General features: G+C 38.9%; 109 protein-coding genes and 1 other annotated feature (1 of these 110 running past the window's edge). Of the genes, 19 read left to right on the top strand and 90 right to left on the bottom strand.

From position 1 onward, the window contains the following. The 3 genes from LMF89_RS05660 to dat all read right to left on the bottom strand — a co-directional run. Nucleotides 1-255, bottom strand: the 5' portion of a protein-coding gene (locus tag LMF89_RS05660) for a hypothetical protein (RefSeq protein ID WP_007953899.1). It extends 75 nt beyond the left edge of the window; the window shows 255 of its 330 coding nt (coding positions 1-255); its start codon is at nucleotides 253-255; its stop codon lies beyond the left edge, outside the window. A gap of 128 nt (nucleotides 256-383) precedes the next feature. Beyond that, a complete protein-coding gene (locus tag LMF89_RS05655) occupies nucleotides 384-1,814 on the bottom strand; it encodes an MFS transporter (RefSeq protein WP_229534270.1) in 1,431 nt (476 codons plus the stop codon). Nucleotides 1,815-1,927: 113 nt separating this feature from the next. Then, nucleotides 1,928-2,788: a D-amino-acid transaminase gene (gene dat, locus LMF89_RS05650; protein ID WP_229534269.1), complete on the bottom strand. Its 861-nt coding sequence runs from the start codon at nucleotides 2,786-2,788 to the stop codon at nucleotides 1,928-1,930. A 138-nt stretch (nucleotides 2,789-2,926) separates the two neighbouring features. Here dat and LMF89_RS05645 point away from each other — a divergent pair, with 138 nt between their 5' ends. Beyond that, nucleotides 2,927-4,063, top strand: a complete 1,137-nt coding sequence (locus LMF89_RS05645; RefSeq protein ID WP_229534268.1) for an acyltransferase — start codon at nucleotides 2,927-2,929, stop codon at nucleotides 4,061-4,063. 25 nt (nucleotides 4,064-4,088) lie between these two features. Here LMF89_RS05645 and LMF89_RS05640 read toward each other — a convergent pair whose 3' ends face one another. The 3 genes from LMF89_RS05640 to LMF89_RS05630 form a co-directional block, all read right to left on the bottom strand. Next, nucleotides 4,089-5,441: a hypothetical protein gene (locus LMF89_RS05640; RefSeq protein ID WP_229534338.1), complete on the bottom strand. Its 1,353-nt coding sequence runs from the start codon at nucleotides 5,439-5,441 to the stop codon at nucleotides 4,089-4,091. Between the two features lie 121 nt (nucleotides 5,442-5,562). After that, a complete protein-coding gene (gene pyk, locus LMF89_RS05635; RefSeq protein ID WP_229534267.1) occupies nucleotides 5,563-7,317 on the bottom strand; it encodes a pyruvate kinase in 1,755 nt (584 codons plus the stop codon). Nucleotides 7,318-7,360: 43 nt separating this feature from the next. After that, a complete protein-coding gene (locus tag LMF89_RS05630) occupies nucleotides 7,361-7,561 on the bottom strand; it encodes a hypothetical protein (RefSeq protein WP_007953892.1) in 201 nt (66 codons plus the stop codon). A 254-nt stretch (nucleotides 7,562-7,815) separates the two neighbouring features. On the opposite strand from LMF89_RS05630, the gene LMF89_RS05625 reads away from it, so the two are divergent. Continuing rightward, nucleotides 7,816-8,394 (top strand): YdcF family protein, encoded by a 579-nt coding sequence (locus LMF89_RS05625; RefSeq protein WP_229534266.1) that lies wholly within the window; start codon nucleotides 7,816-7,818, stop codon nucleotides 8,392-8,394. A 32-nt stretch (nucleotides 8,395-8,426) separates the two neighbouring features. Here the strand turns inward: LMF89_RS05625 and LMF89_RS05620 are convergent, their stop codons facing one another. Beyond that, a complete protein-coding gene (locus LMF89_RS05620; protein ID WP_229534265.1) occupies nucleotides 8,427-11,855 on the bottom strand; it encodes a DNA polymerase III subunit alpha in 3,429 nt (1,142 codons plus the stop codon). Between the two features lie 230 nt (nucleotides 11,856-12,085). Between LMF89_RS05620 and LMF89_RS05615 the strand changes: the two genes are divergently transcribed. Genes LMF89_RS05615 through LMF89_RS05605 form a run of 3 tightly spaced genes read left to right on the top strand, consistent with a single transcriptional unit; the run spans nucleotide 12,086 to nucleotide 16,277 of the window. Next, on the top strand, nucleotides 12,086-12,955 hold the full coding sequence (locus LMF89_RS05615) for an ABC transporter substrate-binding protein (protein WP_229534264.1): 870 nt from the start codon (nucleotides 12,086-12,088) through the stop codon (nucleotides 12,953-12,955). 37 nt (nucleotides 12,956-12,992) lie between these two features. Beyond that, nucleotides 12,993-14,939 (top strand): peptidase U32 family protein, encoded by a 1,947-nt coding sequence (locus tag LMF89_RS05610; protein ID WP_229534263.1) that lies wholly within the window; start codon nucleotides 12,993-12,995, stop codon nucleotides 14,937-14,939. 45 nt (nucleotides 14,940-14,984) lie between these two features. Beyond that, nucleotides 14,985-16,277 (top strand): aspartate aminotransferase family protein, encoded by a 1,293-nt coding sequence (locus LMF89_RS05605; protein WP_229534262.1) that lies wholly within the window; start codon nucleotides 14,985-14,987, stop codon nucleotides 16,275-16,277. Here LMF89_RS05605 and LMF89_RS05600 read toward each other — a convergent pair whose 3' ends face one another. From LMF89_RS05600 to LMF89_RS05515, 18 genes are all read right to left on the bottom strand, one after another. Next, a complete protein-coding gene (locus LMF89_RS05600; RefSeq protein WP_007953886.1) occupies nucleotides 16,278-16,568 on the bottom strand; it encodes a hypothetical protein in 291 nt (96 codons plus the stop codon). Between the two features lie 180 nt (nucleotides 16,569-16,748). Then, on the bottom strand, nucleotides 16,749-18,761 hold the full coding sequence (locus LMF89_RS05595) for a molybdopterin-dependent oxidoreductase (protein ID WP_229534337.1): 2,013 nt from the start codon (nucleotides 18,759-18,761) through the stop codon (nucleotides 16,749-16,751). A gap of 43 nt (nucleotides 18,762-18,804) precedes the next feature. Then, on the bottom strand, nucleotides 18,805-19,749 hold the full coding sequence (locus LMF89_RS05590; protein ID WP_229534261.1) for an MOSC domain-containing protein: 945 nt from the start codon (nucleotides 19,747-19,749) through the stop codon (nucleotides 18,805-18,807). Beyond that, the gene (gene moaC / locus LMF89_RS05585; RefSeq protein WP_007953883.1) at nucleotides 19,734-20,225 is read right to left on the bottom strand and encodes a cyclic pyranopterin monophosphate synthase MoaC; all 492 of its coding nucleotides are present in this window, start codon (nucleotides 20,223-20,225) and stop codon (nucleotides 19,734-19,736) included. The genes LMF89_RS05590 and moaC overlap by 16 nt, the downstream gene beginning before the upstream one ends. 100 nt (nucleotides 20,226-20,325) lie before the next feature. Continuing rightward, nucleotides 20,326-20,814 (bottom strand): molybdopterin-guanine dinucleotide biosynthesis protein B, encoded by a 489-nt coding sequence (gene mobB / locus LMF89_RS05580; protein ID WP_229534260.1) that lies wholly within the window; start codon nucleotides 20,812-20,814, stop codon nucleotides 20,326-20,328. Between the two features lie 33 nt (nucleotides 20,815-20,847). Beyond that, on the bottom strand, nucleotides 20,848-21,819 hold the full coding sequence (moaA, locus tag LMF89_RS05575) for a GTP 3',8-cyclase MoaA (RefSeq protein ID WP_229534259.1): 972 nt from the start codon (nucleotides 21,817-21,819) through the stop codon (nucleotides 20,848-20,850). 217 nt (nucleotides 21,820-22,036) lie between these two features. Beyond that, the gene (locus LMF89_RS05570; protein ID WP_255711007.1) at nucleotides 22,037-22,696 is read right to left on the bottom strand and encodes a response regulator; all 660 of its coding nucleotides are present in this window, start codon (nucleotides 22,694-22,696) and stop codon (nucleotides 22,037-22,039) included. Continuing rightward, entirely contained in the window at nucleotides 22,686-23,741 is a 1,056-nt protein-coding gene (locus LMF89_RS05565; protein ID WP_229534258.1) for a sensor histidine kinase, read from the bottom strand. The genes LMF89_RS05570 and LMF89_RS05565 overlap by 11 nt, the downstream gene beginning before the upstream one ends. Nucleotides 23,742-23,779: 38 nt before the next feature. Next, the gene (locus LMF89_RS05560) at nucleotides 23,780-24,214 is read right to left on the bottom strand and encodes a GAF domain-containing protein (protein WP_229534257.1); all 435 of its coding nucleotides are present in this window, start codon (nucleotides 24,212-24,214) and stop codon (nucleotides 23,780-23,782) included. Between the two features lie 123 nt (nucleotides 24,215-24,337). Then, nucleotides 24,338-25,039, bottom strand: a complete 702-nt coding sequence (gene narI, locus LMF89_RS05555) for a respiratory nitrate reductase subunit gamma (RefSeq protein WP_229534256.1) — start codon at nucleotides 25,037-25,039, stop codon at nucleotides 24,338-24,340. Then, nucleotides 25,036-25,581, bottom strand: coding sequence for a nitrate reductase molybdenum cofactor assembly chaperone (gene narJ, locus LMF89_RS05550; RefSeq protein ID WP_229534255.1), 546 nt, complete (start codon nucleotides 25,579-25,581; stop codon nucleotides 25,036-25,038). The genes narI and narJ overlap by 4 nt, the downstream gene beginning before the upstream one ends. Continuing rightward, nucleotides 25,571-27,052, bottom strand: coding sequence for a nitrate reductase subunit beta (narH, locus tag LMF89_RS05545; protein WP_229534254.1), 1,482 nt, complete (start codon nucleotides 27,050-27,052; stop codon nucleotides 25,571-25,573). Before narH ends, narJ begins: the two co-directional genes overlap by 11 nt. Then, nucleotides 27,042-30,731, bottom strand: coding sequence for a nitrate reductase subunit alpha (locus LMF89_RS05540; RefSeq protein ID WP_229534253.1), 3,690 nt, complete (start codon nucleotides 30,729-30,731; stop codon nucleotides 27,042-27,044). Before LMF89_RS05540 ends, narH begins: the two co-directional genes overlap by 11 nt. A 21-nt stretch (nucleotides 30,732-30,752) precedes the next feature. Next, nucleotides 30,753-32,054 carry an MFS transporter gene (locus tag LMF89_RS05535; protein WP_229534252.1) on the bottom strand — a complete coding sequence of 434 codons (1,302 nt, stop codon included), beginning with the start codon at nucleotides 32,052-32,054 and terminating at the stop codon, nucleotides 30,753-30,755. Between the two features lie 152 nt (nucleotides 32,055-32,206). Then, a complete protein-coding gene (gene asrC, locus LMF89_RS05530) occupies nucleotides 32,207-33,154 on the bottom strand; it encodes a sulfite reductase subunit C (protein WP_229534251.1) in 948 nt (315 codons plus the stop codon). Nucleotides 33,155-33,173: 19 nt separating this feature from the next. Further along, nucleotides 33,174-33,968 (bottom strand): anaerobic sulfite reductase subunit AsrB, encoded by a 795-nt coding sequence (asrB, locus tag LMF89_RS05525; protein ID WP_229534250.1) that lies wholly within the window; start codon nucleotides 33,966-33,968, stop codon nucleotides 33,174-33,176. Then, nucleotides 33,968-34,960, bottom strand: a complete 993-nt coding sequence (asrA, locus tag LMF89_RS05520) for an anaerobic sulfite reductase subunit AsrA (RefSeq protein WP_229534249.1) — start codon at nucleotides 34,958-34,960, stop codon at nucleotides 33,968-33,970. The genes asrB and asrA overlap by 1 nt, the downstream gene beginning before the upstream one ends. Before the next feature lie 640 nt (nucleotides 34,961-35,600). Then, nucleotides 35,601-36,830 carry a DUF438 domain-containing protein gene (locus LMF89_RS05515; protein ID WP_229534248.1) on the bottom strand — a complete coding sequence of 410 codons (1,230 nt, stop codon included), beginning with the start codon at nucleotides 36,828-36,830 and terminating at the stop codon, nucleotides 35,601-35,603. Between the two features lie 218 nt (nucleotides 36,831-37,048). Here LMF89_RS05515 and LMF89_RS05510 point away from each other — a divergent pair, with 218 nt between their 5' ends. Further along, nucleotides 37,049-37,624, top strand: coding sequence for a biotin transporter BioY (locus LMF89_RS05510; protein WP_229534247.1), 576 nt, complete (start codon nucleotides 37,049-37,051; stop codon nucleotides 37,622-37,624). Nucleotides 37,625-37,648: 24 nt separating this feature from the next. Here the strand turns inward: LMF89_RS05510 and LMF89_RS26145 are convergent, their stop codons facing one another. The 10 genes from LMF89_RS26145 to LMF89_RS05465 all read right to left on the bottom strand — a co-directional run bounded on the left by LMF89_RS26145 (nucleotide 37,649) and on the right by LMF89_RS05465 (nucleotide 48,653). After that, a complete protein-coding gene (locus tag LMF89_RS26145) occupies nucleotides 37,649-37,888 on the bottom strand; it encodes a YmaF family protein (RefSeq protein WP_369412564.1) in 240 nt (79 codons plus the stop codon). Nucleotides 37,889-38,033: 145 nt separating this feature from the next. Continuing rightward, complete coding sequence (tkt, locus tag LMF89_RS05505; RefSeq protein ID WP_229534246.1) at nucleotides 38,034-40,049, bottom strand: transketolase; 2,016 nt, start codon at nucleotides 40,047-40,049, stop codon at nucleotides 38,034-38,036. Between the two features lie 105 nt (nucleotides 40,050-40,154). Continuing rightward, the gene (locus tag LMF89_RS05500) at nucleotides 40,155-40,577 is read right to left on the bottom strand and encodes a cell division protein SepF (RefSeq protein WP_229534245.1); all 423 of its coding nucleotides are present in this window, start codon (nucleotides 40,575-40,577) and stop codon (nucleotides 40,155-40,157) included. A gap of 178 nt (nucleotides 40,578-40,755) precedes the next feature. After that, on the bottom strand, nucleotides 40,756-42,564 hold the full coding sequence (gene typA, locus LMF89_RS05495; protein WP_229534244.1) for a translational GTPase TypA: 1,809 nt from the start codon (nucleotides 42,562-42,564) through the stop codon (nucleotides 40,756-40,758). Nucleotides 42,565-42,723: 159 nt separating this feature from the next. Then, nucleotides 42,724-44,325, bottom strand: coding sequence for an MBL fold metallo-hydrolase RNA specificity domain-containing protein (locus LMF89_RS05490; RefSeq protein WP_229534243.1), 1,602 nt, complete (start codon nucleotides 44,323-44,325; stop codon nucleotides 42,724-42,726). 113 nt (nucleotides 44,326-44,438) lie between these two features. Next, the gene (murB, locus tag LMF89_RS05485; protein ID WP_229534242.1) at nucleotides 44,439-45,365 is read right to left on the bottom strand and encodes a UDP-N-acetylmuramate dehydrogenase; all 927 of its coding nucleotides are present in this window, start codon (nucleotides 45,363-45,365) and stop codon (nucleotides 44,439-44,441) included. After that, nucleotides 45,352-45,702: a YlbF/YmcA family competence regulator gene (locus LMF89_RS05480; protein WP_007953845.1), complete on the bottom strand. Its 351-nt coding sequence runs from the start codon at nucleotides 45,700-45,702 to the stop codon at nucleotides 45,352-45,354. Before LMF89_RS05480 ends, murB begins: the two co-directional genes overlap by 14 nt. 91 nt (nucleotides 45,703-45,793) lie before the next feature. Further along, a complete protein-coding gene (locus LMF89_RS05475) occupies nucleotides 45,794-46,651 on the bottom strand; it encodes a TIM barrel protein (protein WP_229534241.1) in 858 nt (285 codons plus the stop codon). 34 nt (nucleotides 46,652-46,685) lie between these two features. Next, nucleotides 46,686-47,144 (bottom strand): tRNA (uridine(34)/cytosine(34)/5-carboxymethylaminomethyluridine(34)-2'-O)-methyltransferase TrmL, encoded by a 459-nt coding sequence (gene trmL / locus LMF89_RS05470; RefSeq protein ID WP_229534240.1) that lies wholly within the window; start codon nucleotides 47,142-47,144, stop codon nucleotides 46,686-46,688. A gap of 75 nt (nucleotides 47,145-47,219) precedes the next feature. Then, a complete protein-coding gene (locus LMF89_RS05465; RefSeq protein WP_229534239.1) occupies nucleotides 47,220-48,653 on the bottom strand; it encodes a sodium:solute symporter family protein in 1,434 nt (477 codons plus the stop codon). 265 nt (nucleotides 48,654-48,918) lie between these two features. On the opposite strand from LMF89_RS05465, the gene LMF89_RS05460 reads away from it, so the two are divergent. After that, nucleotides 48,919-49,125, top strand: a complete 207-nt coding sequence (locus LMF89_RS05460; RefSeq protein WP_007935501.1) for a DUF1657 domain-containing protein — start codon at nucleotides 48,919-48,921, stop codon at nucleotides 49,123-49,125. Between the two features lie 82 nt (nucleotides 49,126-49,207). Here LMF89_RS05460 and LMF89_RS05455 read toward each other — a convergent pair whose 3' ends face one another. The 4 genes from LMF89_RS05455 to LMF89_RS05440 form a co-directional block, all read right to left on the bottom strand. Further along, nucleotides 49,208-49,717, bottom strand: a complete 510-nt coding sequence (locus tag LMF89_RS05455; protein ID WP_229534238.1) for an isoprenylcysteine carboxyl methyltransferase family protein — start codon at nucleotides 49,715-49,717, stop codon at nucleotides 49,208-49,210. A gap of 17 nt (nucleotides 49,718-49,734) precedes the next feature. Then, nucleotides 49,735-50,781, bottom strand: coding sequence for a type III polyketide synthase (locus LMF89_RS05450; protein ID WP_229534237.1), 1,047 nt, complete (start codon nucleotides 50,779-50,781; stop codon nucleotides 49,735-49,737). A gap of 195 nt (nucleotides 50,782-50,976) precedes the next feature. Further along, nucleotides 50,977-52,332, bottom strand: a complete 1,356-nt coding sequence (locus LMF89_RS05445; RefSeq protein WP_045820621.1) for an FMN-binding glutamate synthase family protein — start codon at nucleotides 52,330-52,332, stop codon at nucleotides 50,977-50,979. A 126-nt stretch (nucleotides 52,333-52,458) separates the two neighbouring features. Next, the gene (locus LMF89_RS05440; protein ID WP_229534236.1) at nucleotides 52,459-52,917 is read right to left on the bottom strand and encodes a YmaF family protein; all 459 of its coding nucleotides are present in this window, start codon (nucleotides 52,915-52,917) and stop codon (nucleotides 52,459-52,461) included. Nucleotides 52,918-53,251: 334 nt separating this feature from the next. On the opposite strand from LMF89_RS05440, the gene hydG reads away from it, so the two are divergent. Beyond that, nucleotides 53,252-54,679, top strand: coding sequence for a [FeFe] hydrogenase H-cluster radical SAM maturase HydG (gene hydG / locus LMF89_RS05435; protein ID WP_229534235.1), 1,428 nt, complete (start codon nucleotides 53,252-53,254; stop codon nucleotides 54,677-54,679). A 71-nt stretch (nucleotides 54,680-54,750) separates the two neighbouring features. On the opposite strand, the gene LMF89_RS05430 is transcribed toward hydG, so the two are convergent. From LMF89_RS05430 to LMF89_RS05390, 9 genes are all read right to left on the bottom strand, one after another. Beyond that, nucleotides 54,751-56,031: an ammonia-forming cytochrome c nitrite reductase subunit c552 gene (locus LMF89_RS05430; RefSeq protein WP_229534234.1), complete on the bottom strand. Its 1,281-nt coding sequence runs from the start codon at nucleotides 56,029-56,031 to the stop codon at nucleotides 54,751-54,753. After that, nucleotides 56,028-56,498, bottom strand: a complete 471-nt coding sequence (locus LMF89_RS05425) for a cytochrome c3 family protein (RefSeq protein ID WP_229534233.1) — start codon at nucleotides 56,496-56,498, stop codon at nucleotides 56,028-56,030. Before LMF89_RS05425 ends, LMF89_RS05430 begins: the two co-directional genes overlap by 4 nt. A 61-nt stretch (nucleotides 56,499-56,559) precedes the next feature. After that, entirely contained in the window at nucleotides 56,560-58,776 is a 2,217-nt protein-coding gene (ccsA, locus tag LMF89_RS05420) for a cytochrome c biogenesis protein CcsA (RefSeq protein WP_229534232.1), read from the bottom strand. Further along, nucleotides 58,776-59,156: a cytochrome c maturation protein CcmE domain-containing protein gene (locus tag LMF89_RS05415; protein WP_007935531.1), complete on the bottom strand. Its 381-nt coding sequence runs from the start codon at nucleotides 59,154-59,156 to the stop codon at nucleotides 58,776-58,778. Before LMF89_RS05415 ends, ccsA begins: the two co-directional genes overlap by 1 nt. 73 nt (nucleotides 59,157-59,229) lie before the next feature. Continuing rightward, nucleotides 59,230-59,856 carry a cytochrome c biogenesis protein gene (locus tag LMF89_RS05410; RefSeq protein ID WP_229534231.1) on the bottom strand — a complete coding sequence of 209 codons (627 nt, stop codon included), beginning with the start codon at nucleotides 59,854-59,856 and terminating at the stop codon, nucleotides 59,230-59,232. Between the two features lie 19 nt (nucleotides 59,857-59,875). After that, nucleotides 59,876-60,553 carry a heme exporter protein CcmB gene (locus tag LMF89_RS05405; RefSeq protein WP_229534230.1) on the bottom strand — a complete coding sequence of 226 codons (678 nt, stop codon included), beginning with the start codon at nucleotides 60,551-60,553 and terminating at the stop codon, nucleotides 59,876-59,878. Beyond that, nucleotides 60,525-61,151 (bottom strand): heme ABC exporter ATP-binding protein CcmA, encoded by a 627-nt coding sequence (ccmA, locus tag LMF89_RS05400; protein WP_229534229.1) that lies wholly within the window; start codon nucleotides 61,149-61,151, stop codon nucleotides 60,525-60,527. The genes LMF89_RS05405 and ccmA overlap by 29 nt, the downstream gene beginning before the upstream one ends. Before the next feature lie 118 nt (nucleotides 61,152-61,269). Continuing rightward, nucleotides 61,270-61,956 carry a response regulator transcription factor gene (locus tag LMF89_RS05395; RefSeq protein WP_229534228.1) on the bottom strand — a complete coding sequence of 229 codons (687 nt, stop codon included), beginning with the start codon at nucleotides 61,954-61,956 and terminating at the stop codon, nucleotides 61,270-61,272. Beyond that, nucleotides 61,935-63,590 carry an ATP-binding protein gene (locus tag LMF89_RS05390; RefSeq protein ID WP_229534227.1) on the bottom strand — a complete coding sequence of 552 codons (1,656 nt, stop codon included), beginning with the start codon at nucleotides 63,588-63,590 and terminating at the stop codon, nucleotides 61,935-61,937. The genes LMF89_RS05395 and LMF89_RS05390 overlap by 22 nt, the downstream gene beginning before the upstream one ends. A 323-nt stretch (nucleotides 63,591-63,913) precedes the next feature. Between LMF89_RS05390 and LMF89_RS05385 the strand changes: the two genes are divergently transcribed. Continuing rightward, entirely contained in the window at nucleotides 63,914-65,533 is a 1,620-nt protein-coding gene (locus LMF89_RS05385) for a GDSL-type esterase/lipase family protein (RefSeq protein WP_229534226.1), read from the top strand. A gap of 41 nt (nucleotides 65,534-65,574) precedes the next feature. Here LMF89_RS05385 and LMF89_RS05380 read toward each other — a convergent pair whose 3' ends face one another. The 3 genes from LMF89_RS05380 to LMF89_RS05370 all read right to left on the bottom strand — a co-directional run bounded on the left by LMF89_RS05380 (nucleotide 65,575) and on the right by LMF89_RS05370 (nucleotide 68,602). Beyond that, a complete protein-coding gene (locus tag LMF89_RS05380; RefSeq protein WP_229534225.1) occupies nucleotides 65,575-66,456 on the bottom strand; it encodes a prephenate dehydrogenase in 882 nt (293 codons plus the stop codon). Continuing rightward, nucleotides 66,453-67,469 carry a 3-deoxy-7-phosphoheptulonate synthase gene (gene aroF, locus LMF89_RS05375; protein ID WP_229534224.1) on the bottom strand — a complete coding sequence of 339 codons (1,017 nt, stop codon included), beginning with the start codon at nucleotides 67,467-67,469 and terminating at the stop codon, nucleotides 66,453-66,455. The genes LMF89_RS05380 and aroF overlap by 4 nt, the downstream gene beginning before the upstream one ends. 134 nt (nucleotides 67,470-67,603) lie before the next feature. Further along, nucleotides 67,604-67,851 (bottom strand) — a binding site (T-box leader). 82 nt (nucleotides 67,852-67,933) lie between these two features. Beyond that, nucleotides 67,934-68,602: a C40 family peptidase gene (locus tag LMF89_RS05370; RefSeq protein ID WP_369412560.1), complete on the bottom strand. Its 669-nt coding sequence runs from the start codon at nucleotides 68,600-68,602 to the stop codon at nucleotides 67,934-67,936. Nucleotides 68,603-68,831: 229 nt separating this feature from the next. Here LMF89_RS05370 and LMF89_RS05365 point away from each other — a divergent pair, with 229 nt between their 5' ends. Further along, nucleotides 68,832-69,500 carry a metal-dependent hydrolase gene (locus tag LMF89_RS05365; RefSeq protein ID WP_229534223.1) on the top strand — a complete coding sequence of 223 codons (669 nt, stop codon included), beginning with the start codon at nucleotides 68,832-68,834 and terminating at the stop codon, nucleotides 69,498-69,500. 133 nt (nucleotides 69,501-69,633) lie between these two features. On the opposite strand, the gene LMF89_RS05360 is transcribed toward LMF89_RS05365, so the two are convergent. The 22 genes from LMF89_RS05360 to LMF89_RS05255 form a co-directional block, all read right to left on the bottom strand. Continuing rightward, nucleotides 69,634-71,190: an ABC-F family ATP-binding cassette domain-containing protein gene (locus LMF89_RS05360; protein WP_007953777.1), complete on the bottom strand. Its 1,557-nt coding sequence runs from the start codon at nucleotides 71,188-71,190 to the stop codon at nucleotides 69,634-69,636. A gap of 172 nt (nucleotides 71,191-71,362) precedes the next feature. After that, complete coding sequence (locus LMF89_RS05355; RefSeq protein ID WP_229534222.1) at nucleotides 71,363-71,614, bottom strand: GIY-YIG nuclease family protein; 252 nt, start codon at nucleotides 71,612-71,614, stop codon at nucleotides 71,363-71,365. A gap of 9 nt (nucleotides 71,615-71,623) precedes the next feature. Then, a complete protein-coding gene (locus LMF89_RS05350) occupies nucleotides 71,624-72,229 on the bottom strand; it encodes a peptidylprolyl isomerase (RefSeq protein ID WP_229534221.1) in 606 nt (201 codons plus the stop codon). A 62-nt stretch (nucleotides 72,230-72,291) separates the two neighbouring features. Next, nucleotides 72,292-72,924, bottom strand: a complete 633-nt coding sequence (nth, locus tag LMF89_RS05345; protein WP_229534220.1) for an endonuclease III — start codon at nucleotides 72,922-72,924, stop codon at nucleotides 72,292-72,294. A 149-nt stretch (nucleotides 72,925-73,073) separates the two neighbouring features. Further along, entirely contained in the window at nucleotides 73,074-74,432 is a 1,359-nt protein-coding gene (locus LMF89_RS05340) for a PFL family protein (protein ID WP_007953776.1), read from the bottom strand. Nucleotides 74,433-74,449: 17 nt separating this feature from the next. After that, nucleotides 74,450-74,719, bottom strand: a complete 270-nt coding sequence (locus tag LMF89_RS05335; RefSeq protein WP_007935548.1) for an ACT domain-containing protein — start codon at nucleotides 74,717-74,719, stop codon at nucleotides 74,450-74,452. Nucleotides 74,720-75,015: 296 nt separating this feature from the next. Next, on the bottom strand, nucleotides 75,016-76,344 hold the full coding sequence (locus LMF89_RS05330; RefSeq protein ID WP_229534219.1) for a Tle-like phospholipase domain-containing protein: 1,329 nt from the start codon (nucleotides 76,342-76,344) through the stop codon (nucleotides 75,016-75,018). 427 nt (nucleotides 76,345-76,771) lie between these two features. Continuing rightward, on the bottom strand, nucleotides 76,772-77,146 hold the full coding sequence (locus LMF89_RS05325; protein ID WP_229534218.1) for a hypothetical protein: 375 nt from the start codon (nucleotides 77,144-77,146) through the stop codon (nucleotides 76,772-76,774). 13 nt (nucleotides 77,147-77,159) lie between these two features. Then, entirely contained in the window at nucleotides 77,160-78,509 is a 1,350-nt protein-coding gene (locus tag LMF89_RS05320; RefSeq protein WP_229534217.1) for a pyocin knob domain-containing protein, read from the bottom strand. Between the two features lie 2 nt (nucleotides 78,510-78,511). Continuing rightward, on the bottom strand, nucleotides 78,512-83,734 hold the full coding sequence (locus LMF89_RS05315; RefSeq protein WP_229534216.1) for a TipJ family phage tail tip protein: 5,223 nt from the start codon (nucleotides 83,732-83,734) through the stop codon (nucleotides 78,512-78,514). Beyond that, nucleotides 83,727-84,125, bottom strand: coding sequence for a C40 family peptidase (locus tag LMF89_RS05310; RefSeq protein WP_229534215.1), 399 nt, complete (start codon nucleotides 84,123-84,125; stop codon nucleotides 83,727-83,729). The genes LMF89_RS05315 and LMF89_RS05310 overlap by 8 nt, the downstream gene beginning before the upstream one ends. Further along, nucleotides 84,109-84,729 (bottom strand): DUF1833 family protein, encoded by a 621-nt coding sequence (locus tag LMF89_RS05305; protein WP_229534214.1) that lies wholly within the window; start codon nucleotides 84,727-84,729, stop codon nucleotides 84,109-84,111. The genes LMF89_RS05310 and LMF89_RS05305 overlap by 17 nt, the downstream gene beginning before the upstream one ends. A gap of 2 nt (nucleotides 84,730-84,731) precedes the next feature. After that, nucleotides 84,732-85,076 (bottom strand): hypothetical protein, encoded by a 345-nt coding sequence (locus LMF89_RS05300; protein ID WP_229534213.1) that lies wholly within the window; start codon nucleotides 85,074-85,076, stop codon nucleotides 84,732-84,734. 8 nt (nucleotides 85,077-85,084) lie between these two features. After that, complete coding sequence (locus LMF89_RS05295; RefSeq protein WP_229534212.1) at nucleotides 85,085-86,344, bottom strand: hypothetical protein; 1,260 nt, start codon at nucleotides 86,342-86,344, stop codon at nucleotides 85,085-85,087. Between the two features lie 2 nt (nucleotides 86,345-86,346). After that, entirely contained in the window at nucleotides 86,347-86,649 is a 303-nt protein-coding gene (locus LMF89_RS05290) for a DUF1799 domain-containing protein (RefSeq protein WP_229534211.1), read from the bottom strand. Nucleotides 86,650-86,663: 14 nt separating this feature from the next. After that, complete coding sequence (locus LMF89_RS05285) at nucleotides 86,664-86,930, bottom strand: hypothetical protein (protein ID WP_229534210.1); 267 nt, start codon at nucleotides 86,928-86,930, stop codon at nucleotides 86,664-86,666. A 22-nt stretch (nucleotides 86,931-86,952) separates the two neighbouring features. Continuing rightward, nucleotides 86,953-87,900, bottom strand: coding sequence for a phage tail tube protein (locus LMF89_RS05280; protein ID WP_229534209.1), 948 nt, complete (start codon nucleotides 87,898-87,900; stop codon nucleotides 86,953-86,955). A gap of 48 nt (nucleotides 87,901-87,948) precedes the next feature. After that, entirely contained in the window at nucleotides 87,949-88,167 is a 219-nt protein-coding gene (locus tag LMF89_RS05275; RefSeq protein WP_229534208.1) for a hypothetical protein, read from the bottom strand. Between the two features lie 235 nt (nucleotides 88,168-88,402). Beyond that, on the bottom strand, nucleotides 88,403-88,582 hold the full coding sequence (locus LMF89_RS05270) for a hypothetical protein (protein ID WP_229534207.1): 180 nt from the start codon (nucleotides 88,580-88,582) through the stop codon (nucleotides 88,403-88,405). Between the two features lie 30 nt (nucleotides 88,583-88,612). Further along, a complete protein-coding gene (locus LMF89_RS05265) occupies nucleotides 88,613-88,840 on the bottom strand; it encodes a helix-turn-helix domain-containing protein (protein ID WP_229534206.1) in 228 nt (75 codons plus the stop codon). 416 nt (nucleotides 88,841-89,256) lie between these two features. Further along, entirely contained in the window at nucleotides 89,257-89,697 is a 441-nt protein-coding gene (locus tag LMF89_RS05260; RefSeq protein ID WP_229534205.1) for a sigma-70 family RNA polymerase sigma factor, read from the bottom strand. Between the two features lie 258 nt (nucleotides 89,698-89,955). Continuing rightward, on the bottom strand, nucleotides 89,956-90,867 hold the full coding sequence (locus LMF89_RS05255; protein WP_229534204.1) for an NAD(P)/FAD-dependent oxidoreductase: 912 nt from the start codon (nucleotides 90,865-90,867) through the stop codon (nucleotides 89,956-89,958). A 125-nt stretch (nucleotides 90,868-90,992) separates the two neighbouring features. Between LMF89_RS05255 and LMF89_RS05250 the strand changes: the two genes are divergently transcribed. Then, nucleotides 90,993-91,202 (top strand): DUF896 domain-containing protein, encoded by a 210-nt coding sequence (locus LMF89_RS05250; RefSeq protein WP_229534203.1) that lies wholly within the window; start codon nucleotides 90,993-90,995, stop codon nucleotides 91,200-91,202. Between the two features lie 63 nt (nucleotides 91,203-91,265). On the opposite strand, the gene LMF89_RS05245 is transcribed toward LMF89_RS05250, so the two are convergent. Next, nucleotides 91,266-91,652, bottom strand: coding sequence for a DUF1540 domain-containing protein (locus tag LMF89_RS05245; RefSeq protein ID WP_229534202.1), 387 nt, complete (start codon nucleotides 91,650-91,652; stop codon nucleotides 91,266-91,268). Nucleotides 91,653-91,801: 149 nt separating this feature from the next. Next, nucleotides 91,802-92,020: a hypothetical protein gene (locus LMF89_RS05240; protein WP_229534201.1), complete on the bottom strand. Its 219-nt coding sequence runs from the start codon at nucleotides 92,018-92,020 to the stop codon at nucleotides 91,802-91,804. Between the two features lie 125 nt (nucleotides 92,021-92,145). Here LMF89_RS05240 and LMF89_RS05235 point away from each other — a divergent pair, with 125 nt between their 5' ends. Then, a complete protein-coding gene (locus tag LMF89_RS05235) occupies nucleotides 92,146-94,416 on the top strand; it encodes a diguanylate cyclase (protein ID WP_229534200.1) in 2,271 nt (756 codons plus the stop codon). Between the two features lie 101 nt (nucleotides 94,417-94,517). Here the strand turns inward: LMF89_RS05235 and LMF89_RS05230 are convergent, their stop codons facing one another. Next, nucleotides 94,518-95,819 carry an APC family permease gene (locus LMF89_RS05230; protein WP_229534199.1) on the bottom strand — a complete coding sequence of 434 codons (1,302 nt, stop codon included), beginning with the start codon at nucleotides 95,817-95,819 and terminating at the stop codon, nucleotides 94,518-94,520. Between the two features lie 129 nt (nucleotides 95,820-95,948). On the opposite strand from LMF89_RS05230, the gene LMF89_RS05225 reads away from it, so the two are divergent. Both LMF89_RS05225 and LMF89_RS05220 read left to right on the top strand, forming a co-directional pair. Next, nucleotides 95,949-97,331: a [Fe-Fe] hydrogenase large subunit C-terminal domain-containing protein gene (locus tag LMF89_RS05225; protein WP_229534198.1), complete on the top strand. Its 1,383-nt coding sequence runs from the start codon at nucleotides 95,949-95,951 to the stop codon at nucleotides 97,329-97,331. A gap of 383 nt (nucleotides 97,332-97,714) precedes the next feature. Next, nucleotides 97,715-99,070 (top strand): pyruvate carboxylase subunit B, encoded by a 1,356-nt coding sequence (locus LMF89_RS05220; RefSeq protein WP_007953760.1) that lies wholly within the window; start codon nucleotides 97,715-97,717, stop codon nucleotides 99,068-99,070. A gap of 56 nt (nucleotides 99,071-99,126) precedes the next feature. On the opposite strand, the gene LMF89_RS05215 is transcribed toward LMF89_RS05220, so the two are convergent. The 7 genes from LMF89_RS05215 to LMF89_RS05185 all read right to left on the bottom strand — a co-directional run bounded on the left by LMF89_RS05215 (nucleotide 99,127) and on the right by LMF89_RS05185 (nucleotide 106,286). Further along, entirely contained in the window at nucleotides 99,127-100,788 is a 1,662-nt protein-coding gene (locus tag LMF89_RS05215) for a nucleoside kinase (protein WP_229534197.1), read from the bottom strand. A 291-nt stretch (nucleotides 100,789-101,079) separates the two neighbouring features. Then, a complete protein-coding gene (locus tag LMF89_RS05210; RefSeq protein WP_229534196.1) occupies nucleotides 101,080-102,069 on the bottom strand; it encodes an inorganic phosphate transporter in 990 nt (329 codons plus the stop codon). Next, complete coding sequence (locus tag LMF89_RS05205; protein ID WP_007953754.1) at nucleotides 102,062-102,688, bottom strand: DUF47 domain-containing protein; 627 nt, start codon at nucleotides 102,686-102,688, stop codon at nucleotides 102,062-102,064. Before LMF89_RS05205 ends, LMF89_RS05210 begins: the two co-directional genes overlap by 8 nt. A 246-nt stretch (nucleotides 102,689-102,934) precedes the next feature. Continuing rightward, nucleotides 102,935-103,123, bottom strand: a complete 189-nt coding sequence (locus tag LMF89_RS05200; RefSeq protein WP_229534195.1) for a hypothetical protein — start codon at nucleotides 103,121-103,123, stop codon at nucleotides 102,935-102,937. A 69-nt stretch (nucleotides 103,124-103,192) separates the two neighbouring features. Continuing rightward, on the bottom strand, nucleotides 103,193-104,443 hold the full coding sequence (locus LMF89_RS05195; RefSeq protein ID WP_229534194.1) for an aminotransferase class I/II-fold pyridoxal phosphate-dependent enzyme: 1,251 nt from the start codon (nucleotides 104,441-104,443) through the stop codon (nucleotides 103,193-103,195). A 197-nt stretch (nucleotides 104,444-104,640) separates the two neighbouring features. Then, the gene (gene asnS, locus LMF89_RS05190) at nucleotides 104,641-105,942 is read right to left on the bottom strand and encodes an asparagine--tRNA ligase (protein WP_229534333.1); all 1,302 of its coding nucleotides are present in this window, start codon (nucleotides 105,940-105,942) and stop codon (nucleotides 104,641-104,643) included. Between the two features lie 140 nt (nucleotides 105,943-106,082). Then, a complete protein-coding gene (locus LMF89_RS05185) occupies nucleotides 106,083-106,286 on the bottom strand; it encodes an alpha/beta-type small acid-soluble spore protein (protein ID WP_007935564.1) in 204 nt (67 codons plus the stop codon). A 231-nt stretch (nucleotides 106,287-106,517) separates the two neighbouring features. Here LMF89_RS05185 and LMF89_RS05180 point away from each other — a divergent pair, with 231 nt between their 5' ends. Further along, nucleotides 106,518-107,195 (top strand): DUF3794 domain-containing protein, encoded by a 678-nt coding sequence (locus tag LMF89_RS05180; RefSeq protein ID WP_229534193.1) that lies wholly within the window; start codon nucleotides 106,518-106,520, stop codon nucleotides 107,193-107,195. 263 nt (nucleotides 107,196-107,458) lie between these two features. Then, nucleotides 107,459-108,106 carry an SPOCS domain-containing protein gene (locus tag LMF89_RS05175; RefSeq protein WP_229534192.1) on the top strand — a complete coding sequence of 216 codons (648 nt, stop codon included), beginning with the start codon at nucleotides 107,459-107,461 and terminating at the stop codon, nucleotides 108,104-108,106. A 90-nt stretch (nucleotides 108,107-108,196) separates the two neighbouring features. Here LMF89_RS05175 and LMF89_RS05170 read toward each other — a convergent pair whose 3' ends face one another. Next, entirely contained in the window at nucleotides 108,197-108,589 is a 393-nt protein-coding gene (locus LMF89_RS05170; protein WP_229534191.1) for a class II SORL domain-containing protein, read from the bottom strand. Between the two features lie 125 nt (nucleotides 108,590-108,714). Beyond that, complete coding sequence (locus LMF89_RS05165) at nucleotides 108,715-109,836, bottom strand: hypothetical protein (protein ID WP_229534190.1); 1,122 nt, start codon at nucleotides 109,834-109,836, stop codon at nucleotides 108,715-108,717. A gap of 293 nt (nucleotides 109,837-110,129) precedes the next feature. On the opposite strand from LMF89_RS05165, the gene uraA reads away from it, so the two are divergent. Beyond that, nucleotides 110,130-111,383: a uracil permease gene (uraA, locus tag LMF89_RS05160; protein ID WP_229534189.1), complete on the top strand. Its 1,254-nt coding sequence runs from the start codon at nucleotides 110,130-110,132 to the stop codon at nucleotides 111,381-111,383. Nucleotides 111,384-111,442: 59 nt separating this feature from the next. Here the strand turns inward: uraA and LMF89_RS05155 are convergent, their stop codons facing one another. Next, a complete protein-coding gene (locus LMF89_RS05155; protein ID WP_229534188.1) occupies nucleotides 111,443-111,937 on the bottom strand; it encodes a YajQ family cyclic di-GMP-binding protein in 495 nt (164 codons plus the stop codon). A gap of 40 nt (nucleotides 111,938-111,977) precedes the next feature. Beyond that, entirely contained in the window at nucleotides 111,978-112,220 is a 243-nt protein-coding gene (locus tag LMF89_RS05150) for a hypothetical protein (RefSeq protein ID WP_229534332.1), read from the bottom strand. 300 nt (nucleotides 112,221-112,520) lie between these two features. Between LMF89_RS05150 and LMF89_RS05145 the strand changes: the two genes are divergently transcribed. Together LMF89_RS05145 and LMF89_RS05140 are read left to right on the top strand one after the other, a co-directional pair. Continuing rightward, nucleotides 112,521-112,853, top strand: coding sequence for a hypothetical protein (locus tag LMF89_RS05145; protein ID WP_007957497.1), 333 nt, complete (start codon nucleotides 112,521-112,523; stop codon nucleotides 112,851-112,853). An 85-nt stretch (nucleotides 112,854-112,938) separates the two neighbouring features. Next, nucleotides 112,939-113,142 (top strand): hypothetical protein, encoded by a 204-nt coding sequence (locus tag LMF89_RS05140; RefSeq protein ID WP_007957496.1) that lies wholly within the window; start codon nucleotides 112,939-112,941, stop codon nucleotides 113,140-113,142. A 170-nt stretch (nucleotides 113,143-113,312) separates the two neighbouring features. Here the strand turns inward: LMF89_RS05140 and LMF89_RS05135 are convergent, their stop codons facing one another. From LMF89_RS05135 to LMF89_RS05125, 3 genes are all read right to left on the bottom strand, one after another. After that, nucleotides 113,313-113,549, bottom strand: a complete 237-nt coding sequence (locus LMF89_RS05135; RefSeq protein ID WP_229534187.1) for a hypothetical protein — start codon at nucleotides 113,547-113,549, stop codon at nucleotides 113,313-113,315. Between the two features lie 12 nt (nucleotides 113,550-113,561). Next, nucleotides 113,562-114,800 carry a DNA polymerase Y family protein gene (locus LMF89_RS05130; protein WP_229534186.1) on the bottom strand — a complete coding sequence of 413 codons (1,239 nt, stop codon included), beginning with the start codon at nucleotides 114,798-114,800 and terminating at the stop codon, nucleotides 113,562-113,564. A 193-nt stretch (nucleotides 114,801-114,993) separates the two neighbouring features. Further along, nucleotides 114,994-115,343 (bottom strand): hypothetical protein (locus LMF89_RS05125; RefSeq protein ID WP_229534185.1); only part of this gene is annotated, 350 nt, incomplete at its 5' end.

Genomic DNA, 115,343 nt, shown 5'->3' with positions numbered 1-115,343 from the left:
CAATGCTATAATAAGAATATTACCAACAAGACCGCTAATAATTCCCAAATCAATTAAAACAGAGACAGCTGTTAGTCCACCAAGAAATGACATGCTCGACTTTAAATCAATAAAAGGATATCGTCTTAAAATCAGATAAGCAATCCCAAGTATCGCTAAATCAATACATACCCAGATAAAAGGGTTAACAACTATATATTTGGCAACGCTGCCACCAATCATTACCATGAATATCCGCAACCATATTTGATTCATTTTTTCACCCTCCTTTTAATGATACACCTTGCCATTACACTTTTTCTACTGCTATATACTTTTACTATAAATAACAAACAATACTCTTGTCAACTTTTTACCAAAAATAGAATGGCAAGAAGCAACTTTCACTTAACAACTCTTAAATGTACATGCCCTTTTCTGCTTAATGAGATAATGAGTCCAATACCAGCAAAACAGGCACCAATCATTAATGCAAGATGATATGCTGACAAAAATGCACTCATATATGCATCCTGATTTAGAATTAAAACCCCTGCCAGCTCCTGCTGTCTCTTACTTTCAAAGGCAGATACGGCTACTGCGGTACCGCTTACCATCCCAACATTGCGCATCAAGGCACTAATTCCGCTTGCTAATCCTACTTTTCTAACAGGCACGGAACTTAATACGCTATTATTATTCGGTGATTGAAACATCCCATTACCAATCCCCATAATTCCCTGACCTATAGCAACATGCCAGATAGTAGAATATGCGTCTAATGTAGCTAAATAGAACAAACCTAGCATCAAGATTCCTAAACCGCTGCTGGTTAATAGTACAGGGCTAACTCGTTCCGATAAATAACCACTAAGAGGAGCGACAATTGCCATTAATAAGGGAAAAGGAGTAATTGCCAAGCCAATCTGAGTTGGTGTCAACAGCAATACAGAGTGCAAATAAAATGGCATGAGCATATTATTAGAAAACATGGCCATAAAAGATAGTAAACCCGATGCATTTCCTGCAAGAAAAGGCCAACGTTTAAATAAGGATAAATCAATCATCGGCTCTTTAATTCTGCCTTCAAACCAGATAAAAGTACTCAGCAATAACAGGCTTAAAATGCCAATACTGCCTGTTATGAAAGAATTCCAGCCCCATTCATGTCCTTCACTTAATACCACGAGTAAACCTGTCATTCCTAAAGCAAATAAAATAGCTCCTTTAAAATCAAAAGTTCCAGCTACATATTTCTTTTCAAACGGTAAAATATAGTACCCTAATAAGTAGGCAAGGATTCCAATGGGCAAATTAATGTAAAAAATCCATTCCCAATTAAATAATCCTACCAAAATCCCACCTAAACTCGGTCCAGTCATAGCAGCTAACGCCACTACAGTACCATTCATTCCTAGGACTCGCCCTCGCTCTTTGCCAGGGAATGTTACACTTATAATCGCAGGAGTATTGGACATTAACATGGATGCGCCAGTCCCCTGCAGCACTCTTGAAGCTACTAAATACCAAATCGTACTAGATAAGCTGCACAATAGTGAACCAATTGTGAAAATCGCAAATCCTAATAAATAAATCTTACGCCGACCATACATATCACCAATCTTACCAAACAAGGGCAGCAAACTTGAAATAACCAATAAATATGCCGTTACCACCCACTGCACATCTGTTAATTCTACGCCAAAGCTAGCAGCAATTAACGGTAGAGCGACATTTACAATGCTAGAATCCAAAACTGCCATAAATGTCCCCATTACAGTAACAATAAAAATCAGCCAGCGATAATAGGGTAAATTCTTCAACTTATCTTGCATCGTTTAGCCTCCATAAAAATTAACCGCAAATTCTTATTAATACTATATACAAAAATAGCAAGGTCCATCCCCTGCTATTCTTTGTATATCACATTTGATTCATAGGAAGGCTCTTAATTCCGTCCACATTCTTCATCAATTAGCTGCGTATATGCAGCTTGCAATTTACGCGTAATCGGACCGACGACTCCATCATTAACCAGTTTTCCATCAATAGAAATAACGGGCATAATTTCGGTACTAGTTCCTGACAAAAATGCTTCCGATGCGCCTTTTACAAAAGATACATCAAATGCTTTTTCCAAAATGGTCAAATCTAACTCTTTCGCAAGTCTTTCTAATAAAATCGTACGAGTTACACCTTTTAAAATTAAATTTGTCGCTGGATGCGTCCAAATCACTCCATCCTTCACTACAAAAAAGTTGCTGCTCGTCCCTTCTGTTACAGAGCCATCTCTTACCATTACCGCTTCATAACAGCCAGCTTCTTTCGCCTGCTGCTTACCTAGTACATTACTTAATAAGTTTAAGGATTTAATGTCACAGCGCAGCCAGCGTTCATCAGGTATCAATATGATTTTCACACCATTATCTCGCAATTCTTGCTTAACCGGTTCGCTAGGTCGAATAGACATAGTCAAGCATGGCACTACTTGCTCAGGAAAAGGATGGACTCGAGGTGCAGCACCTCGCGTGATCTGCAAGTAAATCGCTCCTTCTGTAATACCACTTTCTTTTATCAAAGCCTCATGAAATTGAACTAACTCTTCAAAGGTATACGTTGCAGGAATACGAATGGCCCGCAAAGACTGGTACAGCCGATCTAAATGCGGCCTTAAAGCAAAGCATTTACCATTATATACTTTGGTAACTTCATATACTCCATCACCAAATTGATGTCCTCGATCTTCCATCGTAACGACATTCTCATTCATATCGACCAATCTACCGTTTATTAATCCTAGTTCTCTCATTACTAAATCCCCCTAAAAATTTTTATATGCTTAAAACTCCCTTATTCCCATTTGCTTCATAGCAGGCAAGCAGGAATATGATAGCTGCATTACGAATAAGATAATTTTACATAAATCTAAACAGAAAGGAAATTTACCATGTCTCAGAAAAAGATAATAGCAATTGAATATATTCGGGGCATATCCATGCTCGGAGTGATTGGCATCCATACTGGAGCCTACTCCTTAAGTAATCCCAAAGTAAACATCCATTTGTTTGCTTTATTGGAGATTCTCACACGCTTTAGCGTTCCGATCTTTTTCTTTGCTTCAGCCTTTGGCTTATTCTTCACACAAAACCTTACAGCTAAATTCAACTACAAAGACTTTCTCGTCAGACGATTACGTACTGTTTTAGTCCCTTATCTCGTATGGTCCATTATATATATGAGTCATTATACCTTCGTAAGTGGCGATAGTACCATATGGCACCCTCCCCTTCTCTATGAGTTTGCTTTCTTTGGACTGGCATCCTATCAGCTTTACTTTCTGATTATTCTATTATGGTTTTATGCCCTCATGCCTCTATGGCGAATCCTCGTATCCTATATCATCCAGCATCCTGTCCGCAATCTGAGCATCATCTTACTATTGCAGATACTCTTTAACTATTATTCCAGCTATATACTACATGCTGATTTCAGTAACCATTATGTAAATAAATTAATCTATCATCGTTTGAGTTACTGGATTTTCCACTATCTATTTATCTTCTTATTAGGAGCTGTATGTGCAGTAAAATATGAGCACTTCAAAGAATTGATCAAAAATCATCAAACCGCTATCGCAAACTTTTTTTATCTAACTCTGGCGGGAATTTTATCTTACTATTATTATTTGCTATATTGGCTGCACTACACACCAGAAGCCGCTGTCAATACTGCCCATCAGCTTAGTCCTGTTGGAGTACTCTATACCTTATCCACCACATTATTTTTGTTCATGATATTCAGCAAGGAAAAGCTCCCCCTTGGAATCAAAAGTATCCTTTCCAGGTTTGGCGAACATTCCTATGTAGTTTACCTTGTCCATCCTTTGGTCATGTATTATCTCATCAATTATATCACTGGACAAAACCTAATGATGACCGCTCTTGTTACCATTGCATTTTATCTAGCAGCAACCCTTCTCAGCCTGGCCTTTTCCCTTATTGTAAAACGAGCAAGTACATTTCTGCCAATTATCAGCATTTTACTAACAGGCAGCAAATTATCAAAACCAAAATCCGGTGTATAATTTATACCCGGATTTTTTTTGCTCATTACATTTTAAATCGCATTCTCTCACTATCTGTAAATAATATAGGCTCAGTAAGCACATTCGTATAAGGCAAATTCTTTTTTACTTTCCTTTTATCCTTTAACCAAAAAAGTAATAACATTTGACAATACTTTTTTATCGATTTATGATTTGCTGCCATAGCAGGGTTCTCTACCCAGCACTTAAAAATGTCTACAATAGTTTGTCCCGAAGAACCAACTAACTCTTGTTTGGCAGCAAAAGAGATAATAATCAGGGATTCTTTAACCACTGCAAATAACATCTTATGCTTGTATTCATCAATGCATTGAACAAATCTCAGTTCAGACCATAATAACGACCTTCCCACTTCCAGCATAGGATGGAATACTGTGAAAGCTCCTAAAATCCCATGGCGAGAAACAGTTAACTTTATTACTCTTCCCGCAACCTCTACTACCTTTACCCACTGGCAGTAATCCTGCCTCAAGATAGCGATGGAAAACAAAAATTTCAAGATATTTCCGGCTAACGAATTATTCGGATTTAGGCAAGCAGATGCTGCAAGATTGCCCCATTCTTCATATAACAATTCCAACTGGCTATCGAGAACCTTTGATTGAATTAAAGCATCTGTAAACTCTTCTATCATCGCAAATAATGCCATGTTATTGATTCCAACAATACGATGAAGCCAAGCTGTTAACATACTTACTAGCTCTTTCGCAACCTCTTCGTTAGGCTGGTTTGCAGTAAACCAAGCAGATAAGCGTGTACTCATTTCTCTAAATAAAGCAATATCACGGCGCCTCAAGCTTAAAACACCCATGGCCTTAAAAGATGTAAGTGCTGCAGTTATGATTTTTTCATCTTTCGCTGCATCTCCCCTGTCCATAATTAAAAAAATGCATTCTGTTATTTTCGCAACTAAAAAATTTTGTCTATGCTTTAACGCTATAACACCGATTAATGTTAATTGCTCTGCTGCACCAGGAATACATTCAGGTGATAGCTGACGAATCAATGGTCTAAACGCATCCAAGATGAAGCTGACCATATCAGGTTGCTTCTCATTCAATGCTGCTACACTAATAGCCATTAACCGTACTGTCTCGTCCTGACGCATTATTCCATAGCCGTAAGCCAATTTAAGTAAATCAATCGCTTGATAAGCCATAGCAGTATCATTACTAGCGATACTTTTATGTAAAAGTACATACACTTGTTTTAATAATCGTTGCGCTACTTTCTTATCCCTACGGGAGCTGCGAATCAATGTATTCAAACGAAATGTCAATATTTTAAATTTCCAATTACATTTTCGATAGTAATAACGAATTAATAGTATCGTTAAAACACTGCTTATCGATGCCACCCAGAACAATAGCAACACCCTCCGCTCATCTTAGATTCTTTAAAGCACCATAAGGCTCCGCCCGAAGCGGAAGCCTTATGAGTTATAACAGTGACAAAATTTAAAAGAATCATACCGCTTTCTATCTAGCGTTAATTTCTCCCTGATAGATGAGCCCTCTTGCCCCATCAACAGTAACCAGCATTCCATCCTGCAAACGTTTCACTGCACCGTCTACCCCGATTATAGTGGGTATTCCAGCGCTAATACCAACGATAGCAGCATTAGAAGTCAATCCGCCTTCCTCGGCAATAATGGCAGCTGCCTGAGATGCATAAACAGCGGTTTCTTCATCGATGCCTGTTACGACTAAAATATCTCCAGGCCGAAACTTGCTTTTAACTTCTTTAATGGAGTGAGCAATGCAAATCTTTCCAGATACCGATCGCTGACCAATTCCAACTCCTCGCAATAAGATGCTTCCTACAACATGAACACGAATCATATTGGTTGTACCAGACATTCCTGCAGGTACACCCGCGGTGACAACAACTAAATCGCCTTCATTAACTAAACCTTGTTCCACGGATTTAGCGGTAGCATTCTGTACCATTTCATCTGAATTTTTTGTAGTTACGCCCAAAACAGGTTGAACACCCCAAAATAGCATCATACGACGTAGGGTCTTCTCATGGGGCGTAACTGCAATGATGTTGGCCTGAGGACGATATTTCGAGACCATGCGAGCTGTATGCCCATGTTCTGTCGCTGTAATAACTGCAGCAGCATTTAATTCATAAGCGATCTGTACCGTAGCATGGCTAATCGCGTCCGTAGTTGTATTTTGCAATGTCATACCTTTCGAGAGTAGCAGCGTGTTATATTTCAAAGACTCTTCCGTGCGCATGGCAATCCTCACCATTGTTTGCAGAGTCTCAACAGGATAGCATCCTGACGCGGTTTCACCACTGAGCATGATACAATCGGTTCCATCTAAAATAGCATTGGCGATATCACTGGCTTCTGCCCTTGTCGGGCGAGGATTAATCATCATTGATTCTAACATTTGTGTCGCGGTAATAACAGGTTTCCCCGCCTTATTACATTTTTCAATTAAGATTTTTTGCACAATAGGAACTTCTTCTGCAGGAATTTCTACACCTAAATCACCTCTAGCTACCATAACTCCATCAGCGACTTTTAGTATTTCATCAATATTTTTCACGCCTTCAGCGTTTTCGATCTTAGCAATAATCTCCATTTGTCCATTCGCATCTTCTAATAATTTACGAATCTCTATTATATCTGCTGCACGCTGGACAAAGGACGCAGCAATAAAATCCATATCCTGGTTAACGCCAAATAAAATGTCTGCCTTATCCTCTTCTGACAAAAAAGGCAAATTAAGACTCACACCAGGCGCCGCTACTCTTTTACGATCACTAATTTCGCCACTGTTTTGTACAGTGGTAATAATCTCATCTCCGATTACATCATCCACATGAAGACTGACTAATCCGTCTGATAATAAAATTGTATTACCAGCAGCTACTTCTTGCGGCAATGACTTGTAATTTACAGACGCCATCTTTACAGTTCCTAAGATCTCCTTTGATGTCAAAGTGAATGCTTGTCCTATTTTTAACTGAATTTTCCCGTTGACAAATTTACCAAGCCTTATTTCTGGTCCTTTGGTATCTAACAATAAGGCAATGTTCTTATTCAATTGTTTACTGGCTGTACGCAACATTCCGATACGTTTTCCCTGCTCTTCATGAGATCCATGTGAGAAATTAAATCGACTAATATTCATGCCAGCTTCTAGTAAACTTTCCAAAATACCTGGCTTATCAGTACTTGGCCCTAATGTACAGATAATTTTCGTCTTTTTTATCATGTTGTACACCCCTCGTTTTACCATTGCCATTATCTATGAATCATTACTTTATTGCATGTTGGCAAAGAATAGCATGTGCTTCATCCGCTTCTGATTCTAATACTAATATTTCATACAAGCCATCACCGACAACAGACGCAACTCCAGCTTGTCTAGTATTTGCCAAGATTCCTTCTGTACAGAGTAAATTCTTTAACTTGTCAGCTTGCGCTTTATTCTTTGCGATATATATTACAGTCCACATATTTCCTCCTGCTACTTCTTTCATTTTTTAACAATTGTCTATAAATCTACGAAGCATTCCTATTTGAAAATGAAATCTATACATTGCTTTCTCCATATTAGAGCGTATTCCTGCTAATTTTTCTTAGGCGTGACCAAAAATATAATTTCTTCATCTACTTTAGAGCTAACGTCTATTATTTAAGGAAGCTTTGTAATATCTTGTCTACCATATTATAATAATATGGACGATTGTATATCGTAAAGGAGATCGTAATGAACTTTTTTAAAAAACTACGCAACTACATGCTTTATATTGTTCTCCTATTGATTTTGGTTATAGAAATCCCCATTATTGTTGTTGGTTACCTCACCCAGCCAGTAAAGAGTGACACCATTATTGTCCTTGGTGCTAAAATACTTGGTCAAGATCCGAGTCTCATGTTACGTTTACGTCTTGATGAAGCTATAAAGCTATATGAAGCTGGCTATGCCCCTACCATTATTGTCAGTGGGGCGCAAGGTCCAGATGAAAGTATCAGTGAAGCTGCCAGTATGAAAGCGTATCTTCTTAATCACGGAATCCCAGCAGAACGCATCTTACTCGAAGATCAATCCTTTAATACCTATCAAAATTTAGCTAATTCCCATAAAATTATGCAGATAAATAGTTTAAGAACCGCTGTTATCGTCTCGAATGCCTCACACATACGCCGTTCTTTGCTATTAGCCCAAAACCTTGGAATACAGGCTACTGGCAGTCCTGCACCAATGGCTAGCAGCCCTTATCTCACAACAAAGCAATATGTACGAGAAGGAGCAGCTATCGCTGTACTGTTTCTCACAGGAAAATAAGAAAACACTTGGTTGACCAAGTGTTTTCTTATTTATGCAACTGTTACCTGCCCTTTGCCAATGATAGTTTCTAATGCTTCTATTGCCTCGGGAGTGGGTCTAATCCAAAATTGCTGTTCTGTTTTTATCACGCGTCGACTATCAATCAGATGCAAAAAGACAACGCTAGAGCCAGGAAATTTCCTGAAGGTTTGTTTTAATTTTTCAAAAATATCTCCACTCTCTTGCACTTTACTAATTTTAAGCCGCACTTCCAGATTTTGCGGATCACCAAGTAATTGAATATCATCTGCAATTACTTTCGCCTTATCCTCACTCATGCTCAATCTGCCAGATACCCGAACAGGCGTATCTGGTAATAAAATTTTATTAAATTTATCAAAGGTTTTCGGGAAAATCACGACTTCTATCTGCTCTGTAAAATCCTCTAGAGCAATAAAACACATCATTCCACCATTCCTTGTAGTAATGCGCTTTGCACTAATAATGAGTCCCGCTACTTTAATATTCTTGCCGTCACCATATTCACCAGTAACCAACTCAATTAGCGGAGTGAAGCTGTTCATCTTCTCTCTATACGCATCTAAGGGATGTCCCGTTACATAAAAGCCAGTGATTTCTTTTTCCAAGACCAGCATCTGTTCTTTTGGGATCTCAGGAATATCCGGCAGACTAATCTCATCTGCATCATTTAAAGTTTCTTCACAAAACAAGCCGATCTGCCCACTGACCTTATCCCGCTGACGCACTGCAGCCATGTCGATTGCTCGTTCTAGTACTGCTAACAACTGTGAACGCTTTGCTCCCAATGAATCAAATGCACCGCATTTAATTAAACTTTCAATTACCCGTTTATTAATTAAGCGCATATCCACTTTAGTACATAAATCTACCAGCGACTCAAATTTTCCATTGGCATCACGAGTAACCACCATATTTTGGATGGCATTCTCGCCAACGTTTTTTACTGCTGCCAAACCGAAACGTATCCCATTTCCATCTACACTAAAACTACTTTGACTGGCATTGATATCAGGCGGCAGTACATCAATACCCATTTGACGGCAAGTCTCAATATAAGAGCCAATTTTCTCATTGGTTCCCATGACGCTTGACAATAAAGCTGCCATAAATTCTTGAGGATAATTCGCCTTTAAATAAGCAGTTTGATAGGCAACCAAAGCATAAGCCGCACTATGGGACTTATTAAAACCATAATCGGCAAAATGTGCCATCAAATCAAAAATTTCCCCTGCCATCTTTCGTTCAATGCCCCGCTCACTAGCCCCCTGCAAGAAATTCTCCCGTTGGGCATCTAGTACATCGTGTTTCTTTTTCCCCATGGCTCGTCTTAGCAAATCCGCTTGTCCCAAGGAAAAACCAGCCATCACCGAGGCAATCTGCATAACTTGTTCCTGATACAAAATAACGCCGAAGGTATCACATAAAATTGGTTCTAATAAGGGATGTACATACGTAACTGTTTTTTTACCATGCCGCCCATTGATAAAGTCTTCTACCATGCCACTTCCTAAAGGACCTGGTCGGTATAGCGCCACTAAGGGTATTAAATCGGCAAAGCATTCAGGTCTTAGATCCTTCACTAAAGTAGTGATACCACTTGACTCTAACTGAAAGACACCTGCTGTATCACCATTGGTCAGCATAGCACTTACTTTAGGATCATCTAAGGGGATATGATCAATATCAATCTTAATGCCCCGACTTTTCTGTACAAGCTTAATCGTATCACCAATAACGGTTAGTGTTCGAAGCCCTAACAAGTCCATCTTTAATAAGCCCAGTTCTTCTACTTTATCCTTATCATATTGCGTCGTTAAAAAACCTTCGGCAGAATTTTGCAGCGGCACATAATGGGTCAAAGGTTCTTTAGAAATCACTAACCCTGCAGCATGGGTAGAAGCGTGCCGTGGCAATCCTTCAACTGCCATAGCTAAATCTAACAATTTTCCTACCGCTGGTTCATTTTCATAAGCAGCACGAAAATCCGAACTAATTTCCAAAGCCCGCCGCAGAGTAATCCCCAATTCATTCGGTACCATTTTAGCAATTCGATCGACTTCTCCATATGGCATATTTAAAGCTCGCCCTACATCTCGAATGGCTCCTTTAGCAGCCATCGTTCCAAAGGTAATAATCTGGGCTACCCGATCCGCACCATAACGATCTGATACATATTCAATGATCCTGCCGCGATTCACATAACAAAAATCAATATCAATATCGGGCATAGTAACCCGCTCAGGATTCAAAAATCGTTCAAACAACAAGCCGTAAGCAATCGGATCAATATTAGTGATCCCCAATAAGTATGCAACAATACTACCCGCAGCCGATCCACGACCTGGTCCTACGGGGATTTCTTGTTGCCTGGCATAATTAATAAAATCCCAAACAATTAAAAAGTACCCCGAATAATCCATCTTCATAATAACGCCTAGCTCAAACGCCAAACGATCATTAATCTCTGGGGTGACTTCACTGTAGCGCTCTTTCAAGTGATCCCGACACAGCTTTTCAAGATAGTCATTTGCCGTAAGTCCTCCTGGTACAGGAAATTCAGGCAAATATAAATTGCCAAAATCTAAGGTCACATTACAACGCTCTGCAATGCGGCAAGTATTGGCAAGGGCTTCTGGATACGCCCCAAATAACTGTGCCATTTCATCAAAATCTTTCAAATAAAATTCATCACTGAAGAATTTCATTCTAGCAGTATCATCTACGGTTTTCCCCATTTGAATGCATAACAACACATCATGACATTCTGCATCCTGCTTGTTAATATAATGCAAGTCATTGGTCGCGACTAAACCAACGTCAAATTTACGAGACATTTCGATCAAAAGCTTATTTACCTTTTTTTGTTCCGGTATCCCATGATCTTGGATTTCAAGAAAGAAATTATCTTTTCCAAAGATGTCAATATATTCTTGAACTAAAGTCTCAGCAACAGTGATATTATCTTTTAATAGCCAGGAAGGGATTTCCCCTGCAATGCAGGCACTTAGGCAAATGAGTCCCTTGCTATATTGGCTAAGCAATTCTTTATCAACTCTCGGTTTATAATAAAAACCTTCGGTATTTCCTCTCGATACCAACTCAATCAAATTACGATATCCTTCATCGGTTTCAGCCAATAATACCAAATGATAATAGGCTTCCCCTTCCACCATATTTCTTTCCCGCCGGGAACGAGGAGCTACATAGACCTCACAGCCAATGATGGGTTTAATCCCTTGCTTTTTTGCTTGCTTATAAAAATCAACGATGCCATACATTGTGCCGTGATCGGTAATCGCGATTGCTGGCATATTGAGTTCCTTTGCTCGTTTTACCAAACTTCCAATACGGCTGGCGCCATCAAGTAAGCTATATTCTGTATGTACATGCAAATGTACAAATGACCTAGCATTAGAATGCTGCGGTTGTTTTTCCATCTATTTCACATCCTTCTGATGACACAATTCTTATTCCTATAGAAAAGTTCTTTTTTATTATACTTTATAGTAAGAAATAACGGAACCACTATGTAATTCATTCTCTCTGATTGGCCAATACCAGATGTCTTTGTGGGTAAGACCAGTATATTTTTTGTTATGTTTCGCAGGTATTTTTATAAATAAGTTGAATATATAGAGGTTATAAATGTTTAAAGAGGTGTTGTGAATTGTATACTATAGGCATTCTGCAATTGACGCAAAATTTAGATGATGCCGTCCATGGTTTTAAAGCAGAACTTACAGAACGCGGTATTCATGCCGAGTTTCATTATTTAAATGCCGATGGCAATATAGATCAGCTTGCTAAATTAGCGAATCAACTAGCCGAAAAAGAAGTGGATCTCATCTTTGCTTGCTCGACACCAGCCGCTGCGGCGGCTGTAAAACTTACACAAGATATTCCAGTAGTGTTTACACCTGTATTTGATCCTATCGGTGCTAACTTGGTACTTAGCATGGTAGAGCCCGGCGGTAAAGCAACTGGAGTTGCAGGAATGGTCAAAGCAGAAGATAAATTAAACTTTATAAACCGTATATTACCTACCATTCAAAAAATCGGTATGCTTTATCATACTGAGGACTCTAATACGATTGTAGAAGTAGCAAACTTTCGTAAATTAAACAATCCTAAGGTGCAATTTATAGAAATTCCTATAAAAGAAGCGGAGGATTTATCCAATTTACCGGATATATTACCTAATGATTTAGATGCTTTATTTTTGCCAATTGGAAAAGTCATTGAAGATAATTTTGCCACTATCGCTTACTATACAGATACCCTTGAAATTCCCATCATTGCTTCTCATGCCCCCAATATACCTGACGGTGCCTTGGCTGGTTTAGTAGCTAACCACTATCAGTTAGGTAAAGAATGTGCCGTGAAAGCGAAGCAAATTCTAAAGGGTGCTAACCCTAGCCAAATCCCTGTCGATACTGTAAAAGCACCAGAAATTTGGCTGAATCAGTTTACTGCGGAAAATTTAGGGATATCTTTTTCTGAAGATTTAAAAGAAGAAGCCACAGAAGTTTTTGAATAAAACTCCCCTATCTAATTAAATTGCTGGAGATGAAAAAATGTTATTAACACGAGATTCTGTAGAATTACTCGCTCCCGTTGGTACATGGGATGTATTAGAAGCCGCGATTGAAGCCGGAGCAAATGCGGTTTATTTAGGCGGTAAACGCTTTAATATGCGTATGTTTAAAACAACTGCCAATTTTGATGATGCTACCCTTGGCAAAGCGATTGAATATGCCCACCTTCACAATGTCGCCTTACATGTCACTGTCAACAACCTAATTAGTGACCGTGAGCTTGATAATATGCGCTCCTACCTTAAACTCCTTGATGAATTAAAGCCAGATGCACTCATTGTACAAGATTTATCCATTTTACAATTGGCTCGTGAAATGAATCTGAGCGTTCCCTTACATGCTTCAATTATGATGAATACTCATAACGAACATGCTATACGTGCATTACAAGGCTATGGAATCAGCCGCGTAGTCGTAAACCGCGAAATGTCCTTATCCCAGCTTAGCTTACTAAAAGAACGTACTGGTATTGAAGTAGAGTATTTTATTCATGGTGATATGTGCATTTCCCATAGTGGTCAATGTGTACAATCAGGAGTTGTTTTTGGACATAGTTCCAATCGGGGCCGCTGTCTAAAACCGTGCCGTTGGCCGTACCAATTAGTAGATGCAGCAACAGGTCTTCCCATCGACGATCAGGCCCCTGGTCCTTACAAATTAGCCATGAAAGATATGTGCTTGTATATGAAACTGCCTGAACTGATCCAAGCAGGTGTATCCTCTTTCAAAATTGAAGGGCGCATGCGTACTGCGGATTTTGTGAGTGGCATTGTTAAAACATACCGTAAAGCCATTGATTGTTATATTGCAGATCCAATGGGATACACACCTGATTTACAAGACTGGGAAAACTTACAGAACACTCGCTCCCGAGACTTTTCCACTTGCTATGCCTTAGGCAATCCTGGAGCAACAGCTATTGGTTATAGTGGTAAACGTGAACCACGTTTCTTCAGTCAGGCCGTACGAGAAGCGGATATGGCAACCCTTGCCAAACGATCACTTCCAAATCCAACAAACAAGCCCTTTGATCCTGCATTAAGTGTTCACGTTGCTGATCTAGCTTCCCTGATTGCCGCTTGCCAAAATGGTGCTAATACGATCTATATCGGTGGCGAAGTCGCAAAACCTGGTATTCCATGGACGCTCCAGACAATGGTACAAGCAGTAGAAAAAGCTGGTAAATATGATGCAAAAGTTATTATTACGACACCTCGCATTACGATGGAACGAGAATGTGGTGAATTAGAACAATTTTTCAGTTCCCTTGCAAAAATAAATCCCCATGGCTTAATGGTCGGAAATTTAGGTGCCTTGACTTTGGCTCAGCAACATTCTACTCTTCCACTACAAGCTGAGTTCTCTTTTAATGTCTTCAACCATGTAACAGCACAGTTGCTAAAAAATAACAATGTGAAAAAAGCCACGATTTCTCTCGAAGCTACTTATGAACAAATCATGCAATTGGTTGAGAATAGTCCCCTTCCTTTAGAATTCATTGTTCATGGTTCATTGCCAGCAATGATTACCGATCATTCCATACCAGAAGCTGTACTTACTAACCAGTATCAAAGCGACTATGATCCGGCACTGGATACAACTCGATACGCTTTGCTGGATACAGCAGGCCAGCAGCATCCTATTATGGTAGATCAATATGGACGCAGCAACCTTCTCTTTGCTAAAGACTTGTGTTTATTACCCCATTTGCACTCCTTAAGGACTGTACAGAATTATCGCATTGAAGGTCAATATTATACTCCGGAACTTGTTGGACTGGTTACAAAAATTTATCGTGAAGAACTTGATAAAATCGCCGCCGAGCAATCAACCTATCACTTCGATGGAAGCCAGCTAGAAAAAATTGCAGCAGCAAGTCCCAGAGAATTAGGTATTGGCACTTTCCGTTACCGCTTATCCAAGTAATTTAAAAATTCCTCGTCCTATAAAAAATCGAAAGGTGAGATTGTTTTGAATCACTATATTAGCCCTGAAGAAATTTTACGTAAAAAGCGGGAATATTTGATTCCCTGCGCATATCACTTTTATAATCAACCTATGCAATTAGTCCGGGGTGAAATGCAATATTTATATGACTCCACCGGTAAAGAATATCTGGATTGTTTCGCTGGTGTATCCGTTGTTAACTGCGGTCACTGCAATCCCGAAATTACCAAAGCAATCTGTGATCAAGTAAACACATTGCAGCATACTTGTACGATTTACTTAACAGAAAACATTGTAAATCTAGCGGAACAATTAGCCCAGCTCACACCTGGAAGGTTACAAAAAACATTTTTTTGTTCTAGCGGCAGTGAAGCCAATGAAGGCGCTGCTTTGTTAGCCTCTTTATACACAGGAAGTTCTGAATTCATCAGTTTACGGCAAGGGCTGCATGGGCGTACTAAATTAGGAATGAGCCTCACTGGTCTTAGTATGTGGCGCACTGACAATACTCCTGTTGGCGGCATTAACTTCGCCCCTAATGCTTACTGCTACCGCTGTCCCTTAGATAAAAAATATCCTGAATGCGATCTAGCCTGTGCAAATGAGATTGAAACGATAATAAAAACAGCCACTTCCGGAAAAGTGGCTGCCATGTTTGTCGAACCGATTCAAGGCAATGGTGGTATGATTACTCCACCATTAGATTATTTTAAACGCGTCAAATCAATTCTGGATGCCTATGGTATTTTATTAATCGTTGATGAAGTCCAAACTGGTTTTGGCCGTACAGGTACATTATTTGCCATGGAACATTATGACGTAGAAGCGGATATCATGACAATGGCAAAGGCACTTGCCAATGGCACACCTGTTGGAGCCTTCACTGCCAGAGCCGAAATTGCAGATGTCTATACTCGTCCTGGAGCATCTACTTTAGGTGGAAATCCTGTAACAGCTGCCGCAAGTCTAGCGACGCTGCATTATCTTACCAAGCATGATCTCCCTGGCAAAGCCGCTGTACTAGGCAAGATACTAAAGGACGGTCTTACTGTCCTACAGCAAAAACATCCTATTATTGGAGACATACGCGGTTTGGGACTTATGATTGGGGTGGAATTAGTATATAGCGATAAAACACCTGCAATTAAAGAAACTGATTTAATTTTGGAAGAAATGAAAAATCGTGGTATTTTAGTCGGTAAGAATGGCCCTAACCGTAATGTCCTGGCATTTCAGCCACCGCTGGTAATTACCGCTGAAGATCTTCATCGGTTGCTAAATAACTTAGATGATGTACTATCTTCTATAAAGATATAACTATAATCCACGCATTAAGCGTTCCGGGCGTATCCGTTTATGGGTATGCTCTTCTTTTTTTAGCATAACTTGTAATTGTGACGGGCGTCGTTTAACTGCTTTTATTGTTCTTGCATGAGCAATAAACGCTACGATTGCTATCATTGCCCACAAGCCGACAAAGACCCGCCCCGCTGCTGATGCCATCAGTTCAGGTATAAAGAGGGAAAATAGCGTCAACATTGTCATTAACGCTAAGATGCTTATTAAAGATCCAAATTTACCTATCTTCTCTTTAAACAAAGTTCTCATAACAGTCACTCCTTACTTAGTTCAATTTGCCTGTAAATAAGTGTGCTAGTTTAATTTATTCTAACTTACCATTAACTATTACCAAAATCTTAGATTTTATGTACAAATTATATAACCAAATTCAATCCTGCCACAATGTAGCTAGTGAAAGGATTGAATTACACTATGTTAATTTTTTAATTATTTTGAACGAACATCAACCTTTGTATCGTAAAAGGTACTCGCCGCTCCACGATCTGTAAGCCGCTGGGATGTTAATGCATTCACTGAACTTTGTCCAGGGGTATTCTTGATCCAGAAGATCCCTTCTGTCACAACAACGCCATCTGGAACTTCAGAGGCTATTTTTAGAATAAATACAACTTCGCCTCGTTCATTAAAAGCAATAACCTCCTGCCCATTTTTAAATCCCTTCTTTTTAGCATCATCGGGATTCATCATCAAATACATCGCTTTTCTTTTTTCCAAAAGATCAGACCTTTCATTAAAGGAGGAGTTAAGTGAATATAACCCTGGAGCATTCATGAGCCAAAAAGGTGCATCATCACCATGAGATGGATTATACGTAGGAAGGGGATCTATTTCCCGTGGATTAAAAATTTCAATTTTTCCCGATGGAGTTTTAAATGATATTTTGTAATCAGGCGGCAGCGGCAATTCTGCTGCCATCCCCTCCTGCACCTTATTTATATCAATTTGTGCCAGCCATGGTTTAGGGGCTTCTAGCAACTGCTGAATGATTTCATCAGTTGTTTGCTCAAAAAAAGGTTCCTCAAATCCCATAGCACTTGCTAATAACCTGAAAACATCCCAATTGGCTTTTGCTTCTCCTACTGGTGGAATCACCGGATATGCTCGTTGAACACAATAATGCCCATAAGAGCGATAGATATCGGAGTGCTCTAAAGAACTGGTAGCTGGCAGCACCAGATCCGCATAACGAGCTGTATCGGTCATGAAACGTTCATGAACAATTGTAAACAGATCTTCCCGCAAAAGCCCTTTCACTACAGCATTTTGATCTGGTGCAACAATAGCAGGATTGGAATGATATACATACATACTCATAATAGGAGGATTTTCTATCTGTTGCAAAGCATGACCTAGTTGATTCATATTTACAATTCGGGTGGGTTCTTGCATAAAGTCCTCCCGGGTTATCGAATCCATAGCAAAAGCACTTCCTGTACCAATACTTGCTAATAGCCCGCCCCCCACTTTTGCCCAAGCTCCCACAAGAGCCGGGAGACATGTGATAGCACGGACTGTCATTGCGCCATTACCATATCGTGATAAGCCACTGCCCATAACTATAAAAGGAGCCCGTGCCTTTCCATATAGGATCGCAATCTCCTCAATACTAGCAGCATCAATTCCGGTAATTTTACTTACTACATCTAATGAATATTCAGGTAAAGATTCTTTTTCGAAGGCTTCAAAGCCTTGTACATGCCTGGCAACAAACTCTTTATCTATTAACTTTTTGTCAACTAAGGCACTCATCATACCCAAAGCCAAGGCACCATCGCTGCCAGGTCGTATCATTATTACCTTATCAGCAAATTGAGCCGCTGATGATTGATAAGTCTCAATTAACCAAACCACTGCTCCTGCCTTCTTAGCCTCCCGTATCTGATACAGCAAATGAATATTCGTCGCTAGAATATTCGTCCCCCAAAGAATAATTAAATCACTTGCTGACACTTCTTGAGGATGAGGCGCTAGACTCGAACCCATAACCGCCGACCAACCATACCCCTTAGCTGAAGAACAAATTGTCCGTTCTAAACGAGATGCCCCTAAACGATGAAAAAAAGCCTCACCAATATTACGCTGCACCACGCCCATTGTTCCTGCATAGGAGTAAGGCAATATCGCCTGTGCGCCATACTCAGCAATAATCCCTTGCCAGCGTTCTTTAATATGAAAAATTGCCTCTTCCCAGGAAATCTCTTTAAATTCTCCTGCACCTTTTGGTCCAGTCCGAAATAAAGGTTTCGTTAACCGCTCTGGGGAATGTACTGTTTTCTCATAATGATTCATTTTAGAACATAAAGTTCCTCTCGTATGAGGATGTTCTGGATCTCCTGTAACTCTTACAGCTTTCCCTTCCACCGTTTCTACCATAAGTCCACAGGTATCAGGACAGTCATAGGGACAAACCGATCGCTTTACTTCGATTTTAGGATTCACCACGTAACCTCCTATTGAACTTTTAATCATCCATTTCTCCTTACTAACAGCCTTTTTCTGCTCCACACTCACCACCCGTACCGCGGAGAATCTCAAGAGCATGAGGCAGTACAGGTAAAATAATTTCCAAACATTCCCGCACTGCTTTAGGACTACCCGGCAAATTTACAATCAAACATTTGCCCCGAATACCTGCTACTGCTCGGCTTAACATCGCTCTTGGAGATATCGCAGCGCTCTCTCGTCTCATGGCTTCTGGTAAACCAGGAACAGCCCTTTCAATAACACGCAATGTAGCTTCAGGGGTAACGTCCCTTGGTGAAAATCCAGTCCCTCCTGTGGTAAGTAAAAGCCCCACACCAAGTTGATCTACCATTTCTGTCATGGCCTCTACTAATACATCCTGGTCATCAGGCAGTATACGATAGTCAATCACCTGCCCTTTTATATTCGGCACAAGTTTCTCAATTTCTTTGGCACTGGTATCTTCTCTTTCTCCAATTGCTCCCTTGTCACTAGCCGTAATAATGCCTACTGGTATACCGTGCCAAACTTCAATCCCATACTCTGCTTTAACCCTGCCGCCAACTAGTACTCGGGCAAAAATGCCTTCTTTCGGCATAACGCACTGACCAACCTGCTTAAAAATCTCGCAAAGATGATGACAACTCTTGCCGATTTGAGTTACTTCCAGTAAGGTTTCTCCTGCCTTCAAATAGGTTCCAACAGGTAGTTTGAAAAGCTCTAACCCTTCCGTCGTGAGATTTTCAGCAAAGTCTCCAGGAACGAGTTCCAAACCTTTTTTTCTGCCGATTTCCTTCATTTTTTCAATACTATCTATACTAAGCAAGCTGATCTGGCGATGCCATTTTCCTGCGTGAGCATCGCCTTCCATCCCCCAATTTGCTCTCAACTTAGCCTCACCTATATTTTCTTTACGAACCCCTTTTTCCCTGCTGATACAAACAGCAGCTATTTTTGCAGGCATGAATCATCCTTCCTTTCAAACAGGCCGCTCTTACCGCCTTCTTTTTTCATTAAGCAAATGTTTGCTATTACCATAGAACGATCAATTGCCTTACACATATCATATACTGTCAGAGCTGCAACGCTAACGGCGGTCATGGCCTCCATCTCTACGCCTGTTTGCCCGCTTACCCTGACAGCAGCTTCTATCATGATTGATCGCTGCTCCCTGGTAAAATGGATCTCAACTGAACTAATTAATAGAGGATGGCAAAGAGGTATGAGATGCTGTGTCTGCTTTGCAGCCATGATACCTGCCAAACGTGCTACTTCTAACACATTGCCTTTGGCAATTTGACTGTCATATATTTTCTCTAGTGTTTCTTTTTCCATAAAAATTTGTCCACGAGCTACTGCTTGTCTTTGCGTTATATGTTTACCACTGACATCTACCATGTGGCTTTCGCCCTGGGCGTTAAAATGAGTAAATTCTGCCATAATTATGCACAAATCCTCCCTTTATAAATGAACGATGAAGATATTGAACTCACCTTCACAGCTGCGACACCGCAGCGTCTCTCTTCTAGCAATTTGCCAGCTATACCTTTGATAACCGAATTCTATTTTCTAAAAAATCAGTAACCTCTTTAACCTCTTCCAGCTTAAAATAAGGGACACCAGTATAAATTTGCTGATCTGCAACTAAGGCGATTCGATTCTTTTTTAGGCCAATATATTCTCTTCCCTGCCGATGTACCTCAATTTGTGGTTTTTCTTCTTGTTTAAAACCCTCTGTCAAAATTAAATCCACATTGTTAATCCCTTGAATGATATCATCCAGCGCAAGTGGCTGGGTAAGGGTCTGCACGATTGCTACTTGATGCGCGGAGGCAATGCATACAACTTCAGCACCAGCTTGGCGGTGCCTCCATGTATCCGTCCCAGCATGATCTATTTCAAAATCATGACAATCGTGTTTAATCACTGCAATACGATAACCACGATTTTTCAACTCACGAATAACCTTTGTCAAAAGCGTCGTTTTACCGCTATTGGAATAACCTACAAAGGAGACAAGGGGTATCATAGTCGCTTTCCTTCTTTCCACTATTACTTTAAATTAGCCACCAATACGATGCATACCTCTTTTACTTTTTCCCCCATTCCTCAAGTCACATTCCTTGGGTTTATTCCAGATCACTTGTTTTATCGTATCCAAGAGCTTCTGATCAGAAATTCCTGCACGCAGTCTTTCACGCAAGGAATATTCCTGGTTCGATAACAGACAAGGTTTAAGATTGCCATCAGGAGTAAGACGAATTCGATTGCAAGAACTGCAGAAATGTTGAGAAATAGGAGTAATAAAACCAATTGAGCCCTGTGCCTGAGGGAAGCGATATATTTGAGCCGGTGAGTGATTACTCATTTCAGGAATCAGTTTACCAAAGCCAGCTTTTAAAAGTTGCTGCTTCATTTTATCTGCTGCAAATAAATATTTTCGTTCCAAGGCAAAGGGCATATATTCAATAAATCGAACCTGATAGGGATTATTTATAGCCAAGTTCGCAAAATCAGCAATTTCATCTGAATTTATGCCGTTCATAACTACCATATTTAACTTAATCGGTGTAAGGCCTATTTCTTGCGCCTTTTTTATTCCTGCCAATACCCGATACAATGCATCATGTCCTGTTATCTGTTTAAATCGCTCAGGATCTAATGTATCAAGACTCACATTGATACGTTTCACCCCAGCTTCCTTTAAAAGAGAAGCATATTCTTCCAGCATACTACCATTCGTTGTTACAGCCACTTCTTTGATCCCAGGAATAGCTGTTACCTTATGTAAAAAGCCAATAATCCCTTTACGTACCAAAGGCTCACCACCAGTAATGCGTACTTTATCAACCCCTAAGCTGGCAAAGGCAGTAATAATGCGCAAGATTTCTTCATACCGTAAAATATCATTATGCTCCATCCATTTTACACCTTCTGAAGGCATACAGTATTGGCATCGAAAATTGCACCTATCCGTTACTGCTACTCGCAGGTAATGAATGCGCCTTCCCACACTGTCATATAAACCATTCATCCTGCAACCTCCTGTCTTATTTTTATGCAAAATACTATGGTATTTATCCGATGACCAACTCGCTATAAGACTCCCCCTCTTCCAAAAGATAGTTCGTGTGCGATTAAGTCCGGCGGATAAGTACAACAAAATCGGTCATTTGGTGTTAACTCCATCTAAATCAAGTCTTCTTGCAACAATTCTAAATGAAGATTACTCTCATACTGTATTGATAGTATTAGCCTTCCAAATCTAATAATCCTTTTTTCATTGCGTATCTAACCATTTCCGGTCTAGTTTTTAAATCAAGTTTTTCCATGATTCTAGCCTTGTAAGCTTCAACGGTCTTAACAGAAAGACAAAGTTGCTCAGCAATGTCTTTATTAGCATACCCCATAGCCACCAAGCGCAATGTTTGTTTCTCTCGTTCTGTTAGTAATTGCAATGACTCAAATTCTTCGCTTTTATTTCCCTGACGTAAAAATCTCTCAATTAAAGATTTAGCAGCAGATGGATATAAATAAGATTCCCCTTGGTGAACTGTGCGAATGGCTTTGAGTAAATCAAAGTCAGGAGCAGTTTTTACAATATATCCCACTGCCCCCGCCTTTAAAGACTGAAATAGATATTCTTCATCATCATGCATGGTTAGAATCAGCACTCGAATCTCAGGTAGTAATTCCTTTAATCTAGCAGTAGCAATCAGACCATTCTCACCTGGAGGCATGCTCAAATCCATAAGTACCACCTGAGGAAGAAGTTTTACCCCTAATTCTACCGCTTCTCTTCCATCAGCAGCCACCCCTACCACTTGCATATCTTGCTGGGAATTAATTAACATAGCTAATCCCGAACGGACAACAGCGTGATCATCAGCTATTAGAACACTAATGGTCATAGATTATTTCCTCCTCTTTGCCCAAGGGAACATATACACGAATAGTAGTACCATGATCACATCCGGAAGTAATTTTAAGAGTACCGCCAATCAATTTCGCTCTTTCTCGCATACCATAAAGCCCTAATCCTGTTCCCATCACTTCTATTTTCTCTAGATTAAAACCCCGTCCCAAATCTATAACTGCCAAATACAATAGTTGATCCTGTTCTTCAAAATGTATCTCTAGTATATCAATATTCGCATATTTAGCCGCATTTATCATAGCTTCTTGACAAATACGATAAAGTGCTGTTTCTATCGATGCTCCATAACGACGCTCTTGTCCTACAACGGATAACCTTGTTACAATTCCATAGGTTCGCTCAAACTGTTTAATGAAAGAACGTAAGGCGGGTACAATTCCCCAATCATCAAGTGAGGAAGGTCTTAGATCTACAGCGATATGTCGGACTTCACTCAAAGCTTGAACCGCCATATCTCTCACTAATTGAAAATGACTTTTTAAGTCGTTTTCTAGTTCCATCTGTTCAATTATATTAAGCCCTACAATCATGCTATAAATGGTTTGCCCCACTCCATCATGTAGCTCACGAGACACACGTTTACGTTCTCCTTCTTGCGCCTGAATCATATAATTCGCCATTTTTTTTTGAACATATTTTTGGTCTTGCTTATTGTATTCGGACATATCGCGAAGTACGACGATCAAAAAACCACCAGCATTCTGCGGCAAACGAGTTGTACTAGCTGATACCGAAAAAATATGTCCCTTTCTGTGCAATAAACGAATTTTAAAGGAAGACATACTTTCTAAGGTAGTAAAACAATTTATACAAACTGTAAAATCTGCACACCTTTCCATCCCATGACAAATATCACATAAACGTATTTTATGAATCAGCTCTTCAGTACAATAGCCCGTCAGCATTTCGATTGACGGATTCGCATCAATAATAATACCCTTATCATCTAAAATGACAATTGCATCGCTTCCATACTGAAAAATATCTTTAAATAATGGCTCCGAAGTTTTCTGCCTCACGCCAATAGCCTCCATTATAGTAAATGCATGCTTTTCTCTCAGATACCTATTATATTTTCCATTTCTTTAGCAACTTGTTTCACTAATTCAACTATCACTTCTTCTATTATACATGGATTACGATAACCAATTAATAACACACCTTTTACTCTTCCCGCTATCAAGACTGGAACTCCCAAAGCGGATCGCAGTTCTTCAGCATAAAGAATGGGATATTCTTGAGGGTCATCATGTTGCCTATGCTCATAATTCTCTAATATCATTGGCCTACCTGCCATCAATACTTTTCCTGCAATTCCTTTACCAGAACGTAATACAATTCGTCGAAAACGTTCATTTTTATTACCTACTGCATATTTCCAACGAATAACAGCTTCTCCTGGCTCTTGACAGGCAAAAGCCGAGAAGTCAGCATCAGTCCGTTGTCGTAACTCCTCCAAATATTTATTAATTACTCCTGCTAGTGTATCCATTAAGAAATTCTCCCGAAATATTAATTTTACTTACAATTTAGCACAGTTTCTATTTAAAAGCAAAGACAAAGACGGTTATGAAATAAGGGCAATCTAAAAAATAACTTTGATTGCCCTTACAACTCAATAAAGTGATTTTACTTTTAAGTCCTTACTAAAATATTGAATATATGCTCTGTTGATATATTCAATAGGCATACTCCATACATGTACTAATCTTGTAAAAGGCCATATAGCAACTATTCCAAAACCTACTATAACATGAAGTTTGAACACCAAAGGGACAGCAGCCATAAAGGAAACAGCAGGCTGCAAAAATAATAAACCTCTAAACCAAGGACCAATGGTTTCCCGATAATCAAAACTCCCTGTGCTCAGTACATTTGTAATTGTACTTGCCAACCCTAACGAAACTTCAATCAGCACCAATATCACAACAATTAAATCAGCTGCACTACTAACTGCAAATACACGATCATTGCCAACGCGACGCAGCGTAAGAATAAGAATACCTGCTAATGTGACTAGGCCAGCTGGTCCTCCACCATAAACAGCAGCCATATGATACATCTGTTCATTTACTCCAATGGATTCAAAAAAGACTTTAGGAATCAACAGACCAGAAATGTGCCCTCCAACGACGGCTAAAATACCAGCGTGGAACAACATACTACCCCACCATAAACTACGTTTTTCCAATAATTCACTTGATTTAGCTGTCCACCCCAATTGATCCGTATTATAACGGTAAATATGCCCGACTACAAAAATAGTTAACGCTATATAAGGATAAATCACCCATAGAAATTGTTCTGCGAATTTCATGATAGATCTCCCCCTATGTGGACAGTTTTTACACATGCCACTGGTACTGTAGATTCGACGCAAACCTCAAGCAATGTAGCATAGGGACTATGTTTTTCCTTAAGTTGCTGCCATAATTTATCCATACCAGGACCTACAATTTCTAGAACCTGATTACATGATTCCTGATTAGCAATCGCTAAGAATTCAAGCAACAGGGGAAGGTAGTCAGGTAATTCCTCTGTTGCTACCTCAAGTCCAGCTTGTAAGTAGATTGCTTTCAAGTCTGCCAGCACCTGACCACGCTTTCGATCATCAGGGCAGAGCAAGGAGGTAATGTACAAATTACAGTGTTCGCTAAAATCAAAAGTGTCTACATATTCTGCTGCTAATTCTTCACAACTTCTGTGGTCCAAATAATCCAGAAAAGTATATACATTTTCTTTTTTTGGCAAATGTTCCAATCTACTTGCCAGTGTACGTAATTGATTGATTTCCAGCCAGCTGCTCTTAGGATATTGCAGCAATATGGAGAGGAATTGCAACATTTCTTTATCTATCACCCTCTTCACCTCCAGTGCTATAGAAAGAGTTACCCTGGGGCAGAGAATAACCACAACTACCTTGTTGTTTATATACATTCACATATTTTTCTTGATGTGATGTGGGAATAACAAAGCGATCCTCATATTTGGCAATGGCCAGCAGACGATACATACGCTCGGCAGCAGTTTCATCAAGACCAGCCTTCCTTAGCTTATCCGCATCAACTGTTTTGTTTGTATTGATTGATCGCATATAGGTTCGCATCGCGAGCAGTTTACCTAAAGCAATTTTTACAGCTTCTATATTACCAGCCGTCAAGATATTGGCCAAGTACTCGATGGGAATACGCATATCATCGAGTAATGGAAATAGATTTTGATTTACCCCTTGTTCTTTTGCCGCACTAACAATAGGACTAAGAGGTGGTATATACCATACCATTGGCATGGTGCGAAATTCCGGATGCAGTGGCAGTGCCACCCCATACCGTACAGCTAAATCATAGATGGGGGAACGCTTCGCATCTTCTAACCAATCTTCACGAATGCCATCAAGGCGAGCCTTTGCAATCACTTCAGGATCAGTCGGGTCTAAGAATACACTGAGCTGAGCCTCATATAATTTCTGTTCATTGACAGTGGATGCCGCTTCTTTTATTTTATCCGCATCATACAATACAACGCCCATATACCGCACACGACCAGAACAAGTTTCTGAACAAATAGTTGGCTGACCAGATTCCACCCGGGGAAAGCAAAAAATACATTTTTCTGCTTTATGGGTTTGCCAATTAAAATAAACTTTTTTATACGGGCAGCCCGTCATACACAGACGCCAGCCTCGACAAGCGTCCTGATCGACTAATACAATGCCATCTTCTTCCCGCTTATAAATAGCACCTGAAGGACAAGCTGCCACACAGCCAGGATTTAGACAGTGTTCACAAATTCTTGGTAGATAAGCCATGAAGGTCTGTTCAAACTCAAATTTTACTTTTTCCTGCATCTTTACTATATTCGGGTCCTTAATACCAGTTTGATGGGCACCTGCTAAATCATCTTCCCAGTTTGGCCCCCACTTTAACTCCATATTCTTACCAGTAATCACTGATTTAGGACGGGCAACGGGCTGATAGCTTTTGGTGGGACTGTTCAGTAGTTTTTCATAATCATAAGTCCAGGGTTCGTAGTAATCATCAAGAGTCGGCATATCAGGGTTATGAAACAACTTAAATAATAACTTTGCCAAACGACTGCCGCCTTTTAGCCTGATTTTACCATCTTGTAATTCCCAGCCACCTTTATATTTTTCTTGATTTTCCCATTCCACAGGATAACCAATGCCAGGTTTGGTTTCTACATTGTTAAACCACATATACTCCGCACCCTCACGATTGGTCCAAGTATTCTTACAGGTCACACTGCAAGTATGGCAGCCAATGCATTTATCCAAATTAATTACCATCGCCAATTGAGCTTTAATCTTCAAGCCAAGCTACCTCCTTCAACTTGCGAACTGCAACATAGATATCTCTTTGATTGCCAATTGGCCCGTAATAGTTAAACCCATAGCTAAGCTGGGCATATCCGCCAATACATTGAGTGGGCTTCACATGAACCCGTGTAGGACTATTGTGTGTACCGCCTCGCTGACCAGTAATGGATGAACCTGGGACATTGATATGCTTATCTTGGGCATGATACATATAAAGAGTGCCCCTAGGCATACGGTGACTCACTACTACTCTGGCAGCAACTACACCATTACGGTTATATACTTCTACCCAGTCATTATCTTTAAGATCTGCCTGCAAGGCGTCCTGATAATTCATCCATACATGAGGCCCACCGCGGAATAAGGTCAGCATATGCAGGTTATCTTGATAGGTACTGTGTATATTCCATTTGCCATGGGGGGTAAGATATCGCAGCACAATCTCCTTACCTGCCGCTAAGGGTTTATGTTCTTTGCCAGCAAACAGCACCGGTGATAAAGTCGGTTTATATACAGGCATGGCTTCACCAAACTCCAGCATGATTTCATGATCGATATAGAAATGCTGCCGTCCTGTCAATGTGCGAAAAGGCATCAAATGATCGATACTGGTAGTAAAGGGTGAATAGCGCTTATTTCCTTGATTGGAACCAGTAAACACAGGTGTGGGAATAACTTGCCTAGGCTGCACCGTAATGTCCTTAAAAGTAAACTTTTCTCCCGCCCTGCCAGCGCTGATATCTTTAAGCTCCATACCCGTTTTCTTTTCCGCATCTTCCCACGCTTTCATGGCTAATTTGCCATTAGTAGCACTTGACAATGTAAGGATTGCTTCTGCCGCTTGACGAGCAGTCTCGATAGCAGGACGACCGAAAGCCACACCTGGCACAGTAACCTGCCCATTACTCTTTTTTAGTTCTTCATACTGTTCTTTAACAGGAACAGCATAACCATGGGCCCCCACTGGATTTTTTTCTAATAATGTACCAAGGGAAGTAAATTTATTATAAATTTCTTTATAATCCCGCTCCACCATTACCAGATTCGGCATCGTCTTTCCAGGCACCGCCTCTACTTCTCCTTTGCGCCAATCCAGCACCTTGCCAAAAGGTTGGGCAATCTCGCCTGGCGAATCATGCATAAGCGGCACTGCCACAATATCTTGTTGCACCTCAGGCAGATATTCTTTTGCTATAGTGGAAAAGGTCTTTGCTAAACTTTTGAAAATATCCCAATCTGATTTAGCTTCCCAAGGTGGATTAATGGCTGGATTGAACGGATGAACAAAAGGATGCATATCCGTACTGCTTAAATCTGTTTTTTCATACCAAGTAGCTGCAGGCAGTACAATATCAGAGTAAAGCGCCGTGCCAGCCATGCGAAAATCTATAGTAACCAATAAATCCAGCTTACCTTCTGGGGGTGCATTATTCCACGTAACTTCTTCTGGCCTTAGCTCTTCATTCGGTTCCGATAAGAGACCATGAGATGCTCCCAGTAAATATTTCAGAAAATACTCATGCCCTTTACCAGAACTAGAAATCAAGTTAGAACGCCAGACAAATAATCCACGAGGGTGATTCTTCCTGTTGTCAGGATCTTCTACGGCAAAAGACATGGATTTGTCCTTGAGTTTTTCAACGACATGACTGATGACTTGATCGGAAGTTTCAGCTCCTGCTTGACTGGCTTCTGCACTTAGCTGCAAAGGATTTTCACTAAACTGAGGATAGGAAGGCATCCATCCGAGTCTGGCGGCTAACACATTATAGTCTGCGGGATGGCTATAGCGGCTTTTAGTGACTGTTGGTGATTTTAGTCCATCCATGCTATGTGTTTCATACTGCCACTGATTGGTGGCAAAATAAAAAAAGGAGGTCGCATTCTGCAGACGTGGAGGCATTGACCAGTCACGAGCAAATGCTACTGTACCCCAGCCTTCGATAGGACGACACTTCTCCTGTCCTACATAATGAGCCCAACCACCGCCATTTACACCCTGACAGCCAGTTAGGATTACCAAATTTAATATCGCCCGGTAAATGGTGTCTCCATTAAACCAATGATTAATGCCTGCTCCCATGATAATCATGGACCGCCCCAACGTATCGGCAGCATTTTGGGCAAATTCTCTAGCTATTTGAATCACTAATTCAGTTTCCACATTCGTATGTTTCTTTTGCCAAGCCGGGGTATATGTTTGTTCATCATAATAATCTAAAGGATATTGTCCTGGCAGATTACGTTTCACTCCATATTGAGCTAACATCAGATCAAATACAGTTGTGACTCTTAGCAATTTACCGTTTTTCATAATCAATTTAACGGGAATGCCTCGTTTAACAATTCCAGTACCACCTTCCGTAAATTCAGGAAGATCCACACAAATTTGCTCATCTTCCAGACCAAGGAATGTCAGTAACGGAGAAAGAGCCTCACCAGATTCATTCTCCATTTTCAGATTCCATTGTCCCGTACTATCCCAACGCTGGCCAATGGTCCCTTTAGGAATCGCTGGACCTTCTTGTACTGCATCCCACAGTACTGGTTTCCACTCGCCTTTATTCACTGCTAGCCCAAGATCACTAGCTCGCACAAAACGACCTGGGGTATAAACAGTATCATCTTTTTCAATGAGTACTAAAAATGGCATATCCGTAAACTGTTTTGCATAGTCCAAAAAGTATTTTTCTTGTTTATCAACATAAAATTCTTTCAAAATTACATGGGTCATTGCCTGAGCTAAAGCAGCGTCTGACCCCGGATTAACTGGGAGCCAATTATCGGCAAATTTTACATTTTCCGCATAGTCAGGGCTGACGGCTACGACCTTTGTACCTTTATAACGGACTTCCGTCATAAAATGGGCATCTGGCGTTCGAGTCATTGGTATATTGGAACCCCACATAATGATATACCCCGCATTATACCAGTCGCTGCTCTCCGGTACATCCGTCTGCTCACCCCATATCTGCGGTGATGCAGGGGGCAAATCCGCATACCAGTCATAAAAACTCAGCATAGGAGCACCTAAGAGGGATAAAAATCGTGATCCCGCTGCATAGCTTACCATGGACATGGCAGGTATGGGCGTAAAACCAGCAATGCGATCAGGTCCGTAAGTGATAATGGTATATAGCAGCATAGCGGACATAATTTCATTAACCTCTTGCCACTCAACCCTCACAAAGCCACCTTTGCCTCGCACCTCTTTATATTGTTTTACTTTATCTTTATCTTCTACAATGGAGCCCCAAGCCTTTACTAAATGACCATTATTTTTTGTTAGCGCCTCACGCCACAAGGACAATAATTGACGGCGAATATAAGGGTGCTTAATTCTAAGAGGACTATATACATACCAGGAGAAGCTAGCTCCCCTTGGACATCCTCTAGGCTCAAACTCTGGCATATCTGGTCCTGTAGAGGGATAATCCGTCTGCTGGTTTTCTGAAGTAATAATACCGTCCTTAACAAATACCTTCCAGCTACAGGACCCTGTACAGTTTACACCATGGGTCGTGCGTACCACTTTGTCATAATTCCAACGCTTACGGTATATAGTTTCAGCGTTTCGATCATCTGCAACCACTTGGCTCCAGCCATTCTGCGCTGTTTCTTTGCTTTTAAAGAAATTCAGTTTTTTCCATAATGATAATTCTTGCTTCTTCATTTATTCTCACCTCCATATTTCTTAGCACTTTATCTCTGCATTTGTTCGACTGTAATAATAACGAATTACAAATAGACTGATTATATAAAAGGCAATAAAACCATATAAGGCCATGGCAGGCGATCCAGTAGTCCGTGTTGACCAACCAAAAGCTATGGGAACAAAAAACGCACCATAAGCAGCAACGGCTGAAATAAAGCCAATAGCTGGCGCTGCTTCTTTAGGGTTAAATATTTTGGAAGACATGCCAAAAGTGGAACCGCTGGCTGCCCCAGTAGTAACAAATAAAATTAATGCCATGATAAAAAATGCGACAAAATTATGTTGGTTCATAAAAAAGATAACTCCTAAGGTAGCACCACTCATAATAAAAATAGACCAAAAGCTTACTCGCGCCCCACCGTATTTATCAGCAGCCCAGCCTCCTATAGGACGAGAGAGAGCGCCTACGAGAGGTCCTAAAAAAGCATATTGCAACGGGTTAATGATAGGAAATTGGAACTTTATCAATAAGGGAAAGACTGCGGAATAACCAATAAAAGAACCAAAAGCAATGGTATAGATAAAACTCATGATCCACATATGTTTACAGCGGAAGATGCTGAATTGTTCACGAAGAGACGCTTTAGCAGTCTCCAAATTATTCATACCAAAAAATGCGGCTACTGTGATCACTACAATAGGAATAATCCATATAAAAGCAGCATTTTGCAGCCAAATACTTTTACTACTCCCGCCATTTACTAAAAGTTGAGGTTCACCACCGATACTGCCAAAGATTCCAAAAGTAACAACAAACGGTACCACAAACTGTACAATACTGACGCCTACATTACCCAATCCCCCATTGATTCCTAATGCAGTTCCCTTCAATTTCTTGGGGAAAAAGAAGCTAATGTTACCCATAGACGATGCGAAGTTTCCTCCACCTAAGCCACATAAAATAGCCCATATCATCATCGTTCTATAGGTTGTAGTGATATCCTGTACTGCATATCCAATACCAATCGCTGGAACTAAAAGAGATGCCGTGCTAATCACCGTCCAATTCCGACCACCAAAAACAGGTACGACAAAAGCATACAGAATCCGTAACGTTGCACCTGATAATCCTGGCAAAGCAACTAAATTAAATAACTCCTCAGTACTGAATGTGAACCCTGCACTGTTAAGATTAACCGCTATAACCGACCATAACACCCAAATGCAAAAAGATACGAGTAGAGCCGGAACAGAAATCCATAAATTTCGGTTCGCAATTTTTTTTCCCTCCTGCTCCCAAAAAACAGGGTCCTCCGGATTCCATATTTTCAATTTATACAATGACTGGTCCCCCTTTAGTAAGTGTGTAATATATATTGTCAGATTTATTTTAATATTTTGCCGATGAAAAGTAATGTAGGGAATCCCCTATATAGATTAAGGGGATTCCCTACATTGGCTATAAAAAATCATTTATGTCATTATTGTTAACTTTACCAATATATATACTCCGCTACTTGCGCCTTAGGATTCAAAATTACATCTTTCAATACCCAGTTTTTGAATACCTGATAACCAGTTCTATCAACAATGTATCCTACATGTTCCTTTCCTCCTGGTGCATCTTTGTCTATATAATTATGGACATAGGCATAGGTATTTTTAATGATCTCTAAAACACTAGCTTCATCAATCCACTTGATAAACGGCTGCGCAATTCTAGGGTTCTTTCTTCCCGTTCTTCCCATAATTACAAGCTGATATAATTTATTGGAACTTCTCGTCCAAGCCCCTGTTGGGCACTTTAATACACATTCTCCGCAGCCAATGCATTTATCTGAATGCTTGACTACCTTAAAGTTTTCAAATTTCAAGGCGCCAGCAGATTTTTTTTCACAAGCTTTTACACATGCCTGACATCCAATGCACCGATAGGAATCATACTGTGACTCGTTCATGCCAATAATGCCAAAATCATTCATTCTTGCCTTAATACAATCATTAGGACAACCAGTAAGAGCAATTTTTACATGATAATCATTAGGGAAAATCACTTTCTCTATCCTTTGAGCAAAAGCACTGGTATCAAAATTAGCAAACTGGCATACCCGACTCCCAATACAGGCCGCAACATTTCTGGTACCTGCTGCAGAATATCCTGCATTAGAATCAGTTTGGTTAACTTCAAGTCCGTCGATTAGACTTTGAATTATGGCATTCACCTCTGCCATTTTTTCAATATCAATACCTGGAATCTCAAAACCTTGTCGCGTTGTTATATGAATGGTACCATTACCAAATGTTTCTGCCACGTACTTAACCGTATCCAGATATTTTGCTGCCATTTCTCCCCCTGGAACCCTAATCCTAACAGCAGTCTTATATCTTTCCTTTGTTATACGAAAGGCATTCTTTTTTAGTATTTTTGTATTTATATCCATGCATACTGCTCCTCCTTAATTAATCAATAAAACTCTTAGCTTTCACATAATTAAACACAGGTCCCTCAAGGCAAATATAAGTATCGTCAATTTTACAGTGTCCGCATTTGCCAACGCCACAGCACATTTTTCTCTCATAGGACACCCATATATTTTCTTCCCTAATCCCTCTTTTTAAAAATTCTGCCACAGTAAAACGAATCATTACAGGCGGACCTACAACAATCACATTTGCCATTGATTGATTTTCTATGGAGATATCCTGTATATAATTTGTAATAAGACCCGTATTGCCTGTATACGTTTCATCATCTGAACCATCTACTGTTACTATAACATTTATTGCCCTTTGCCACTTCTCAAAGTCAGCTTTATAAAGTATATCTTTAGGTGATTTGAATCCAGCAATCAAGGAAAAGACTGTCACTTCATGAACATTATCAGCAAAGTAATCTACAACGCCTTTGACTGGTGCTAACCCCGTCCCACCAGCAGCAACAATAACTTCCTTCGATTTAAACAAGTCAATGTCAAAACCATTACCATAAGGCCCCCTTAGGAATAACACGCCACCTTCCTGCAGCTCATGAATCGTATTGGTAACCAGCCCCACTCTGCGAATTGTCAATCCAACATACCCTTCACCAATTTCACTCACAGATATGGGTGCTTCGCCAAATTTAGGAATGGATACTTCAAAAAACTGTCCAGGCTTTACATCGCCCTTATACTCCATTAAGAAAGTATAATCAATAGCAGTATGAGGAATTATTTTTATAATTCGGGATTTAAAAGGCAGATACGTATTGCTCATTATTTCTCCTCCACTATGCTGTTTAGTCTATTTGCACAATGCGCAATCGAAATATACTCTGGACATGCATCATCACATCTTCCACACCCGACACACATATGGTAGCCAAAGCGCTTTTTATAATCATGAAACTTATGCATCACTCTAAATCGCATACGATCTCCTTGCTTTTTGCGGAATGAATGTCCTCCGGCCATATCCGTGAAGCCATCAACCATACAGGAAGACCAAACCCGTCTTCGCTCTCCCATGTTTTTATTTTCTTTATAAAAGATATCTTGCATCGAGAAACAACTACAAGTTGGACATACAAAACTACATCTTCCGCAGCCGATGCAGCGAGATGAATATTCTTCCCAAAAAACAGATTGTGCCAGGCCTTTTGATAGCTCTTTCGGTATAGAAACCTTCGTTTTATTTTCCATGACGAAACGCGGAGAAAGGTCTACTACCTTTTCATCCAGCCGCCCCATCTCTTTATTATTAATTCCAACATATACATAATCACCCTCAGGACGTATAAACATATCATATTCATCCGTAATATTGGTTCCCATACTGGCGCAAAAACAGTTTGCAAAACTTTCATAACATTCGATGAGACAAAATCTTACTTTTTCACGAAATACCTTATAGTAAGGATCTTCACATCCATTTCTTAGATAGATATCATCAAGCCTTTTTATGCCATGTATGTCACAACTTCTCAAGAATAGCAGTATTTTTTTATCATGAACCTTGGGTTCTGTCCAATTATCCTCGTTAAAATAAAATAAAGTCTCAGTAATGGGTAGAAGAATTTCTTTAGCAGAAAAATTAGTTTTTATCGTCAGTTCGACTTCTTCTAGCTTTGTTATTTTCTGATACCTAACTGAATCCGTATTGGTAAAAGCCCCCTTCCCCAAGAGAGCTACGGGAGCAAAAATTAGATACTCCTTTTCTAGTTCTTTTAAGTACTGGTTAAACCTTATCCCGGTTACTTTATATGCCATTATTTTTTTCCTTTCCTACGTTTGTTTTTTTCTTATGAATCCTGCTTTTACCCTTGCCTCTTTGAGAACCTTATTATTCTATAGTTCTTTTGTGCAATGAATAGATATCAGGCTAATTTTAATATTTAACTACTAAAAAGTAATGTAGGGAATTCCCTCTATTGATAAAGGAAATTCCCTACATTGTTTATTTTAATAAATTTCTATTCCTAGAGGGATTACACCATTTTAATTATTGGCAAAGAAAATAACACATTGTTTTAGAATGTATCTACCACCAATAATGAGGGTATTTGTACTTTAGTACATATTTATTAAAAACCACTGCTACAGCTGCTACCATGATGCTACCAATCAACACTGTAAAGAAAACCTTCCTCGCACACAAGCTCCCTAAAGTAGACCAACTAATGTGTTTAAAGTTCAATTTACGATGCAGTATTTGTCGTGAATTAGTATGCATACATGTCGTTATTCCTCTCCAACATCTAATAAGGCCCATGGAACAATTTACAAACATCGTAAATATACTTGTACCTATATCAGTAGAAAATTTATTATACTCTTTTGATGGCTAAAAGTAATCTAGGGAATTCCCTATTTAAGTCGTGGGAATTCCCTATTGTTTATTGCTCCTAACTTAGTCTGTAATTCGCTTTTCTCCCGTAATCGCTTGAATCGGCTTAATATCCTGGGTAACTTCTAAAACGCCAGAGAAATTTTCGTCCTTGTCTCTTACCGCAAAATAACGAATATATACGAATTTATCTCCCATCTTGATCCAAAAGTCTTCATTGTCCTTTTTCCCGCTTTTAAAGTCCTCCACTATTTTTTCTACCACATGGGCACTCGCTGGAGGATGGCAGTTTTCTACCTTACGACCTATAATCGTACGGGTGCGTGGGAAAATTCGCTCCTTGGTCGTAGAGAAAAACTTAACGACTCCATTTTTATCAACAAAAGTGATATCAACTGGTAAATGCCGATAAATCAATTCAATTTCTTGGGGTGATAAAAAACCAGTGTCAAACTTAACATGGCCGCTTGTATTATTTTCATTGAGTGGATTTATAACGTCTTCCTTCACATCCTCCCGATATGGTTTCCAGCCATACTGAGGTTCCACTAAGCAATAACCAATTTCATCACTGTCGAGTAGAGCACCGTACCATTCATCTTCTGAAAGTGTTTCCATCGCCATTGGCAGGAATATTTTTTCTTCTTTAAAAATCATTTCCTCAACTTGTACTAATGTTTCTTCCGTTTTAGCAATTAAGTCCTCTTTTATAGGTGATTGATAAGCAACAGCCAAGCTTTTTGCCTCTTTTAACAAGTTCCTGATTTTATCGTCGACGCCCCACATGACTTTGGGTGGCCCAGTAATTTCATACTTTTCCAAAAACGGAAATATAAGATCCTCTTTTCGCCTATAATGTTTATCAACGTCCCATAGCAAGTTTATTTTTTCAGTCAATTGTAAAGCTAATGCTTTTTCAGCCTGGCTAGGCGCCTGCTTTAGTTCTATGAGGATAGGCCTAATTTCCTGATCTATTAGCTTTTGCAGTGCTTGATTCTCTGCTATAAAAATTGCTGCTGGATGTCCATGCTCTACTGATAATTCCGGATTTTTCTCTAATGCATCTCGGAAGACCGCAGCATGAACATCGCAGAGTCGTTGGACTTCTTCCACTGGTAACCCCTCATTAATCAGTCCTTGTTCAATCAAAGAGAGTTCAGATGGATCCATGCCTACAGCAATTTTATCAAATTTGTCTTTGACGTCCTGAACTGATTTTCCCTGATGAAGTTCCAAGATTATTTCTTTTAAAGCTTTTTGCCTGTACTCTCGATTATTAATTAGTTGACTCATATGTACCTCCCCAGCACTATACCACCATTGCCATTTACTTTGCTTTATTTTTAACACTACTTAGCATTTCCACACTTAAATAATTCATACAAAAACTACACGTGCATATTGCTTTTACTTACATCCATCTCGTTAACCTTTAAATAAAAACAGTTTACAATAATGGTAAAATTATTATAAACTATACATATGGATTTCATACCGCAGGAGGACAGTTTATGAAGTTAACACTTAGAGAAATGATCTTAATTTCTATTTTTGCTGCATTAACTGCAGTAGGTGCATTTATAAGAATTCCTACTCCCCTTGTACCTTTCACATTGCAATTTTTATTTTGCGCTTATTCAGGTGTGTTTTTAGGGGGAAGGAAAGGATTCTATTCCCAGATATTATATGTTGGAATTGGTTTAATCGGCATTCCTGTTTTTGCCAGTGGCGGCGGCCCTGCCTATGTACTGCAGCCTACTTTTGGTTATTTGTTAGGTTTTATAGCTTGTTCTTATACCATCGGCCGACTGGTTCAACATTTTTCTACTATAACCTTTATAAAAGTTTATAGTGCAGTCCTCTTAGGATTATTCTTTGTTTATGTTTTTGGCGTAGGATATTTATATCTCATTGTAAATTTTTACTTACATAAACAAATGACACTACAAGCTGCTATCGGAGTGGGTCTTCTCCCTTATATTATTTCCGATTTAATCTTAAGTGTACTAATCGCACTTACCGCCGTTCGTATTATACCTATATTGAGGAAAAGCGGTTATTCTGTATCAACTTTTAATTCAAGATAACTCTATGGTATTTTAGATTCTTAGCTAGCTAGTAAAGAAGCACTCTTTAGCCTTGATTATAATAAAAAATGGCAGGTTACTTATAATATCCTGCCATTTTTTATCACTTACACCTTGTGGAATAGGGCATTCAATTAGAGTAGCAAAAACAAAATTATGACAATGGTCGTCATTGACAGTAGTCATCCCCTGAACAAAATGAACATGTTTACCAGCACCTACTTCAATGGCTAGCCCTGTTTGTATTTTCCTTAGCTCATGGATTTTATTTCCTCATTTATCTAGTTCAATTATTGATGTAACCTAGGCTGCGAATAGTACCAGCCCCCTCCTTACAAATAAATCCCCTGAATTCATAGAGTTTGAATTCAGGGGATTCTATTTGTTCATTCTATTGTTTAAGTTCTCTTTATTTATTAAGTTTCAATAGTTCTTTGACTTTTGCAACCACATGCTCTACAGTAAATCCATACTCTTTAAGTACGATTGATTCCGGCGCTGAGGCACCAAATGTATCAATTCCTAATACACATCCCAGATCGCCAACATAACGTTCCCAACCTAATGTTGATCCCATTTCGATTGCTAGACGAATTTTCACATTAGAAGGAAGCACAGTTTCTTTATATTCCTCCGACTGATGTTCAAATAAGTTCCATGAAGGGAAACTGACTACGGATACAAAAATATTTTCACTTGCAAGCTGACTCTGAGCCTGCACGGCTAGTTGAACTTCAGATCCCGTTGCCAAGAGTAAAGCACTTGGGGTTTCTGTGCTTGCTTTTGAAATAACATATGCACCTTGTCGTACACCTTTATCTGCAATATCCTTTGTTCCAGGAACGGTCAGAAGGTCTTGTCTTGATAAGACTAAGGCTGTAGGTTTATCAAGAGATTCTAATGCTATTTTCCATGCTGCCACTGTTTCATTCCCGTCTGCTGGACGAATCAGATTCAGATTAGGCAAGGCTCTTAACGAAGCCAGTTGCTCAATCGGTTCATGTGTAGGACCATCTTCTCCTACTGCAATACTGTCATGAGTAAACACGTAAGTAACTGGCAGCTTCATTAAGGCTGCCAAACGAATTGCCGGGCGTAAATAGTCCGAGAAAATAAAGAACGTTGCACCATATACTTTTAATCCGCCGTGTAAGGCCATGCCGTTTAAAGCAGCTCCCATGGCAAACTCCCGAACACCAAACCAAATGTTACGTCCACTGTAATCCGTAGAAGAAAAAGGATTTGCATCTTTTATTGTTGTTTTGTTAGAACTGGCTAAATCGGCTGATCCACCAAAAAGTGCAGGTACTGTTTTAGCAAATGCATTTATCACTTCACCAGAAGAAGAACGGGATGCAATTTTTTTTCCGTCTTCATATTGTGGCAAATTGTTATCCCAATGATCCGGCAAAAGCCCATTGATAGCACTCTCAAGATTTTTTGCTAACTCTGGATATTGAATGCGATATTTGTCCAATAAAGTATTCCATTCTTCTTCTAAACGAGCTCCCTCTTTAATGACCGTCTCAGAAAAATGTGTATACACTTCATCAGGAACATAAAAATCTTCTTCATAAGACCATTTATACGCTGCTTTGGTTAATTGTACTTCTTCTTTCCCCAGAGGCGATCCATGAGAAGCAGAAGATCCCGCCTTATTGGGTGAGCCAAAGCCAATTGTTGTCTTAACCTCTATTAGCGTAGGACGAAGCGTATCCGTTTTAGCTTTTACTAATGCTTTATCAATATTGGTTAAATCATTGCCATCTTCTACATAAAGCACTTGCCAGCCATAAGCTTTAAAACGCTTTTGTACATCTTCAGAAAAAGACAAATTTAGTTTTCCATCTAATGAAATGTTATTGGAATCATATAAAACAATAAGACGCCCTAATTTAAGATGCCCTGCAAGAGACGCTGCTTCTGCTGAAACGCCTTCCATCAAGTCACCATCACCACAAATACTATAGGTGCAGTGATCCACTATTTCGTATTCTGCTTTATTATATTGAGCTGCTAGATGCCGTTCCGCCATCGCCATACCAACTGCCATAGCGATTCCCTGCCCTAAAGGTCCTGTAGTAGCATCCACCCCTGGTGTATGCCCATATTCAGGATGTCCAGGTGTTCTGCTTTGCCATTGACGAAATCTTTTCAAATCTTCGATTGTAAGATCATAACCTGATAAATGCAATAAGCTATACAGCAAGATTGAACCATGGCCTGCAGACAGTACAAAACGATCCCTATTAAACCATTTTGGATTCTTAGGATTGTGATGCATATGTTTCGTCCAAAGTTGATAGGCCATAGAGGCTGCTCCCATAGGCATTCCCGGATGGCCAGAGTTGGCTTTTTCCACTGCATCAATCGACAAGTTGCGAATTGTATTGATTGCTAATTGATCTATTTTTTTAGATTTCATACGTAAAAACTCCTTTCTCTTTCCATCGAATTCAGGTAGAAATACAGAAAATTCCTTTAAAGCTGCTGCTTGAAAAAAGCAACAACTTCAAAGGAATTCTTATACTTATATCTTGGGTTTTATATAGGCAGGAACAGAATACGCATATAGCTCTTTCTCTATATCTACATGTCCTGGAACATAGATAAATACAGAATCGGCAATTCGCTGTACATTACCAGATACTACATAGCATACTCCATTCATGAAATCTTTAATAGCATGCTGCATATCCAGATCTACACCTGAAAAATTAATTACTACTGCCACATTTTCCTTCAGATGATTTGCATATATGCACACATCATCATATGTTACTGGTGAAGCTACTACTACTTTTAAAGACATCGATTCACTGGTATGAACCTGTAAATTCATCGACTTACGAGCACGAGCTGCATCCATTTCCGATACAACACTCCCTCCAGTAGCCACTTCCTCCAGTGGCATCAAATAATTTGTCAGCTTATCGATTAAACTAAGCCCCATTATTCTTGCCCTCCAGACATTTTCCAAATAAATTTAACTAATATTTCCATTATAATTTAATCATTCGACACGTTATTAATAAATCCCTGCATATCAATCATATTTTTTATATTTTTTTATAAGATTATGCGTAAAGATTAGAAAAAAAGACGCCCCAAGGGGCGCCCATGTTTATATCTTAGCCATTTTTACGTTCTCTGCCACGTAATGTACGGCTTAAAATTGCTTTACGCAGACGAATGCTCTTAGGAGTCACCTCTACCAATTCATCTTTATTAATATATTCTAATGCTTGTTCTAAACTTAATATTCGAGGTGCAGTTAAACGCAACGCTTCATCAGAAGCACTTGTCCGCATATTGGTAACATTTTTCTTTTTGCATGGATTAACATCCATATCCATTTCTCTAGTGTTTTCACCAATGATACTACCCTCATATACCGTTTGTCCTGGTACAATAAATAAGGTTCCTCTTTCTTGCACACCAAAAATACCATAACCGGTTGTTTCACCTGCTTCAAAAGCAACTAAAGCACCGCGGCTGCGTCCTGGTATATCGCCTTTATATGGTGCATAGCCATGGAATAAGTGATGCATAATGCCATTGCCTTTGGTACTAGTTAAGAATTCAGAACGGAAACCGATTAATCCACGAGCAGGAATCACAAATTCCATACGAAGATAACCAGCGATTTCTGTCATATTCACCAAGTCAGCTTTACGAGTACCCAGTTTTTCCATAACAGCACCCATAAATTCTTGAGGAACATCAATGGTTAAAGCCTCCATAGGCTCACACCGCTGTCCATTAATGGTCTTGTAAATAACTTCCGGCTTACCAACCTGGAATTCAAAACCTTCACGGCGCATGGTTTCAATTAGAATTGACAGATGCAATTCACCACGACCAGATACTTCAAATGTATCTGCACTTTCTGTTTCCCGAACTTTTAGGCTTACATTGGTTTCTACTTCACGAAATAATCGATCACGCAAATGTCTCGTAGTAATGTATTGACCTTCACGTCCAGCAAGAGGGCTATTGTTGACACTAAAGGTCATAGCCAATGTTGGTTCATCAATATCAATAGTTGGCAATGCTTCTGGATTTTCCGTATCGGCAATGGTCTCACCAATATTTACATCATCCAGTCCAGTAATCGCAACAATATCGCCTAATGCCACCTCTTGGACTTCAGTACGCTTTAAACCTTGGTAGGTATATAAGCGACCCAGCTTCGCCTTCTTTTGAATTTCACCATTTAAAACTAAAACCTGTTGTCCATTCGTAGCTTTACCACGAATAACGCGTCCGATAGCAATACGTCCTACATAATCATCATAGTCCAGGGTGGTAACCATGATCTGCAGTGGTCCATCAATTTCTCCTTGAGGAGCAGGAATTTCAGCTATCAATAACTCAAATAAAGGTTGCAGATTATCGCTGTCATCATCCATCTTCAATTTAGCAATACCAGCTCTGGCTGCCGTATAAACAATCTTAAACTCTAATTGTTCATCTGTAGCATCCAGTTCCATAAATAATTCAAACACTTCATCGGCAACGTCCTTTACCCGCTGATCTGGACGGTCAATTTTGTTGATAACAACAATCGGTTTTAATTTTTGCTCTAAGGCTTTCTTCAAAACATATTTAGTCTGAGGCATAGGACCTTCAAAAGAGTCTACTAGTAATAGAACTCCGTCCACCATATTGAGTACTCGCTCTACCTCACCGCCAAAGTCCGCATGTCCTGGAGTATCCACAATATTAATTTTTACACCATCATGCATAATAGCAGTATTTTTTGACAGAATGGTAATACCCCGTTCACGTTCAAGATCGTTAGAATCCATAACCCGTTCAGCCACAGTTTCATTGGCACGGAATACCCCGCTTTGTCTTAGCATTGCGTCTACCAGAGTCGTTTTACCATGGTCAACGTGCGCAATAATGGCAACGTTGCGTAAATCAGTACGTTTCATAAATTAAGCCCTCCTACAAAGTCAACAAAGAAAGGATGCGTTTTACTGCACCCTTTTATTTTCGCATACAAACCACTATATTATACTGTCGTCTTGCTGTCAATTATAAATATTAAAAATTACCAATATATTTTAGACTATAGGATGATTTTTTCCTTCCTATACGCCTTTTTTCAATTTATTAATGTAGACTTGCATTTTTTCTAAGTTGCGCATAATATCTCCCATCTTCTTATTGTCAGCGCTGCCTAATTGTTCAAGATATCTCCGGTATTCGCCATACTCTTTGTCCAATAGTTCTAAATGCTCATGCAACTGTCTTATAGCCGGATCTATTACTTCGGCCTGTTCAATGTTCCACTCTAATCCATTTAAGAGCGCCGAATCACCAAAATTTGGAATATAAGTGGAAATATCTAACGTCTCTTTGATTAGCTGCGCAAAGGGTTCTGATGCTTCCACCTCTCCATGTACTAAAAAAATGTTGGCAGGTTTTCTTTTATAATAGGTTAACCATGTTAACAACTGTTCTTGATCAGCATGTGCAGAGAAACCATCCAGGCTATAAATAGTCGCTCTTACACTAATTTCTTCTCCCATGATTTTTACCTTGCTTGCACCTTCTACCAAACGGCGCCCTAGACTGCCTTGTGCCTGATAACCGACGAACAATATACTAGATTCTGGACGCCACAAATTATGTTTTAGGTGATGAAGAATCCTACCAGCATCAGCCATTCCACTGGCAGAAATAATAATCACAGGTTCATTTAAGCTATTGAGTGCTTTTGATTCATCAGCAGTTTTTGTGAAACGCAGCTGAGGCATTTGCAAAGGATTATTTTTGGTACTTTCTAGCATTCCTTTGGCTTCTGCATCAAAATCCTGAGTATTACGCATGAAGATATCAGTAGCAGATATAGCTAGAGGACTATCGATAATCACCGGTATATTAGGAATCTTTCCTGCTTTTAAAAGATTATGCAAATAATACAGCATGGTTTGAGTACGGCCTACAGCAAAAGAAGGAATAATGATGTTTCCTCCGCGAGCCACACTGGCATTAATAATGGTTGCCAGATGTTCTTCTTTATCGTACTCTTCATGCAAGCGGTTACCATAGGTAGATTCGACAATCACATAATCGGCCTCATCAATGAACGTAGGATCTTTTATAATAGGCTGATTTGGTTGCCCTAAATCACCAGAAAAAACTAATTTAGTTGTTTTTCCTTCTTCATTCACCATGACTTCCAGCATAGCTGAACCTAAGATATGTCCTGCATCACGAAAACGCACAACAACATTTGGCGACAAGGTCACTTCTTTGTCATAATCGACTGGTGAGAAATGCTCTAGAGTAGCATAGGCGTCCTCAATCGTATATAAGGGCTCTACAGGTTTCCTGCCTGCACGCTTCCCCTTCCGATTGGCAATTTCAGCATCAAAGCCTTGAATATGGGCACTATCAGGCAGCATAATCCCACAAAGCTCATGTGTTACTCTGGTGGCATAAATTGGACCTTTGAAGCCAGATTTGCATAGTTTAGGCAGTAGTCCGCTATGGTCAATATGCGCATGAGTTAGCAATACGCAATCAATTGCTGTTGGATCATATAGAAAATCACGCCGATTGAAGGCTGTAATCGTTTTTGAACCTTGGAACATTCCACAATCGATTAAAATCTTTTGTGTATCCACTTCTAATAAATAAGACGAGCCAGTTACAATTTTAGCTGCACCTAAGAAAGTTAATTTCATATGACGCTCTCCTCTCATTGCTTACTATCTGTATATTTCGACAATTGCTATAAAAATCCTTCCCTTTATAGCAAGTAGAAAAGACTTAGACAAAGCTAAGTCTTTTCTACTTGCTATTCTTCGCCGATAACCCGTACTTCTGGATGCAGCATGATACCTGAATCCTCATATACACGACGTTGTACTTCTTCAATCAGTAATAATACATCTTCTGCCGTTGCCCCACCAGCATTAATCACAAAGCCAGCATGCTTCATTGACACTTGGGCTCCTCCTACTTGGAGTCCCTTTAAACCAGCTTTCTCGATAAGCGTCCCTGCAAAATTTCCTGGCGGACGTTTAAAGGTACTGCCAGCACTAGGCATTTCTAAGGGTTGCTTGCTTTCCCGCCTGAATGTATACTCATCCATTTTTTGCGAAATTGCTGGTTTTTCTTGTTTTTGCAGCGTTAATTCTACTTCGCAAACAATGCAGCCATTGTCCTGGAAAATACTATGACGGTAGCCGAACTGAATTTGTGCTGGTAAAAAACGTTGGATATTACCATTTCGGCAAACGCCAGACACTGCCGTAACCACTTGACACATTTCACCTGAGTAAGCACCCGCGTTCATAAATACAGCACCGCCAATGCTACCAGGAATGCCAATCGCAAACTCCATTCCACTTAATCCATGTTTAGCAGCATAACAAGAGACATCTGCCAGCATAGCCCCTGCACCGGCAGTAACTAAAGCCCCAGTGTTCCGGATATATGACATTTCACTGCCAATTTTTAAGACCAAACCTTTAATCCCTTTATCACGTACTAGAATATTTGAGCCATTGCCGAGTACGGTAACTGGTATGCCATACTGCTTAGTAATAATCATGATGGCAGATATTTCACCCATGGAAGCAGGAAAGACTAAGTAATCGGCTGGACCGCCAATTTTGAAAGTCGTATGCTTAGATAAGGGCTCATTGATCAAAAGACGGCGCTCGGGTATCACTTGCTTTAACTTTAGTAAAAGTTCATCAGACAGATTATTTCTTTTCAAAGAAATCCATTCCTTCAGCTACAGAATCACCCAAAATTTTATAAATATCCGCCACTAGACGTTGAAATTTCATATATGACTGCATAAATGCAGAAGCTTTACTATTTCCAACAATAAGTTGATACATTTGCTGTATTTGCTCTGTTTTTGCTTTGTCTTCCCCCTTGCCGCCCATCATATCGTATTCTAATTCCATCTGCTTGGCAATAAAATCTTTTACCATTTTCTTCGCTTGTTCATCTGTATCAATGATTTTCTTAACTTCCATAAATTCTCTATATTCTGGGGATTCTTTAATTGCTCGCACTAAGTCATGGGTTTTATCGTAAATATTCATATTACTCCTCCTCATTTACACTCTACTAAATACACTCAATACATTATACAATATTCTATCCATAATCGTATAGATCTGAATCTTTGATGCCTCATTTTTGCTCTATTAAGGATACATAAAGATCTTGCATCGCTTTTGCATCTGCTGCCTGCGTACCAGCAGACTCACAAATCACTCGAGGTGTAAAACCACGTTTAGCGCAAACAGCAACAAAAGGCTCATAGGGAGGGCCAAATTCATCGGCAAAAGTCCAATGGCGTTTTTCGCCCCCTTTTGTAAACTCAATGGGACTGAAGTGAATATGCAGATTTTTCGCTACTTCCTTTCCTAGAATTTCTCCCACCTTATCAAAAACAGCTTCAAATTCCTCTTCTGTTGTATATTTTCCACCTGTTACTGCATGCAAATGTCCAAAGTCTATAGTAGGTATAAGCCATTCGGATAAAGTACATACAGCAAGAACTTCTTCTAATGAACCCAATTGATTTTGTTTTCCCATGGTCTCTGGACAAAGATAGATGCCAGTTATTCCTCGCTTATCTACTAATTCCAATAGGGTAAAAAGGGCGCGTTTCACATTTTCCATCGCCACTTTCCGATCTTGCTTACCCAGCCCTCCCATATGGAAAACAATGCGGTCAGCTCCCATCCAGTGAGCGACTTCTAGGGATTTTAAAAAATGATTTTGTGTATTTCCAATAATTTTTACATCGTCTGTGGACAAACTAATATAATAGGGAGCATGTATACTTAGTTTCACTCCATACTTTGCTGCTTGCTGCCCAATTTTTATGGCTGTTTCCTCTTTTATATTCACGCCGCGAGTACATTGGTATTCATAAGCCGTCAGTTTCAGCGTACCCAGCCATGCTGGTATCTCCACCGATGCTTTATAGCCAGCTGCATAGAAAGCCTCTGGATTGCCTCCTGGTCCAAATTGTGCGCGCATTATGTTTCACCATCTTTTCAATATTTATAGATTCTTATTTTAAACCTACAAATTGCTGCTGTCGAAGAGCCTCATATACCACGATTGCAGCAGAATTTGATAGATTAAGAGATCTAGCATCACTAACCATAGGAATACGAATGCAGTTCTCTTTATGTTCTATTAGTAACTGTTCAGGCAAACCAGCCGTTTCCTTGCCAAACACTAAAAAATCATCTGCTTTAAACTGAATATCACTATAATGCTGATCAGCTTTTGTTGTGTTAAAGTAAAAATTATGCTCTTTATATAATTCTATCACTTCAGCAAAATTTTCATGACTATGTACTTTCACTAAATTCCAATAATCCAGGCCAGCTCTTTTCAAATATTTATCTTCAATCGAGAATCCCAAAGGTTTCACTAAATGAAGCTCCGTATTTGTTGCTGCACACAATCGCGCTATATTACCTGTATTTCCAGGAATTTCAGGTTCAACTAATACAATATGCATGATAACACCTCATTTTTATATCATTTCCAAATACTTAATTATTACATATACTTTCACAATTTTAAATAAAGAAATTCATTTGTCTATTATACTTTTTTTCTTTGCAGGAAACACAACCATCATAAATACCATTATGATAATTGTTAAAACAATCCCCGTAGATTGAGCATTTAGTATTCCAATTCCTTTTCCACCATTACCAAATTGCAGGACTACAGTAGTCAAAACTCCAGCAATTGCGCATATAAAGGCAGCTTTAGTAGAAGGTCGCCTTGAAAACAAACCAAATAATAAAGGAGCTGTTAATGACACGGACATCAACGAATAAAAGATAGACAATGCTGTAATGATATTAGGCAATAGTAAAGCAATACTAATACCGAGAATTCCAGCTGCCACCGTAACGATGCGGCTCATTTTCAGTAATTCCTCATCTGAAGTTTCAGGTTTAATAAAGGTTTTATACAAATCTTTCGTAAAAGATGTTGTTATCATATATAGTACTGCGTCTGCAGCACTAACCTCGGCTGAGAAGATGGCTGCCAAAGCAAAGGCAGAAGCCCAAAATGGCATAAATTCTTTCATAACAATCGGCAATGCCAATTCACTCTGCGACAAGTTCGGAAACGCTGCAAAAGCGCACATTCCTAGTATAACAGGGACAATGGCAAAAGCAAATTGCACCAAAGCATTAAGAGCTGTGCCAATTCTTACTGTAGCTATATCACGAGCTCCATATACCTTCCCAATTAAACCTGGAGAAATAAAAAAAGACGGCGTTAACATTAAAAAATAACCAATAATCATAGTAATTCCAATGCCGTCAAAACTCATATAGGCTTCTGCCTTATTTGCATCCGCTACGTTTTGTCCGATTAGTGCAGTAAGCCCTTCCCAACCGCCTATATAATGCAATGCAAAGGGAACGGCTAATAAAAATCCAACAAACTTTACTACGATTTGAATGCTATTTACAAATGTTGCGGCGAGTAGGCCTCCGGCACCAAAATATAAGATAACTACAATAGAGCCAACCAAAATTCCCACTGTTTTACCAGTACCAGCTACAGCGGTTAAAATCCAGGCAATTCCCATTAACTGTCCCGCAAAAATAGCCAGGGTGCCAATAGCCATCATCAATGATATGAATCCTCGAAAATTTCGATTATAACGATAATCCAGATAGTCTCCCAATGTATATAAGTTATATTCTTTTGCCACTCGCCAAATCGCAGGACCAACAATAAAGGCTAATATGACAGAACCTACAGCCGAAGAAGCAATCCACCACCAAGCAGAAATACCAAATTTATAGCCAACTCCAGCTACGCCAACGGTGGAGCCAGCACCAATGTTAGGTGCAATTAAGGTAGTAAATAAAAGAGCAGGTCCTAGCTTTCTGCCAGCGACAAAAAAATCAGATGCACCTTTAACGCCCTTAGTGGCAATAAAACCTACAGCAACTAAAATACATGCATATACGATAATAGCTATTAAATACGGGTTCATGTTTACATTCTCCTTTTCAATAACAAATACCTAAAGCTTTGATTACCAACTATACAATCAAAACTTTAGGCATTATGAACTGCAATAAATATACTATATTATTTCATACAAATCAACATTGTATCTTAGTTAATGCTTGCGATTTATCATACATATCACATTGAATTTGTTTTTATCTAATTCATGTTAAAAATAAATCATAAAAACAAGATAACAGTAGAATAATATATATGTAAGTAACATCTCATCATAAGGAGGAATTTTCATGACTGTACAAAAGGACTTGCAAAAAGCTGTCGCTGCAGCAGAATCAGCAAAAGGAACCTATGCAACCTTCGCACAATCAACTGACGATCAAACAGCCAAACAACTTTTTACACAGATGTCACAGGATATGGATCAACATATCAGCCAGCTCAATAGCCGCCTTAACGTCACCGAGCAAAATCAACTAAATAGTCAAGCAGACTAATAAACGATAAGGGGGTAGTAAATGACTGCCCCCTTATCATTTATAAATTTAATCTGTTATGTAGACTTAACATACATTCTTTCTAGCAACTATTTTTTTCAATAATCCCCTCACTTAATGCTTTTTCCTCCACTGGAATTCGAATACCTAGGATTAACCAAGCGTTACACAGAGTCGCAAGGGTTGCTGTGATTGCAGCTCCAAATAGTAAGGGTACAACTAGCAATTCTATGGCTACAGCTACATAATTGGGATGTTTTATATATTGGTATGGTCCTTTAGAAATAAGTTTTCGGCCAGGAATGACTAGAACCCGGGTGTTCCAAGCCTTCCCCAGACTAGCAATACACCAATATCTCACTACTTGAGCAATAACAAATAAACTTAGCCATACATACCATAACTCACTTATGACAATGTTACCTATGCCGCTCTCTACGATCCAACCGATAAACCAGCAGCCATGTAAAATAAAAAATAAAGAGTAATGCTCCTTGCCAAACTCTTGTGCTCCAGCTGCCACTGACCACTTATAGTTATTTTTAGCTATGTATAGCTCTAAAAGGCGCTGACTGATTAGAATACATACCATTATCAAAACCCATAGGCTCACCATTTGAATAGTACCTGTTCCGCACTAAAACCAGGTCCTAGTGCTAACATAATTCCATATTCATCTTTTGCTGGTGTTTCAGCCATAAATTTTTCTAATACAAATAAAATGGAAGCACTAGACATATTGCCATAATCAATTAGTATCTTATATGCTTGAGATAGCTGATCTTTACTGATATTCAAACTCCCCGAATATGCATCCAGTACCTTTGCCCCACCAGGATGGACAACATAATGAGCTATTTTTTCTTGCTCGATTCCCCATTTGCCACAAGCCTCTCGTAATAAATCAGGTAAATAGCGGCGTACAATGCTAGGAATATCTCGAGAAAACCGTACCTTAAGACCTGTCTCAACTAGTTCCCATCCCATAATGTCTTCTGAATTGGGAAACAAGGTACTATGATTTCCTAAAATAGCGGGTCCTTCACCATCCATGGTTATTAATACCGCAGCCGCCCCATCAGCAAAAATGCTGGTACCGACTATATTGGATTTAGAGAAATCATTCCTTTGAAAAGTAAGACTGCAAAGCTCTACAGCTACCAACAATATCGATTTGCCTGGCATACTATAAGCAAGTTCATTAGCTCGTGCTAATCCAGCGGCACCTCCCCCGCAGCCAAGTCCCCAAATAGGCAGCCGCCTTGTATGAGGTGATAATCCCAGCCGCTCAATCAGCTTAGCATCTAAGGTAGGAGTCGCAATACCAGTAGAAGTCACAAAGATAACCATACCGATATCCATCGGCTTTATATTCCCTCTCAACATTGCCTGCAATGCTGCCTTTTCTGCAAGATCAAGGGCTACTTCTTTAAATATTTGATTCGCTTCTGAAAAAGAATGAGGAGCCGCATACCATTCCAGCGGCCGAGATAAGTATCTTACCTTAACGCAGCTATTCTCAAAAATGGGAAGCAGCTTATCAATATGATCTACGTGGGAACGAAACATACTCGCGACAAATTCTTTTATCTCTTTTTGCTCTAAAGCATAATGAGGTACTGCTGTACCGATAGCCTGTATTGTAGGCTTCACCATATTATAATCACCACCAATTGGTATTTTTAATACTACTACACTATTAAGCAATGTATTGAAAAATACCATTTTGGGAAATTATAAGCCGAAACTAATTTAATACATGATAATCGATATAAATTTTTTATTGCATTATCATTTGATGTACATTATAAAATTAACCCCTCTGTTTATTTAAGAAGGGTTAATTACTGCTTACTTTTCTGTGTTTTTTCTTTCTTCTCGATGGCTGGCTGCATAGCGAATCGCAGCAAATTCCGCTAGGTCTTTTTCTACAGTTACCAGATCACTGCGATTTAGCTCTTTAATGCTTTCTTTACCTACAGCTTGTACGGCTAGCTGCATTTCACTCTTACAAGAAGACAGAAAGTTTGCCAGATGATTGGCAGCTGCATCGATGTTAAGTTTATCCGTTAACTTGCCTGTATATAATAACATTTGCGAAGGGGGCGCTTGTGGCAGTGCCTTTGTCATTTGGGTATGTAGCGCAGCCAGTAAAGCAATCGTTCCAATATAAACTGCATCCGCTCCTAGAGCCAGGGCTTTTAGAAAGTGCCCTGGAGTCGTTAATCCACCAGCAATAATCACACTAAAACGATCACGCAAATTATTTTTTACGAGCCAATCGATCGTTCGTACAAGGGTATGAAAGGTCGGCAGCCCCACATTGTCTTGTAAGGTTGGATTCGCAACTGCTGTCCCGCCCTCAGAACCATCTACGACAATATAATCTGCTTTTGTCTGGGCAATAACCGCCAGTTCATATTCAATATAGTCAGTACCAGCTATTTTAACCCCTATAGGAACATCATACTGCGCTTTCATATCATCGATCATCGCAATATAATCTTGTGTCGAATTTTTCCCAGGCATGCGCGCATATACAGTGGCATCTTCTCCTTTTTTTAGCTTCCATGCGTTGCGCAGATGATCATCAATATCTTGAGCCTTCATTGTAGAATCAACCGCACCGCCCCAAGCTCCCTGACCTAATTGAATTTCAATCGCATCCAGCTGCTTTAGCTGCTCTTGACTACTCAATTGACCTCCACGATGGTATTGTCCAATTAGAAATCGAGCTGCTCCCCGTTCTTCCTCAGTAACGGCAGACTCTCCTGTATTAGTTGAGGTTCCGACTATCGTTGCTCCCTTAGCCAGGGCAATTTTTATCGGCAAACTTAGCGACCCGCCATAAGACATTCCTGTAATCATGATAGGCAGTTCAAGCTGCAGAGGCTTTTTAGCCTTTGGTCCAATAACCGTTTTCATGGTAATTTCGGTATAATCAGAAGTAGGTAATTCAAACAATTGCTTTGGGTTCAACAGCAGCTTATCCCATGGAGATAGTACCACCGGACTGCCTAAGGGTCGTGCCAATTCTTTGCCAGCCTCGGCACGCATAGCAGCTTCCATCATGGCTCGCGGTGATAACTTTTCTGCTACTGTAACCATCAAGAAGGGATTGTCCTTATAATCCTCCGTAAGCATCTTTGCCATTACTTCATCCATTGAGGGATCTATGAGTTTCATCATCATCCAGCTTAATAACATCGTAACACCTCCAATATTTAGTATGTATATTTAAGACCTATATTATAACTGAACTGCTTTAAAAACTTTATCGCAGTAAACAAAAAACGAGAGGGTGGAAATTGATTGCCACCCTCTCGTTCTTTTTTAGTTATATTCTTCATCATCAGGACGTTTGTACTTATATTTACAGGGTTTTTTATCCTCATCATCTTCATCCACACATATATTGGGTCCTAGACCAGTAACATCAGAAAAGTTATGACAATGACCATCATTCATGCTTGTACGGCCTTCATAATAATGAGTATGAGAGCCATCCGGCATGGCCACTGCCCGGTCTGTCATAATATCTACCCAATGCCAGTGCCCTCTAGAATTCTCAGCCGCAAAAGATGTCCTCGTACGAATTTGATGAACATGAGACCGTCCTTCCACCCTAGCAGGTCCAGTAACACCTAAAAACATATGCTGATGATCATCTGAAACATCTGTTTCCGTAGTGTACACATGTACATGGACATTATCCATATTATCTTCATTGCTGCCTGTTATATATTTGTCTTCATGGTCCATCATATATTTTCGCTCTTCATCATTAAGCATTCTCCCCACACCTCCTATAATTTCCATAGTATTATATGCGGAATATTTTTATTTGTGCTCTTTAAGAGCTCTTCACATATAAAAACTATCTATCAATACGTTAGATTCTCGCAGTGTGAAGCTTCCAGAGGATAATTATTTGGATGCGATTTTCTCATATAATAACAATAACTTTTCTTTAAAACTATATATTCTTGCTGAAAAGTATTATATAATGATAGTCAAAATTAAAAAAATGTATTGATGTAAAGCAGATGAGCAAAGTAGGAATTTGTCATCTGCAAAGATAACGATTGATTTATATCGTAAGAAGTATTACAAGGAGGCCATTTAATTGATTTCTAATAAAGAACGAACACCCGATGATTTTATTAATGACGAGGTAATTCTTCAATTACTCCACGAAGCGAAAACAAAATCTCAGGATAAAAAACTCGTTAACAGTATTATTACGAAAGCCAACCAGTACCAAGGTTTATCAGCATCTGAAGTAGCCATTCTTTTAGAAGTGACTGATCCAGACGTATTGGAATCCATGTACACTGTTGCTGCTGATATAAAACAAAAAATTTATGGCACACGTATTGTATTATTTGCACCACTTTATATCTCCAGCCACTGTATCAACAATTGTTCGTATTGCGGCTACCGCAGCGGCAATCCAAGCCAAGTACGCCGTCATCTATCCATGGCTGAAGTAAAACAAGAGGTAGAGATCATTCAATCCTTAGGTCACAAGCGCTTAGTGCTGGAAGCTGGCGAAGATCAAGACAACTGTTCCATCGACTATGTTGTCAATACCATTAAAGAAATTTATAATGTGAAAAATAAAAACGGCAGCATACGCCGTGTTAATATTAACGTTGCCGCTACCACCATTGACGAATACAAAAAATTACAACAAGCCGAGATTGGCACCTATATTTTATTTCAAGAAACCTACCACCGTCCAACCTATGAGATGCTGCATCCTTCTGGACCCAAAAAAGATTATAACTGGCATACCACTGCCATGGATAGAGCTATGCAGGCAGGCATTGATGACGTTGGTATCGGGGTACTTTATGGACTCTATGATTATAAATATGACACGATTGCTATGTTTTTACATGCCGAGCACTTAGAAAAAGCATTTGGTGTCGGGCCTCATACTATCTCAGTACCCCGCCTCAGACCAGCTGACAGTATTAACCTCGAAACCTTTCCGCATCTTGTGAATGATGAAGACTTTAAAAAAATCATTGCTATTATCCGCTTAGCAGTACCTTATACAGGGATTATTTTATCAACCAGAGAGCATCCTGAGTTAAGAGACAAGCTTCTTACTTATGGTGTTTCACAAATTAGTGCCGGTTCCTGTACAGGTGTAGGCGGTTATCAAGAAACCCAAGAAGATTCTGTCACAGCAAAGGGAGCCATGCAGTTTGAAACAGGGGACAATCGTTCTCCAGATGAAATTATCTCTATGCTATGCGAAAAAAACTATATACCTAGCTATTGTACAGCTTGTTATCGTCAGGGACGCACAGGTGATCGCTTTATGAGTCTTGCTAAAAGTGGTGAAATACAAAATGTTTGTTTGCCTAATGCTTTATTGACTTTTAAAGAGTATCTGCTTGACTATGGTGATGATACGTTAAAAAAAGTAGGCGAAACTATGATTACCAAAAACCTTGCTTCGATACCACAGGAAAGTGTCCGCACTAAAACCATCAAACGTCTAAAAGAAATTGAAAATGGTGCCCGTGATTTATACTTCTAGATCACGACCATTTTCAAAAAAAGGTTAGGAGAGACCACCAAACCGGAGGTCTCCCCTAACCTTTTTCTTATTTATAGCACATTGATCCCTGCTGCCAAATTGGCTGATTCAATAGCCTGATGAGCTAATTCATTAGCTTGACCAAGAGTCGTCATCGTCTGATCGGTATTATGAAAGCCCATACTATTTTCAGCTGACACAATATCCCACATCCACTGGGCTTTACGCACCAATTCTCTAGCTTTGGCAATTTCAGCCTGATTGACATTTGGCGTATCACCAGCTTTTCGTATCGCTTCATGAGCTTTAGCTACATTTAAGCCTGCAGTATGCTGCAGTAAAAAAGTTTGGTCTTGGATTGTCTTAACTCTTTCGGATAACCATTCTGTTCCTTGACTGTGACATGGAGAACAAGAGGCATCAAGAGTCTTTAATGGGCTTGTAATAAAATGGGATGTATATTTCTGCCCATCTTTACGCATATACGGCATATGACAATCGGCACATGATACCCCAGCCTTACCATGAGTACCATTCGCGAATGTTTCATAATCAGGATGCTGCGCTTTTAGCATTGGTGCTTTAGAATCTGGATGCTCCCAATCCTGAAGGAAGTTATTAGGTTTTTCAGCATAATAAGCATACATTTCCTCCGGCTTAAAGCCTTTATCCCAAGGGAAAACTACCCGCATGGTACCAGGCTCAAAATAATATTCAGAATGGCATTGAGCACATACATACGTGCGCATTTCTTCTCTTGTTGCCTTACTCAAATCGATACCCCGCCGTTCTTGTGCTTCAATAAATGCTGGATTAATGACACGTAAGTTCATCGTTTCTGAGTCATGACATTGGGCGCAAGTAACAGGATGTTTACTCCTTTCTAATAATTCCCCTAAAGGTTTATTGGCATATCCCCAGCCTGATTCTTTATAAAATTGTTCCACATAGGGAGTCTTACAGGTGATGCACGCACCTTTACTAGCGGGACCAATCCGTTTACTATGAAGTAAATCTTCTACAGCATATACATGACCCCGATCCTCAGTATAATCCTTACTAAAAGGCATACCTTTAAAGTTTGTGAAAATTTCTGGCTGCATATCTGATTTTTGCACATTCACACTGCCTCCATAACCTGTAGGAGAAGGAGATACTTCAGCCATCTTTCGATAGCTTTCATATTGAAGGGGATAGACTTTTCCCCATACTGCTGCATCATATTCTCCTGCGGCGATGGGTGAGGCTTTGACTGTTGCTGCTGGCTTAACCCCAATACGTACAGCAACAAAACCAAAAAAGATGACTGCTACACCCAACAAGGCAATTAAGGTCTTTTGCATGTTACTCAACTTTTATTCCCCCTTTGCTCTTGTTTCATGCCATGAACTAAGCCGCGATGGCATTTCGTACAATCCTCTCCACCAGCTCCCATACCAGTGTTTTGTACTGTAGATTGATGACAGCGCATGCAATTGTCTTCTACGATAGCTTTGCCTTTAGGCGATAACTTCATTGTTGCGGGATAATCTCGCAAGACTTCATGATAGGTATCATTCATACCGGTCTGCGCTTTAGTAATCATTTTAATTGCAAAATTCTGCTGCGGCAAATGACAGTCGGTACACTTAAGCTGCTTGTGATTCGATGCCTGCCATGTTGTATGGACTGCCTCCATTGAATGACAACTTCCACAAAACCCTGGACTATCTGAATAAGCATAACCAGCACCTCCAGCTGCCATTCCTATCATCACCACAACCAGAACCACCAGCGCAATCTTTAAAGCATTGCGGTTTAAAAACTGACCAGTATCCAACCCCTCACCTCCTATTTTATAGTTTTTCTTCCCTACTTTTTTACAAGTCAATTATGTAGTCCTAGAAATAGGACATTGACCCCTTTTCCTTATCATCCATTTTTCTTTTAAAAAACCAAAAGCGATTGATTGCTCCCCAGCCACAGCCGAAGGTAATCAAAATTGCTCCTAGCCATACTAAATTGATTAAAGGCTTATTACTGATTTCAACTTCAACACTATCTGATTTACTGATAGAAACGTTATCCAAAAGTCCAATGCTTATATTTCCATCCCTAGGATTAACCCCATTAATGACGATTTCATATTGACCAAAAGCCACTACAGGAGCACCAGTAACCACTCCGTTCTTATACACAAGCTCTGGCTGAATCGCTTCTGTCCTTCCCTCTTTTACCACTTCAAAGACGGTTTGCACTTTCATTTCCTGTCCGGTGGTACCTGTAATCATTTTCCAGGAAATAAACTTAATGATTACGTCATTTTGCTGACTTTCCTCTCCTGTTGCCAATCGAATTTCTGTAGCCGTATGGTCTTCATGCTTCATGACAGGGGCTACATATAAATCCGCTAGCCATCTGCGGTCAATAGCCGGCTCTCTAGCAGATGGCTGCCCTTCTTTATTGTATTTAGTAAAGGCCTGTACCAAAGAAGGCTCTATCTTCTGGTGGCCGACAATAAAATTTTGATAAAATCCACTACCGTCGTTCGCCTCTTCTTTACCTATATATGTAATTTCACTCCCCAGGATTTGTTTAGGTTGTTGTAGATTTAAGGTTGTCACCGTCGACTCATTGGCAGCAGAAGAGGCGACAATACCGATTACCATAACGGCTAATCCAGCATGAGTAATAGCTGCTGGCCATGATGCTGCGCTTTCATTTCCCCTACCTATGACACCATTCGCAATCAAAGCCGTAATGGAAAAAATGGTCGTTATTACTATCATAGGCTGGTATAATCCCAGCTTAAGCGGCAAAACCAATGACAGCAAACCGATAATTCCCAACCACCAGTACTTCTTTAACGAAATAGCCTCATTAGGTTTTTTATTAAACATAGGAGAGATCGTAAGGAGCATAACCAAAGCTGCTGCTAATGGCAGCGACGTGTTATTATAAAAACTTTCACTCACATTTGACGGATTTCCTAATAACATCGTAACCAAGGGGGTAGACATCCCGATAAAAACCATTACCGCCATAAGACTAAAAATCAGTACGCTGCAGCCCAATGTAAATTCACGGCTGTTGACCTTGGTATATAATTCACCTTCTGGCAAGTCAGGCCAACGTATGATTAGCAAGGTTAAGCCAAAAAATATAGTAAGAAGCACAAACCCTGCCAGCAATCCCCCAACCCCTTCATCAGCAAAAGAGTGAGTAGAAAAATCACTTAAAACTCCGCTGCGAGTTAAAAATGTTCCATATAGCACGGTTACAAAGCTAAAAATACTTGCAAAATAAGCAGACCGAATAGCCGCTGATTTTAATCTTGCCCAGAATAAGCTATGTACCAAAGCTCCATCTACCAACCACGGCACGAGAGAGGAATTCTCCACGGGATCCCAGGCCCAATACCCTCCCCAACCTAATACTTTATACGCCCAAAAACCCCCAATAAAAACACCCGCTCCCAAAGCACACCATGAAAACAAAGCCCAAGGCAATACTGCTGTCATCCACGTTTTATGATTGTTAGAAAAAAGTCCTTCTAGAGCGTAAGCAAAGGGCACAGCCAGACCAGCATACCCCAAGAAGATAATTGGCGGATGAATAATCATCCAAAAATCTTGTAACAAAGGGTTAAGTCCCACCCCGTCCAGTTGAGGTTGTGCCAGCAGCATAAAAGGTCCTTTTGCCAACAAAACAATCAGCAATATAGCCTGCAGCACGCTATAAACGGCCATAACACCAGGAGGCGTGCCGTTCTTTCGAGATAGTAGCAATCCAAATATCACATGAAATACCAACCACAGCATAAATGAACCTTGCTGCCCCGCCCAAAATGCGGACAGCTTATACATAAAGGCCAACTCGCGAGACGAATAACTAAAAACATAAGCATAATCAAAGCGATTATCTAAGATTAGATATAGTAAATAGCCTGCTGCAATCCCAGCTAATATTGCAGACAAACGGTAACACTGTAATCCAACGTTGGCAGCCCTTCCCTTTCCTGAGCGCCGTGTAACAGTCGACAGATGCACATTGAAATAGGAAAATGCTGCTATACAGGTAACAAGCAAAGCAAAAACGATAGAAACATAGCCAACCATTACTTATTCACACTCCCTTGCACAGACTGATATTTAGAAGGGCATTTTACTAATAATTTTTCAGCAATAAACTGATCATTCTGATATTTCCCAATAGCCACAATACTAGTCGCCTCTTCTATCCCATCCGGCTTAGTTCCCTTATATACAATCAACGCTTCTTGTCCGTTCTCATCTTGCAGCTTAAAAGTTATAGCTTTTTTGTCCTCTGTCATGATCACACGTTCTGAAATTAATACTCCACGCACCTGCACACTGCCGCTCATCGTTTTGGCCTTAGCAAAAGTAACGTATGGCGTTAGGGAACTTTTAAAACTGACAGCACTAAAAATAATGAATAGAGCAATAATGCCGATACCAATTCCATGTCGTTTTTTCATGGGTTTCCTCCTTATCCCATAGTATTCTCTGGAGAAAGCTTTTCCGAGAGAATACCCATGATGCGATCCACTCTTACGCTGATTTTTGTTTGTTGTGTACCATATAGTTAAAGCACTGCCAAAATAGTACTGTACACGCCCCAACAGCCGCTAGAAGTACATAGATCATGATCCTATCCATTTCTAACTTACCAGCACTATTAATCACCGGTTCAGGATGCAATGAGAAATAAAAACGTGGAATAATAAAAACTAAGAATGGTACCGTTAAAAAAGAGAGTAAAGCATAAACAGCAGATATTCTGGCTCGCTCTTTCTCTTCTTGAATGGAGGATCGTAATACTAAATAAGCTCCATAAATGAGCAGCAAAATAAAAATAGATGTTTGCCGCGGGTCCCAATTCCAATAAGCACCCCAAGTGAGTTTTGCAAAAACGGCACCGCTTATAGTTGCCAATAGACAAAACAGTAATCCTAAACTAGCGGCTGCTGAACTTTTCCAGTCATATTGTATATCTCGTGTACGCAGATATTGTACAGACCAGCCAGCCGACAATAAAAAAGCTAAAACCGATACCCAGGCAACGGGTATATGGAAAAAAGCAATTCTCACCAATTCACCCAATCCTTCTGCCGGGGGCACGATGTACAATACAGCATATATCACTCCCATAGTCCATAAAAGCAAGATGAGCTTCAATTACAATCCCCCCCCAAAATCAGTCGTACCAAAGATAATCGAATAATATGGATGATGCAATCATCAGTACCACATTATAGGCTGCCATAAACAGGATGTCAGATATATCGGGCTTAACATTCATCAAAATCTTAGCTGTAGCACTAATACTACTTAAAAATTGGGGCAATAATATGGGAAATGTCAATACCGTAAATAATGCATTTTTCCCCTGGGTCTTGGCTACCATAGCGGCAGTAATCGTGCTGGCAGCTGCAATACCTATATCGCCAAGAATCAAGGCCACAATAAATATCGGCCAATGATAAATATCTACATTCAGAAAAATGATAAATAATGGAATGATCAGCATCGTCAGAGCCAATAACATAATAATATTAAACAATAACTTACCAAATAGTACAGCTTGCCCTGACCCATAAATCTGCAGCGCTATGATAGTGCCCGACTCCTCTTCTTGAACAAAAACTCTAGATAATCCAGCCATAGCACAAAAAAACAATAGTACCCACAATAAAGCCGCTGTAAGATCCGCAGGTAAACTTGCTGCACCAATTGACATACTAATGCTGGCTAAGGATGTTAAAGCAAACATAAACAATGCGCTAACAGCATAACGGGTTCTAAACTCACATAATCCGTCTTTCATCATGATTGCCCAAATGCAATTAAGCAAGTTCAATCTTATAGTCGGCATGTTCCGCCTCCCATGGCTCATTTGTAGCAATAATGATTGCCGCATTCTGTTCGAGTCCATTGCTAATCATTTGGGCTATGAGCCTCTTTCCATCAGCATCTAAATTGGAAGAGGGTTCATCTAACAGCCACAGCAACGGCTGTATCGCTAGCATAAGAGCAAATTTTAAACGCTGCCGCATTCCTGTAGAATAGGTACGTACTAATTGATCCTTATCGACTGCTAAACCAACTTTTTGGCAATATCCCTCTATCTGATGTTCATTGCATCGTATTTTACGCAAGCGAGTAAAAAACAATATATTTTCACGGCCTGTCAAATCAGCATACAATATAATTTCAGGAGATATGAGTCCCAAGCACGCGCGCCGTTCTTCTGCATCGAATTGCTTATTGTTACTTATAATCTGTATCGCACCTGTCGTTGGCTGATTAAGACCTGCAATTATTTTTAGCAAGGTTGATTTGCCTGAACCGTTAGGTCCTGTAATGACTAGGCACTGTCCTGCATTCACTACAAGATTAATTCCCGTAAATAAAACCCGTGTGCCGATACTCTTGCTGACATCCACAAGTTTCACACTGATATCTCGATACATGGCTATGCCCCTCCTACCTTCTAAAAAAATAAATGCAACAAAAATGTTGTGTAGGGAGTTACACTTTTATCATACTACAAGTTACTTACATCCAGCTTACAAAACTATTACAAAATGATTACATTTGAAATTTATACCCTACGCCCCATACGGTTTTAATATAAAGAGGTTTAGATGGATCTGGCTCAATTTTTTCTCGTAAGCGCCGCATATGAACCGTAACGGTGTTCTCGTCACCATGGTAATCGCTATGCCAGATTTTATTAAGCAATTGTTTTCTGGTAAAAACTTGCTTAGGGTTACTGGCTAAAAGCCATAGCAGTTCAAATTCTTTCGTAGTTAACTCTACGATTTCTGAATCAATGTTTACCGACCTAGTCTTACTATCAATTCGTAAATTGCCAGACAGGATTCTTTCATTCTTCTCTTGCTTTTTCCCTTTTGCCCGGCGCAGTACCGCTTGTACCCGCAATACCAACTCCGTTGGGCTAAAAGGCTTTGCAATATAATCGTCAACACCCATTCTAAAACCTGCAATACGATCTAATTCATCGCCTTTTGCAGATAAAATAACGACAGACATATCATACTCCGCGATCAAGATACTACTTACATCCAAGCCATTAATCTTTGGCAGCATTAAATCAAGCACCACTAAATCAGGTTGTTCTCGTTTCGCCACGGCTAATGCCTCCTCACCATCCATAGCCATCACAACCATGTAGTCTTCCCTTTCAAAACAATGCTTAAGAATTTTTAGTATTTTATCGTCATCATCCACAATTAAAATTTTTTCTTTGAACATATGTAACCTCCCGTTCCAACAATCGGCAAAGTAAATGTAAAAATGCTCCCTTTACCAACTTTACTCTCCACTTTGATTTGTCCCCCATGCAGTTGAACAAAATTATGGGCTAAAGCAAGGCCCAATCCACTCCCCATATATTCCCTTTCACTAGGACTGCCAGCTTGTTTAAATTTTTCAAAAATAGAGCTTTGTTCTTCCTCGCGAATACCAATACCCGTATCCTTCACAGCTATCTTTAGATACGGCTCCTGCTTCTGATGAATGACCTCCGCCTCGATGCTAATTGAGCCGTTGGAAGGGGTGAACTTCACGGCATTACCAATCAGATTTTTGATAATATGACTTACTTTGTCATAATCAGCCATGATCATCGGTACTGCGGAACTAATATTGCTATGAAACTGAAGATTCTTTTTTAGCAGTAATGGTGAGATAATGCGAGCAATATTATCAACAATCTCTCTAATATCTGTAGGCTGCATGTCTAACATGATTAAACCAGCCTCAATTTTAGATATATCCAAAATATCATTGATCTGACTTAGCAGTTGATGTGAACTTTCAAAGATATCCTCCAGATAGTCCCGTTGCTGACTACTCAAATTTTCTTCATATAATAATATTTCACTAAAAGCAATAATGGCTGTCAAAGGCGTTCGTAGTTCATGGCTCATCACCGCTAAAAATTCTGACTTGAGTTGATCCGCTTGACTGAGCTTGTCATTCATAGCCCGCAGTGCAGCTCCTTGTTCAAGCAGCTGTACATTCGCTTCTTGCAGCAGATGAGTGCGTTCGTTAACCTTTTGCTCTAATTCACTATAAAAATGCTGGATTTTATCTGCCATGGTATTAAAAGCTTCCACAAAAGATTTCATTTCATCATAAGTATGAATATCAACCAATTTCGTTTCCAATTGTCCATCTCCTATAGATGTCACCTTCGCAGTAAGTTCTTGGATTGGCATAATCACAATGTGCTCCATTAAAATATAAATCAGTCCAATGATGGCTAAAACCATAAACACAATAAACAATAATTGATTCATGATATAGCTTCTCTGATTTGTTTCGTAAGTAGTCATAGGAACGATAATACTAATAGCTCCAGCAAAATCCCCCGCCGTAAAGCCCTCTTTCAGATTTCCTGATATATCCTTGCCACCTGCTGGCTTACCATGGCAAGGCATGCAGCTTTCATCATAATATAAAGGAGAAAAGTAGCGAAAAACTTTTTCCCCACCATGCACATCATATCCCCACACTGCTGGAAGATCAGAATTGGCGGCCAATACTTTCATCTTTTCAATTTCAAAACTATCAGGAGTATTTTCTGGAGCACGTACAGAAAAACGAGTTTGTTTAATTTTATAACCGGAAGATTGATTGAAAAAATCACCAACCTCCTTCCCCACTGCCGCAGGGTTTAGATGTTTAAATTCATAATGTCCCTGTGAATCCGAATTGATGTTATCTTGCCTGAGAGCAATAACAGAGCGAGTAGCAATAAGCTGTCTGGCGACCACTGCTGCTTTCTCACGCATTTCTTCCTCAGCTTGTATGCTGTATTGATGAATATTCCATAATAAATTTATTGTCATCAACACTGTTACCACAGCAGCTATACTCAACATAAATCGTATACTAAGGCTATTTCTTATAACTATCTCACCTCAAAATCTTCTATTTTTGACATTCTAATTTACAATACAATTCGCATAATTTTCTGCAAATCCTTCCAAAGTCATCATAATTAGCCATGAATCAACATTTATGGTAGAATTGACATCATGACATTTAGAATCTTTCAATTTAGATATTCTTATATATATTGAAATAACTATTCTACATGGCAGTCGTCAGGAATCGAATCCCTATATTCCATTCCTGACAGACTAACAATCAATATACAAGTTTTTTAATGCATTGTATATAGATAAATAAGCAGGTGTTTAACATGAGACGATTTTTAGTTTTAATAGTAATACTGATGACCCTATTATTTTTTATTGAAAGCAACGACAGAATCGGATTAACGGAATATAAACCACTCGTAGATATCACAAATATAGGAGATAAATATACGCTGACTTGGTCACCAATATCGTATTTCGCCTATTACGAAGTGGAAATACTAAATCAAATTCCAGAAAAAGATCAAAACTTCTCCATTGCACTCCCTCTTCATCGGATTATCAAATATCGTACCTTTGAAAATTCTATTACAATCAACCAGAACTTTCCAGAAAGTGCTTACCTTAGAGTGTCTGCCCATAGCTTATTTCACCATCCTTTAGGTTCTTATTCTGATTTTATCCCAATAACAAAGACCGGCATGAATCAAGATGCGATGCAAACTAAACCCCGTTCCTTGATCCATTACCCCACCCATGCTCCTGCCTCTAATTTTCCTATGTTAATGTGGACCACACTTCCAGGGGCTGTTTATTATGAGATCGAATTTTTAAGTTCTCCTCCCGAAAATCCAAATGGTTTATTCCCTTCCCGCTATCAGATATTTTCTTCACGAGAAGTATTTACAAATGGCTATAGCATCAACCTATCTACCTATCCTAATGATCACTTATATTGGCGAGTTCGAGCTCTAGATTATACCGGAGATCCGATCGGAGTATTTTCCGATGCTGCCGAAGTTCGTATTGATCATACCTTGCCTCCAAATCTAAAACCCCTATCAAACACTGGCTATAAGACTGCCAATATGCCAGTACCTCTCTACCCTGTATTTTCATGGATTCCCATTACTGGGGCCACCTCTTATGAAATTGAATTAACCTCAGCACCACCCGAAAATCCAAATGGAGTACAACCATCTCGTCATCGCCTTAGACAACAAATTGTTACTATGGGTTCAGATTACTATGATGAAACGCCTTTAGGCACCCCTGGTACCTATTATTGGCGTGTTCGCGGCTTAGATGAAAATGGCACGGCAGTTGGTGTTTATTCGAATGCGGAATCCTTTGTCGTCGACCGCTCCCCAGGCAAATATGCAGCTACTTTGGGTGATAGTATCACCCATGGTGGCGGTGCAATTTCCTATTCACCTGCTGATGTCGAATATAGTTTTCAAACGTATTTATCCTTTCCCACTATCAATTTAGGGAAAAGCGGCGATACTTCTGCCTCTATGCTAAGTCGATTTGATGCGGATGTATTGCCGTATCATCCTATGTTTCTGATTATTATGGGCGGGAGCAATAGTTTACGGGGAGGTGTGCCCGGCAGCCAAGTCATCAAAGAGCTGAGTGCAATTCGCGATAAATGCTTAGTTCATGGCATTCGACCCATTTTTTTAACACTGCCGCCGATTAATCCTCAGGCCATTCAGCAGGTATTTAATGAAGAAACCATACCTGAATGGCAAAAAGAATTTGCTGTCGTAAACCATTTTATTCGTCAGCAGCGATACCATATTGATCTTGAACCCTATTTTACAGATGGAAATCAAACCTTGCCCCTCCGCTACGCTACGGATGGGCTGCATCTAGATATCGAAGGCAAAAAACTAATGGCACAAATTATTAATGCCAACTGGGCTTCAGTAACGCAATAATTTTGAAAACTACTGATAAAAAGAAACAGGCTCCCATGCCTTTAGACGACATGGGAGTCTGTTTTTTCTATTAAAATATCCCTCCGAACTTTCGCTCTCTTGAAAAAATGATGTATGGCTGGCCGATCAGCTTTTTCTACAGCTTGAATCATTTCATCCAGCAACTCTTTCACCTGCAATAGGCTTTGGGTAATAGGCTGAGAATTGGTCAAACAGATGTCTGCCCACATATCGGCATTAGAGGAAGCAATACGGGTAGTATCACGAAACCCGCCACCTACTAATTTAAAACTTTCTTCCAAAGCTGGATATTTGCCTAAGAGGTTCACAAGAGCAGCAGCTACTACATGTGGAATATGACTAATGATTGCCGCACATTGATCATGATCGGCCAAGTCCATTGTAGTAATCCTAGCTCCTGTCAAGGTAAGTGTCTGAGAGATGATTTCAACAGCCTCAGGAGAGGTAGATGCTTCGGGGATTAGAATATACCATTTATCTTTAAATAATCCTTGATCCGCTGCCATAATACCACTTCGCTCGATCCCTGTCATAGGATGTCCACTCACATAATGAACGCCAAAAGGCATCATGCATAGCAATTTTTCTGCTAAGAACCCTTTAGTACTACCTACATCTGTTAAAATCCCGCCGACTTTTACATAGGGCAAAATTTGTTCTACAATCGGTATGATTTGAAGTACAGGAGTACATAAAAAGATAATATCAGCTTGTTCTACGCCCTTTTTCAAATCATTCGTACTGTAATCTACAGCACCGCGCTGTACAGCGAGCTCTAAAGTTTCTTGCTCATAATCAACTCCTGTTACTCTTAGCTCTTCTCCACACTGCTTCTTCAATGCTAAGCCAAGGGAACCACCGATTAGCCCTAAGCCAATGATTGTAATACGCTTCACTTTCATGCCATAACCTTCCCCATGACCTGAGCAATTGTTTTGACTTCTTGCATCGTCAGTTCAAAATTCTCCGGAGTTAAAGATTGCTTGCCATCGGATAAAGCTTCTGCAGGATTTGGGTGAACCTCAATCATAAGTCCATCGGCACCAGCAGCAATACCAGCTCTGGCCATAGGACGCACTAATTTCCAGCGACCTGTACCATGACTAGGATCTACGATAATCGGGAGATGACTAATGTTTTTCACTGCCGCCACTGCACTTAAATCCAAGGTATTTCGCGTATATTCTTCATAGGTTCGAATACCACGTTCGCATAATACTACATTGTAATTTCCTTCACTCATAATATATTCCGCAGCATTCAACCATTCATTAATAGTTGCCGATAAGCCACGCTTTAATAATACAGGCTTATTGGTTTTTCCTACTGTTTTGAGCAACTGGAAATTTTGCATATTGCGTGAGCCGATTTGCAGCATGTCAGCATAAGCACTGACCACAGGCACTGACTCAACATCCACAACTTCAGTCACTATTTTCAGTCCCGTTTTCTCTCTTGCTTCCGCCAACATTTCTAGGCCCTTTTCCTCTAACCCTTGAAAAGCATAAGGAGAGGTTCGGGGTTTGTACGCTCCTCCACGTAAAAATTGTGCACCTGCTTCTTTGACAATAAAGGCCGACTGTAATAGCTGTTCCCGGCTTTCAACTGCACAGGGTCCAGCCATAACTGCCAAATGATTCCCTCCAATCAAAATACCACCAACGTCCACAATCGTATCGTCCTGCTTAAATTCACGACTAACTAACTTATAATCGACAGTCACAGATACTGTTTTTTCCACACCATCCATGGCCTCTATCGATAATTGAGCAATCAACTGTTTATTACCAATGATTCCAATGATCGTACGAGTCGCACCTTCTGACAAATGCACCTTTAAACCTAAGGCTGTTAACTTATTCATTATTACATGTACTTGCTCTTGTGTTGCTTCTGGTCCCATTACAGTAATCATAATCTGTATCCCCTCTACATTTTTATTTTAAATTTACACCACAAGTTTTGATAAGTGGCAGATTGAGATTGCATTTATATAAATTAGCTTAACCACTTCCTCATTTATATAAATAAAAAAACACCTCATCCCTATACAGGGACGAGATGCTATTGCTCGTTGTACCACCCTGCTTGCATTGCAAGCCGATTACTCTTCAAGTACGAGGCAGTTAACCTGATACTCTAGCCTTTAATAACGGTGGCATTCCGGCACGGTCTACTTGTTACCTTTCAACCTGCTACTCCTAGGTGTATTTCAATCAGTACATTTACCAGGTCACACCACCCCCTGGCTCTCTGAAAAATGCTACCAATTTACTTATCCTATTCATCATATTTACAAATCTTTATTTGATTTAATGATAATATAACAAAACTTTACACTACTGTCAAGCATTCAAGGACATTTTTATTTTTTGTATATTAAATAATTCGCCTCGCACCAAGATATCGTGTCTTCCAGTAACTTTCGTCTAAGTGACTGACTATTACACCATGGCTGGATGCATGAATAAATTTACCCTGTTCTAAGTAAATACCACAATGGGAAGCACCTTTTTCGTAGGTACTAAAAAAGACTAAATCCCCTGGTTTAAGCTCTTTTTGCGTTATTGCTTTCCCCACCTTATACTGAGCATCCGCAGCCCGCGGCAAGGTTATTTTTCTTTGATGAAATACATATTGAACAAAACCGGAACAATCAAACCCTTTGGGGTTAGTACCGCCAAACTTATAAGGTACGCCTACATAGGTTTTAGCTGTATCTGTTATTTGTTTTGCCTTATCCTGTACCTTTTCATTACCCACTTTTAAATTTTTTCCCATTAATATATAATAGGTTCTATTCTCAACAATTCCGTCGGATTTGAGCTTTTGCCGCTTTTGAAAACTGCGAACAGCCTTCGTTGTCTCTGCTGTAAATTTGCCATTAATCCTGGTAATTTTATAGCCCTTTTCCTTCAGCTTCATTTGTATTGCTGCAATTTCACTCCCTTGGTCGCCTTCTTTGAATTGAGTGTCAGCAGCATATACAAATAACGGCATTATGGAAAATAAAAGACCTAATAATAACCCTCTTGCCATAATTCCCACTTAGGCATTCCCCCGTTTCTTTCTAATTACTCACATATTTCGTTAAATACTGCCAAAATCCTGCAATTGCATCCCTATTCAGTAATTTTTCATATATTAAATCTAAGGCTCTTCTATTAGCGGAAACGAAGAGCTGATGTAAAACTTTACGTAAATTAAGCCTTCATTATTGATTTTCCTGGAAAGTTCCTTGTATACTATCAATAAGAGAAAATAACAGGAGGCTACTATGATTACATTAAAATTTCACGGTCACGCTTGTTTTCAGCTTACCTACAATCAAATTTCTATTGTATTTGATCCCTTTTTTACCGGTAATCCAAAGGCAACCCTATCGCCAGAAGAAATAAACTGCAGCTATATTCTAACTTCCCACGGTCACGATGATCATTTAGGTGATACTGTCGCTATTGCCCAACGCACAGGTGCAACTGTCATTGCCACTGCTGAGATAGCTAAGTTTTGCAATGAACAAGGCTGTACTACTCATGCCATGCATATTGGCGGTAAGCATTCCTTTGATTTCGGTTATGTGCGAATCACCCTTGCCTTCCACGGTTCAGGTATACCAGGTGGTCATGCCTGTGGTTTTATTGTCAACTTTTTCGGTAAGACAATATATTTTGCTGGTGATACAGGTATCTTTGGTGACATGGCATTGCTTGGGCGTTTAGAAAAAATTGATTATGCCTTACTGCCAATTGGTGACAATTACACCATGGGGCCACCAGATGCTGCCGAAGCTGCTAATTTATTAAAGCCTGGCAATGTCATACCTATGCACTATAACACTTGGCCTCTCATTGCTCAGGACCCATCAGCCTTTAAGAAAGACGTGGAAGAACGTTTTAATATTCCTGTACATATCATAAATCCCGGTGAAGAAACTTTGCTTTAAAACTTAAAACAATCGAACCACAAAGATGCGAAGGACACAAAGGGCTTGCCGCGGCAGGGGCATTGTGCTTTTGCGATTCATAATGTGTAATAAAAAATCGCTCCCACTGTGAGGAGCGATTTTTTATTACACATTATATAACTTTTGTTGTCCAATCTTCGACGTTCCAGATATGTGTTACCCAGTCTTCATAGAAGTCTGGTTCATGAGATACCAAAAGAACAGTTCCTTTAAATTCAGCGAGAGCTTTTTTCAGCTCTGCTTTGGCATCTACATCCAAGTGATTGGTAGGTTCATCTAATACGAGCCAGTTTGCCTCCGTCAGCATTAATTTACATAATCGTACTTTTGCATTTTCACCACCGCTTAATACCATCATCTGGCTGGTGATATGATCATTCGTCAATCCACAACGAGCTAATGCCTGGCGTACTTCAAAGTGGCTTAGTCCAGGGTATTCCTGCCATACTTCCTCCATGGCGGTATTGTTATTATGGCGATTGGATTCTTGTTCAAAATAACTTGAGTGCAGATTATCACCAAGTTCCACCTTGCCTGCGACTGGCTGAATTTTCCCCAAGATGGTTTTTAAAAGCGTAGTTTTTCCTAAACCATTGACACCACGAATGGCTACCTTCTGGCCCCGCTCTAATTGAAATGTAACGGGTCTCGTTAACGGTTCATCATAGCCCAATACTAAATCCTCAGCCTCAACAATCATGCGGCTTGGCGTTCTTGCTTCTTTAAAACGAAAGGTTGCTTTTGGTTTCTCCCGCGGCTTTTCCAGTACTTCCATTTTATCCAATTGCTTCTGCCGACTTTTTGCTCGTCCGGTAGTAGAGATACGAGCTTTATTACGGGAAATAAAGTCTTCTAATCGATCAATTTCTTGTTGCTGTCGTTCGTAGGCTTTCGACTCTTGCCCTTTTCGTATATTGTATAATTGTTGAAACTGCTCATAATCTCCTGTATAGCGTGTCAATATCGTATTTTCCACATGATATATGACATTTACAACTTCGTTTAAGAAGGGAATATCATGAGAGACTAAGATAAAGCTATTCTCATATTCTTTTAAATATCGCTTTAACCATTCAATATGCTCTACATCCAAATAGTTCGTAGGCTCATCTAAGAGTAAAATAGTTGGATTCTGCAATAATAATTTAGTTAATAATACCTTTGTTCTTTGCCCGCCACTTAAATCGGCTACATCCCTATCAAGACCGATTTCAGCCAATCCTAAACCATTTGCTACTTCAAGGATTTTGGCATCAATCATATAAAAACCGTTTGTCTCTAAAATCGTCTGAATCTCGCCTACATCTTCCATCATTTTATCTAGCTCTGCAGGTGATGCATCCCCCATGGTATCATAAATCGCCAGCATTTCAGCCTCCAGATCAAACATGCCTTGGAAAGCTTCCCGCAGTGCTTCCCGGATGGTTTTTCCTTTACTCAATACTGTGTGCTGATCTAAATATCCGACTGTTACTCGATTCGACCATTCTACCTTGCCTTCATCAGGCATTAATTGCCCTGTAATAATATTTAAGAAGGTAGATTTTCCTTCACCATTTGCTCCAATTAAACCAACATGTTCTCCTTTTAATAAACGAAAGGATGCATTTTCTAGTATTTGTCTGCCGCCAAAGCCATGGGTTACATTTTCTACTGTTAATACGCTCAATCTATTCACCTGCATTGTTTAAATTTTTCTTTTAACTTTTTTCGATAGCTTTATTATTGTAGCTTGTAAAACCTATTGTGTCAAAATAGATAATCCATTCAACCACAAAAACGCAACGGCATGCAATGTTTACATACCTTTGCGCCCTTGTCATTCATAGTTTTCTCATCGGCTAACTATTGACAAATTCACGGATTAAATCCAACTTTTTACATCGAGGCATTTTTTTTATTCTCGCTTCACGTTTTTGTGCAGCACTTTGATTTTCTTGGGATTCCCAATAAACAAGGGTTACCGGTACACGGCTGCTGGTATATTTAGCACCAATTCCCTCATTGTGGGCAGCAAGCCGCTTCTCCAAATCCACTGTCCAACCAGTATATAAAGTACCATCAGCACACTGAACAATATACGTATATGGCATATTACTCTACTACGGCTGCTCAATGGTAATTTTTTTGATTACAACATCTTCTGCAGGTTTGTCGTTTGCCCCGACTTTAACTTTGCCAATTGCTTGAACAACCTCTAAACCAGTAGTGACTTTACCAAAAACTGCATGTTTTTTATCCAACCAAGATGTAGGCGATAATGTAATGAAAAACTGTGATCCACCTGTATTCGGTCCCGCGTTGGCCATAGAAAGGACGCCAGCGCTGTCATGTTTTAAATCAGGGTGAAACTCATCTTTAATAGTATACCCAGGTCCCCCTGTACCGTTTCCCTTAGGATCACCGCCTTGAATCATAAATCCATCGATAACCCGATGAAAGATCAATCCATCATAGAACTTTTTATTTACCAGGTCAATAAAATTCTTAGTCGTGGCAGGTGCTTTGTCTTCAAATAATTCTATTTTAAAGTCACCCTTTGAAGTCTCAAATTTAGCTATACTATTCTTTTTTGCCGTCGTTGTTTGTTTCGGTGTGCTCTCTGGAGCAGCCTGACTACCTGTATTGCCAGTATTACCAGAGCACCCGGCAATCAAAAATACTTGTACAAATAAAACAAGCAGTATACTTACAATCTTCTTTGACATGATATTCCTCCCGTAGTTTAAATTACCTTCCTATTATATCATCACTACAGAAAATCACAACTTTAGAGAATCTTACTTGGGCATAATGCAGCTAAAGGACAGGTATTACACTCTGGTTTCCGCGCTTTACAAATTTTTCGTCCATGCCAAATAAGCCAATGATGAGCATCACTCCATTTATTGCGAGGTATCGCTTTCATCAGCCTTTCTTCTACAGCCAATGGGGTATCTCCTTTGGCTAATCCCAGTCGATTGGATACTCGAAACACATGAGTATCTACAGCAATTGCCGGAATGTTAAATAATTGACTTAATACGACATTTGCCGTTTTTCTGCCAACACCTGGCAGGGTAATTAATTCCTCAAAGGTTTCTGGAACCTTTTCATCATATTCTCGGCATAAAATATCACAAGTCGCCATAATATTGCGAGCCTTACTGTGATATAATCCACAATCTCGAATATATGCCTCTAGCTTTTCCAAACCCATCTCTTTAATCTTTTTGGGCGTATTATATTCAGGAAATAGACGTTTCGTTATAATATTAACCCGAACATCGGTACATTGAGCAGATAAAACTACAGCAATTAGTAGTTCAAAGGGGGAAGAATAATCGAGCGCTGTGGCAGTACCTTGATAACGTTCTTCTAATATAGATAACATTTCTTGTTTGACAGCTTTGGTAATACGCATATGTTCCTCCTAAAAAAGTAAACTTATCGAAATATCACTATAATTACTTTTTAATGTGTGCAGGTGTTTACTCTTTGTAATCTGTAGAAAGCAAAAAGATAACCCTTTCTACTAAATGAAAGGGTTATCTTTAATGTAAAACAATCTGACTAATTTGTCAAACTGCGTATCGGCGCAGGAATTCTGCCACCCCGGGCAATAAAGTCATCGGATTTAAAAGTGTTCACAGGGATAATCGGACTATATCCCAAAAGACCGCCAAATTCTACACTGTCACCGACTTTTTTACCTGGAACAGGAATAATACGTACCGCTGTCGTCTTGTTATTAATCATGCCAATTGCTGCTTCATCTGCAATAATACCTGAAATAGTAGCAGCAGATGTATCTCCCGCTACAGCAATCATATCAAGCCCTACTGAGCAGACACAAGTCATCGCTTCTAATTTTTCCAATGTTAAACTGCCGCGTTCTACTGCTGCAATCATTCCTGCATCTTCGCTTACAGGAATAAAGGCTCCGCTTAACCCGCCAACATGAGATGAAGCCATTAACCCGCCCTTTTTCACTGCATCATTCAATATTGCTAACGCTGCAGTAGTACCAGGTGCACCACAGCTTTCCAAACCCATTTCTTCTAAAATATGTGCAACACTATCACCGACTGCTGGTGTAGGTGCCAATGACAAATCAATAATACCAAAAGGCACACCCATCCGCCTGGAAGCCTCTTGGGCAACAAGTTGTCCTACTCGTGTAATTTTAAAGGCAGTTTTCTTGATGGTTTCTGCCACAGCGCTAAAATCTTGTCCTCTTACCTCTTCCAAAGCGCGTTTTACCACACCAGGACCACTGACTCCTACACTGATTACCTTTTCCGCTTCTCCTACACCATGAAAAGCACCAGCCATAAAGGGATTGTCTTCAGGGACGTTTGCAAAAACCACTAACTTTGCACACCCTAGAGCATCACGGTCACTAGTAAGTTCAGCAGTTCGTTTAATAATTTGCCCCATTTCTCGTACACAATCCATATTAATTCCCGCCTTGGTAGATGCCAGATTGATGGAAGAACAGACTCTTTCCGTTTGTGCCAAAGCTTCTGGAATCGATTGGATCAAAATCCGATCCCCTTTTGTATATCCTTTTTCAACTAAAGCCGAAAAACCGCCAATAAAGTTAACACCAACGGTTTTGGCTGCAGCATCTAGAGCCTGGGCCACAGGAACATAGCTATCAGCATGACAACTCTCAGCAACTATGGCAATGGGCGTCACAGAAATACGTTTATTAATAATAGGTATACCGTATTCTGCTTCAATATCTTCCCCAGTACGAACCAAATGCTCTCCTGCCCGCGTAATCTTCTCATAAATGTTCTGACAGAAGATTTTTATATCAGGATGACAGCAATCTCGTAAGCTAATGCCTAATGTAATGGTACGAACATCAAAATTGTTTTGCTCAATCATCCGATTCGTTTCTAATATTTCCTGAATTGTTAACATCAACGTTCCTCCTAACTTTATATCCGATGCATGATTTGAAAAATATCTTCATGCTGCGCTTTTATATCCAAACCAAGTTCATCGCCTTTTCCCTTTAAAATCTGCTGCATATCTTTAAGACTTACTTTGCTGCTTGCCATATCCACAATCATTACCATATTAAAAAATCCATCTAAAATATTTTGATTAATATTTAAGATATTCACACTGTTAACCGCCAAAATTTCACTAACCATTGCTACAATTCCCACTCTATCCTGTCCCACAATTGTAATTACTGCTTTCATTTTTTCACTCTCCATTTTTTGTAGATCTTTTTATTATAATACCTGCATTATCCCCTGTCTATTATAAAAATACATTTGTAACACTACTAAAGATGTTACTTTATATCTATTATACGAGAATAAATGGAAAAGCCAAGGCTTTGTGAAAAAGTTTTTATATTCTGATATTAATTTCCTTATTCAATTTGTGCAAAAAAAATATATCCGCGTGCAATTGCTTTAGGATTCCTTGCAAACGCGGATGTTAGTCTTTCTGATATATTTAATTTGTTTATTCTAAAAGCACTCTAAAGAAGTCACGACTGCTCACTCAATGCTACTTCCACAATATACTGCTGTCCATTCCAGCGAGTATTGGAAACCGCAGAAAGAGAAATCCCAAGATTGTTGACAACATTAACCGTTGTCTTTCGCGACTTCATTCCACCTTGCAAGGAAACCTGACCAGAATCATACTTAGGTTGGTATTGGGGCACAAAATTATTATTAAACATGCCATTATTACTTGGCAGAGAAACTGTAGTACCTGTCTCTTCATCATCCTGGTCTTGATTAGAAAAAGTACTTAATAAATTTTTACTCATTTGAAGCATCAAGCTGTCAGATTGATTATACATACCATTAGCTATTGTAATTAAATCTTTTGATAAACTTTTGAACTTCTCATCATAATTTTCATAAAACCTTTCTTGCCGAAATGTAAATTTGTCACCCTGTCGCTGCAGCTGGGCTTGTTTTAGCTGAGATATTTCATTCACTTTCTCTGAGCGAACTTCTAGAACATTCATATAAGAAGCAGGTACTATATCGTAACTATTGAAATCATATGCTACAATGATTGAATCTTGTTCTTCATTAGCTTGATCATTAGTATCAGCCCAAATTTGTTTGTTTGGTACAAAATCAGGAACAGAACTTTCCTCTATTTCTATTTGTTTAAAACTATTTTCTTCAACATTATAATATTCTTCAAAAAATTTTATATAATGAGTATTTGGGAAAAAATAAAACTTTTCCCGATAATCGACTGGATCTTCGTTTCCATTGAATCCCCTTTCACCCAGCTTCTTTTTATATAAATCAAAAGGATCGATTTCTTTCACTACGCCAATATGTGTTCCAAATTTTCCAATTTGATCATGAGAGTTATAATAATTTTCAACATCAAATTTATTGTAATTCCGAAAATCACTCCAATAAATTTGAGCAATGTCAGTAACTCCAGGTGCATTAAAAGTTTCCGTATGAATCTCGATCCCTTCATCTCGGGCAATTAATACAGCTATTAATTGTGCCAACGCCCCCCCCAGAGAGTGCCCAGTCAAAGAGATAGTGGCATTAGAGTATATTCTTTTAACTTGTTGATAAAACGAATATGCATATTCTGTTTGGTCTAGAGCCATATTTAATATGATCTTAATATCATCAAGAATATCAAAACGATCAGTGAGTTCTGTGCCACGAAATGCAATGACAATGTCGTCGGAGTTTAACCGACTATATGCAGCTCCGTAAAAACCCGCTTCATCCCAATAATCTACTAAATTATACCCTTCTGGAACAAGCCCATGTTTATATACACATGAACTTAAAGCTACATAATCATGTGTAGAAATCTCTGACATAGAACTCTCCCTCCTTATTCACTAAGTTTATCACTCCATTTTCAAGTTTTCTCTTTACACGTACCCTTCTTCTTGGGCATATCGCTTGTAGGACTGTTATGTTTTAATCTGTCTAATAATTACTTAAGCTCACTACTCTTGCTGTACTTATAGTAGAGACTTACAACAAACAGGATAATAGTTCAAATTTAGTATTAAAAAGGCGCTTGACATAAGCCAAGCGCCAAAATATAACAAATACTATCACCATAGAAATCAACACAACTCAATTATTTGCATTGGTCCATAAACAAGGTTTCGGCTAGGTGCACCATGATTTGTAACTCAATATAAAAAGATAGAACCTATTGATCCTTACTTGCTACGACTACAATCTTGATTTGTACATTTGCTGTTGTTTTCTTTTGCCCCACATACAAAACACCTTTTAACCGCCATTTACCTCACCTCGCTTTGTATCATATTCAGTTTTCAAGGTCAAGTAATCTGCCTTGATACTGGTAGTTAAATTCGTATTTTCTGCCAATGTTGCTATACCTAACGCTTGTGATAGCTCTGCAAATTGTTGCTGATATTCAGCATCAAGGATAGCCAGCTTTTGGTCTTCTATTTCCCCCTCAGCGGGTAGCTCTGAGTCGCAATAGGTATGTTTACCCCCAATAACTTTATAATTGCCTGTCAGAGCTTCCTGCCATTCGGCTTCCGATAGTTCGATATTCGATGTAGGAATATTATCTCCGTGAATATCTTTCACATAGAAGCCTATATAGGTTCCATTTGGATCGTAATTACCATAATACATATTTATTCCCCCTTTAATAACCTATAGCAAGCCAAGAAAGTGTATCTGAACCATTATCATCGGCATAAGTTTGAAATTGTATATTACTAACTTTATAGGCTCCAGCAGAGTTTCCATCTGCTGCGCTTGCTCGGGGTGAAGTTTTTCCGCCGAAACAACATAAGCAATCATTTGGGAATACAATTGGAAAACTTCTTAACGTACTTGTGTTTCCTGTTTGATTTACAGACCCCCATTGCAAGATTAATCCATTGCTTAACCTTTGATAACCATTTGCTGCAAAATAACTTCCTGCATCTCCAAGGGCATTTGCTGGTATCATATTTGCTGTGACAATTCGCGTCCATCCAGACCAGTTTCCGTTATCCCATCGTGCGGTATATTTATCTGTTCCAAAAAAGTTAATTGCTTCAACAGTAGTATAAGAATTTGGATCATGTGCAATTACGTTAAAATACCACCAATTTGAGTTAGGCGCACTGCCAACATTATTACCTCTATAAAACCCACTTTTTCCTTTTATTACTGATATACCTTGCCCCGATATGTCTTTTGCTAATGTTCCAAGTCCATAGCTTCCAGGTGCAAAATTAGCCGTTGCTTCCAATTTGGTAAAAGCATCAACAATTCCAAATTCTGATAATTTCGTCGGGTTAGTTCCTGCGATGGTTCTACCTTTTGCATCAACAGTAACGCTTTTATAGGTACCTGCCGCCACTCCGCTTGCGGCTAGTGTGAGGGGGATCGTAACATTTGCCGTTCCATCAAAGGCTACAGCCGCTCCAATGGCATCTCCCGATGTTGCTATGGTTCTAGCAGTAGTTAGCTTAGTTGCTGTAGCGGAATTTCCTATACAACTATCGGCAGTTGCTGCACTACCAACCTTACCACTAACCCCAATGGTAACCCTATCATTGGCCGCATCTGGAATAATAGCTATATTGGTTCCTGCAACCATTTCTAACGTGTCTGTTTTGCTATCCGCTTGGATCGTTGTACTGCCTACAAGCACATTACTAAACGCCATTTGGTTGACTTCCGCATTTGTTGCAATACCTGCGAGCTTATTATTTTGTGCAGCGGTCATGAAACCGTCAGAACTTACAGTTACAGTATTATGTGTGTGTACTTTCGGTGCAAAGTCACTCGGTGTTTTTCCGCTAAGCATAGCGGCGTTTAAGTTCTCGCATTCCGTTCCATTATTTACAGGGATTTGTCCATTTCCATTCCCTGGTACCAATCCTTTCAATAGTGCGGCATCAACAATTTGGTCTTCTTTTAGTCCTTTGAAATTATTTCTTAACTCGTTTGGAGCTTCTGACAGGAATCCCGTATCCTCTGGCTTTGTTGCATCGTATGCCATTATTAATACCCCCTTGCTCGCCAGTCCATAGTACCACCTACGTCCTGGTTGCTTAAATTTAATATTCTTGCAGTAAACCCTGTTTTATCACGATTTGTAGTCTCTGCATGTACCGCCTCACCAATTGCATAAGGGGTCACGATAGGAACAATAAAAAAATCTGTATTATAAGTAATACGAATACCACCTATAGGGACATCTATGGTTCCTGCTTTTTCAATATCCGGTAAGTCTACCATAACATCAAACCTATTTACTTCAGGAGTTTTGGTAGGATTAGAAGTTGTTAAGATAACTCTTAGCTCGATATACCGAAATACAAATTTAGCAGGCAGGAAATCTTTCCAAACACTCCATTCGCTATTATCTTTCGATGTACGCATTTGTAGTACAGCCGACGTATCCCCAAGAAATTTCACAGTAGAAAGGAATTTTATAGCTATATTAGCTGTGATTATCCTGCCTACGTCTATTTGCTCACACATATAGGTGCCAGATGTAGGATAATTTCCGTTTACATCTTTTTTGAGTCTTAGGACTTGCCTGCCGCCGACTTCCTCAAATTTGGTCGTTGAGTAATCACTCCATCGCCCTCCGATGGTTTGCCAGTTTATATCACTCACACCAAATTCAGTGTTAATGTATGATCCACTCTGCATGACGATTTCATCAAATGATTGGATGACGTTTTTAGGCGGCAGGTCAACTACTGCCAACTGTTGGTCTACTGCAGAGAGAGAGTACCGATTGCTTCGATTAATAGCCTTAATCCAATAATGATAGATACCATCGAAATCAACCTTGTATTTATAGTTGTTACCGGTTACATTTGTAGCAATTAGCTGTCCATATTCAAACGTCCAGCCTTCTCTGATTTCAAACCCGACAACATCATGCTCAACCGCCCTATCCCAATATAGTTCCACATACTCACCATTTTGCTGTACAATAAAATTTTCTACATTCTGAGGTTCCATAAGGGCGTATAGACTCCCAGATGCTTCATCTGAATAAAATCCTGCAGTGCTAATTGCTTTAATCAATATTTTTACGTTTCCACCATCTGTGGGACGAAATTGATATTTTGTTTCTTTAGTCTGCGTTAGCTTTATAGCCTCTCCCCAAGTCCACCCATATCGCACATCATAGTAAGCAAAATCTAATTCGGATATACCTGTCCATTCAACACTAACCAAAGACCTATCATTTATATCCTGGGAAACTATTATGTTGGTCACAGGAGCGGGATTTAAATCATATATTTCCTTGCTATTTGCAGGATACTGGCTGTATTTACCTGCGCGACTAACCGCTTTAATCCAATAGCTATATTCACGCTCTTGATTAATTCTAACATTGTATTCCAGCCCTGTAACACCTGTAGCTACTAACATCCCATCATCCCAACTTACACCCTCTCGAACCTCAAAAAATGCGAGATCAGCATACAGTGCATTGTCCCACTTTAAACGTAATAGGCTGTGATCACTCATGTCTTGACTAATTGCAAAGCCTGTAACATCTCCTGGCTCAATCATGACAGTTACAGCTATGTTTGCTGCATTTGATTCATATCCTGCCACTGTCCTGGATTTAAACGTAAAATCATAGGTATCACTTTGGGGAATTGTATAAACATAGGTAGTCTCTTTTGTAAAATACGTTTGTGAGCCACAAGTTATAATATAGCCTGCAATGTCATGACCTGCAGGAGCTGTCCAAGACAGGATTAACTTGCTGCGATCACTAATGTCTTGATACCCTTGTAGGTTTGTAGGAGCATCAGGACGCAAGGTAATTTGTAAGCGTTTTTCCACTGCTTGTAGGCTTTCATATCCTGCAATACTAATTGCCTTTATCATAAAGTTTTGACTCCCCTCTGCGCTCAATGTATGTGCATAGGTTGTAGCTTTTAGCTGTGTAGTTATGAGCGCTGCTGTTGGCCAATCGTCCCCTACCCTAATTTCATAATATGCAAGGTCTTTCTCTTGATTAGCGTCCCAAGAAAAAATCAGCCGACTACGGTCAGTATCTTGGATTATCGCAACAAAACCAGCCACTTGAGCTGGTTCGATAATAATATTTATAGATATTTTCGCTGGTATAATAGATGGGTTACCACTGTTATCAATAGCTACGACGCTAAAATTGTATTGCCTACTGCTTGTAGCTGTAAAAATATATTGATTATCATTGATTGGTGTTGGAGTTACTACCCTATTACCTTCCGATATTTGATAGCCTTTTAAATCAATATCGGTAACAGCAGACCATCTAAGAATTAATTTGGTACTATCACTGGGATTAACCTCTGCTACTATACTGTCGATATTAGACGGAGGCTGATCCTTACCTGTAATATAAATTTCTTTTGATATAACGCCTGGTGAAATTACACCGGAATTATTCAGCGTACATACTTTAACCAAATATGTTTCTTGAGATTTAACTCCTGTAATCACCGCCAAATTATTCGTAGTATTTCCCCATAAAAGCCATGATTGCCCCTCATCCATACTGTACCAGACAATTGAATTCTTGATATATTTTTTAGGTACTACCCATGAGCAGTCTATTTCAGATACAATAGTTCCGTCCTTCTGCCTATAGGTTAGCTGCCTTAAGTTCAAGTTTCCTACCTCTGGAACATTATCATCCAAATCACTGTAATCAATTACTGGAATAGTATCTGCTTCCGTATAAACACCTTCAACATATTCCAGTGCTGTAATACTGCGTTTAAATTCCTGGGAACGGCTAATATTCAAAACTCTAAAGGGTTTAGTTACCTTGTGGGTTTCACCGAAACTAAAAACATCCCATTTTTGCGGAATAGATGAAAATGGGGTTGATATTGTCACGGTATCTGTTTCTGCTACAACTCCAAGGATCTGTCTCTCTACAAGAGTATCATCTGCAAATCGCACCATAACCGAATATTGTTTACCCGGTTCCATCGTAACACTACGATCAAATTGAATGGTATCTTCTGTTGCAGCCAGTACCCTACCTCCATAACCCCACTGCGGTATATCATGCTGGACTAAAATTACATCTCCTACTTGGCAGGCAATAGCATCAATATCAGCATCAAAGGATATGGTACGCTGCAAATATTTATTTAACCTTAGACGATATTTGCCCTCACGATAAGCTTGCTGATAAGATGTGCAACCATACAAGGTAATCTGAGTTGAATTTTGAATTATCTGATTATTATCCCAATCATCTCCATATATAGTAAGTGTATCCTTTTGATATCCTTTGTCTTTATTTATAAAGGATATTTCAACTGCATTTGCTCTATCCTTCATCCCCAAAAAGTCTTCTTGGAATTTATCCTGCACCATATTGCCCATAGTGAAGAGTTGTACAGGCTGAGTCGGTCTATCACAAACACAGGAATAGCGAGTTCCTTTTAGTATGACTTTCCCCCTTCCCACACTTTCTGGCTTTTGCAAGGAACTCCACAAATCAGAGGCAGTATCAAATATATACTCAAACTCTAACTTCCGTTCCGTACAAAATGCAGCCCAATCGACAAAAGCTTGATAGTCAATTCGATTCGCCGAAATACCAAAAACTACATTTTCTACCATCTCTGTTTTAGTATTTTTTATGATTTTACAACGATGTAACAGATCATATGCAGCCCACGCTGGATTACGAGCCGATTTTTGCTCATATTTTTCAGTATTAGGGTTATACACGTTAATATCGCTAACTGACTGTAACCAGGTCACTGTCGGTATACCGCCACTTAACTGATCAGTCGCTAAGGCTTTGATACCCACGAGCATTTTACCGGAACGGCAGAAATCATCATAGCTAATATGACTGAGCTGCGTCCAGCACATTCGAGTGCTATCTCTTGTCGTCGTACCTGATTTATAGCTGCATTTCGCACGAACTTCATAGCGTCCAGCAGGTAGATTGTCAATACGATATACCTTACGAACTGGGCTATTTTTTGCCGCCGTTACAACTAATTCATTAATCTTAACAACTAATGTAAACTTCGCGTTATAAAATCCCCCTAAAAAACCCAATCTATTTCCTATAATCGTAAAACCGATTAAACCGTTATTATAAGCAACTCCAACTTTAGCATCAGCTTTTCGCCCTGAGACGGATCCTACAACTGAAAACAAATTCCCCCCTATACTACTTAATGTCCATGTTTCAGCAATAGGGTTTTGCCCAACACTTAAAGATTGAACACTTCCAATGCTTTCTTTAACAGAAGAAGACACCTTGTAAATATGTGCCTCCAACCAATCGTTCCATTCTGACAGCCCGATTTGTTTATATTGTGCATTAAGTTTAACAGTAGCATTTTCTAAATCGCCATTATCATTTACATGATACAATCCCCCAGGTAATTCAAAGGTGATCTCAAGACCTTCTCCGCCATTTCCTTCAGTTTGATGGGTTGACCAGGTATCATCATTAGCCAGTTCATAGCTTAGTATTTGATCGGCATATATATCATTGAAATTAGGAATTGCTGTCTGGTCATTCGTTCCTAAACGTATATCCACTGAAACATCATGATAATTTTCTATTGGATTATCGTTAATTTTTATATCTGTAATACTATCGGCTGGTCCTTCACCACCACATAGCAAGATATTTAGGTATTGTTTATCCCCATCACCATTGGTAATATGCTGAGACAAAATTTGTCCTGCTGTCCGCATAGTTCCATAAGTGACAGCCAAGGTATTTCCTTGACCAGAGAGGGACTGTAAATTTCCCCATGAATAGGTTGGAGTAGATGTCGCCATGTCCATTGCTGGCATGTCTGCTGTAGGCTGTGGGAACATGTGATTAATGAGCATACCGCCAATCGCGCTAATTGCTCCTGCTGCAAGCCCTGTCCAAAAGGTTGCAGTACCGCTATTCCATAGCCCTCCCGCTACATTACCTGCATATGCCATGAGTGCTATGGAAGCAATCGTTCTTAGAATATTTTTCCCTCCACCTTTACCTACGAGGGGGCATATTACTAGATTATCTTCACTTTCAACAAGTATGGAAGCAATCTTTCCTTTGTCTTCGATAGTGCCATTACGACTTAATACCATTTCGTCTAAATCAATTCCCATCATAATGGGCTGAATATATTCCCCTATCGTTTTTCCTGGTATATACGCTATCTTTTTTATCTCCCTATCACTAAGGTTAAAGGGGTTTCTTAGTATTGTTAAAGTTATGTCAGCCATTTAACCACCCCGGCACGTAAAGTCCTTCAATTTTGCGTCGCCATGCTGGACTATCAATATGATCAATATGAACGCCCATTTTCTCAGCAGTATGAATAAATCTACCATCACCTATGTAAACTCCAGTATGGTTACAAAATATAGCCTGATTGAACCTCATAACAACAAGAGCAGGTACGGGGATTTCCCCATCACACCTGCACCATCGATTTCTCTGCTCATCGATTTCACCGTCTATACGGCTAACATCCTCACAACTGATTTTATAATCTGGTAATTTAATCCCATACATCTTAAAAACTTCACAAACAAGACCCCAACAATCATAATTGTCGGGGCCTCTGCCACCATTCACAAATGGCTTACCTATCAATTTATCGATTTGATGCATAAATACCTCCCTGGGGTATACTGGGTTCGCCCCCAAAACGTGCTGCATTCCCCCGCTCTCGACAATCACCTAATGTCTTATTACAAGTTTCTTGATGGGATTGTGCTCCACACTCAATTCCTTTATACGTAAACGGACAATAATCTTTCAAAACTCTCCGAAATGGAAAACGAAGCATCGTAGGCATATCGCCGCCTAAACTAAATGTCACCCACATACTGTCTGAACTAACTTGCTGTACTGTAAAAGTTTCTTCTATATCAGCAGCTGCTATATCAAGATGCTGAGAATGAACTACGCGTAACATTACAGTAGCTCCAACGCCACCATTGGCCTGTTCAATATATTGTTGAATACTCCGAGAGATATTAGAAACACGTACCGGAATTTGCGGAAGTTCACCTTGAGAAGTTTCTTTAATTTCATCTAACTCAAAAGGAAATGCCACCCATGTATAACCATTCCATACAATATCTTCTGTATTACGTACAATCCTAATAATTAGATCTTTTGCTATTTGAATTTCCAGTAGAACCAGCCATGCCCCATCAGAAGTTAATTTATTTTTTTCTATAATTGAAATATTCGATAAGTTTAGTGCCATAATCAAACCTCCTGCAAGGTAATCTCTCCTTCCCACATATCATGAGAAGTTAAATGAAAATTTATTTCACCTGTGAAGCGTACAATATAGCTAACACCAGTGACAGGATTGACCCATTGAAATTCTTGGCTACCGCCACACATTTGTTCCCAAAAATTCATAAGAACTTGATATTCGTTATTTTTAAGAGCAGTCCATTTTAATATCCATTTTTTACGGATGCGCGTAAACCTTGGTCTGGATATCACCATTCCATTTTCCATTTGGGAGGATATTGCAGGATTCTCCCGCCCTTCATCAAGCGGATATACAGGATTTGCTACATTCGGAAATACTGACAATGTCATATTGATTATTACCTCCTTACTCCCAGTACATCACGCATACCATTCACATTACGTGCATAAGCATCCATGACAACATTAATAACATACTGCTGTCCGTCCCAACTTGTCTCCTGCTTTGTATTGGCTTTTACTCCAGACTTATTGACAACATTAACAATAACAGGTGGTGTTTGACCTCCTGTTACTGATGGAGTATAATTGGTACCACTTGTAACTTGCTGTTTTGCCATAGATATAGTTTCATCTAAACGATGGTTTGGAATAATGGTTCCCGACTGATCAGGGACGAATAGTTCTGGTCCTCTTTCCCCCACGATATAGGATGTTTGTGATGATACCGGTCCACCATCCGCTTTAAATATCGCACCTAAGAAATTTCCAAACCACTCACCCAATTGTTTTTCTATAACCTTCTTATAGAATATCTCAAGGAGCATCTTGCTGATCTCTATTGTCATATCCTTGAAAATACCTTTAAAGCCTTTACTAAAAGATTCTGCACCTGTAAGCATTTTGTTAAAATGTTGCTCAGTACTACTATTTATACGATTGAAAGAATCTTCCATAATCTGCGCATAATTCGTTTTCTTCTCAATCATATCTTTCTTAAATACGTTCACGGCCGTATCTGTCTTGTATGAATCAGAATTTATCTGTATGTCACTTAGCTTTTCATTTGTTTTTTGTTGCCCCGATTGTGAACCCTTTGCGTTATCATTTGAGATATTATTAACAGACTGCTTTTTATCTGCACTGAAAGATTGACTATTGTCCTTGTTTTTGTCAATCTTAAATATCTTAGCTAATTTTTCCTCAAATGATTTGCTAATTTTAGGCCACCATCCATCAAATAAATCTAGCATTTTTTTACCAAGTAATGCAGTTAATAGTCCAGGAATTTCTGTTGATATATTTTTAAATATATTTTTTAGACCTTCTGACAAGGATTCTTTATGCGCTATAACACTTTTCAACTGTTCCTGCGCATAATTTTTCAATCGATCTAACGAAGCTTGCACTAACTTATCAAATTCATTTGAAATAGCATCACTCTTATTTTTACTATCTTGAGCTGCTGTCTTTGATGAGCCCGATCCATTAGCTGGTTGCTGCCCAACTTTCTGAACGTTATCTGCCAGAGAATTCAACTTTTCTAATAACTGTTGCTCCATTTCACATGCTGCGGCAATCTTTTGTCCAAAATCACTGCCTACCAACTTAGCTATTAAAATATCGGCAAACCCTTCATCCGAAAGTATCTGATACATTCTTACACCTCCTGTCTCCGTATTTCATATATTTCCAATGCTTTTATTTTTCTACATAACGTTGGAGTTAGCTCAATACCATAAACTTCTGCTATGGCAAAAACAGCGGTATAGTCTAAGCCAACTATTCCACTATTACTTACACGCCATTGGGTATTCACATAGATCCATAGCTGCCATACCTCACGGTTTTCCAGCATAATTTCAGGACAACGTGCTTCACAAGTCTTGCATTTAATTTTATTATCGGCCTGAGTTTGGGTTTTACGGCAGGCTTCGCAATATTCCTGCCGCCTGCCTGACACCCATTTCCAGACCGCTAGGAGTTTTTTACTTCTTTCTCCAAGCCATACGTCAAACGAAAAGTTTTCTCTGCCAATTCTACAAGTTGATTATTAGGTACGTCATCAAAATCATGATCTTTATAAATATTATCCAAAATCCAGTCATTTCCTAAGACTGTCAATTTTAAAAATGATAATTGATTATCACTTGTAGAATCAAAAAATACCGGATCCAAACCAGCAGCACGAAAAGATTTCAATTCATTGCGGCTCATAGCCCTTGCTTGCGGTAATATCGTCATAAGTAATCTCCCTTTTCTGTAATTATAGGTAACTGGCGACGCCGTTAACCAGCGTAACTTTCACTGCAGAATTATCAGCATTTGATTCATAAAAAGCATGGAAGGGCAGTATAATTAAAACACCTGCAGGACCTGTTATACCTGGGGTACTACGTTCATATGTAGTTTCTGGGAATAAAAATTCTAGACTGTGGCTCTCATCTGAGAACTTCACTTTTAAACTTGACTTTGTCCCTGAGATAGCCTTTTCCAATAATGCAGTTCCATCAAACAGAGCCGTTATACTGCCAGATATCTTAAAGATGCCCGCAGGAATGTCGCTGCGAAGACCACCATTTCCAATAGTATACTGAGTCCCATCCAACCCAGCATCAATGGTAAAATCACCTTTAGTAATAGTAGCAATTGCTGCTCCACCTTCCTCAATGCTCGCTTGCAAGTTGGTAAAGCGAGATAAAACCATATTAGAAGGATTCGCCATATAAGGAGTAGATGTAAGAACTTCTTTTGCTCCCATAATTGTCATAGATGCTGTTAACTCATCTTCACCACCAAAGCCTACTTTAAAAGAACTAATTTTGCAGCTATTTAACAGTACATACTGTCCAATATCCGTAAATCCCTTTTCCAATACCATAGAAGGCTGCGTTGCACCGATTTTAAATACATGCTGATAAGGATCATCGCTGCCTGTAGTTACAGGAGTACCAAATAATCCTGTTAGCCAATATCCAATACCTGCTTCATCCATTGGTACAACAATATTTCCGTCTATGCTAATATTACCAGGAGCAGGTGCTACAGGATTTCGTGTACCAGTGATAGTGGCCAAGTCTTTCAAATTTTGTTTCGATTTCACATCTAATGTGTTGAATGGTAAAATTTTCCCCGCTTTATTAGTTGGGTTCTGCCCAAAACTGGATTCATAATCAAATACTAACCTTCCTTGTGCACCTTGTGCCTGAGTCATATATATTTCCTCCTAATATTTCTGTACATTTTTATAATTGTTAGACTCTTAAGTATTACTAGTTTCTTGTTGCTTACATTCTTGTGTTCCATTAATTTCTCTACTATTGATTTTTTTCAAAGCATTATATTTATTAAGCATAACACGACGAAACACCTCAAATTTTCCTTGATCTCCATTGGTAATCAACATTGCAAAGTCCAATGCCGTCTCTAATAAAGTTTGTAATTTGGCATTACTTTGCTGCATCATCAAATTCTTCTTCATTTGCAACTCCTCCTTGTCACTTTACATAAAACCTTGTATTATTATTTCTTCAATACCCCGCACCTCCACTACCATTTTTTATACTACACACCCTCATGTGCTAAAAAGATCAATTCAAATTCTTTGGCGGTTCCTATTATCTAAAATAATTCATCTTCTTATCATTACTATTCGAAATTCTAATTGTTTGTCCAAAATTGCCTTATAAGTAAAACAATCTATTGATAGCTAGTTATTACATTCCATATAGATCAATCTTACTATAGAACAAACGATTACTACGTTTCCAACGAACGTCTAGTGTATTAAGCTGACTATGCAACAGCTTTGCCTTTTCATGTATTATCGTTGCTGCTAATTCAGGATACTTCTCGCGATACATAGCTTCAAGTATATTAATAGTGTAATACTTCATATATCTCCCCTCATTCTCTATCCGTACATATTAATCAGAATTTAGATAGGTACTAATTTTAAAAATTGCTGCATTAAAGTGAAATTTTATTGTCGCTACACTAAGATTAAGTTTGCGGCTGATCATTTCATTGGAATAACCATTTTGAACAAAAGTCACTACTTCTCGCTGACGTGGAGTAAGCATTAAAATCGATTTATCTAAGTCTACTAATATACAGACGATACGATCAAATCCTTTGCACTTGACAAAATCCATAGTCCCTACATCTTCCAAATTTGAAGACACAATTTCCGCGAGACTTCGAAGTTCTTGATATCGTTCAATAGTTCGTCTTATTTGTTTTTGTGTGTAGTCGATACTATCACACCCCTTGTATATTTTTCGATTTTATCAATATACTACTTTATATTGAATTTCTAACTTACATGAATGTGACATACTCGTTAGGATATAAAAACTATATACAGAAAAATCTCGCTTATCAAACTGACTATGAACATCCTTATAGTTTGTTTTTAAAACTATCGTATCTTTTCTCATATGCATGCTGCCTTGCATCTTATAATTCTCATCAAATTCTACTTTTGATATTTTCCCTCATTTCTTTATCCGTACAAATCTTCTTGAATTTAGATAGGTATATTTTTTTTCACTGTCAAATTGACATCATTTCAAAGCCAACCAAAAGATACTTGAAACAACCGAATAATCTCTTGCCGAATACGATATAAATGACGTTCCGTTACTGCCAATTCTTCAGCAATAATCTTGAAAGGAGTTCTTCTGAAATATCTTTGCTGAACAAAGGCTTGCTGTAGGGGACTTAAAACCGCCATAGTGGCTTCTATAAGATTAATATGCGAAACATAATCAAGACGTCGTATACCTAGTCTTTCTGTCGGAGATTCCAGTATATCCTTCGATAGTGTCAGATTCCCTTTATATTGAGATTGAAGTAGTTCTGAATTGACTTTCCACATAGGATAATCATACAAAGCCGCTTCTACCCTTCTAGTAAATTGATTTGTATTAGCTAATTTATTATCATATGAGGCTCTGCCCATCAGGCCCTTAAATCTTTCATAACTAAGCATGTTGCCTTCATTTATCATAAACTTCTCTCCCTGATTCTATTTATGACTTTACTTAATCATATTTCTTCAAATTCAATTCCTCCCTTATTCATCATAAAGCTACAGCAATATTGGTAATGCTTTCCACTATTTAAACATACACCTTTGAAATAGCTTTGTAACTGACATAAATATGACATAAAATCCTAAATATAATATAAAATGTAAAACAAACAAAAAAAAGATAGAGTTTTTCTCTACCTTTAAATCCTTTAATTATTTTTTTGATCAGACGAATTATTCTTTATGCAACAAATAATCATAAGCCATCAAAGCAGCTTTAGCACCATCTCCTGCGGCGATTACGATTTGTTTATCAGGACCATCTGTAATATCTCCAGCTGCATACACTCCTGAAATATTGGTTCTAGAACGGCAATCGACCATCAGTTCTTTTCTCTTATTCATCCTAACGATATCTTCTACGTACTCAGAATTGGGCTCTAAGCCAATTTCTACAAAAACCCCATCGATAGCCAGATCTTGAAGTTTTCCTGTCGTAATCTTACGGATCGTAATCTTTTCCACTACCTCATTACCATAAATTCCTTCTGATTCATAACCGATCATTTCAATAATATTGGTAGCAACTTTCATTTTTTCAAGAATAATAGGATCAGCAATGTAATGATCATTTCGTACCACTAAGTATACGGTATGTGCAATTTTGCTAAGTTCGAGAGCTGCTTGAACTGCTGAGTTACCACCCCCTATAACAGCTACCGCTTTATTGTCAAAAAAGGGGCCATCACAAGTGGCACAATAGCTAACCCCCCGCCCAGTGAACTCTTTCTCTCCTGGTATGTCTAGCCCCCTAGGCCTTTTACCTGTGGCTAGGATCACAGTTTTACTTTGATATTCCTTCTCTTCTGTCTTAACCAAAAATGTACCATCTTGATTCACTACAAAGCCATTTACTTCTTCGTATTGAATGGCAACGGCAAAACGTTTCACCTGTTCTTCAAATTTTCCCATTAGTTCTGGACCACTAATAAATTGATAACCCATATAATTTTCTATTTCTTTTGTCCACATGAGTTGTCCGCCAAATTCTTTTGTCAGTAGTAGCGTATTCATTTTTTTGCGAGCTGCATACACTGCGGCAGTCAGTCCGGCGGGTCCACCGCCTATAATAATCAAATCATACATATATTTTCATCCTTTACGTTTTTTCACTTTACAAAATGCAAATATAATAATAAAATTTTGTAAAATGTTATTATTATTCTCTTATCTAAATAATAACATAAATAGGAAGTGAGGTCTTCATTATTATGATAACACCAGAAGATATTTCTAGAATTAATGAGCTAGGACGAAAGCAAAAGGCAGGAACATTAACAGAAGAAGAGGTAGCGGAACAAGCCAAGTTGCGACGTTTGTATATCGATACGATTAAGGGTCATGTAAAAACCCATTGTGATGCACAGCAAGCCGCTAACCATGCCCACGGATGTTCTTGCGGCTGTGACCATAAACACTAGTTTCTAGTTTACAGGACAAATAAAAAAATGCCGAAAGCTGCTATCAGCCTTCGGCATTTTTTATTAGTTCTTCTTTTTAAAAGTTCTGCAATCTGTATCATCTGTTTTGGCAGCATTTGCTCCAAATACATCAATTTGGGATGCATTGCAGACATTGTTACCTTGCCAGTAACTACAGTTATTCACAAAGCACTCTACCTCAGGTGTAACTTGGGTACCATCCAGAAAGGCTGCAGATATAGTCCCGCCAATATTGGCATTATGCAGTGCTCCTATCATGTCCCCCATCGTCTTGCGATCATGAAAGGACTTACATTGCGTGTCTTTTACTTGTTCTGACTTTCCAGTTTCTTCTTCATTATAAATGCTAATTTTAGCTGCCATGCATTGATCACCAGGCATATAATGACTGCATTGATCCACGGTACACTTTACTATGGGATTCGGCATATAAAATCACTCCTTCTTGTACAATTTTTTCTGATTCCAGTATTTTTACAAAAACATCATAGCTGACAATCTACCTATTTATTTTCTGTATTAGTATCTTACCATGTTCATTTTTTTATCCGCAGGAATCATTTTCAAAAAATGGATTACTAAATATAAATCAATTGCAGAGCAATTCTTGCATCATAACCACATTCAGCGCAATACAAGATATGGACGCATTGATTTTCTATATCGCTTTCCATATAAGGGCTATAGGGTCCTATATAATTTTGCAGCGATCCACCATCTAGTAAAATTTCTCCGCAAATGGGACACTGATCTTTAATCACGTCTAAGCCATTGCAAGCAGGGCAAAGTTTATCCATTGTAAGACCTCACTCACTTTTTGTGTAGTATCACTCATTAATAAGCTCTACTAGTACATTTGTAAACTTTTAACCGATCTGAGCATATGATAAAACAAAATCACTCTACGTAAGAGGTGACAAAAATGCTGGTCATAGCTCACAATATGCTAGGAATTTTCACAATTATACTTGGAGTTATTATCTCCTTTATTGCTTGGCATGGTATCAGCAAAAATGCAAATCATTACAGTTATTTAAAAGGAAAAGCAATCAGTTTTTTCATATTATGCGCCAGCATCCTAGATTTATTGCAGCTGCTTTCTTATTCTGCAAATAATCCGGCTGATACGAGTTGGATTATGTATTGGATGATTGCTTGTATCTTGTGGGCTTGCGCTCTCTTATACACCATACGTCTTACACTAAAAACTCCTCAGCCTACTGATACGTTCTTGTTTTACACTGCAAGTTTATTACTAATAGGATTACTTACAGGGCTGCTTACTAATTTTAGCTTTACTTTTGACAAATTTGATACGTTGCCATCATTTCTCCATATCGACAATACAAATCATCCATTAGTTATTTCTACCTTATTGATAGCTATTAGTATTCATAGTATTTCACTTATTATTCTGCGCCGCAACTTCTCCCAATATATAACAGGTCATTATATCCAAATCGCTTTATTTTTTAGTATTCTGTCTAATTTAGCCTACCTTTCAGATGTTTCTATTCAAACTAATGTATTCGCTCACCTTTGTAAATGTTTTGCCTATTATTTTGTTCTGCGAGCTGTGTTCAAATTTGTTATCAAACATCCTTATGAACAATTGCTTCTATTTAAAGAACAATTAGAACAATTGGCTGTTAATAATGCCGAATTATATAAAAAATCAGAGCAGCAGCGAAATTTACTGGAAGATACGTTATCGAAAATCGGCACTATTATTTCTTCACAACTCAATGTAAAAGATACTCTTGATGCAATCGCTGATATGGTGACTGATTTAATGCACTCTCGGCAAAGTTTAATCGGTCTATTATGTACCAATCAAACTCATATTCAGGTAGTCGCGACCCACGGAATCAATACACCGCCAGCTGTTATTCCATTAAATCATTGTTTACGCGGGCAGGTGATAGTGCAGAATATAGCTCTTTCTATTAATGATCTATCCCAGCATCCTGATATACAAAAACCGCAGCTCATATTTTCCAGCATCCAATCCATGATTTGCGCACCTTTAATTCATGACGGTGAAGTCATTGGGATTATCGAAGCCTATTCTTCTGATCTTAATGCTTTTAATGAAAGCGATCTTCGATTTTTAACAGCTTTGGGTCGTCATGCTGGCACAGCCATCGCCAGCGCTATGCTTTTTGAAAAGACGAAGCTCCATCTTGAAGAGGAAAAATTTTTATCAGAAATATCTCAGACTACTTCTACAACCATTGATACCAATACGATCATTGAGCACTGTACTTCTCATGTAATGAAAGCACTTAATGCTGACGTAGCCGTCGGTATGCTTATTGATGCTGACAAAAAGAACTTCACTATTATCTCTTCAATTAATTTCAATTACAAACTGGTAAAAATGAATCTCGACTCTTATCCTGCATTGGCATCTTTACTCGCAACCTTTAGGCCCTGCATTACAGCCGCAAATACCTTTGCTCCCTTCGCTGAACTGTATGACCAAAATGCATCTAGGTATATGATGGTTTTGCCAATTGCTGTAGAACAAAATCTCCTGGGGTTAATACTCTTAGGCTGGCAGCATTTTATTGCCCCTGAGCGTTTAAATCGTATATCCTTTGCATTTTTAATGTCCCAACAAATCGCTCTTGGTTTGGAAAAAGCTCATTTATATAACCAAATAAAATTGATGGCTCTTTCTGACAGCCTCACAGGTCTAGCAAACCGACGAAATTTTGATATGTTTCTGACCATTGAGCTAAAACGTGCAGCTTCCTTAAAACGCCCATTAAGTTTAATTATGTTGGATCTTGATAAGTTTAAACGCTATAACGATTCTTTTGGGCATCTTACAGGTGACAAATTATTAAGTCAACTTGGCCAAATTCTCCAATATAATGTACGCAATATTGATTTGCCAGCACGCTATGGAGGCGAAGAGTTTAGCATTATTTTACCTGAATGCAGTAGTAATGAAGCAAAATTCCTTGGCGAAAAATTACGTGAAATCATCGAAAGTGAAAACTTTCCTGATGACGTTGGAACCACTACAGCAAAAATCACTGCCAGTTTAGGGATTGCCACTTATGATCCTGCTGTTTCTGCAATTCCTCCTAGCAGAGAAAAAATTATTGAGCTCGCCGACAAAGCACTCTATCAAGCCAAAAAAGAAGGCCGTAACCGTGTAATTACAAGTATTATCATTTCTTAATATAGAATCAAGTGACAAAACCTTAGCTAGCTGGCATAATAAAAAATTAGCAGCAGGAATATTCCTGCTGCTAATTTTTTATTATTTCTTGTCGGCATTTCTTATTTCGCAAACCAATAGACCGGCAAACCAACTACCGTAATACCAATAGCCACCATTGCATCCATTGGCTTGTTCATAAACATACTTGCAATAATATAGAACGCACCTAAAATAGCAATCATGGGTATAATTGGATAGCCAGGTACGCTATAAGAACGTTTAGCATTGGGATACCTTTTTCGAAGAATAAATACGGCAATAAACGCAGAAACATAAAAAGTCCACATTACAAACATCGCAATGTCAGTAAGGCTATCTGGATCCCAGAAAATCATTAAAGCAGTTGCCAGACTCGCTTCTAATAACATTGCATTTACTGGCGCTCCAACTGAAGCTGGAACTTTTGCCAATATAGAGGAAGCTGGCAATTGTTCATTCAATGCCATCGCATAAGGAACACGTCCATTGGTTAGAATATAGCCATTGAGAGCACCAAAAATAGATACCAAAATACCTATACTGATAATTTTGCCCCCCATCTCACCAAATAATAATCCAGCAGTAGTGCTGGCAGCCATTTTTCCTAATGCAGCAATTTCCGCAGCAGGCAATACATGCATAATCGCGATATTCATAGTAAGATATGCGATCATCACGATTCCAAGCCCAAAAACAATGGCTTTAGGCAATTGTTTCGCTGGATTTTTCATTTCTCCCGCTACGAAACTTACACCAACCCAACCATCATATGCCCATAACGTAGCTAAAATGGCTGCTCCCATGCCAAGAGGCGGAGTAACACCACTCGTCATGCCAAGAACTTGTCCATTTCCCTTCCATAAACCAAATATAACAATAAGTGCAATAGGAATTAATTTGCCAATGGTAGCAACGGTTTGAATAAAACCCCCATATTTAGTACCTAAACAATTGACACCAGTCATAAAAAATACACTACCCACTGCAATCGGTAACCTAAATTCTTCGCTAATGCCAAAAAAGGGCAATAGTAACGAAGAAAAATATAATCCAAGGGCTCCAATTGTTGCAGGTCCGTAAATTACCGTCTGCATCCAGCCATACAAATATGCCCACATCTTACCATATACTTCATTTAAGTATGTGTATAATCCTCCTGTTTTAGGAATTTGTACCCCTAATTCGGAAACTGTCAGCCCTGCAGCAAGTGTTATACTACCACCTAGTACCCAAGCCATAAGGGCCATTGTAGAATCACCAGCCGCTAAAATTACACTGCCGGATTTCATAAAAATCCCTGAGCCAATAACCATGCCAATTACTAATGCCATTGCTGGCATTAATCCTAAATTTTTCTGAAGATTGCTTTGTCCTTCTGCCACAACGATTACTCCTTCTTACGAATATTTTTCAGACTAAGCATCAGAATATCAAATTTTTTGCACAACTGCAATAGGAATTAGCGTAAAAATGGCTAATAATATGTAGTAATAGCATTTAGGAGGTATAATATGGATCATGCTACTTTAAAGATTAAGCCCCGCATTCTCTATCATGTAGCTAAAGCCGCCTGGGAAGGAACCTTATTTGATCGTCGAGAAGAAATTTGTACTATGGTATCAGAAGAATTTAAAGATAAACATACTCGCCGCCAAGTAGCCAACCAAATTCGTATTGCCATGGGATTAAATCCTCACAATGATGATCAAATTCTCAATGATTATGATGAAGAAGCTCTTATGGGCATGGGCAATGAATCCATTATCATTACCAATCCGGATGCTTGCCAATCCTGTCCTGCAGAGGAACGAAATTGTGAAAAAGCTTGTCCTTTGCAGGCCATCACTCGTGATGACTTTGGTAAGGTTTCTATAAACCAGGAAAAATGTCTGGGTGAAGGTCACTGTATCCAGGCATGTTCTTTTGGTGCCTTAGCAGAAAAATCTCAATTTGTCCCTCTTATTAACCTTTTAAAACAACATAGTCATCCTGTATATGCTTCCATCGCTCCTGCTTTTGCAGGACAGTTTGGTGCAGAAGTTACGCCAGGTAAATTGCGTTCTGCACTTTTAAAAATGGGTTTTACCGATGTTCTAGAAACTGCTTTATATGCTGATTTAATTACTATGAAAGAAGCCTTTGAATTTGATGAGCATGTAAAAACGGACCAAGACTTTATGTTTACCAGTTGTTGTTGTCCAGTATGGATTAAATTAATTGAAAATAAATTTCCCGATCTTATGGAACATATTTCCCCTTCCGTCTCACCAATGATCGCATCGGCTAGAGTTATTAAACAGTTTGAACCAGATGCAAAAGTGGTCTTTATCGGTCCATGCATCGCCAAAAAATCAGAAGCTCTGTTACCTGACTTAAAAGGAGCCATAGACTATGTGCTCACCTTTCAGGAGCTGGCTACTATTTTTGAAGCCATTAACATTCATCCTGCGGATCAGGAGGATCATGAAAAAGCAGTAGCCTCATGGGGAGGACGAGTCTATGCCTATACAGGAGGTGTAAGTGCTGCCGTAGCTACGACTTTAGAGAAATTGATTCCTCACAAAGTCCAAAAGCTAGTGTCCCTTAAAGTGGACGGTATTCCAGACTGCCAAAAGCTATTGGAACAGATTCGCAATGGTCAATTTACTGCTAATTTTATTGAAGGTATGGCTTGTAAAGGCGGTTGTGTTGGCGGACCGGGTCGCTTACTTCCCCCTGAAGAAGGACGAGAGCATGTTAAAAAATATGGTGCGATTGCTCTGGCTAATACACCTGTAGAAAACCCACAAGTTTATGCAATTCTAGCCCGTTTAGGCCACGAAAGCGGTATGCCTAGTCTATCAGGAAAAAGTCCTATGGCAGAATTATTGTCACGCAAATTGGTACAAGAATAAGATTATGTATTCTAGTACATTGCGTCACCTAAAAGCAATGTTAATTTTGCAGTCTTTTCCGCCTCACTGGTCGAAAAAATCCTCGCAAACTTATCCACTGTTTTAAATGACGCAATGTACTAGTTAATTTCTAATATCATGCTCTTGTTTACTGAATATTCTTTTTTGCATGCAATATACTAAAAAAAATTAAAAAATTTTAAAAAAATTTTAAAACAAATGACTAGCAAAAGCATGTGAAATAATGTAGAATTATAATTGATCAATCTTGTTACATATTTAACTAAGTAGTTCTGTAGTAAATTTCCAATACACTTTCTCTTACATAACTCTATATTTTGGAAAGTTACCACAATTACTACATTCAAAAAAAGGGGGATAATATGTCTAGAAAACCTGTACAAATTATGGAAACAGTATTACGCGATGGTCATCAATCACTTGCTGCTACTCGCATGCGCCTCACTGATATGCTGCCAGCTTTAGAACAACTTGATAACATGGGGTATTTTGCACTAGAAGCATGGGGTGGCGCTACTTTTGATAGTTGCTTACGTTTCTTAGGCGAAGATCCTTGGGAACGCTTACGCGTCCTAAAATCACATTTGAAAAAAACACCGATCTCTATGTTACTTAGAGGGCAAAATATTCTTGGGTATAACCACTATGCTGATGATGTTGTCACTGCTTTCGTTAAGAAAATGGTAGAAAACGGAGTTGGTGTTATTCGTGTATTCGATGCGCTAAACGACGTGCGTAATTTAGAAGTAGCCATGAAAGCTGCTAAAGAATCCGGCGCTCATGTACAAGGTGTATGTGTATATACGATTAGCCCTTATCACACTGTAGAAAGTTACATCAAATTAGCACAACAATTAGTAGAACGCGGCGCTGACTCTATCTGTATTAAGGACATGTCTGGTCTACTAAGACCTTACGTTGCATATGACTTGGTAAAAGCTCTGAAAGCTGATCCTAAAGTAGGCGTACCAATTCAACTGCATACTCACTATACTAGTGGTATGGGTTCTATGACTTACTTAAAAGCAATTGAAGCTGGTGTAGATGTTGTTGACTGCGCACTGTCCCCATTTGCTCTTGGTACTTCACAACCTTGTACTGAATCTATGATTGCAGCTTTAGAAGGTACTGAATATGATACTGGTCTTAAACGTAGCAATTTAAAAGATGTTGCTATTCATTTCGGAAATGTTAAGAAAAGCTTGGGCGCTGACTTTGGTCTTAAAACGTCCTTCGATGTCGACGCTAACGTTCTTGACTTCCAAATTCCTGGCGGTATGCTTTCCAACCTGTTCAATCAACTTAAAGAGCAGGGTATTGAACACAAATACCAAGAACTTTTGGAAGAAATGCCACGAGTACGTGCAGAACTTGGCTATCCTCCACTTGTTACTCCTACCAGCCAGATTGTTGGTTCTATGGCAACCTTCAATGTAATGCTTGGCGAACGTTATAAAATGGTTCCACGTGAAGTAAAAGACTTGGCACGTGGTAAATATGGTAAAACTCCTATGCCTGTTTCTGAAGAAGTTCGTGAGAAAATCATTGGCAACGAACCTATTATTGACTATCGTCCTGCTGATGATATTGCGCCGCAAATGGATCTTCTTACTAAGCAACTTGCTGAAAAAGGCTATCCAAATGCATCGATCGAAGATGTTTTATCCTATGCATTATTCCCTGAAGTAGCATTAAAATTCTTCGAAAAGAATCGTTAAGAAATGACATAGCAACGCCCCCTAACTTTTAAGTTAGGGGGCGTTTTTTTATAGTTCTACTCATGGAAACATGATTCTCCAATAAACTCTCGCAAAATGGAATTCATAGGAATTCCACAATCGTCAATACTTTGAAAATAAGTAAGGAATTTTAACAATCTTGTAGCCTCGGAATATGCTACTTGATCTGCTGTAATTTCTTTCAATAATGGTTCTGCATATTTCTTTAGAACCCCTAGTTCATAAATTAGTGCTGAATTAAACATAATATCTGCATCTTCTTGAAATGGGAAAATATTTCGCTCCTCGCCTCTTCTAACAGAGTGCCACATATTTAAAGTCGTTAAAGCATCATGAGACCTAAATTGATTATCTCTAACAATTCTTCTAATGAGCCGTCCATCAGTAGTAGGAATACGGTTATGATTATCAATGGATAATTGTGTTAACGCACTAATATAGATTTTCACTTTATGCTCTCTGGCAACAGCTGCCGTGAGCCTTTCATTGAGTCCATGAATTCCCTCAATAATAAGAGGTTGATCCTTTGTAATTTGAATGATATTTCCCAGATACTCTCGTTGACCATTTATAAAATTAAAAGAAGGCACACTGACAGCCTCACCATCTAATATTTTACATAGATGCTCGTTAAAAAGCTCTAAATCAATAGCCTCAATCGCTTCAAAATCATAGGCGCCCTTTTCATCCTTAGGGGTTCTATCACGATCAACGAAATAATTATCTAGGGATAGTGCTACAGGCCGCATAGCATTTACCCTAAGCTGAACGGTTAAACGCTGAGCAAAGGTCGTTTTCCCTGATGAAGACGGACCTGCTACTAAAATTAATCTCACTTCTTTATGCTCAGCTACAAAATCGGCAATATGTGCTATTTTTTTCTCGTGCAGTGCTTCTGCAACTCTGATGATATCCTTAATCTTACCATTTTCCACGTATTCATTTAATGTGGCTACATAACCACACTCTAAGATGGCGCCCCAGCGTTCCGCCTCCAGGAATATTTCTGATAATTTATGTTGAGGTACAAAAGCAGGCAATCGATCAGGCGTTTCTTTTTCAGGGAAACGTAAGATAAAACCAGCCGCATGCTGTCTTAATTCAAAAATCTTCAAATGTCCTGTGCTAGGTGTCATCGTGCCATAAAAATAACCGTATGTATTGCCACAATAGTAAACCCGAACATTTTTACGGTTCAATTGCTGCAAATGCTTCACTTTTTCAGATTGCCCTGTGGCTTCAAATAAGGCTATTGCTTCCGCAATAGGAATACTCTTCATAGTTATGGGTCTATCTTCATTAATAATCTCTTGCATACGCCTTGTTATTAATTCTAGATGATTCATCGTAACCGTCTCACCAATATGCAGCTCGCAATATAAGCCCTTACTTAAGGAGTGTTCTACGGTTACTTCTCCTAATGGGAATAATTCAGATACGGCAGTAATCATTACAAAGGTCAAGCTACGCTGATAAACTTTAATACCTGAATCCGTATGTAAGTCTAAAAATTCAACGCTACAATCAGAGACTACTTTATACTGTAAATCTCTGATCTCATTGTCTACTCTGGCGGCTACAATTGGCGTAGCATATCGCTCCTGTATAACCTGACTGATATCTAACAAATTTGTTCCAGAATCATACAGGCCTATTTCACCATTTGCAAAAGAAAGGGTAATTTGCTTTTTTTTCATCAATCTGCCTCCCGTTTATACTTTATTATATACGAACAGTAAGGATCAACTTAACTTTTCATATCAATGAGCTTTTTTGACGTGTAAATCGACTACTAGCTCATTCTTACATATAATTATATTTTATCATAACTCTTCCTAATCCATAAAGATTGATAATTTTATTTATCCGATGACTAAACCGCTCTAAGAATCCCATCTTCGTAAGGCATCTAAGTCCTAAAGATAAAGAAGGCAAATAAGCATTAAATACTTATTTGCCAGCAATTATTTATGTATTTATTATGCCAACTAAAAAAAGATAGACATGACTTTATAAGCCAAGGCACTTACCAAAGCTGTGCAAGGAATTGTTAATACCCACGCCATGAGCATTTGCTGCGCTACACCCCAGTGAACTGCACTAATGCGTTTTGAAGTTCCTACCCCCATGATAGACCCTGAAACCACATGTGTTGTACTTACTGGCAAATGCAATAATGTTGCGCCAAAAATAATCAATGAAGAATTCAAATCCGAGGCAAAGCCACTAATCGGCTCCAATTTAAAAATCTTACTACCCATGGTACGAATAATTCTCCAACCACCTGCTGCCGTACCTAATCCCATAGCCGTAGCTGCTGATAACTTAACCCAGATAGGAACATCTAAGCTGGTTAAATAGCCTGTACTTACTAAGGTCAAAGTAATAATCCCCATAGCCTTTTGCGCATCATTTGATCCATGGGAAAAAGCCATCATGGCTGCTGTCAAAATTTGTGCCTTCTTAAATTTAGGATTAATACGCGATGGAGCTTTTCTGCCAAATATCCACAACAGAACTGTCATAACGGCAAATCCTGTAATCATGGCAATGACTGGAGAACAGATTAAGGCAGCAACAATTTTCAAAATGCCTTCTATTTTAAGTGCCTCATAGCCTGTAGAAACTAATACTGCACCAACGACTCCACCTACTAAAGCATGAGAGGAACTACTAGGAATCCCTTTCCACCAAGTTAGCAAATTCCAGAAAATTGCACCGATGATCGCCGCAATAATAATGTGCTGATTCACCATCTGCGCTGATTTTACCAGATCGCTGCCAATTGTCTTAGCAACGCCTGTACTATACATAGCACCGAGAAAGTTAAGCATAGCAGCCATCCATACTGCAACCCGTGGTGTTAATGCTCGTGTAGACACCGATGTGGCTATTGCATTAGCAGTATCATGAAATCCATTAATATAGTCAAAGGCTAATGCTAATAAAACGACAAAAATGATCAATGTATCAGGCATATTTCATAACCACGCCCCGCAATAAGTCTGCAATGTCTTCACAGTGGTCAAGGGCGTCCTCCATATGTTCCAATATTTCTTTCCATTTTATAACTTCGATTGGATCAGAGCAGGTTTCAAATAAAAGAGCTACTTCTCGTCGATAAATATTGTCACCTTGGGTTTCTAAGTCAGCAATTTTATGCGTGTGACTAAGGATTTTTTCTTGATTTCCTTTAATGTTCTTAAACAAAGTAAATACCGCTACCATTTCCTCGGTACAGTCCACTAGCACATTGGCTAATTGGACAGCTCCTGGTGCAGGTTTTCCAGCCTTATAGAGCACCATACGCTGCATTGTACCTTGTAGAAAATCCACAACATCATCTAACATCGTTGCCAAAGAATAAATATCCTCGCGATCAAGAGGTGTAATAAATGTCTGATTTAACTTATCAATGATTGCATCATTAATATCATCAGCTTTATGCTCAATATCAGAAATTTGCGCCATTTTCTGCTCAAGCTGCGTATACTCATTCATTACACTTTGAAGCACATAAGCCCCTTCCCGCAACACCATACTACTTTCTACAAATAACTTAAAAAATTCATCCTCTTTTGGTTTTAAGCCAAACATCTTTGAACCCCCATTTTTCAAAATTAGAAAAATTTAGTATACAAAATGAACCCAATAAAATTAGCCCAAAAATACTATATCATCAATAACGGAATAAAACAATGACCTACGTTATAGTAAACCATAAGTTTGATTTTTAAAAATAATGCAAATTTTATAATATTTCTTTTTTTATCGATTAAGATGAAATCAAGTACACAGGAAAAGAGGGTGAACCAAGAATGTGTTCACCCATCTTTGCTGGATTTACCTTTCCATCAGCCTACGTAATAAACGATAAGCTACCATAGAAACAGGCGCACGTTGAATTGCAAATCTCATTCCTAAAACAAAAATGATCACCGGTCCAATTACATGTATTATCCAAAACAAAGAACGAGGAAACTCTAAGACTGTATCATCAATACAATTTTTATGCTGTCGCCCCAAATTCATCTCCTCCTTTATTGTAGTATTCCCTTCTATACTACAATAAACAAATGGATAATAGTGTAATTGATGCTTTTATTGAACCGAAACTGCTTGGATCGCTTTAGCAAATTTACCAGCCATCCCAGTCATTTTCTCAGACGTTACCGCACATACTGCAATACGAATTCCTTTTGCTAAAGGTACGGCAAATATATGATCATCATGCAGTTTCTCACAAACCGCCTCAGGATTTTCAACAGGGACGGTAATAAAGAAACCAGCAATATAAGGAAGGATATGTAAATTAACTTCCTGCGCTTCACGCATAAAAATATCAGCTCGTTTGCGAATTAAGGCATAATATTCGCCGCGCTCTTGCTCTGTCTGTGCTAATAAACTCTTATCTTGATAAATATCAGCCAATAGTTTCATGGCACTATAGTTAATATTTGACCATGTAGCTCTACTTGTAAATTGATTAATGCTTTGAAACTCTGTAATTATTTCTTTATTGGAAGAAATGCCAATCATGACACCTGTCCTTTGACCATACATCGTAAATCCTTTTGACATACTGCAGGCCAAAATAGGCAATATATTAGCAGGTAAATTGCCAAATTTCTTTAAAAAAGAACGACAAGCATTCTTTTCGCCTGCATAATCAATATAAGCAATATCAATTAACGGAATAATATGTTTTGTAGTATCTTTAACACAGTCTTTAAAAAGATCTAATACCTGATCCCAATCACTGTCACTCAAACTAAATCCAGTTGGGTTATGAGCAGGAGTATTAATAATAATAACCAAGTTATTTTGCTTTGCGATTATCTCTCTTACCTTAGCACTAAATGCCCCAATATTAAACTTTTGCTGATCATCAAATAAAGTATAGGTATCCAATGTACGCAAGGCATCTTGACACAGTATTTTATAGGGTCCCCAATACCAATCAGAGGTTAAAATCATATCGCCAATCTCTGAATAATTCCAAATGGTATGATGGATAGCCCCAGTGCCCCCAGCAGTGGCTACGGCATCAATATAAGCCTCTGGCTTATGGTCCGCAAAGGTTAACTCTATCATCGCCGCTAGATAATCCGGCAAACCAGCAATTGGAGCATAGGGTATAATATGGTTGATTGAAAAATTTTTAAAAACTTTCTCAACCGTTGGTATGCAAGCTAACCTCTCTTGCTCATCCATAAAAGCACCGATGGTAGCATTGACGACCTTATTTTTGCCATACTGAGCAGCCGCTTTGGCAGCAGCAGCATTGGCGCCGAAAATTTTGTCTGTAGCACACTTTCCCTTTGCATGAGATGCAGCAACACTATAAGTCATTATTGTTCCCCCTTGAGATTGTTTTATTAGCCAAGTTGTTATCTAACAACTTGGCTAATAAATAAAATAAATTCTTTTTATGGCCTAATGTGTTTACTTTTCCGTAGTAGTTAAAAGTTCCTGCTTTAAAAATTATGTATACAAAGTTTTTTTATATTTTTTCTTTAGAAACTGCTGCATCGCAACTAATCTACTGCTTAAGGATACATTTTATGCAACATACGAGGAAATGGGATTGTTTCGCGAATATGTTCAAGACCGCATAACCAAGCAACAGTACGCTCAAGACCTAAACCAAACCCAGAATGTGGCACTGATCCATATTTTCGCAAGTCCAGATACCACTCAAAAGCTTCTATCGGTAAATGATGCTCTTCAACACGTTGTTTTAAGAGTTCAAGATCATCAATCCGCTGTCCACCGCCAATAATTTCGCCATATCCTTCCGGAGCCAGGAGGTCCGCACCGAGTACGACGTTGGGATCTTCCGGATCAGGCTTCATATAAAAGGCCTTAATTGAGGTTGGATAGCGATGTACAAAAACAGGTGAACCAAAATGATTTGAGATAATCGTTTCATGAGGTGCACCAAAGTCTTCTCCCCAAGTAAAATCTTCTCCTGCTTCTTTCAGTATTTCCACTGCCTCAGTATAAGATATACGTGGAAATGGCAATTGTATGTTTTTTAATTTTTCTACATCTCGGTCTAAAATGGTCAGTTCTCTCTTACAGCGTTCTAATACCCTTGTGATTACATAGTAGACCATTTCTTCCTGCAGCTTAATATTGTCATCCATGTCAAAATAAGCCATTTCAGCTTCCACCATCCAAAACTCCATCAAATGGCGGCGAGTTTTGGATTTTTCTGCACGAAAAGTGGGGCCAAAGCAATAGATTCTTCCTAATGCCATCGCATTTGCTTCGCTATATAATTGACCACTTTGTGACAAATACGCTTTTTCACCATGATAATCTAAGCCAAACAACGTGGAGGTTCCTTCACATGCTGACGGTGTAATAATCGGAGCATCTGCCAGAACAAAATCACGCTGGTAAAAGAAATCTCTAAAAGCATGTTCAATTTCTGATCGAATTCGGAGAATTGCCATCTGTCTAGGAGTGCGAATCCATAAATGACGACGCTCTAGTAAGAAATCTACCCCATGTTCTTTATGTGTAATTGGATATTCTTCTGCAATATTAATCACTTCAAAACCTGTAACTTGCATTTCATAACCACCTGCAGCCCGAGGTTCCTCTTTTACAATTCCCGTTACTGTTATCGAAGTTTCCTGTGTTAATGCTTTGGTTTTATCAAACAGTTCTTCTCCTATATTTTGTTTTACAATTACACATTGCAAAAGACCGCTACCGTCACGCAAAATCAAGAATTTTACTTTTCCTGAACCACGCTGATTATATAACCATCCTTGAATTGTGACTTCTTCGTCTAAATGTTTTCCCAGATTTTTTATCAATACGGTATTCAATATCTCCACTCCTTGTGATTCAATTCGCTGTTTAGGTATCATAATTACATTTACTATTAAGCTTAAAAAATCCTTCTATAAAGTAAAAAAGTATATGAAAAGATAAGCAGGTAAAAACCTGCTTATCTTTTCAGCCATATGAATGACTCTTATTTACCACTGAATTGCTGTTCTTGGGCCTGAATCATCTTGCGGACCATTTGACCACCTACACGGCCATTATCAGCAGAAGATAATGCACCTTTATAAGTGTTCTTATAGTCTTTAAGACCAATCTCAGCTGCTGTTTCTTCCTTTAATTGATCAAGCGCCTTTTGTGCGGCAGGGTTCACAGGTTTTTTACTCCTAGACATTACGCAACACCCTCCAATAAATTTATTTGTAGTGCCTGTTTATATATTGCCTATAATGAATCGAATACATACAATGAAATTTTTGGTTGAGATGCAAATCATACCCTTCATCAATAAATCTTATATAAAATTCAAGTTTTCAATCTTAGTTATGGAACATACCGTAGTAAAGCAACATAAAATAATAATAAAAATACTCTATATTTACATTTTAGTAAAGGAGGAGTTCCCATGAATACGAGCAATATTGAAATTTTAGGTATTACTTCTCAATCTGAGTTTCCAATTTGTCCTCCACATTATCCTTGCTCTCAAATTTGTCAAATAGATAAACTCTTTTTAGCTTGTCAGCATGATATTCAAAAAATACTCAAAGTAATTGTAACAATTACAATTTCCTCATTTAAAATTATTAATACTCCAATTGGCAAAAAAGTAGTCGTACATGGTTTTAAACATATAAAAGTGATTTCTGCTATCGATAACCATTGCTATTGTACCCACTCTGCTTGTTTTGATATTCCTTTTTGTCTTTTCATTAAATTAAAAGAATTCGATGCTGCCATTACCAAAATATGTACCATAGTGGAAGATGTTTCTGTTCAATGTTTGAAAAATCAATTTTTATTAGTGTCAAGTGTCATTTTCGCATGTCCTGTCTTTAAACCTAGTATCCCTAATTATCATCATGAAAACGATAAAAATTGTAATTGCAATAAACCATCTCATGATTGCTCAGATATTCCCATTTATTCTAAGCAATGTGGATGCAACGAAATCGATCCTCTCTATTCTAATCAGAAATCTAACCTTTACGAAAAACAAAACCACCATCCGTCTTGCCCACTATGCCAAAATCATCCTACTGAAGCCTATCATACCTATCAAAACTTCCACGATGATCGATAAGCACTTGGCAGATAGTCTCACTACAAATTATTGTTTCCAAAATATACAATAAAAAAAAGAGGTTGGAAACTACCTCTTTTTTTTATACTTAATTATTGTCTTTTTGGTAACCAAATGTCATCCTTATTGATATGATATTATAAATCACTTAGGTCGAATTTTTCGCATCTGAAGACTAGCCAAAATCATTATAGATTTTTAGTATACCGCAATTTTCAGTTACCCTAAGAATAGCAACTCTAAATCAAGGAGGAATGTATCATATGGTATGCAAAAAAAGTACACAAATTGCAGTAAATGGCTCATTACCTCTTCCAAGCCACACACCAGATATTGACTTTTTACTTCGTGTGACTTCTACTCCAGTCATAAAAAAAACAATTATCTTAGATAAGCAAATCAGTTTTTCTGGTCATGTAAATATTTGCATAGAATTTGTATCATCCAATTTTGACTCCACACAAACAGTCCATTTCATCTCCTTTGAAACTCCATTTATTGCTCTTATTAATCATTGTTGCGCAAAAGCCGGTATGGATTGCCAATTAAAGGCTTCTATTAAACATCAAGAATTTCAACTTATCAATGGTAGGTGCATTAATAAATTAATTGTTATAAAAGTTTGTGTAATCAAACTTAGTAAATCCTGTATTAATTCCAATTCCCACTGCTCCGAACCAAATCTGACTGTACTATGCACACCCGAAAAAATTAACCCCTGCCGCACTACGGTCTATCCTGCAACACATCCCATGACACCTATGGATGATTTGCATGATATGCCTCCCTTCAGCAATTTTCATACTCCGTCTTCCCAGCAATTAGAACCATCCGATCCTACAAATGCCTACAAAGAACGTGACAACCTATCCTCTTATCATACCAGCGAATGCCAAGTCGACCAAGAATAATTTTTTAAGAACGATTTGCTACATACAAGATACTTCTTTCATTAGGTAAAAAAAACTGTTCCAGCTAACTGGAACAGTAAACCCTTATTTTTATTCTACAGTAATGGCTTGAGAACTTTCCCACAAACCATGAATATTACAGTACGAAGTCGCTAGTAACGTACCTGAACCATTAAGCTTTATAATAGCTTTCGTTGTAGGCTCAGCATATACTGGTCCTTTATTTGCGCCGTCCGTAGACTCACCATGCACATTAAATTCAGAAGCTGCAACTTCAAAGATAAATTTGCTATTATCAGGTTTAAAATATAATTTAATCCAACGAATATGATGTTCAGTAGTATTTGGATGAGCAATTTCCTTCCCTACCGAAAGCTCTACAGCGAAACTTTCACCTGATTTTACTTTCTCTGGAGCCTCAATAACTGGAGCGTGTTTTTCAGTTTTCCAATCAGCACTTTGAATTACATCAGAAATTTTCATAAATCAAAAACCCTCCTTTTATTTTTAGTTTTAGTATGTCTTACTACTATTACATATATTTGCTAATAAATCAAAAATCCCTTTTATTTTATATTTTTTTACTATAATTTGTTCATGTGGCATTGTCAAAACAAGTCCACATGAACATTACGCACTAATTTCGTTTCTACATTGTCCCATTCCACTGGATCATCGAACTCAAAGGGTATTAAAGAAAGGGAAGTATCACAATCAAACGTAGCTTTAAGAATCTGTAGGGCAGCTAAGCCATTAGCAGCATTACAAGCAGCTTCTAATATCGAACGATCCAATTTACTGGTAAATAAACATTCTGTGTTTCTGCCGTCCTTTGACATACCATAAATATATCCTATACCAAAGGATGGTATATGAGCATAGATTAAAGACATTACTCTCATGGAAATGGCTGCACATAATTCAAAATACTGTTTATTAATTGTACGTATTTCCTTTTCCTGAAAACTAGGTCTTCCTGATGACTGCAAAGAGCAAATTTGCGTAGGAATAATAGATTTTGGCGGCAGCCAGATCTTTACCGAAGGAATATTCATATATATAGCAATATCTGCACTTACATGAAAAGGAAAGGGAGCTGCTGTCAACACCTGATCAATTTTTGCAAAAATAGCAGCAATATCTCCTGCTAATAAACGTTCAATTGCTTTAATTCGCTCATCTTCCTCATGCTCATGTTTCTCTTTTTCTTCTTTAATTAATTGTTCTTCATTTTCAATCCAATCATCAATTTCTTTTTGCTTTTCTAATACAATACGCTCAATCTCCTGATGACGCTTTTGCAGCAACATAACTACTAATACCAGCAACGTAACTACACCAATTCCAGATATCCATAATGCAATCACATTACTACTGGCAAGCAAAACAAATAAAAAAATTAATAATAAACCTGTATGCATGATAATAGGCATAACAAATTTACGTTCTTCTTCAACTCTTACTTTCTCCAGTACACCAGAACAATCAGGCACCGTTCGTTCTTTCCATGGATTTCTAACCCTCAATGAGGTATAATCAACTTCTTCATAATCTAACTTACTAATTCCAATCAATGCATTTTCTACCGATTGAGAATACTCGTATTCTTGGCGCCAACGCTCCATCTGATCTACATGACGAAAATATAATTCATCAACATAGACTTTACCCTTATCTTGTCTTGCACCAGGCTGTATTCGTACGCCCTGGTCATCTTTTTTTCTAGCCATTCTATTTACACCTCTCAGCTAAATCCCATACAGCATTCACATTATAGATATTTTTTCCTATCCTCTATTGTAAACTAAAGATCTACATCTGCCCAGTTATTTTTATAAAATAATAGACAAGCAGTATATTTTATGGTACATTTTAATAAAATAACCTTTAAGTTAGTCCAGAGAGGCTAATAAGGTACACAATGATATGGCTTTAAATAGGCCTGTCCTGTATTGACCTTAAGACTCTTGCTCTGGTAAGAGTCTTTTTTATTGTGTGCTAAGGTACTATTAAGGAGGATTATATGAATACACGTATCATTCAAGTTGAAGAAAAATTGCCCCTGCTCCAATTATTTCCCCTCAGCCTACAACATTTATTTGCTATGTTTGGTGCTACTGTACTAGTTCCTATTTTATTTAAGGTGAATCCTGCAACCATTCTACTGTTTAATGGTATTGGTACACTCTTATACCTTTTTATCTGCAAAGGTAAAATTCCTGCCTATTTAGGTTCTAGTTTTGCTTTTATTTCACCTGTCTTTATTGTCCTGCCCCAATATGGTTATAATGCAGCCCTCGGTGGCTTTATTGCTGCTGGCGTCGTATTTTCTCTCGTATCATTTCTAATTGGCATCATTGGTACGAAATGGATTGATACGGTCTTCCCACCTGCCGCTATGGGCGCTATTGTTGCTGTAATTGGATTAGAGCTAGCACCTGTTGCTGCTGATATGGCAGGTCTTACAGCCAAAACACTCGATCCTCATGTCATTACAGTCTCACTGTTTACGTTAGCGGTTACAATCATAGGTTCCATCATGTTCCGTGGTTTCTTAGCTATCATTCCAATTCTGATCGGTGTACTTGCTGGTTATATAGCAGCCTTCCTGCTTGGATTGGTCGATTTAAGCATTATAGCTGCCACTCCTTGGTTTGCTGCTCCCACCATATATTCTCCTGAGTTCAACTTTAATGCAATTGCAATTATTTTACCTGCAGCATTAGTCGTAATCGCTGAGCATATTGGGCATCTCGTAGTAACTGGAAATATCGTAGGTCGGGATTTAACACAGAATCCAGGACTGCACCGTTCATTATTCGGCAATGGTTTATCCACTATCGTTTCAGGATTCTTCGGCTCTACTCCCAACACTACTTATGGTGAAAATATTGGTGTAATGGCGATTACTAAAGTGTATAGTGTACAAGTTATTGGTGGTGCTGCCATCCTCGCGATTGTTCTTTCTTTCGTTGGCAAGCTAGCTGCTGCCATTCAAAGTATTCCAGTACCTGTAATGGGTGGAGTCTCCCTATTATTGTTCGGTGTCATTGCGGCTTCCGGAATACGTATACTTGTAGAATCAAAAGTAGATTACAGTCGTTCCCGAAATCTCATTTTAACTTCTATCGTATTAATTCTGGGTATTAGCGGAGCCAGTATTACAATCGGCACCGTCACCATGAAAGGTATGGCCTTAGCCACTATCGTCTCCATCTTTCTTAGTTTAAGCTTTAAAGCACTAGACCTTCTGGGATTAACAAATGATAAAATTTGAAAACTCTCCTTTGAAAGTTAATCGTTCATAAAAAAACTTCCGCAAAAGCGGAAGTTTTTTTATGAACGAAAATTAACAAACTGAAGAGCAATCTTAAAATCACCTTGTTTCAGATGGGCAATTGCATTTTGCAGATCATCTTTATTTTTACCTGATACGCGTACTTGATCATCCATCAGCTGAGCTTGTACTTTTATTTTACTATTTTTAAGGGAAGAAATCACGTCTTTCGCATTCTCTTTGTCAATGCCTTTTTTTATTTTGATAATCTGACGGGCTGTGCCACTAAAAGCGGCTTCCACTTTTCCATAATCTAAGTTTTTTAATGAGATTCCTCTCTTAATAACTTTTGCTTGTAAAATCTCTACTACATTCTTCAGTTTGTAATCATCATCAGCAGTCACTTTGATATCAATACCCTCTAAAGTTACAGAAGCCTTGCTGCCACGAAAATCAAATCGTTGGCTGATTTCTTTCGTTGTCTGATTCACTGCATTATCGACTTCTTGCATATCAACCTCTGAAACCACATCGAAGGAACAATCTTTAGCCATAGTATGACCTCCATTTTTATATTTATATTTATATTTATATTTATTTTTTAATTGCTATGTGAATCGTTTTACGCATCACAACATAAACGAAGGCAAAAACACCGCCTATCGTGAAGAAAAAAGCTGCTGGCTTAACCATAAGAATTTCGGAACTACCAACCAGACTAAATAATAAAGCCGCCATATAGGCCAAAAAAAACTCACCATATCGAGAACTATTGTTCCTAGGCGCAATAAATAACCATACAAGAAAACCATACATGATAATATTACTATTCTTCATTATTTCCAAAAAAATCACCTCATTAGTAAGCACTTAACACTTATAAATTCGAAACGAACGTTTTTTTTCCTGCATATTTTACAATAATATTTATTTTACGCAAAATTTTAAATTTTAAATAGAAATATATCCCACAATAACCAAAATAATACCTTGAATCAAAAAATAATTCGTATATTTTGCAAAAAAGTCTTATAAATTCTTGAAAAAAAGTTTACTGGCAGTATCATTATGTCTCTGTTCTTCATATGATGTATCATATACTCCAAGAAAATATCAATAAAGGAGGCTATCAAAGTTATGGATGGCAAATATCCACATTGGTATCATGAAGAAATGGACCCATGCTGTGACTACATGGACAAAAAGATGATGCCCCAAGAATGTTGCACCTCAGCTAAACCATACTCATATCCTGATAATTCGTTTAAAGATCGCCTATTATGTATGTTAGGTGATGATGTAATATTCTCCGTTGACGCGCGCCTTTGTCACCAAGATTCTTTTTGTGGCTCGCTCTGCTATGTAGGCTGCGATTTCATTATTGTAAATGTTTGTATGCGCAAAAGACCACTTTCTATGATGATACCGATCAAAATGATCCGTTTTATTGGTCCTAAATCACATCGTTAATAAAAAAATCTAGCTAATCCCTCACCTTCCATTCGCTTATCGCATACTATGTGGCAAAAGTCGCTGTTTTAAGGAGGTTACCCTGTTGAAAAGAACCCAGAGTCGAAAACCTATGTCAATGGACTTAGAGCATATGCGTATGCTTCATACAGAAGCGATTGAACAACTGGATTTAATGTATACTACATTAGAAGCAGCTGAGCAAGCCACAGATACTACTCGTGATAGTCTTGATGATATCTCTGTAAATCACTGGGATGCCTACATGGATATTATTCAGATAATTTAATATCAATATAGGAAAATATCCATCCTTGTGTAAGGCATATTTCATAGAAAGAAACACTCCTTTATCTTCAAATCATCTTTTATCTTTTAAAAGTTTCCTTTACTATATCATAGAAGGAAATCCATAAGTGATATGCAGAAAACTCCCTAGCTTAGAACTAGGGAGTTTTATTATTTCCGTTCCATAAACCACTTGCCTTCGTTATCATATAAATAGACCTGCTTGCCCATGATATTACAGGTGTATCTTATACCAACACCACCACCTTTTAAAGATGCAGCCTGGCGCACATCTATAAGACGATCCACTTCAAAGACTCTGCCATCTTCCCATTTGATTGACAGCGGTCTAACATTACCGTATATATCATGTTTGGCCGTGACTTCTACAAAGACTTTACTATTCATACCTTTCACCTACTATTTAAAATATGAAATTGGGTGTATAACGTGATCCTGCTCAGGATTAAATCCAGTAAGATGCCGATCCAGCAGCATTGCACAACGTTGAACACTATAATGACCAAAACGTTTATGTAACGAATCTACCGTACCTGCCAATATTTCCGCATCCAAGTTGCTATTATCAAACAAATCAAGCTGCACATGCCTATCAGCTGTCACTAGATCAGAACCACGCACGCCAAGACTACGAATTGGAGTCTCCCATCGGTAATTTACTTTAAATAGTTCCATCGCCTTATTAGCAATATCATTAGATAAAAATGTCGGACCCGACAACTTGCCTTGTCTCTCAAAGGATATAAGGTCATTACCCCTTACACTGATAGATACCGTTTTACATTTAAAACCATGCTTACGTAGACGTGCTGCCACACTCTCTGCCAGCACATAAATGATTAGTTTGACGTCTTGATTATTGACTAGATCTCTTGGAGTTGTAGTACTGTTACCAACGGATTTAATGATACTGCTCTCACTAGTCTGCCGCACCGTCGCCAAATCAAGTCCATTTGCAAAGTGCCAGAGCGTTTCTCCCCATACTCCTAATAATAGCTTCAGGTCACTTATATCACGTTTAGCAAGATCTCCAATTGTGTATATAGCACGGTTCTGGAGCTTGCGCCTAGTAGAGCGACCAACATACAACAACTCGCCAACAGGTAGTGGCCAAACTTTTTCATGAAAATTATCTGGCGTTATAACCGTAGTAGCATCTGGCTTCTTCATGTCACTACCAAGCTTTGCAAATATCTTATTCCATGATACACCAACTGATCCTGTGAGGCCTAGCTCATCTCGCAAGCGTTGCCTGATTTGATCCGCAATATCTTGGCCAGTACCAAATATTTGTTCTGTACCAGTGACGTCAATCCAGCCTTCATCAATTCCATAAGGCTCAATTTTATCACTATAATCCGCATATATTTCTCGCGCTAGCCGTGAAAACCGTAAATACTTTTGAAAATCTGCTCGTACCAACACTAAGCCAGGGCACTTTTGTTTTGCCTCCCAAATTGCATCTCCTGTTTTGACTCCTAGAGCCTTTGCAAGATAATTTTTGGCTAGAATGATACCGTGGCGCGCTTCAGCATCACCACAAACAACAACAGGCTTATCGCGGATCTCTGGATTGTATAAGCACTCCACACTTGCGTAATAGTTATTCAGATCGACATGCAAGATCGTACGACGCATGATAATTTCACCACCCGCAAACAGAACATATGTTTGGTTAAATTATAGAGTTTTCACAGGAGGAAAACAAGTTGTAAATGTTCCCAAATAAAAAAGCCGCCTCACTCGAAGTGATATGCTCCCCTTGCAATAGACAGTTTTATTATTTCAACTGTCTATTGCAAGGGGATATCAAAAGCAAGACGGCTAAACTTTAATCGACACTTGCAACGAACATATAGGTTTGACTTTCCGTTAAATTGTTAAAGACCTGAGACGCTTGACCGGACAAAACAATTGTTTCTTTTAAACCATCATAGCTATACATTACAAGCTTATGCGCCCATGTTGGAATATTATTCACCGTAAAAGTAGTTCCATAATGATCCGACCAGTACTTTCTGTTTTGCCATACCCACATCTTCTTTCCATTCCCTGTAAGTTCATACTCCCCTTTTGTCTTTGGAGAACGATAATACATCCTCATACCATCCGTCAATTCCAGAGCAAGTTTATAAGTCTGCCCGACCTTGGTGAGAGTATAAGGAGACATCTGTGTGCACA

The sequence above is a fragment of the Pelosinus baikalensis genome (assembly GCF_020819555.1).
Classification (GTDB): domain Bacteria; phylum Bacillota; class Negativicutes; order DSM-13327; family DSM-13327; genus Pelosinus; species Pelosinus baikalensis.
Note: the sequence above shows the minus strand (reverse complement) of the source record. Positions and strands in the feature narration are given on the sequence as shown.

What these genes read in the sequence shown, in the direction of transcription:
- LMF89_RS05655 (WP_229534270.1), bottom strand. Translation starts at nt 1,814, where the DNA reads ATGCAAGATAAGTTGAAGAATTTACCCTATTATCGCTGGCTGATTTTT.
- dat (WP_229534269.1), bottom strand. Translation starts at nt 2,788, where the DNA reads ATGAGAGAACTAGGATTAATAAACGGTAGATTGGTCGATATGAATGAG.
- LMF89_RS05645 (WP_229534268.1), top strand. Translation starts at nt 2,927, where the DNA reads ATGTCTCAGAAAAAGATAATAGCAATTGAATATATTCGGGGCATATCC.
- pyk (WP_229534267.1), bottom strand. Translation starts at nt 7,317, where the DNA reads ATGATAAAAAAGACGAAAATTATCTGTACATTAGGGCCAAGTACTGAT.
- LMF89_RS05630 (WP_007953892.1), bottom strand. Translation starts at nt 7,561, where the DNA reads ATGTGGACTGTAATATATATCGCAAAGAATAAAGCGCAAGCTGACAAG.
- LMF89_RS05625 (WP_229534266.1), top strand. Translation starts at nt 7,816, where the DNA reads ATGAACTTTTTTAAAAAACTACGCAACTACATGCTTTATATTGTTCTC.
- LMF89_RS05620 (WP_229534265.1), bottom strand. Translation starts at nt 11,855, where the DNA reads ATGGAAAAACAACCGCAGCATTCTAATGCTAGGTCATTTGTACATTTG.
- LMF89_RS05610 (WP_229534263.1), top strand. Translation starts at nt 12,993, where the DNA reads ATGTTATTAACACGAGATTCTGTAGAATTACTCGCTCCCGTTGGTACA.
- LMF89_RS05600 (WP_007953886.1), bottom strand. Translation starts at nt 16,568, where the DNA reads ATGAGAACTTTGTTTAAAGAGAAGATAGGTAAATTTGGATCTTTAATA.
- LMF89_RS05590 (WP_229534261.1), bottom strand. Translation starts at nt 19,749, where the DNA reads ATGCCTGCAAAAATAGCTGCTGTTTGTATCAGCAGGGAAAAAGGGGTT.
- moaC (WP_007953883.1), bottom strand. Translation starts at nt 20,225, where the DNA reads ATGGCAGAATTTACTCATTTTAACGCCCAGGGCGAAAGCCACATGGTA.
- mobB (WP_229534260.1), bottom strand. Translation starts at nt 20,814, where the DNA reads ATGATACCCCTTGTCTCCTTTGTAGGTTATTCCAATAGCGGTAAAACG.
- moaA (WP_229534259.1), bottom strand. Translation starts at nt 21,819, where the DNA reads ATGAATGGTTTATATGACAGTGTGGGAAGGCGCATTCATTACCTGCGA.
- LMF89_RS05570 (WP_255711007.1), bottom strand. Translation starts at nt 22,696, where the DNA reads ATGACCATTAGTGTTCTAATAGCTGATGATCACGCTGTTGTCCGTTCG.
- LMF89_RS05560 (WP_229534257.1), bottom strand. Translation starts at nt 24,214, where the DNA reads ATGGATACACTAGCAGGAGTAATTAATAAATATTTGGAGGAGTTACGA.
- narI (WP_229534256.1), bottom strand. Translation starts at nt 25,039, where the DNA reads ATGAAATTCGCAGAACAATTTCTATGGGTGATTTATCCTTATATAGCG.
- LMF89_RS05540 (WP_229534253.1), bottom strand. Translation starts at nt 30,731, where the DNA reads ATGAAGAAGCAAGAATTATCATTATGGAAAAAACTGAATTTCTTTAAA.
- asrC (WP_229534251.1), bottom strand. Translation starts at nt 33,154, where the DNA reads ATGGATATAAATACAAAAATACTAAAAAAGAATGCCTTTCGTATAACA.
- asrB (WP_229534250.1), bottom strand. Translation starts at nt 33,968, where the DNA reads ATGAGCAATACGTATCTGCCTTTTAAATCCCGAATTATAAAAATAATT.
- asrA (WP_229534249.1), bottom strand. Translation starts at nt 34,960, where the DNA reads ATGGCATATAAAGTAACCGGGATAAGGTTTAACCAGTACTTAAAAGAA.
- LMF89_RS05515 (WP_229534248.1), bottom strand. Translation starts at nt 36,830, where the DNA reads ATGAGTCAACTAATTAATAATCGAGAGTACAGGCAAAAAGCTTTAAAA.
- LMF89_RS05510 (WP_229534247.1), top strand. Translation starts at nt 37,049, where the DNA reads ATGAAGTTAACACTTAGAGAAATGATCTTAATTTCTATTTTTGCTGCA.
- tkt (WP_229534246.1), bottom strand. Translation starts at nt 40,049, where the DNA reads ATGAAATCTAAAAAAATAGATCAATTAGCAATCAATACAATTCGCAAC.
- LMF89_RS05500 (WP_229534245.1), bottom strand. Translation starts at nt 40,577, where the DNA reads ATGGGGCTTAGTTTAATCGATAAGCTGACAAATTATTTGATGCCACTG.
- typA (WP_229534244.1), bottom strand. Translation starts at nt 42,564, where the DNA reads ATGAAACGTACTGATTTACGCAACGTTGCCATTATTGCGCACGTTGAC.
- LMF89_RS05490 (WP_229534243.1), bottom strand. Translation starts at nt 44,325, where the DNA reads ATGAAATTAACTTTCTTAGGTGCAGCTAAAATTGTAACTGGCTCGTCT.
- LMF89_RS05480 (WP_007953845.1), bottom strand. Translation starts at nt 45,702, where the DNA reads ATGAATATTTACGATAAAACCCATGACTTAGTGCGAGCAATTAAAGAA.
- LMF89_RS05475 (WP_229534241.1), bottom strand. Translation starts at nt 46,651, where the DNA reads ATGCGCGCACAATTTGGACCAGGAGGCAATCCAGAGGCTTTCTATGCA.
- trmL (WP_229534240.1), bottom strand. Translation starts at nt 47,144, where the DNA reads ATGCATATTGTATTAGTTGAACCTGAAATTCCTGGAAATACAGGTAAT.
- LMF89_RS05465 (WP_229534239.1), bottom strand. Translation starts at nt 48,653, where the DNA reads ATGAACCCGTATTTAATAGCTATTATCGTATATGCATGTATTTTAGTT.
- LMF89_RS05460 (WP_007935501.1), top strand. Translation starts at nt 48,919, where the DNA reads ATGACTGTACAAAAGGACTTGCAAAAAGCTGTCGCTGCAGCAGAATCA.
- LMF89_RS05455 (WP_229534238.1), bottom strand. Translation starts at nt 49,717, where the DNA reads ATGGTATGTATTCTAATCAGTCAGCGCCTTTTAGAGCTATACATAGCT.
- LMF89_RS05450 (WP_229534237.1), bottom strand. Translation starts at nt 50,781, where the DNA reads ATGGTGAAGCCTACAATACAGGCTATCGGTACAGCAGTACCTCATTAT.
- LMF89_RS05445 (WP_045820621.1), bottom strand. Translation starts at nt 52,332, where the DNA reads ATGTTATTAAGCTGGATGATGATGAAACTCATAGATCCCTCAATGGAT.
- LMF89_RS05440 (WP_229534236.1), bottom strand. Translation starts at nt 52,917, where the DNA reads ATGCTTAATGATGAAGAGCGAAAATATATGATGGACCATGAAGACAAA.
- ccsA (WP_229534232.1), bottom strand. Translation starts at nt 58,776, where the DNA reads ATGGTTGGCTATGTTTCTATCGTTTTTGCTTTGCTTGTTACCTGTATA.
- LMF89_RS05415 (WP_007935531.1), bottom strand. Translation starts at nt 59,156, where the DNA reads ATGAAAAAACGACATGGAATTGGTATCGGCATTATTGCTCTATTCATT.
- LMF89_RS05405 (WP_229534230.1), bottom strand. Translation starts at nt 60,553, where the DNA reads ATGCCGACTATAAGATTGAACTTGCTTAATTGCATTTGGGCAATCATG.
- ccmA (WP_229534229.1), bottom strand. Translation starts at nt 61,151, where the DNA reads ATGTATCGAGATATCAGTGTGAAACTTGTGGATGTCAGCAAGAGTATC.
- LMF89_RS05395 (WP_229534228.1), bottom strand. Translation starts at nt 61,956, where the DNA reads ATGTTCAAAGAAAAAATTTTAATTGTGGATGATGACGATAAAATACTA.
- LMF89_RS05390 (WP_229534227.1), bottom strand. Translation starts at nt 63,590, where the DNA reads ATGTTGAGTATAGCTGCTGTGGTAACAGTGTTGATGACAATAAATTTA.
- LMF89_RS05385 (WP_229534226.1), top strand. Translation starts at nt 63,914, where the DNA reads ATGAGACGATTTTTAGTTTTAATAGTAATACTGATGACCCTATTATTT.
- LMF89_RS05380 (WP_229534225.1), bottom strand. Translation starts at nt 66,456, where the DNA reads ATGAAAGTGAAGCGTATTACAATCATTGGCTTAGGGCTAATCGGTGGT.
- aroF (WP_229534224.1), bottom strand. Translation starts at nt 67,469, where the DNA reads ATGATTACTGTAATGGGACCAGAAGCAACACAAGAGCAAGTACATGTA.
- LMF89_RS05365 (WP_229534223.1), top strand. Translation starts at nt 68,832, where the DNA reads ATGATTACATTAAAATTTCACGGTCACGCTTGTTTTCAGCTTACCTAC.
- LMF89_RS05355 (WP_229534222.1), bottom strand. Translation starts at nt 71,614, where the DNA reads ATGCCATATACGTATATTGTTCAGTGTGCTGATGGTACTTTATATACT.
- LMF89_RS05350 (WP_229534221.1), bottom strand. Translation starts at nt 72,229, where the DNA reads ATGTCAAAGAAGATTGTAAGTATACTGCTTGTTTTATTTGTACAAGTA.
- nth (WP_229534220.1), bottom strand. Translation starts at nt 72,924, where the DNA reads ATGCGTATTACCAAAGCTGTCAAACAAGAAATGTTATCTATATTAGAA.
- LMF89_RS05340 (WP_007953776.1), bottom strand. Translation starts at nt 74,432, where the DNA reads ATGTTAACAATTCAGGAAATATTAGAAACGAATCGGATGATTGAGCAA.
- LMF89_RS05335 (WP_007935548.1), bottom strand. Translation starts at nt 74,719, where the DNA reads ATGAAAGCAGTAATTACAATTGTGGGACAGGATAGAGTGGGAATTGTA.
- LMF89_RS05330 (WP_229534219.1), bottom strand. Translation starts at nt 76,344, where the DNA reads ATGTCAGAGATTTCTACACATGATTATGTAGCTTTAAGTTCATGTGTA.
- LMF89_RS05325 (WP_229534218.1), bottom strand. Translation starts at nt 77,146, where the DNA reads ATGTATTATGGTAATTACGATCCAAATGGAACCTATATAGGCTTCTAT.
- LMF89_RS05320 (WP_229534217.1), bottom strand. Translation starts at nt 78,509, where the DNA reads ATGGCATACGATGCAACAAAGCCAGAGGATACGGGATTCCTGTCAGAA.
- LMF89_RS05315 (WP_229534216.1), bottom strand. Translation starts at nt 83,734, where the DNA reads ATGGCTGACATAACTTTAACAATACTAAGAAACCCCTTTAACCTTAGT.
- LMF89_RS05310 (WP_229534215.1), bottom strand. Translation starts at nt 84,125, where the DNA reads ATGCATCAAATCGATAAATTGATAGGTAAGCCATTTGTGAATGGTGGC.
- LMF89_RS05305 (WP_229534214.1), bottom strand. Translation starts at nt 84,729, where the DNA reads ATGGCACTAAACTTATCGAATATTTCAATTATAGAAAAAAATAAATTA.
- LMF89_RS05300 (WP_229534213.1), bottom strand. Translation starts at nt 85,076, where the DNA reads ATGACATTGTCAGTATTTCCGAATGTAGCAAATCCTGTATATCCGCTT.
- LMF89_RS05295 (WP_229534212.1), bottom strand. Translation starts at nt 86,344, where the DNA reads ATGTATCAGATACTTTCGGATGAAGGGTTTGCCGATATTTTAATAGCT.
- LMF89_RS05285 (WP_229534210.1), bottom strand. Translation starts at nt 86,930, where the DNA reads ATGACGATATTACCGCAAGCAAGGGCTATGAGCCGCAATGAATTGAAA.
- LMF89_RS05280 (WP_229534209.1), bottom strand. Translation starts at nt 87,900, where the DNA reads ATGACTCAGGCACAAGGTGCACAAGGAAGGTTAGTATTTGATTATGAA.
- LMF89_RS05275 (WP_229534208.1), bottom strand. Translation starts at nt 88,167, where the DNA reads ATGAAGAAGAATTTGATGATGCAGCAAAGTAATGCCAAATTACAAACT.
- LMF89_RS05270 (WP_229534207.1), bottom strand. Translation starts at nt 88,582, where the DNA reads ATGAAGTATTACACTATTAATATACTTGAAGCTATGTATCGCGAGAAG.
- LMF89_RS05265 (WP_229534206.1), bottom strand. Translation starts at nt 88,840, where the DNA reads ATGGATTTTGTCAAGTGCAAAGGATTTGATCGTATCGTCTGTATATTA.
- LMF89_RS05260 (WP_229534205.1), bottom strand. Translation starts at nt 89,697, where the DNA reads ATGATAAATGAAGGCAACATGCTTAGTTATGAAAGATTTAAGGGCCTG.
- LMF89_RS05255 (WP_229534204.1), bottom strand. Translation starts at nt 90,867, where the DNA reads ATGTATGATTTGATTATTATAGGCGGTGGACCCGCCGGACTGACTGCC.
- LMF89_RS05250 (WP_229534203.1), top strand. Translation starts at nt 90,993, where the DNA reads ATGATAACACCAGAAGATATTTCTAGAATTAATGAGCTAGGACGAAAG.
- LMF89_RS05245 (WP_229534202.1), bottom strand. Translation starts at nt 91,652, where the DNA reads ATGCCGAATCCCATAGTAAAGTGTACCGTGGATCAATGCAGTCATTAT.
- LMF89_RS05240 (WP_229534201.1), bottom strand. Translation starts at nt 92,020, where the DNA reads ATGGATAAACTTTGCCCTGCTTGCAATGGCTTAGACGTGATTAAAGAT.
- LMF89_RS05235 (WP_229534200.1), top strand. Translation starts at nt 92,146, where the DNA reads ATGCTGGTCATAGCTCACAATATGCTAGGAATTTTCACAATTATACTT.
- LMF89_RS05225 (WP_229534198.1), top strand. Translation starts at nt 95,949, where the DNA reads ATGGATCATGCTACTTTAAAGATTAAGCCCCGCATTCTCTATCATGTA.
- LMF89_RS05220 (WP_007953760.1), top strand. Translation starts at nt 97,715, where the DNA reads ATGTCTAGAAAACCTGTACAAATTATGGAAACAGTATTACGCGATGGT.
- LMF89_RS05215 (WP_229534197.1), bottom strand. Translation starts at nt 100,788, where the DNA reads ATGAAAAAAAAGCAAATTACCCTTTCTTTTGCAAATGGTGAAATAGGC.
- LMF89_RS05210 (WP_229534196.1), bottom strand. Translation starts at nt 102,069, where the DNA reads ATGCCTGATACATTGATCATTTTTGTCGTTTTATTAGCATTAGCCTTT.
- LMF89_RS05205 (WP_007953754.1), bottom strand. Translation starts at nt 102,688, where the DNA reads ATGTTTGGCTTAAAACCAAAAGAGGATGAATTTTTTAAGTTATTTGTA.
- LMF89_RS05200 (WP_229534195.1), bottom strand. Translation starts at nt 103,123, where the DNA reads ATGAATTTGGGGCGACAGCATAAAAATTGTATTGATGATACAGTCTTA.
- LMF89_RS05195 (WP_229534194.1), bottom strand. Translation starts at nt 104,443, where the DNA reads ATGACTTATAGTGTTGCTGCATCTCATGCAAAGGGAAAGTGTGCTACA.
- LMF89_RS05185 (WP_007935564.1), bottom strand. Translation starts at nt 106,286, where the DNA reads ATGTCTAGGAGTAAAAAACCTGTGAACCCTGCCGCACAAAAGGCGCTT.
- LMF89_RS05180 (WP_229534193.1), top strand. Translation starts at nt 106,518, where the DNA reads ATGAATACGAGCAATATTGAAATTTTAGGTATTACTTCTCAATCTGAG.
- LMF89_RS05175 (WP_229534192.1), top strand. Translation starts at nt 107,459, where the DNA reads ATGGTATGCAAAAAAAGTACACAAATTGCAGTAAATGGCTCATTACCT.
- LMF89_RS05170 (WP_229534191.1), bottom strand. Translation starts at nt 108,589, where the DNA reads ATGAAAATTTCTGATGTAATTCAAAGTGCTGATTGGAAAACTGAAAAA.
- LMF89_RS05165 (WP_229534190.1), bottom strand. Translation starts at nt 109,836, where the DNA reads ATGGCTAGAAAAAAAGATGACCAGGGCGTACGAATACAGCCTGGTGCA.
- uraA (WP_229534189.1), top strand. Translation starts at nt 110,130, where the DNA reads ATGAATACACGTATCATTCAAGTTGAAGAAAAATTGCCCCTGCTCCAA.
- LMF89_RS05155 (WP_229534188.1), bottom strand. Translation starts at nt 111,937, where the DNA reads ATGGCTAAAGATTGTTCCTTCGATGTGGTTTCAGAGGTTGATATGCAA.
- LMF89_RS05150 (WP_229534332.1), bottom strand. Translation starts at nt 112,220, where the DNA reads ATGAAGAATAGTAATATTATCATGTATGGTTTTCTTGTATGGTTATTT.
- LMF89_RS05145 (WP_007957497.1), top strand. Translation starts at nt 112,521, where the DNA reads ATGGATGGCAAATATCCACATTGGTATCATGAAGAAATGGACCCATGC.
- LMF89_RS05135 (WP_229534187.1), bottom strand. Translation starts at nt 113,549, where the DNA reads ATGAATAGTAAAGTCTTTGTAGAAGTCACGGCCAAACATGATATATAC.
- LMF89_RS05130 (WP_229534186.1), bottom strand. Translation starts at nt 114,800, where the DNA reads ATGCGTCGTACGATCTTGCATGTCGATCTGAATAACTATTACGCAAGT.